Genomic DNA, 111,968 nt, shown 5'->3' with positions numbered 1-111,968 from the left:
GCTGTGCCCACCCCGATGACGATCGCGTCCGCCTCCGCGCGCATCAGGTGCACCTGCGCTCGCGACACCGGACCGGTGATGGGAACCTGGCCTTCGCCCTGCCGACCGATCATGCCGTCGGGCGAAACCGCAAGTTTGAGAATCACTTCCGGACGCTTTTTCACCGAACGGGTAAGGTAGCCCGCCATCACGTCCGCGGCCTTTGCCGCCAGCACGCCTTCCACCACCTCGACGCCGGCCGCGCGCAACATCGCATAACCCCGCCCGGAAACGCGCTCGTCCGGGTCGGAAGCAGCACCCACGACCCGGGAGACCCCGGCGGCGATCAGCGCCGCAGCGCAGGGCGGGGTTCGGCCATGATGAGCGCAAGGTTCGAGTGTGACATAGGCGGTGGCGCCGCGAGCCCTTTCGCCGGCCTCGGCGATCGCCTCGGTCTCGGCATGCGGACGCCCCCCGCGCGCGGTGATGCCGCGGCCGACGATCACCTGCCCGTCACCGTCGTCGGCGACGATCAGCGTGGCGACCGAGGGATTGGTGGCGGTCAGGCCGAGGTGCCGGCGGGAGAAGCGGACGGCGGCCGCCATGAAGCGGCGATCGGTCGTCTCCTGCTGTTCCGGACCGCGCGAGGCCGTCATTGCTCCTGCGCGACCTCCTCGCCGCCGAGTTCGCCGAGCAGTTCCTGGAAATCCTTGGCCTCGCGAAAGTTCCTGTAGACGGAGGCAAAGCGCACATAGGCAACGTCGTCCAGCGCCTTCAGTGCCTCCATCACCAGCCGCCCGATATGATCGGCTGCAACCTCGGTCTCTCCCGAACTTTCGAGCTGGCGCACGATGCCGGAGACGGCCCGCTCGACACGTTCGGGCTCGACATTGCGCTTCCTGAGCGCAATGTCGAAGGACCGCATCAGCTTGTCGCGGTCGAATGGCACCTTGCGCCCGGATTTCTTGACGACGACCAGATCGCGAAGCTGCACCCGCTCGAAAGTGGTGAAGCGCCCGCCGCAGTCCGGACAAACGCGGCGACGCCGGATCACCGCCCCGTCCTCGGCGGGCCGGGAATCCTTTACCTGTGTGTCCTCGGACTGGCAGTAAGGGCAGCGCATCGCGATCCTTGTCGGTTGGGGCCGGAGGGCCTCGTCATCCCATATAAGGATAGAGCGGGAAGCGCTCGGTGAGCGCGATGACCTTATCCTTGACCGCGGCTTCCACGGCGGCATTGCCCTCGTCCGAATTGGCCGCCTTGAGGCCGTCAAGCACCTCGGCGATCAGCTGGCCGATCTCGCGGAACTCGGCTTGGCCAAAACCACGCGTGGTGCCAGCCGGGGTGCCGAGCCGGATGCCGGACGTCACGAACGGCTTTTCGGGATCAAAGGGAATGCCGTTCTTGTTGCAGGTGATGTGGGCACGGCCGAGGGCGGCCTCGGCGCGCTTGCCGGTGGCGTTCTTGGGCCTGAGGTCGACAAGCATCAGGTGGTTTTCGGTGCCGCCCGAGACGATGTCGAGGCCGGTCTCCTTGAGGCTTGCCGCCAGCGCCTTGGCGTTCGCCACGACGTCGCGCGCATACGCGCGGAACTCCGGCTGAAGGGCCTCGCCGAACGCGACCGCCTTTGCCGCGATCACATGCATCAGCGGCCCGCCTTGCAAGCCCGGGAAGACGGCGGAATTGACTTTCTTGGCCACCTGCTCGTCATTGGTCAGGATCATGCCGCCGCGCGGGCCCCGCAGCGATTTGTGCGTGGTGGTGGTCACAACATGCGCGTACGGCAGCGGCGAGGGATGGACGCCGCCGGCGACCAAGCCGGCGATGTGGGCCATGTCGACCATCAGCCAGGCGCCGACCGAATCGGCGATCTCGCGGAAGCGTTTCCAGTCCCAGATGCGTGAATAGGCGGTGCCGCCGGCAAGGATCAGCTTCGGCTTGTGCTCGTGCGCCAGGCGTTCGACCGCGTCCATGTCGAGCAGGTGATCGTCCTCGCGTACGCCGTAGGAGACGACGTTGAACCACTTTCCCGACATATTGACCGGCGAGCCGTGGGTCAGATGGCCGCCGGAATTCAGGTCGAGCCCCATGAAGGTATCACCCGGCTTCAGCAGGGCCAGGAACACGGCCTGGTTCATCTGGGAGCCGGAGTTCGGCTGGACGTTGGCGAACTGGCAGTCGAACAGCTTCTTGGCGCGCTCGATGGCCAGTTCCTCGGCGATGTCGACGAACTGGCAGCCGCCATAATAACGCTTGCCGGGATAACCCTCGGCATATTTGTTGGTCATGATCGAGCCTTGCGCCTCAAGCACGGCGCGGCTGACGATGTTCTCCGAGGCGATCAGTTCGATCTCGTGGCGCTGGCGACCGAGTTCCTTGCCGATCGCGCCGAAGATTTCCGGATCAACCTCCGCAAGCGGGCTGTTGAAGAAGGTGTCGGCATTGCTCGATACGGCAGTGGCAGTAGCCATGATTGTTGGTCCTCGACTAATTGTTGTCTTGGGATAAGCGGGCGCATTAACACACTTCGCCACGCGCTTCCACGCGGCTTGCCGCGAAATCCGCTGGCGATTTTGCGACGGCGACAGAGCTCGCATCGAGGGGCATATCCGCCAAGAGTTAGCTCCATACGTCCTGGTGGATAACGGCTTCGTGACCGAGCGCTGCGGCGAAATCACATGAGCGCGAGGCCGGATAGGCTTATGATCGGCCTGCCGGGCGGCACACGGGAGGAACCGCCATACCGTCCGGCCGGGCGCGGCCGGTTGGCGCCGCCCATGGCCAACGTCTTCCGGGCCTACGCAACCGGACGTCGTCGGCGAATCCAGCAAAATCGGATCTTCACCTCCGGGAGTAGCCAAATGGCGACCATCAATATCAACGGACAAGATCACCAGCTCGATGTCGAGGACGACATGCCCCTTTTGTGGGCGATCCGAGACATCGTCGGGCTGACGGGGACCAAATTCGGTTGCGGGCAAGCCTTGTGCGGTGCCTGCACCGTACATTTGGACGGCACACCGATCCGCTCGTGCCAAACACTGGTCGGCGACGTGGCGGGCGCCGCTATCACGACAATCGAAGGCATCGGCGGCAAGGTTGCCGAGACGGTACAGACGGTGTGGGCGGAGATGGATGTGCCGCAATGCGGTTATTGCCAGTCCGGCCAGATCATGTCGGCCGTCGCGCTGCTGAGCGAAACACCGAAGCCGACGGACGAGGACATCGATTCCGCCATGTACGGCAATCTCTGCCGTTGCGCGACCTACCACCGCATCCGCGGCGCGATCCATGAATCCGCCCGCCGCCTGGAGGCCTGAGCCATGTTGACACATCTCACCATGCCGCGTTTGGCAATGCCCGATATCAAGGCGACGCGCCGCGGCTTCCTGCTTGGATCGGCCGCTGTCGCTGGTGGCCTCGCGATCGGTTTTCGGCCGGCCTTGGCGGCCGGCGATGAAGCAGCCGCAAGCAACCCCTTCGACGCCTATCTGACGATTTCGCCTGATGACCGGGTGACGGTCATCTCCTCGCAATTCGACATGGGCCAGGGCGCCTACCACGGTGTTGCAACGCTGGTCGTCGAGGAACTCGGCGCCCGGTGGGACCAGGTCGACGTCACCGGTGGCTACGGCAACATCAAGCAACTGGGCAACCTCGCCATGGGCGGCGCAGCGCAGATGACAGGCGGCTCCACCTCGATGGTCTCCTCATGGGATCGCTACCGCATGGCCGGCGCCGCGGCGCGGATGATGCTGGTGGCAGCGGCCGCCGCCGAATGGGGCGTACCGGAGGCCGAGATCACCGTCGCCGACGGCATGCTGAGCCACGCCAGCGGAAGCAAGGCGAGTTTCGGCGCGCTGGCGGCAAAGGCGGCCACGATGCCGGCGCCCGCCGACGTCAAGCTCAAGGACGCCGCGGAGTGGACCCAGATCGGCAATGCCGACCTGCGCCGCTATGACAGCGCGGCCAAGACCAACGGCACGCATTCCTTCACCATCGACATCAAGCTGCCTGACATGCTGACGGCGGTGATGATCCACCCGCCGAAGTTCGGCGCGACGGTGAAATCGTTCGATGGAACGGCGGCCAAGGCCCTGCCCGGGGTCGTCGACGTCGTGCAGACCCCTCGCGGCGTGGCCGTCGTTGGTGAACATATGTGGGCCGCGATCAAGGGGCGCGAAGCGGTTACGGTCGAGTGGGACGAGAGCGGCGCCGAAACGCGTGGTTCGGACGCGATTCTCGCCGAATATCGCGAAGCGGCCGGCAAGGCGCCCGAAGCAACCGCACGCAAGGAAGGCGACAGCGCCGCGGCCATGGGCTCCGCCGCGAAGGTGCTCGAGGCGCAGTATGAGTATCCCTATCTCGCACATGCCGCGCTTGAGCCGCTCAACGCGGTCGCCCGCATCAACGCCGACGGCACGGTCGAGGTATGGGGTGGTCACCAGATGCCGGACCTCAACCAGTTCGTCGCCTCCAAGGTCGCCGGCACGACACCCGACAAGGTGACACTGCACGTCATGAAGACGGGCGGCGGCTTCGGGCGGCGCGCGGTGGCTGACGCCGACATCATCGTCGACGCCGTCGGAACGGCGGCGGCACTTGGCGGCAACCGTCCCGTCAAGGTGCAATGGACTCGCGACAACGACATGAAGGGCGGCCGTTACCGTCCCGCCTATGTCCATGCCATGAAGGCCGGCCTTGATGCCGACGGCAAGATCGTCGCCTGGGAACAGCACATCGTCGGCCAGTCGATCTTCAAGGGCACACCGATGGAGGGCATGATCCAGAACGGTGTCGATCCGCTCTCGGTCGAAGGGGCAGCCAATCTGCACTACGCCTTCCCCAATCAGACGATCGGGCTGACGTCTCCCGATGTCGGCGTGCCGGTGTTGTGGTGGCGCTCGGTGGCATCGACCCACACGGCTTTCTCGGTCGAGACCTTCCTCGACGAGTTGGCCGAAGCAGCGGGTGCCGATCCGGTCGAATACCGGCTTGAACTGCTCAGGGAGGCCCCCCGCCATGCAGGGGTCATCAGGCTGGCCGCAGAGAAAGCCGGCTGGAGTACGCCGCCACCGGAAGGGCGCGTGCGGGGCTTCGCCTTCGCGGAAAGCTTCAGCACCTACGTGGCACAGGTGGTTGAACTCACCGCCGACGGCGGCGGGATCAAGGTCCACAAGGTGGTGTGCGCGGTCGATTGCGGTGTCGCCATCAACCCGGACAATGTCCGCGCCCAGATCGAGGGCGGTATCGGCTTCGGCCTCGGCTCGATCCTCGACGAGGAACTGACGTTGAGCGGTGGCGAGGTCGACCAGGCCAACTACGACACCTACACCCCGCTCAGGATCGACGCGATGCCGGAGATCGAGGTACACATCGTGCCATCCACCGAGCGCCCGACCGGCGTTGGCGAACCGGGCGTGCCGCCGATCGGCCCGGCCGTGGCCAACGCGATCTATGCCGCGACGAAAAAGCGCGTGCGGATGCTACCGGTCTCCAAGGCAATGAGTTCGTAGAACCAGTTCGCACGTTCAGCCACGAGGCTCCCCGGCCCAGGCCGGGGAGCCTTTTGCATTGTCCCCGCGGCAGGCAACGGCCGGACATTCTATTCGCCCGTCGCTCATGGTAGGATGAGATCGTTCGCCGGGTGTGGCCATGGAACACAGGCTTGCCGCCGTTCTCGCTGCCGACATGGTCGGCTATTCGCGGCTGATGGAAGCCGATGAGCGCGGTACGATCGAAAGACTGCGGACGCACCGGATCGAACTGATCGACCCGTCGATCGCGAAGAACCAGGGCCGCATTATCAAGACGACCGGCGACGGGATGCTCGTGGAGTTCCAGAGCGTCGCCGACGCGGTGCGCTGTGCGGCGGAAATCCAGCAGCGCATGCGCCGACGCAATGCGGACGTGCCCGAGGAGCGGCGCATCCAGTTCCGGGTTGGCATCAATCTCGGTGACATCATTTTCGACGAGGGCGACATCTACGGCGAAGGGGTCAACGTCGCCGCCCGGCTCGAACAACTGGCGGAGGCCGGCGGCATCTGCGTTACGCAGGCCGTTTACGATCAGGTCGGCGACCGGCTTGGCCTCACTTTCGAAAGCCTCGGCACACGCTCGTTCAAGAACATGTCACGGCAGTTGCCGGTCTGGCGCGTGGTCCTCGACGAAGAGGCTCGGGCGCGAAAGAGCGAAGCAGGCGAACAGCGCCCCGTGGTCAAACCGACCATTGCCGTGATGCCGTTCACCAACATGAGCGGCGAAACCGAACAGGAATTCTTCTCCGACGGGCTGACTGAGGACATCATCACCGAGCTGTCGCGCCGGCACGAGCTTTTCGTCATCTCGCGCAACTCAACCTTCGTCTACAAAGGTCGATCCGCTAATCTGCGCGAGGTCGCCCGCGACCTCGGCGCGCAGTACATCGTCGAGGGCAGCGTTCGCAAGGCGGGCGACAATCTGCGTGTGACCGTCCAGCTTATCGATACGGCCACTGATGCCCATATCTGGGCCGAAAAATACGACCGGAAGCTGGACGACGTGTTCGCGCTCCAGGATGAGGTGACCGCTGCGATCGTCGCAACGCTGCCCGGCCGCGTCGAGGCGGCGCAGAGGGATCTGATCGGGCGCAAGACGCCATCCAGTCTCGCCGCATACGAATGTGTCCTCGCCGCGAAGGTCCTGCATCACAGGAGCACGCGGGCCGACAACGCGGAGGCGCAGAAGCTGATTGCCCGCGCCGTCCAACTCGACCCCGACTACGCGCATGCGCGTGCCTGGCGCGGCTGCATCCTGGGTCAATCCTGGGTCTATGGCTGGTGCGAGGACAAGGACGCCGTCCTCGAGGAAGTGGTTTCAGAGCTGGAACGGGCGCTCGTGCTTGACGACAACGATGCCGACGTTCATCGCATCCTCGCCGCCATCAATGTCGGCACCAACGATCTGGTGCGCGCCCGCTATCACCAGGAGCGCGCCCTTGCCCTCAATCCCAATTACGATCTCGTCGTTGTCCAGCAGGGGGAACTATTCACCTGGTTGGGCGCAGCCGAAGAGGGTGTTCAGTGGATCCGCAAGGCGATGCGCCTCAACCCGCATCATCCCGAGCGTTTCTGGAGCCATCTCGGCAAGGCCTACTTCAATGGCCGTCAGTACGCCGAGGCCATCGAAGCGTTCATGCACCTGACGGCCATGGACGCGATCCAGCACGCCTATGTGGCGGCAGCCTATACCTGGATGGGAGATACCACGGCCGGCGCGGCGCACGGCGCCCGCATCCGCGAGGTCGACCCGGAATTCTCTCTCGACACGCTTCTTGCGAGCCTGCACTACGCCAAGAGCGAAGACCAGGCACACCTCGTCGATGGGCTTGAGCGGGCTGGCATCGTTCAGCGCCCTGAGGCACTCGCCCAAGGCGCGAGCTGACGCCGCACCTTCGGGGTCACAAGCCTGTTCAGAGCGCCGAGGAAATCATCAGTTCGTCGACGCCGTCGCGGCCGTAGATGTCGTCCCGGAAATGCACGACAAGGTCGCCGGTCGACCAGGCCGAGACATAGGTGAAATAGACCGGCACCGGCTCGGAAAGGGCAACCGGAGTCGATTCGCCCGTCTTGATGGTCTGTTCGAAGCGCTGGCGGTTCCAGCCATCGGTGTCGCGCAGGAGCCAGGTGACGAGGTCGCGCACGTTCTGAACGCGCACGCAGCCTGAGGAATCGAACCGCATCAGCTTGTTGAAAAGCCCCTGCTGCGGCGTGTCATGCATGTAGACCGCATGGGGATTGGGGAAGTTGATCTTCACGGAAGCCATGGCGTTGATCTTGCCCGGATCCTGCCGGAAGCGAAGCTTGGCCGCCTCCTCGGTCGACCAGTCGATGGTCGTCGGCTCGATTTCGGTGCCGTCGGGCCCGAGAATGCGAATGTTGTTCTCGGTGAGATATTGCGGGTTCTTGCGCATCAGCGGGATGATGTCCTTGCGGACGATCGATTCCGGCGCGTTCCAGTACGGGTTGACGATGACCTCGTTGATCTTGGAGTTGAGGATCGGCGTCTGGCGGTCGATCTTGCCGACGATGGCGGTGTGGCGCGACACGACGCGGCCGTTCTCGACCGCCTCGATCTGTGCCGCCGGGATGTTCACCATGACATAGCGCTCGCCGAGGAAACCGGACATCGAGCGCAGCCGCACGATATTGGTTTCGAGCTGACCAAGGCGGACGGCGGCCGAAACGTTCATCGCGGCGAACGTATAGGGACCGAGCACGCCGTCTTCGGGCAGTCCGTGACGCGACTGGAAGCGCTTGACGGCGGTGTCGACATAGGTGTCGAAGGCCGGCGACATGCCGGCTGTCTGGGAAAGGTCGCCTGAGATCATCAGACGCCGGCGCAGCGTCTCGACACTGGCATCGACCACGCCCAGGCGCAGCTTCCTGGCGGCGGGAACGGTCGGCCAGCCGCCCCGCGCGACGATGTTGGCATATTGGGCGATGGCGCGCTCGATATAGCTGACCGTCTCGGGGCTGAAGATGGGCAGATTGGACGCGACCTTGTCGCCCTCGCTGGCGCGCGCGTCGAACTGGTCGTTCCAAACGCCACGGCGCGGCGACAGGATGATGTCGCGGATGACGTCCTGCGCGCGGGCGGGAACAGTGGCCATCGACGCGGCGGCCAGCCCAGCGCCGGCAAGGAATGTGCGGCGATCGGTCTTCATGAGCCTGTCAGCCTCTTTCTCACGTTCGTGCGGAATTTGTTTGCGGCGAATGGACACTAGGCGCGCCGCGTTAACAAAGCGCCAACCATATATAACCGTGCCGCGGGCATCCTCAACCGCACGGCCTGTCCGGTTCCTACACCGACGAATATGGCGTGATGAAGGCTTTGCTGCGACACATGTTCGTGAGGGCGTTGCAAACACGAAAAAGCCGACGCGAGCGCCGGCCTTTCGTTGTGCAATTGGCCTTGCGGCTACATGCGGTACGCGATCGTGTCGTTCCAGAACCGGTCAAGGCGCTGCAGGGCGCGGTTCATCTGGCGGAATTCCTCGATGTTGATACCACCGACCTGCTCGATCGAACCGACATGGCGGTTGTAGAGGTTGCCGACAACCTCGGCGATCTCCTGACCCTTCGACGTCAGGCTGACGCGCACCGAGCGACGGTCGACGCGCGAGCGCTGGTGGTTGATGAAGCCGAGTTCAACCAGCTTCTTCAGATTGTAGGAGACGTTCGAGCCCAGGTAGTAACCGCGCGAACGCAGTTCGCCGGCCGTCAGTTCGGAATTGCCGATATTGAACAGCAGCAGCGCCTGAATGGCGTTGATGTCACTGCGTCCGTTGCGGTCGAACTCGTCCTTGATCACGTCGAGCAGCCGGCGGTGCAGACGCTCCACGAGTTGCAGCGATTCCAGATAGAGAGAGCGGATTGCATCCTGCCGGTCGTCCTCGACCGGGACGGCCTCGTGGGCCTGTCGTGACTTGATCATCGTCTTTGCCTCTTGTTTGACGCCCGGTGATTGTTTTTTCTTCACCTTGGCCGCCACCATAGCGACGACGAATAAAATTCGACTTAAACCTCAGCCTTAACAAGCGATTACGGGTGGAAGACAAAAAGATGCGTTAATTTTCCGTCAACGCCGCGCGGGACGCCGCGAAAAATAAATCGCCAACCGGAAGCCGATATAGAGGGCCGCTACCAGCGCGTGGGCGACCACGATCATCGGCCGATGGCCGTAGATTTCGGGGAACCCCCAGAACATGGTCACCTCTCCAACCGCACACAGGAACCAGATCACCGGGCCCCACGAAGCGGTCATCCACAAGCCGATCCCGGCGAAGGGGAAAAGCACAGCCAATGTTGCCGATGCAACCTGCCACTCGACCGGCATCGTGTCGAAGCGCCAGAGCGCTCCGTCATAATAGCCGATGAGTCTGACCCAGTACGTCATGCCGAACATGAGGCTGTAGGCGGCAACCACGCGCAGGAACCAGGGGAAAGCCGCCTCGGCGAGATTGAGCCGCAAGGCCGCGGCGTCGACGCCTTCCTCGCTCACAACGACAGTTCCTCCGCAAGCGGCGCGAAATAGGCGTCGACCATCTCCGGGGCAACGGCACCAAGCTGGTCGGGCCGCCAGGCCGGCGTCGCGCCCTTTTCGATGATGGCGGCGCGAATGCCCTCATAGAAGTCGTGACCGGCCAGCATCCGCGAGACAATGCGGTATTCCATGCGCATGCACTCGGCCATGTCGTATCCGGCGCCGGTGGCAATCTGGCGATGGGCGACGCGCACGCTGGTCGGCGAACGTGCCAGCATCGTCTCCAGCGTCTTCGCCGCGAAGGCGTCGCCCGTGTCGGCTGCGCTACGCAGGCTGTTGAGCGTAGCGTCTAGCGTGTCATGGCCGAAATGACGCGCGACTGCCGCGCGGGTGTCCGCGTCGGTCTCGCAGTCTGCTTGCACGGCAAAGCGGTCGCAGGTCGCATCGGCGTCACCGGTGTCGGCAAGTCCGGCGACGATCACCTCGATATCCGTCTGCCTAATGGCATGGCTCGCCAGCCCGCACCAAAGCGCGTCGCCTTGGCGGATGCGGGTACCGGTCAGCCCCAGATAGAAACCGAAAGCGTCTTTCAGCCGGGGCAGGATATAGCTACCGCCGACATCGGGGAAAAAGCCGATCCCGACCTCCGGCATGGCAAAGACCGCATTTTCCGTCAGGAGGCGATGACTGCCATGAAACGATACCCCGACGCCGCCGCCCATGGCGATGCCGTCGACAAGCGCCACGTAGGGTTTCGGGAACCGGGAGATGGCGAGGTTCAGGCGGTATTCGTCGGCGAAGAATTCGATAGGGGGATTGCCGGCCTTGCCGGCCTCGTAGATGTGCAGGATGTCGCCGCCGGCGGAAAAGGCCCGCCCCTCGCCCTTGATGACAACGAGCGCGACTGAAGCGTCGTCCTTCCACGCCTCCAAAGCGCGCGAGAGAGCCAGCACCATCCGGTGGGTGACCGCGTTGAGCGCCTTGGGCCGCGTCAGGGTTACGACCCCTGCCGCGCCGATGCGCTCGAAACGAACCTCGTCCCCTCCCCCAAAATCCATCGCGTCCTTCCCGTTCCTTGCGTACTGCGTGGCTTAGGCGGCGCCCGTGGCTGCGTCAATTGCAACGTCGGCAATGCGGCTTCGCGGCTTTGTCGGACATTGCGCCCGTGCTATTCGTCACGCGATTTCAGGAGGTGCAGATGAACCGCATGTTCGGCGACCGCAAGCTCGGCGCGCGCAGCGTCGACGAGATTACCGGCTCGCGCCGTTTGCGCCGCATGCGCAAGGCCGACTGGTCGCGGCGGCTGGTGCAGGAAAACCGGCTCTCAGTGGACGATCTGATCTGGCCGATCTTCGTCATCGAGGGTGAAAACCGCCGCGAGGAGATCGCCGCAATGCCCGGTGTCTACCGGCTGACGCTGGACCTTGCGGTCAAGGAAGTCGAGGAGGCGGCAAAGCTCGGCATCCCAGCGATCGCCACCTTCCCCAACATCGCGCTGGAGCGGCGCGACGAAACCGGCTCCCACATCCTCGATGCCGACAACATCCTCAACAAGGCAAGCCGCGCCATCCGCGACGCCGTGCCCGAGATCGGAATCATCACCGACGCGGCACTCGACCCGTTCACCAGCCATGGCCATGACGGCATCCTGCGCGACGGCATCATCGTCAACGACGAGACTGTGGCGCAGATCGCCGAGGCGGCCGTGCTGCAGGCGGCCAACGGTGCCGACGTCGTCGCGCCCTCCGACATGATGGACGGGCGCGTCGGCGCGATCCGCGACGCACTCGACGCCAACGGCTTTCAGGACGTGGCGATCATGTCCTACGCGACCAAATTCGCCTCCGCCTTCTACGGCCCCTACCGGGAGGCGGTCGGTACCGCCGGACTGCTTAAGGGTGACAAGAAGACCTACTATATCGACCACGCCAATTCGGACGAGGCCGTACGCGAGGCCGAGCAGGATCTTGCGGAAGGCGCCGACATGATCATGGTCAAGCCCGGCCTGCCCTATCTCGACATCATCCGCCGGCTGAAGGATGAATTCGCCGTGCCGACCTTCGCCTACCAGGTCTCGGGCGAATACGCGATGATCAAGGCGGCCGGCGCCAATGGGTGGATCGACGCAGAAAAGGCGATGCACGAATCGCTTCTGTGTCTTAAGCGCGCCGGCTGCGACGGCATCCTGACCTATTTTGCCCCGGACGTGGCGCGCTTGCTGAAGGCCGATTGAAGGCAGCGCGCGTGACCATACAACCTCCAGGCCGTTGGAGCCGGGTCTTCGTTACCGCTGCAGGGCTTTGCGGCGCTGCCGGCGTCGCGCTGTCGGCCGCTGCCGCGCACAACGGCGGCGGCAATCTGGCAACGGCGGCGCAGTTCCTGCTCCTTCATGCGCCGGCCCTGCTCGTCCTCGGGCTGGTCGCCGGCGGGCAACTCATGCGCTCAGCCGGTGCCGTGCTGCTCGTCGGTGTCCTGTTGTTTTGCGGCGATCTCGTCATGCGGCACTACGCCGGCGATCGCTTGTTCCCGCTGGCGGCGCCGGCGGGCGGCGCACTGATGATCCTCGGCTGGCTTGCGATTGCCGTGTCGGCCCTCACGCGGTCCAGGGCGGGGCGCTGATCAAGCCGGCGCGGCCGCGACCATGCCTAGAAACTTCGAGCGCAGAAAATCGATTGTCAGACGCGTTCGGCGCGGCAGGAAACGCCGACTCGGATAGACAAGCCAGGCACCGGTGTCGAAGCTGGTCGCCGTCACGCGGTGGCCAGGGTAGAGATCGACAAGCCGACCGGCCCTAAGGTCATCGCGCACCAGCCAGTCGGCCAGAAGCGTCGGCCCCAGCCCTGCGAGCGCAGCGTCCCTCAACGCGAGAACATTGGAAATGACGATGTCGCCGCGAACCGGCACCTCCACCACGTCATCTGCTTTGTCCTTGGCGAAGAGCCAGCCGGTACGGAACTCGGGCAGGTTGAGCAACAAGCAAGACATGTCCCGAATATCCTTTGGCGAGAGGCGCGGGCCAAGCGAAGCGGCATGGTCGGGCGAGGCAACGACATGGTAGCGGGTTGGCATCAGCCGCACCCCGACCAAATCGGCGCGAAAACTCGGCGCTAGACGCAGGGCGAGATCGATCCTCTCGGTCACAAGGTCGAGATTGTCATCGGTCAGCAGCAACTCCAGCCGCAGATCCGGGTAGAGGCGGCGGAACTCGGGCACCAGCGGCATCAGGCACACGGTGCCGAAGGCCACTGAGGCCGTAAGCCGCAAGGTTCCCGACGGGCTGGTGCGAGCCGAAAGCACTTCCTCGCGCGCCCGCTCCAATTCGTCGAGTAGTGGCCGGATACGGGCCAGATACAATTCGCCGGCTTCTGTCAACGCCATCGTCCGCGTGGTGCGGTGGAAGAGCCGCACACCCAGCTCTGCCTCCAGTTGTGCGATGGCGCGCGATACGGATGAGGCGTCGACGGCGCGCTCGCGAGCCACCGCCGCAAAGCTGGGCTGATTGGCTACGTCAGCGAATATCCGCAACAGGTTGGTGTCCATTGATGCGTTCTTCGCATTATTATTCTGCACTATCCACGGTTTTATTGCCTGATCCACTCTAATACCAACGTCAGACGGCGGCGTGCGTTGCCATCCAGAAACCGGAGATAGGAAATCACCATGCCGAAAAAAGTCGCCTTTCTCGGCCTTGGCGCGATGGGCAGGCGTATGGCCACCCGTCTCGTCGGGGCCGGCCACGAGCTGGTTGTTTGGAACCGGACCGATAGCGCTGCGACCGTATTGGCGGCGGCTGGTGCGGCGGTCGCAGCGTCTCCGCGCGACGCGGCGCGCGGCGCCGAGATCGTTTTCTCGATGCTGCGCGACGACGAGGCTTCCGCTGCCGTGTGGGATGACGCCCAAGCGGGCGCCCTCGCCGAGATGGCAGGCGATGCCGTTGCCGTCGAGTGTTCGACGCTCAGCTTGGCGCGGGTCGCCTTCCTTGCCGGTCGTTGCGCCGAACACGACGTTGCTTTCATCCACGCCCCCGTCGCCGGATCCCGACCGCAGGCGGAAGCAGGTAATCTGATCTTTCTTGCCGGCGGAGATATGTCTGAACTTGACCGGCTTCGCCCCCTGCTGGAGCACATGGGACGCGTGCGGCATGCCGGTCCGGCCGGCGGCGGCGCGGCCCTGAAATTGGCCGTCAACACGCTTTTTGCGACACAGGTGGCGGCGATGGCCGAGATCGTGGCCATGCTGGAGGCCACCGGCTGCGACCCGGAGTCCGCGCTTGCCATCCTCGGCGATATGCCGGTTGCCAGCGCTGCGGCGAACGCCGCCGCGGCTGCAATGCAGGCGGGCAACTTCACACCGCAATTCCCGATCGAGCTTGTGGCGAAGGACCTTGCATACATGCATGCCGCGGCACCACACGCGCCACTTGCCAAAGCTTGCCGGGCAGTCTTCGCTGACGCTTCAGCCCGAGGTCTCGGGCACGAGAACCTCACGGCGATCGTGAAGCTCTTCCGCGCGGCACACACCTGAGGATTGCAAACTGCCGTTGGTTGACCGGCGCAACTTCCTTGAAATCAAGAGCTTCATCCCCATTTGCGAAAGGCGTCCTGCCAAGGACGCTTTGCGAGGAAAAAGATGAGCGAACAGATTCTCGATGGTGAAATCCTGGCTTCCAGGCTCGACGACTGGCGGGTCTATGAAGGCGTGCGCTCGCGGCGCGTTTTCGCCTTCCTGGTCGACTACCTGATCATCGGCCTGCTGCTGATCCCGTTCGCGATCCTTGTTTTCCTGTTGGGCATCCTGACGCTCGGCTTGGGCTGGGCTCTTTTCGGCATCCTCGGTCCCGCCGTGGCGCTGATCTATGTCTGGAACACTCTCGGCGGCGCCGGTCAGGCCACACTCGGCATGCAGATGATGGGCATCCGCCTCGAACGGCTCGACGGACAGCGCGTCGACGGCCTGCTCGCGGTTGTCCATACAGTGCTGTTCTGGGCCGGCAACGCCATCCTGACGCCGCTGATCCTGCTTGCCAGCCTCTTCCTCGACCGCAAGCGCACCCTGCATGACCTGTTGCTCGGCACGGTGGTCACGCGCAGCGACCGCTGAACGCGGGGCGCCGCTGAAACGACGCTTCAAAATTTCTCAACGCGCCCTGCCTCGGCTTCGCCCAAGAAACGGTTGACGTTTCTGGCGCACAGTCCAACCTATGTGCGGACCAGATTCCGAGGCCCATGACGCAGCATCCGACCCAATCGCCGCAGTTCTTCCTGACCGCGCCGTCGCCGTGCCCCTATATTGAGGGCCAGTTCGAGCGCAAGGTGTTTACGCATCTGGTCGGTGAGAAAGCGCCGGCACTCAACGACCTGCTCACGCAAGGCGGGTTCCGCCGTTCGCAGAACATCGCCTATCGGCCGGCTTGCGAGACCTGCCGTGCATGCGTCTCGGTGCGCATCCTCGCCGAAGAGTTCCGCCCGTCTAAGAACATGAAACGGATCCAGCAGCGCAACGCCGACCTGATCGGCGCCGTGCATGATGCCGAGCCCACGACCGAGCAATATTCATTGTTCAGGGCCTATCTTGACGCCCGCCACCGCAAGGGCGGCATGTCGGACATGACGGTGCTCGACTATGCGATGATGGTCGAGGACACCCATGTCGAGAGCAAGATCATCGAATACCGACGCCGCGGCCCGGACAGCATCGTCACCGGCGTCGGCCACGGCGAACTGGTCGCGGTAGCCCTGTCGGACAAGATGGCCGATGGGCTTTCCATGGTCTATTCCTTCTACGATCCCGCGCAGCACGACCGCTCGCTCGGCACCTTCATGATCCTGGACCACATTGCCAGGGCGCGCGCCGCCAGCCAGCCGCATGTCTATCTCGGCTATTGGGTCAATGGTTCGCGCAAGATGGCCTACAAGATCCGGTTCCAGCCGCAGGAACATCTCGGGCCCAAGGGCTGGGAACGCTACGACCACGAAGCCGTCCGAAGCTGAGCCGCGACTCCAACGCTTCGCCCCGAAACAGTTTAGTCCGGAACGAGGCTGGCCGCGCCGCCCCGGCCGTGGTCGATGCAAGTTTCCGTGCCTTCGAAAGTCGCTCTCATGACCATTTCCCTCGATCACCGCAAAGGCCTGCTCATCACCGCCATCGGCGGGCTGACGCTGACCGTCGACATTCCGCTGATCCGCCTCGCCGACGGCGACCCGTGGACGATCCTCTTGCTCCGAAGCGGCGCGACACTGATTGCCACGCTGGCGATATGGCTCATCTGGCGGAAGCTGAGGGGCGACGCACCAGCGTTGATACCGGGCCGTGCGGGACTGGTGGTCGCCGCACTCTACGCGGGCACCTCGATCGCTTTCATGATGGCCGTGTTCAACACCTCGACGGCGGATCTTGTGTTCATCCTGGCCTTCAACACCATGTTCGCGGCGCTGCTGTCATGGCTTCTTCTCAAGGAGCGACCAAGGCCGGCGACCCTTGTCGCCATGGCGGTCATGCTCCTCTGTGTTCTGGTCATCGTCTATGACGGCGTCGGCACCGGGAAGCTGCTCGGCAACCTTCTGGCGCTCGGCTCGTCATTCCTGCTGGCCTCGGCCATCACCGTGACGCGGCGTTCAGGCCAGGATATGGGCTTCACTGCGCTGGTGGCGGTGTCAGCCCCCCTCGTCATTGCTGTCTTCATGGTTGCCAAGACCGGCTACAACGTCGAAGCGCCGTGGTGGATCATCTTCAACGGCGCCGTCATCATGCCGGTGTCGTTCTTCTGCCTCGCAACCGGCCCGAAATACCTGTCCGGGCCCGAAGTCGCGATGTTCTATCTGCTGGAAACGGTGCTGGCGCCGATCTGGGTCTGGATGATCTTTTCCGAGGCACCGACTGCCGCCGTCCTTGCGGGCGGCGCGGTGCTCATCGCCACTCTGCTCACCCACTCACTGTGGCAGTTGAACGACAGCCGGAGACGGCGGGCGGCACTCGCGGTTCGCCATCCGGCCTGAACTCAACCGGCGGGCTGTGCGGCTGCCTCAGTATTTCCGTGGCACGTAAAGCTCCGGCGGCAGCACAGCGCGCTCGTAGTTGGGATTAAAGACCCTGTCCGGCAAGGCCACGTCCTCGTGCGGCACCGGCTCGTAGGGGATCTGCTGCAGGAAATGGTCGATGCAGTTGAGCCGCGCGCGCTTCTTGTCGTTGCCCTCAACGATGTACCATGGCGCCTCGGCGATGTTGGTGCGTGCAAACATCTCTTCCTTGGCCTTGGTGTATTGCTCCCAACGCACCCGCGATTGCAGGTCCATCGGTGACAGTTTCCACTGCTTCATAGGATCGTGGATGCGCATCAGAAAGCGCATCTGCTGTTCTTCGTCGGTGATCGAGAACCAATATTTGATGAGGATGATGCCCGAGCGTACCAGCATGCGCTCGAATTCGGGCACGTCGTTGAAAAACTCCTCGACCTGATCGGCCGAGGCAAAACCCATGACACGCTCGACGCCCGAACGGTTGTACCAGGAGCGGTCGAACAGCACGATTTCGCCACCGGCCGGCAGATGCGGGACGTAGCGCTGGAAATACCATTGCGTCTTCTCGCGATCGGTCGGCGCGGGCAAGGCGACAACGCGTGCGATACGCGGATTGAGGCGTTGGGTGATACGCTTGATGACGCCGCCCTTGCCGGCCGAATCGCGGCCTTCGAAAACCACCACGATCTTTTTCTTGTGGTAGGCGACCCAGTCCTGGAGCTTGATCAGTTCCGACTGCAGCCGGATCAGTTCGTGGAAATATGTCCGGCGATCGATCGTCTCCGGATGAGCGTTCTTGTAAATCTTGCGTATTTCAAGTGAGAGCGCCGGCTCGGAAAGCTCCAGTTCGTAATCCTCGTCGAGTGTGTCCTCGAGTTCGGCCTCCAGCCAGTCCTTGCCCTCATTCGTTTTGTCCATCGTCGCCTCTCCGGTCGAGCCGCCACCTGACGGGCACGCTAGCCTGACGAACTAGCCTTGGCCAATGACGGAATTATTGCAGCCGGGCGTTGACGATGCCGACGCGCCTGGCCGATTGGCCGCGATGAAGCCAACAGCTAGGTTGCAATTCTCCTTTCCGGGCAATCCTGCTACCTGTCCGAGTGCACAGATCCAACGCGGAAGCCCCGATGAGCCAGCATGCCTTCCTCAACCAGATAAGGATCAGCTTCGGCGACTGCGATCCCGCCGGCATCGTCTTTTATCCGAACTACTACCGCTGGTTCGACGCCACGTGCCACGCCTGGTTCCGCACGGCCGGCGGCCACGAGGCGCTCTGCCGCACACTAGGCGCGATCGGCATCGGACTGGTCGACTCCGGAGCCGCGTTTCGCTCGCCTGCGAGCGACGGCGATCTCCTCGACCTTGCGCTCGATGTCGAGGAGTGGCGCAACAAGACCGTTCGCCTGCGTTACGTGGGCCGGATTGGCGAGCGGATCGCGGTCGAGGGCTTCGAGATCCGGGCCTTGCTGATGCGCGACGGCAATCGCCTGCGCGCCGGTGAGATGACACCGCTGCGCGCGATCATGGATGGCAGCTACTGAGAAAACGGCCGAATGTCGCCGGCGCTACAGCCGGCGTCTTCGGCGGGTTTTCTCACGCAAAGTCGAGCGCGATGTCCTTGTCACCCTCGCGCAGTCGAGTGGGCAGGCCGATGCGGTTGAGGATGCCAAGAAACGGCCTCGGGTCGAGATTTTCGACATTGACCATCTTTTTCACGTCCCAGCTGCCGTCGGCGATCAGCATCGCGGCGGCAACGGGCGGCACCCCGGCCGTGTAGGATATCGCCTGGCTGCCGACCTCCTCATAAGCCTGCTTGTGATCGCTCACATTGTAGATGAAGAGCTCGCGCTCCTTGCCGTCCTTCTCGCCCTTCACCAGGTCGCCGATGCAGGTGTTGCCCTCGTAGTGCGGTGCCAGCGAAGCCGGATCGGGCAGCACCGCCTTGACGACCTTCAACGGCACGACTTCCAGTCCTTCCGCCGTCGTCACCGGCTGTTCCGACAACAGGCCGAGGTTCTTCAGCACCGTGAAGACCGTGATGTAGCGCTCGCCGAACCCCATCCAGAAGCGGATGTCGGGCACGTCGAGGTTCTGCGACAGCGAATGGATCTCGTCGTGGCCGGTCATGAATGTCTGGCTGTTGCCGACCACCGGCAGATCCCATTCCTTGCGGATTTCGAACATCCTGTTCGAGGTCCACTTGCGATCCTGCCACGACCACACCTGGCCGGTGAATTCGCGGAAATTGATCTCGGGATCGAAATTGGTCGAGAACCAGCGATTGTGGCTGCCGGCATTGACGTCGATGATATCGATGGAATCGATACGGTCGAAATAGTCGTTGTTGGCGAGTGCCGCATAAGCATTGACCACGCCAGGGTCGAAGCCGACGCCGAGCACTGCTGTGACACCGGCCGTTTCGCACTCCTCGCGGCGCTTCCACTCGTAGTTGGCGTACCATGGCGGGGTTTCGCACACCTTGTCCGGCTCCTCGTGGATCGCGGTATCGAGATAGGCCGCCCCGGTCGCGATGCAGGCCGAAAGCACCGGCATGTTGATGAAGGCGGAGCCGACATTGATGACGATCTGGGCGCCCGTGCGTCCAATCAGCGCCTTTGTCGCCTCGATATCGCGTGCATCGAGTTCGTGGGCCTCCAGAACTCCCGGCTGTTTGAGCGCCTTCTTTTCGTGGACGCTGTCGTTAATGGCGCGGCACTTTTCGACGGTGCGCGAGGCGATGTGGATGTCACCGAGCACGTCGTTGTTCTGCGCGCATTTGTGGGCGACGACCTGAGCGACGCCGCCGGCGCCGACGATAAGGATGTTTTTCTTCATTTTTCCGGCGCGGGCCTCCATTGTCTCCGGAAGATGTCTGGCGCGGCCCTTCCGGTTCCACCGCGCCGTCTTTCAAGGCCTCAAGAGAGGCTCGACACGTAGTCGTCGAAGGAGAACGACCTGACGACCTCTATGCTGCCGTCGAGTTGCCGTACGGCGATCGCCGGCATCGCTACGCCGTTGAACCAGTTCTTCTTGACCATGGTGTAGCCGGCCGCGTCCTCGATCGAGAGGCGATCGCCGACCTTGAGCTCTTTCTCGAAGGCGAACTCGCCGAAGATGTCACCGGCCAGGCACGACTTTCCGCAGATCATGTAGCGGTGCGGCCCGGTGTCGGGCCTGAGCGTCGCACGCTCCCGATAGATCAGGAGATCGAGCATATGCGCCTCGATCGAGGAATCGACGATGGCCAGATGCTTGCCGTTGAAAAGTGTGTCGAGCACCGTGACCTCGAGCGTCGTACTCTCGGTGACGGCGGCCTCGCCGGGCTCGAGATAGACCTGGACACCGAAATTGTCAGCGAAGCGGCGCAGCCGTTCGCAGAAATCGTCGATCGGGTAGCCCTCGCCGGTGAAATGGATGCCGCCGCCGAGGCTCACCCATTTGGCTTGCCGCAAAAGCGCGCCAAACCGTTCCTCGATCTCGCCCAGCATGCGGTCGAAAAGCCCGAAATCGGCGTTTTCGCAATTGTTGTGGATCATGAAACCGGAAATGCGATCCATCACCGGTTCGACGCGCGCGGGATCCCACTCACCCAGCCGGCTGAAAGGGCGCGCCGGATCGGCGAGGTCGAAATCAGAACTGCTGACGCCCGGATTGAGGCGCAGGCCGCGAACGACCCCTGCCGCGGCGTTGTCGAAACGATCGAGCTGACCAACCGAATTGAAGATGATCTTGTCGGCGTTGGCCACCACCTCATCGATCTCATGATCGGCATAGGCGACGGAATAGGCATGGGTCTCGCCGCCGAACTTTTCGCGCCCGAGCCGGACCTCGTAGAGCGACGACGAGGTGGTGCCGTCCATGTATTCGCGCATGAGATCGAAGACCGACCAGGTGGCAAAGCACTTCAGCGCCAGCAGCGCCCTGGCGCCGGATTGATCTCGCACCTGCGCAATCTTCTCCAGATTGCGCAACAGCTTCTGCTTGTTGATCATGTAATAGGGCGTCTGGATCATCGGCCGGTGGTCGCTCCGCGAAATGTGCACCTGTTTCGGGGTTGCGCCTGGCCAGCCTGCGCGTCGCGCGCGGCCGGCCCTACGGTCGTGGCCTTACTAGCCCGTTGCCGGCGTCGACCGCAACGCCCGCCGACCAAAAAGAACGCCGCCCGATGGGCGGCGCCTGGGAGGCTCCAGAAAACGGTTGCGCCCGCCGCCAGCTTATTCAGCGGCCAGCGGCAGTTCGCGCGGCGGAATCACCGAATGCGGCCCCGTCGGGGCATAGGGAAGCTCCGGGGCCGGCTCATCCCTCTCGTTCGGGCGCACCAGCCATGCGAAAAGCCGCGCCATTCCCACCGCGGCGTCGTCCATGATCGTGTAGAACGACGGCACGAAAATCAGCGAAAGCACGGTCGAAACGAGCAGGCCGCCGATCACGGCAATCGCCATCGGGGCGCGGAACTCGCCACCGTCGCCTAGCGCCAGTGAGGCGGGCACCATGCCAGCCGACATGGCGATGGTGGTCATGACGATCGGTCGCGCCCGCTTGCGGCCGGCATCGAGCACGGCTTCCGCGCGCGAGACACCCTGCTTGACCTCCTCGATGGCGAAATCGACAAGCATGATCGCGTTCTTGGTCACGATACCCATCAGCATCAGGATGCCGATCACGACCGGCATGGAGACGGCCGAGTTGGTCAGCCACAGCCCCGCCACCACGCCGCCGATCGACAGCGGCAGCGAGCCGAGAATGGTGATCGAGTGGAACACCGAGCCGAAGAGCAGGATCAGCACGACCAGCACCAGCATCAGGCCAGTGACCATCGCGGTCGCGAAGCCGGCGAAAACCTCGCCCATGATCTCCGCGTCACCGGTCTCCTGGATGCGCACGCCATCGGGCAGGTTCTGCACCTGGGGCAGCGCATTGACGATCGCCAGCCCCTCGCCGATCTCGTAGCCGGGCGCCATGTCGGCGCCGATGACGACGCGGCGCTCGCGATTGAAACGTTCGATCGAGGACGGGCCCTGGCCGAAACGGATTGCGGCAATCGAGGATAACGGGACCGAGGCGCCGGTCGCGGTCGGAACCGGCAGCGACCGGATCACGGACAAGTCGTCGCGCGCCTCCTCGTTGAGCTGGACGCGGATCGGGATCTGACGGTCGCCGACCGTGAACTTGGCAAGGTTGGCGTCGATGTCGCCGATCGTCGCGACACGCAACGTCTCGGACAGCGCTGCCGTCGAGATGCCGAGTTCGGCAAGCCGGTCGAGATCCGGCTCGACGATGATCTCCGGCCGGTCGAGGGCGGCATTGGAAGTGATGGCGCGGAACTTGCCAGTCGCGGCCATGGCGCTTTGTACCTCGCGCGCCTTCTCGTCGAGCAGATCGCCGTCGGTGCCCATGACGCCGAAGGCCAGCGCGCGCTCGCCGCGATCGTTGACGAAATAGATGCGGATATCGGGCACCGTCGCCAGTTTCTGCAGCAGCGTTTCCTCGATCTCGGCTTGCCGGACCTCGCGTTCGGACTTGTGGACGAGGTCGGCGACCACCGTGGCGCGGCGCGGTTCCAGCGTCCCGGTCGGGCTCGAGCCGCCGATGACATAGACGTTCTCGACCTCGGGCACCTCGCGCATGATGTCGGTCACCATGTCGGTGGTACGGCGGGTGTCCTCGAGCAGCGTGCCGGGCGGCTGTTCAAGCGAGAAGACGATGCGGCTGGCATCTTCCTTCGGGATGAAGCCCGACGGCAGGAAGCCGATGGCGTAGATCGAAACGGCGAAGAAGCCGATACCGGCGAGAAGCGTCAGCCAGCGGAAGCGCAGGGTCACCCGCAACAGCCACAGGTAGAGCCGCATGAAGATACCGGGCTTCGGCTCGTCATGGCCGTGGCCGCGCATGAAATAGGCGGCCATCATCGGCGTGATCAGCCGCGCGACCAGCAGCGAGAAGAAGACCGCGACGGCAACGGTCAGGCCGAATTGCTTGAAATATTGCCCGGCGACACCACCCATGAAGGAGACCGGTGCAAAGACGGCGATGATGGTCGCCGAGATCGCGATGACCGCGAGCCCGATTTCGTCGGCCGCCTCGAGTGAGGCGCGATAGGGCGACTTGCCGAGCTTGATGTGGCGGACGATGTTCTCGATTTCGACAATGGCGTCGTCGACCAGGATGCCAACCACCAGCGTGATGCCGAGCAGGCTCACCAGATTGAGCGAAAAGCCCATCAGGTCGAGCGCCCAGAAGGTTGGAATTGCCGATAGCGGCAGGGCAGCGGCGGCAACCAGCGTGGCGCGGACGTCGCGCAGGAACAGAAACACCACCAGAACGGCCAGCACCGCGCCCTCTATGAGTGTTTCCATCGCCGAATCGTAATTGCCGACGGTGTAGGTGACGGAGTCGTCGACCTTGACGATCGAGACGTCCGGATGCTGGGCCTCCAGTTCGGCGATCGCCTTGGTAGCGCGCTCGTTGACCTCGACATCGCTTTCGCCCTTGCCGCGGAAGACGCCGAACGACACGACGGTCTGCTTGTTGAGGCGCGCGAAGCTCTTCGGCTTTTCCCATGAATCGCTGACAGCGGCGATGTCGGACAAGGTCACCCGCCGGCCGCCGGCGAGCGGCACTTCCAGCGCCTTGAGGCCCGCGATGGTCTGCGCGCTGCCCAGCGTGCGGATGGTCTGGTCGCGGCCGCCGAACTCGCCGCTGCCACCGGTAAGGTCGACATTGGCGGCGCGCAGCGCCCGGTTGACGTCGGCAGCGGTGACACCAAGCGCGTTGAGCCGATCGGGATCGAGTTCGACCTTGATCTCGCGCGTGACGCCGCCATAGCGGTCGACGCGCGCCACGCCCTTCAGCCCTTGCAGTTTGCGGATGACCACGTCGTCGACGAACCAGGACAGCTCTTCCAGCGTCATCGCGGGGGCTCGCACAGCATAGGTCAGGATCGCCTGGCCCTCAACGTCGATGCGGTTGACTACCGGTTCCTCCGCCGTCGCCGGCAGGTCGGAACGGATCCGCTCGACGGCGTCCTTGACGTCGCTGACGGCGGTCTGGGTGTCCACCTCGAGCCGGAATTCGACCACTGTCTGCGAGCGTCCCTCGGTGATGGTCGACATCACGTTCTTGACGCCGGTGATATTGGTGACAGCGTCCTCGACTTTCTTGGTGACCTGGGTCTCGAGCTCGCTCGGCGCGACGCCCGGATCCTGGACAGCGACGGCCACGAGCGGAATGTCGATGTTGGGGAAGCGCGTCACCGGCAGGTTGGCGAAGCTCATCAGGCCAAGCGCCGTCAGCACAATGAAAAGCAGGATCGACGGAACCGGGTTTCGGATCGACCAGGCGGAGAAGTTCCAGTTCATTGGCCGACCGCTCCCGTCTGCTCGTCACGCATCGGCGTGATCAGGTCGCCATCGGCAACGAAGGTACCGGCGCGGGCGACCACCTCGTCGCCCATGACGACGCCCTCGCGTATCTCGACCCAGGCGCCTTCCCGTGCCCCGATGGTTACCGGGGTCGTCGCAATGCGGTCATCCTCGAGCTTCTGCACGAACGCATCCTCGCCGCGATAGACAAGCGCCGAGGCCGGCACTGCCACGGCCTCGCGGCGCAAGAGTTCGATCGCGCCGCGGGCGAAATTGCCGGCGCGGACATCGTTGTCGTCAGGCAACGAAACCCGGATTGTCCCCATGCGCAGCTTCTGGTCGACCTCCGGCTCGATCATGCGGATCGTGCCCGACAGCGGCTCGGAGATACCGGGAAGGCGCACGGCGACCGGCATGCCGGGCTTGATGCGCGCCAGCGACGTTTCCGGCACGCCCGCGGCCAGTTCCAGTTCGCCGTCGATGGCGATGCGGAACAGCGCGCCGCCGCTGGCGCCGACGATGCCGCCGAGCGTGGCGTTGCGCGACAATACCAGCCCGTCTGCCGGCGCCTTCACCTGTGTCTTTTCGATCTGCAACAAGACGTTGCTCTTTTGAGCGTCGATGACGGCCAGCTGGGCCTCCGATGCGGCAAGTGCCTTCTCGGCCGCGATCTGCTTCGCGCGGGCGCTGTCAAAAGCGTTGACGGCGTTGTCCAGCTGCGCCTGCGCGGCGACGCCTTTTGCCTGTAGCCGGCGCGCACGTTCAAGCGCCTCCTCGGCCTGGCGTACGCCGATCTCGGCATCGGTGATCTGGGCTCGCACCTGGGCGATGCTCGCCTCGGCCTGGGCCCGGTTGGCATCCATCTGGGCGAGTTGGGTGTCGAGCATGGAGCGGTCGAGCACCGCGAGCACGGCACCCTTCTTCACCCGGTCGCCGCGGTCGACGGTCAGTTCGTTGACGATCATGCCATTGAGGTCGGTACCGACAGCGGCTTCCTGTCGCGGCAGCACGGTGCCTGTGACGTCGAGCGTCACCACCATCTCGCGGCGCTGGGCAGCCGCGACGCGGATCGACGGCGCGGCACGCTCGACGGTCTCGGCGAGGGTTTCTGCGGCAAGTGCGGGCAGCGGCCCGAGTGGGGCCGGAAACAGGGCCGCGCCAAAGAGGGCAGCCGAAAGAAGCAGGATGAAGCGGGCGGGTTTCGGCATGGGTTTCCCGTAAGAGATTGGCCGGGCGGGCGAGGTCAGGCTTACTTCGGATGGTTGGGGCGAAACATCGCCTCGACAGTGACGCGCAACAGCGCCTCGATGCGTTCGATCGGTACACCCTGTGCTGGGAGGTCATTGAGCGCCAAGCCTTCGCCGATCGCCATGATCATCGGCAGCATGACGTCAAGTTCGACGACCGGGTCGATATCGCCACGCTCGATCGCGGCCTCCAGATAGCGGCGGAAGGTGGTCTGCACTTCGCCCATGGCGTTGTGGCAATGCAGTTCGACTGCCTCGTTGCGCATCGACTCGGCGCGGATTTCGGCAAACAACGGCGCGTTGCCGCTTTCGTGCATGTAGCGAATATGTGCGATGGCCGCGTTGACGAAGCCGTCAACCACGCAAGGGTTCTTGTCCATCTCGGCAAAGATTTCGGCGTCGTGCCTGCGGTCGGCCTCGGTGATCGCCTCGATGATCGATTCCTTGGAGGGAAAATAGCGATAGAGCGCACCCGGGCTCATCCCGGCCTCAGCGCAGACCTGATGCATGGACGCGCCCTGGAAACCAGAGCGCACGAAGCAGGCCTTGGCCGCTTCCATGATGCGCTGCGTCTGCTGGTCGCGCTTTTCGGCGCGGGACAAGGGCTCGGCGTCAAGTTCAAAATCGGCTTGCGCGTCGCCAGCGATCGAATCGAGGGCGCTCAAGGATCAGCTCCGGGAACGAGAGTGAATGTTCATTCGCAATTTATGCGAACGATCATTCTCAGTCAAGATGCTGCAATGCACCATGAGACCCCTTCATCGTGCTTTCGGCTGGACTGAATTTCTTTTCATATGGGTGCGGTTTTCCGTCAGCCAACCTCTTTCAGCATTTTTTCTATCGCGGTGAGCCGCGTCCGCACGTCGGCGAGTTCGTCGGCCAGCTTCTGGTCGAGGGCGGCCGCCGCTGTCCGTGCCGTCACGGCCTGCTCGGCCAGACCCCGATATGCCTCGTCGCGCGCCATCGCCGCACGCGCCCGCCAGGTGGCCGCGAACTGGATAATCACGGTGACAAGGACGATCGTACCCAGCGTGAGCACGGTAGCGCCCATGATCACGCCAATCTGGGAATCAGTCATTCCTGTTCTCCTTGCTTGCTTTGCCCGCCTCGCCCGAGAGCGTTGTTGCCGCTTGCGCGATCGCTTGCGGTGTGAGCGTGAAGGCGAAGTCGGTTGCCACGAAATAGTTGTGCGCCTTGCCGTCGTCGGAGACCTCCAGCGTGCCCGATACCAGGCCCGCTGCCTCCAGACGCGCCAGGTGCATGTGCAGCAATGGCCGGCTGATGCCGATCTCGCGCGCCAATTGGCTGACATAGTTGCGCCCGCCAGTCGCTAACGCCGCAATCACCTGCAGTCGCACCGGATTGGCGAGCGCCGACAAGGCCTTGAGCAGTTGGTCCCCCGAGACGGCCGACAACGCCTATTCCTTTCTTTCATATGTCATAATTTTTTGACATATGAAAGCCTGATATGTCAACAGCGATCGAGTGCGCCGCTATGGCGCGTGTTCGGCAGCGGACCAGAGTTGCGGATAGTCGGTGACGAAGCCGACCGGCGACACGGTCAGCGTCGCGGCGTAATCGTAGACCGGCGCCGCATAGTCGTAGGTGGCCTCGCCGCTGCGGCGGTAATGCTGTTCCAGCCGGTCGAGCCGCAGGTCTGGAAATGCCAGATAGGCGGCGGGCGCCGGCCTCTCCTTGCCGACATCCAGCGCGAAGCGCCGCAGCACAAGCAGATTTGTCGCCGGCGTGAAGCCGAGGTCGACGTCGACACAGTCACGCGGTGCTGCTTGCGGCACCCCGTTGAGCGTCCAGCCGCCGGTCGGGTCGCGGACGATCGCGACCTCGACCGGGTCCGTCCCGACAAATCCGTTCACCGTCGCCCGGCGCGTCGCCCAACCGGCATCGCAGTCGACGCGATAGGTGAGCGCGCAAGGCCGGCCCGCCTCCTCGAACACCGCGCTGCCGGCAAGCTCAAAGCCGTCAGGCCGCGCCCACAGAGCGCAGGCGTCGTGCCCTTGCCGGTCGAGCCGGCGCCAGAATATGGATGCGATCGCATGGTCCATGGCAGCAATATCCTCTCGCCGCCACGAGTAGGCCCCACACGCGCCTGCCGGCAAGCGCCGTTTCTCGCTGCGAGCCATGGATGCTGACAGAAGGTTGTCAGGAAGCGCCGCGGGCCTCCACGTCGTTGCTCTCGGCCCGCATTCGTGGCCTGCTAGCGCAACGTGTCCTGGAGGTGCATGAACCATGCGCAAGACAATCGTTCCTGCGGCGTTGCAGGCAGTCTACGACAATTGGCATTTCGCCCCGGCGGTGGTGGCGAACGGGATGATCTATTGTTCCGGCATCGTCGGCACCAGCCCGGGCGGAGAAACCCCTGGCGCCGATGGCCTCAAGGGCGCCGAATCGACACTGCAAGGCGCGGAAGACGCCCCGCTGGCGGCCCTGATGACTGTCCGCGACCCGGAGGCCCAGTTCGCAACCGCGTTCGAGGCCCTGAAAGCGATCCTGTCCGAAGTCGGCGCCGGGCTTTCCGACGTCGTCGAGATCACAACCTACCATGTCGACATCGCCCGGCACATGGAGACCTTCATGCGCGTGAAGGACCGCTACCTGACGGCCCCCTACCCTGCCTGGACCGCGATCGGCGTCAGCGAACTGATCGTGCCCGGGGGCCTTATGGAGATCAGGGCGGTAGCGATGCTACCCTACCAAGTCCGATCGAACGTTGATGGCGGCTAACCGCCACTAGCGGTGCTTTTTCCGCTCATCCGAACTTCCCGGTCCGCGGAAAGCCTTTCGGGGCCATGCGGCCGGCGGCGGCGCGGGCGCCGATCCATTCCGCCAGTTCCTCGCGGCTGCGGGTGAACGTCCGCTCGGCCGAATCCTGCCAGGACAGCCCCTCCTCCATGGCAAAGGTCTTGATGTCGGCGATGCCGCCATCCTTGTATTTCTGCAGCCGGACCCCCTTGCCGCGCGTCATCTCCGGCACGTCGGAGAGCGGGAACACCAGAAGCTTGCGGTTCTCGCCAACGATCGCGACGTGATCGCCGGCAACCGGAACGCAGAGCTTGGCCTCGTCCGGCGCCTTGACGTTCATCACCTGCCGGCCCTTGCGGGTGTTGGCGACGACCTCGGCCTCCGGCACCACGAAGCCGTTGCCGGCCCATGAGGCCAGAAGCAGGCGGCGCTGCGGGTCGTGGGCAAAGGCGGTGACGATCGCCTGGTCGTTGTCCATGTCGACGATGATCCTGACCGGCTCGCCATGGCCGCGCCCGCCTGGCAGCCGGTCGGCGCCGATGGTATAGAACTTGCCGCCGGTGGTGAAGATCAGCACCTTGTCGGTGGTCTGGGCGTGGAAGGCGAGCTTGAGCTTGTCGCCCTCCTTGAAGGACAGCGCCGAATAGTCGGAAAGATGCCCCTTCATGGCGCGCAGCCAGCCCTTTTCCGAGACCACCACCGTTACCGGCTCCTTTTCCACCATGGCGTGGTGGATGTCGGAGAGGTCGTGGTCGGGGGCTTCCGAGAAGGTGGTGCGGCGGCTGCCGAGTTCAGGGTTGTCCTCCGGGCCGAACTTCTTGCCTATCTCGCCGACCTGCCAGGCGACCGTCTGCCACTGCTTGGCCTCGGAGGCGAGCAGCCCCTCGATCTGCTTCTTTTCCTCGCTCAGTTCGCCGTGCTCCTTGCGGATCTCGATCTCTTCGAGCTTGCGCAGGGCGCGCAGCCGCATGTTGAGGATCGCCTCGGCCTGCGCGTCGGTCAGGTCCCAGCGGACCATCATCACCTTCTTCGGCTCGTCCTCCTCGCGGATGATGCGGATCACCTCGTCGATGTTGAGATAGGCGATCAGGTAGCCGGCGAGGATTTCCAGCCGCCGCTCGATCTCGGCCAGACGATGGCGCGAACGCCGCACAAGCACTTCCTTGCGGTGTTCGAGCCACTCCTGCAATACGCCCTTGAGCGACAGGACGTTGGGCACGCGGCCGCGCGAAAGCACGTTCATGTTGAGCCCGATGCGGCTTTCGAGCTCGGTCAGCTTGAACAGCGACTCCATCAACAATGCCGGGTCGACCGAACGGCTTTTGGGTACCAGCACGACGCGGATATCTTCGGCGCTTTCGTCGCGGATATCCTCTAGCAACGGCAGTTTGCGCGCCAGAAGCAGTTCCGCAGTCTTCTCGATCAGGCGCGATTTCTGGACGCCGAACGGGATTTCGGTCACCACCGCGATCCACGTGCCTCTACCCTGATCTTCCTGGTGCCAGCGGGCACGCACCCGGAACGAGCCGCGCCCGGTTTCGTAGGCGTCGAGAATGGTGGCGCGGTCGTCGACGATGATGCCGCCGGTCGGAAAGTCCGGTCCTTCTACGAACTGCATCAGGTCGGCGACGCTGGCGTCGGGCGCAGTAATCAGATGAAGCGCGGCGTCGCAAAGCTCGGCGACATTATGCGGCGGGATCGAGGTTGCCATGCCGACGGCGATGCCGGACGAGCCGTTGGCGAGCAGGTTCGGGAAGGCGCCGGGCAGCACCGCCGGCTCCTCATCCTCCTCGTTGTAGGTCGGGCGGAAATCGACCGCGTCCTCGGTGATGCCTTCGAGCAGATGCGTCGAGACGTCCGTCATCCGCGCTTCGGTGTAGCGCATGGCGGCGGCGCTATCGCCGTCGATATTGCCGAAATTGCCCTGGCCGTCGACCAGCGGGTAGCGCATCGAGAACGACTGCGCCAGCCGCACCAGCGCGTCGTAAATCGCCTGGTCGCCATGCGGATGGAACTTGCCCATCACGTCGCCGACGATGCGGGCGCATTTCGCGAAACCCTGGTCGGGGTTCAACCGCAACAGCCGCATGGTGTGCATGATGCGCCGATGCACGGGCTTCAGCCCGTCGCGCACATCCGGCAGCGCGCGGTGCATGATGGTGGACAGGGCATAGGCGAGATAGCGCTCCTCGAGGGCGCGCCTCAGATCGACCGGCTCGATATTGTCGCCGTCGTCGCCCCCCGGCGGAACAAGGCTGTTTCCCATGGTTTCCGGTTAGCCGACGCGCTGATTCGCGGCAAGTGCGTGGCCAGGCTTCCCCCAACCCGATATGATCGATAGCCATCCAACGTTCGGGCGTGGCGCACGATGACGAAATGGCCATTGCTAGCGGGGATCATCATGGTCCTGTTGCTGTCGACCGCCCATGCCGGCCCGAAATCGGCGGGCGATCACCGCTTCGACTGGCTGACGGCCGAACCCTATGTCGGCGCCGGTTTCGGGCCTGTCCATCACACCGGTTACGTGCCCGGCGCGCCGCTCAGCACCAAGCGGTGGGTCGCCGGCCAGAAGGTCTTCGCCGGGGCCAGCGTCACCTCGGTGCTGGCGATCGAGTTCGCCTATTATCGTCTTGGCCGCTCGCCGCTGGCCTTCGGCGTGGCGACCGAGCACGCCCATGCAGCAGCAGCGGCCCTGATCGCCCGCCATCCGCTCAACGAAAATCCCTGGTTCCGCCGCCCGTGGCTCGACAGTCTGAGCGTCTTCGCCAAGGCGGGCGGCGCCTACAAATGGATCAGGCAGACATCGACCGCCGGCGGATCGGTGGCGGAGGACGGCCCGACCTATCTGCTGGGTTTTGGGCTCCAGCACGATTTTCCTGACGGTCTTTTCATGCGCGCCGAGTACGAATATGTCGGCCAGATTGGCACGCGGCGGATCGTCGACGCCCAGCACACGCTGGTGTCGGTCAGCATCGGCTTCGCGTTCTAGCGGCCGCCGAGCCTCCGCAACGTTTAGCATTCGCGCGGGAATATGTGGCGGCAGTGCCGACAATCGGCCAAAGTGGCGCAATTCACTGACCCTGCGTCAATTTTCGCAGCAGGACATCATCCGGTCCTTTTGTTCGCGGACATAGGGGCCACAGGGACGTGTACGCCAACTCAGGGAACCGCATTATGTCGTATCATCGCTCGCGCCTCATGGCCTTTCTCACCACCGGCTTCATCGCCGCCGCTCTGCCGCAGGGCGCATGGGCGGCGAGCGCCGAGGAGGTGGCCCAACGCATGGAGGCGATGTTCGAAAAGCAGGGCATGGAGGCGACCTGGGCCGGCGTCAGCGGCGACGGCACGCAGGTCACCCTGGAAGGCGTCGTCGTGCAGCCGGTCGGCACCGACAACCAGATTCCGCTCGGCAACATCCAGCTTGGCGACATCTCGGACGATGGCGACACGATCGTCGTCGGCACGCTGTCGATGCCGACCTACTCCTTTGCCAATGAAGGCGTGAACGTCGAAATCTACGGAATCTCGGTTTCCGGCCTGCAACTGCCGCCGGAGGGTGGCGACGACGTCGCCTCCAAGATTTCCTTCTACGAAAGCGCCGACCTCGACAGCCTCACGGTGACGCGCGCCGGCAGCACGCTGTTCTCGCTCGAGCAACTGCATTTCGAGATGTCGCCGCCCGGCGACGATGCGCCGCTGGAATTCTCCGGAGCGGCCGAGCGGTTTTCGGCCGACCTCACCGCGATCGAGGACCCGCAGGCCAAGGCCACGGTACAGGCGCTCGGTTACGAGCAGATCCAAGGCTATCTGGAGATGGCCGGCTCGTGGAACCCCGCAGACGGGCGCATGGTCGTCGACCAGTACGACGTCTCGATCGACGAAGCCGGCACGATCGGCCTGACCATCGACATCAGCGGCTATACGCCGGCCTTCATCGACGCTATGCGCGACGTGCAGACGAAGATGGCCGAAGGCGAAGGCCAGGACCAGTCGGCGCAAGGCATGGCCATGCTCGGCCTGATGCAGCAGCTGACGCTGAACGGCGCCGCGCTGCGCTTCGACGACGACACGCTGACCGACAAGGTGCTGGCCTTCCTCGCCGCCCAGCAGGGGGTGAAGCCGGCCGACATCGCCAACCAGGCCAAGGCGATCCTGCCCTTCGCCATGGCGCAGCTCAACAATCCGGAACTGACCGCTGCGGTGAGCGCGGCCGTCAACAAGTTCCTCGATGATCCGCAGAGCCTGGAGATTCGCGTCGCGCCCGCAAGCCCGCTGCCCTTCGCGATGGTCGCCGCCGGCGCCATGACGGCGCCGCAGGCGCTGCCGCAGCAACTCGGCCTGACGATCAACGCGAACGAATAGATGCCGCTTGCCGAAGCGTGAAAACGGCCCGGCCTGCTCCGGGCCGTTTTCTTTTGCGGCGTCGGTCAACGCCTCATGTAGAGCCACAATGTCGTCGGCGCGAGAACGATGGTCAGCACGACCGGTGCCAGCAGCGCCAGGCCGATCTCCATCGCCGTAGCGCTGCCGCCCATCAGGCCGCGCAGCGCCGTTGTCATCAGCGACACCGGGTTGACGTCGACGAAGGCGCGCAGCCAGTCCGGCATCGTCGCCGGGTCGACCATGATGTTGGAGGCGAACACGACCGGGAACAGGAAGGTAAAGCCGACAGTCATCACCGTCGTCGGCGTGCGGATCAGGAGGCCGAGGACCAGGAACACCCAGCCCATGCCGAAGCCGATCGCGACCAGCATCAGAAACGACGCCACGACGCCGGCAAGACCTGCCTCGGGCCGGTAGCCGAGGATCAGTCCAATGCCCAGAATGATCGCCGCGGCGATCAGGTGGCGCAGGATGTCGCCCACCATCAGCCCGGCGAACGGCGCCAGCGGCCACACCGGAAGCGAACGAAACCGGTCGAACAGCCCCTTGCCGAGATCGGTCGACAGCCCCATGCCGGAATAGACGGCGTTGAAGACCACCGTCTGCACCAAGATGCCCGGCAGGAAGAACTGCAGGTAGTCGCTGGTCGAGCCGGCCAGCGCGCCGCCGAACACGAAGGTGAAGAGCAACGTGAACATGATCGGCGTCATGACCAGGTCGAAAAGCTGCTCCGGCACATGCTTGAACTTCAGCACCGCGCGCCAGCCGAACACGAGCGCGTTGGAAACGGCGGACGGCCGGCGCGGCCGCTCGACGCCGTGCAATACCGCGGCGGTCGCTGCCACATCGTTCATTGCCCGTTCTCCTTGTCGGCATCGCCCTCGGCCGGCTGGCCGGTCAGGGCGAAGAAGACCTCGTCGAGGCTCGGCTGGCCCATGGCGAAGTCGGAAAGCTCCATGCCGGCGGCCATCAGAGCCGCAACAGCCTCATTGGCGGCGCCCGCGCTGCCCGCCATCACCGAAAGCTGCGCGCCCTCGACGCTCGTCTGCACCGTGTTGCCGAGTTGCGCCTCCAGCAGCCGCGCTGCTTCGTCGAGCCGCGCGCGATCGGCGAGCGCGACATGCAGGAAGCCCTGCCCGGTCTGCGCCTTCAGCTCGCGGCTGGTGCCCTCGGCGATCTTGCGGCCGTGGTCGATGACGGCGATGCGGGCCGCCAGCTGGTCCGCCTCCTCCAGATATTGCGTGGTCAGGAGGATGGTGACGCCGGCCTCGGCCAGTCCGCGGATCATGCGCCAGACCTGCTTGCGCGCCTTGGGGTCTAGCCCGGTGGTCGGCTCGTCGAGGAAGAGCACGCCCGGCGTCACGATCAGCGACGCGGCGATATCGAGCCTGCGCCGCATGCCGCCGGAATAGTCCTTCACCTGCTTGTGGGCCGCGTCGGAAAGCTCGAAGGCCCGGAGCAGATCATCTGCGCGCGCCTTGGCTTCCCGGCCGCGAAAACCCCACAACCGCGCCAGCATCAAGAGGTTCTCGCGCCCGGTCAGATCCTCGTCGAGCGAGGCGAACTGGCCGGTCATGGCGATCACCGAGCGCACTTCGGCCGGCGCGGCAACGAGGTCGTGGTCGAGGATGGTGGCGGTACCCCGATCGGGTTTCGAAAGGGTGGCGAGCATGCGCATCAGCGTCGTCTTGCCGGCGCCGTTGGGGCCGAGAATGGCGAAAATCATGCCGCGCGGCACGTCGAGGTCGATGCCGTCGACGGCGCGCACCTTGCCGAAATGCCGGACAAGGCCACGGGCCGAGATCGCCAGCGGCACCGCGCCGGCATCAATGGCGGGTTTGCGAAGGGGCGAGGCTTCGTTCATTGCGGTTGGTCCGGTGGCGGGTACGGGGCGGCGGCTAGCGCGGCCCGTTCAAGGCGCCGCCCTATAGCAGAACTGCGCTGCCTCGGCACGCACCGCAAATGCGCCTGCTGACAGCTACGGACGGCGTGAGGTCTACCCCGTCCTCAGGCTCCGGCCACCCCTCGGCCGCTCCGCCAGGCGGCAACGCAGGCTGCAAGGATCGTCAGCGCGCCTTCACGCAGGCCATCGGCACTCATGGCGAAATCCGGCCCCTCACCGACCAGCGGAACATGGACAAAGCCGCTCATTGCCGGTGCCAGGCCGTCACAAGCGCCGGCGCGCGAAAGCGTGAAGACGGCGTTGCAGAGATAGCCGCCGGCGTCGTCCGACCACTCGACCGGCAGGTCCTTGGCTGCCAGCGCGACTGCGATCTCCTGCAAAGGCAGGCTCGAACTGAGTGTGGCCGGCGCTTCGCATATCGTCGCCGCTGCCGGCAGCGCGCCGGCATTGTCGGTGCGCGCGCCTGCGTGGCTGTTGCGCGCGGTCTTCTCTAGCCGGAAGCCGCGGCATTCGTTAGCCAGGCCAAAATGCACCGCAATGTCGGGGTCGAAGCCGGCCGCCGCACCGGAGAGCTGGCCGCCGATTGTCGCATACTCGACATCGAGGATGGCCGTGCGCAAACTGCCCAACCCGTCAAGGTTTGGCGGATCGGTGCGCAGTCCCTCGACCAGCGCCTGGGTGGGGTTTACGGCCGCGCCGGGAAACGGCCCGAAGCCGGTCACCAGAACGCGCGGTGCGGCCTCATGTACCGCGCTCACGGGCTCACCGCCCGCACCATCCGCGTTGCAGAGGAGAAACCGAAAACGGGTCGCATTATGCCGGTCCTTTCGACCGCTTCGGCGACAAACCCCTTCCGGAGGTAGAGCGCCTTTGCGCGCGGATTGGTATCGATGACGTCGAGGCGCACATGCCCAACGCTACGCCGTGCGGCTTCCTTGCAGACCGCGTCGAGAAGAGCAGCGCCAATACCCTTGCCACGCGCCTGCGCCGCGACCGCGATGCCGTCCATCAGCAATTGGCCATCTGTCAGGTCACGCTCCAGCGCCGAAAGCAGGAGCCCGCGCCAGAGCCCGCCAAACCAGCCATAGGCAGCGGTCATGTCGGCCAGGCTGCCGCCGACCAGGGAACCCTCGGCAGTCTTGAAGCCGGCGATCCCGAGCAGCGAGGCGCCGTCGTCGCTCACCGCGCAAATCGCGAAACCGGGGTTCATCACCGACGCAACGAAGCTTTCGCCCCGCCCGTCACGGCCGAGGATGCCGCCGATCTTGCCCGCGAAAGCCTCGAAGTAGAGCGCTGCCGCCTGTTGGCAAAGGTGTTCCGGGAAGCCCCGGATGATGCGCCAGTCCGTGTCCACACGGCTCTCCTTGTCCGTACACCAATGAGGATGGGTGGCGACTTGCCACGAGCGTCCCGGCGAGGAACGCCCCAAGGGAAGATGGTGAGCTATGTGGTCCGGTGCAACTCAGTCCTTCTTCGGCGCGACCACCCTCAGGCTCAGTTCACGCAATTGCTGCGGCGTCGCCTCCGACGGCGCGCTCATCAGAAGATCCTGCGCCTGCTGGTTCATCGGGAACATCGTCACCTCGCGCAGGTTCTTCGCGCCGACCAGAAGCATGACGATGCGGTCGATGCCGGCCGCCATGCCGCCATGCGGCGGCGCGCCGTACTGGAAGGCACGGTAGAGCCCGCCGAAACGGTCCTCGACCGTCGCACGGTCGAAGCCGACATTCTCGAATGCCTTGACCATCACCTCCGGCAGATGGTTGCGGATGCCGCCCGAGGCGATCTCGAAGCCGTTGCAGACGAGGTCGTATTGCCAGGCCTTGATCGACAGCGGGTCGGCGCCGGACAGCGCTTCCAGCCCGCCCTGCGGCATGGTGAACGGGTTGTGGCCGAAATCGAGCCGCTTTTCCTCCTCGTCCCACTCGTAGAACGGGAAATCGACGATCCAGCAAAGTTCGAACCGGTCACGGTCGACTAGGTCCAGCTCCTCGCCGGCGCGGGTTCGCGCCGCACCCGCGAAGGAGGCGAATTTTTTCGGGTCGCCGGCGGCGAAAAAACAGGCGTCGCCATCCTCCAGCCCGAGTTGGTTGCGGATGGCCTCGGTGCGCTCCTCGCCGATGTTCTTGGCAATCGGCCCGGCGCCCCCGAGGCTCTCGCCCTCCTTGCGCCAGAAGATGTAACCCAGCCCCGGCTGGCCTTCGCCCTGCGCCCAGGAATTCATGCGGTCGCAGAAAGCACGTGAACCGCCCGTCTTCGCCGGAATGGCCCAGACCTCGGCCTTGTCGTCATTGGCCAGGATGTTGGCGAAGACCTTGAAGCCCGAGCCGCGGAAATGCTCCGAGACGTCCTGCATCTCGATCGGATTTCTGAGATCGGGCTTGTCGGAACCGTATTTGCGCATCGCCTCGTCATAGGGGATGCGCCGGAATTCCTGCGTCACCGGCTTGCCGCCGGCAAAAGCCTCGAACACGCCGCGCATCACCGGTTCCATGGTCGAAAAGACCTCGTCCTGCTCGACGAAGCTCATTTCGAGATCGAGCTGGTAGAACTCGCCCGGCAGGCGGTCGGCGCGCGGATCCTCGTCGCGGAAGCAGGGCGCGATCTGGAAATAGCGGTCGAAGCCCGAGACCATGATCAACTGCTTGTATATCTGCGGCGCCTGCGGCAGCGCGTAGAACTTGCCCTCGTGCAGCCTCGACGGCACCAGGAAGTCGCGCGCGCCCTCGGGCGACGACGCGGTCAGGATCGGCGTCGAAAACTCGGTAAAGCCCGCCTCGGCCATGCGCGTGCGCATGTCGGCGATGATCTTCGTGCGCTGCACGATGTTCTTGTGCAGCGTCTCCCGGCGCAGATCGAGGAAGCGGTATTTGAGGCGGATATCCTCGGGATAATCCGGCTCCCCGAAGACCGGCAGCGGCAGTTCCTTCGCCGCCGACAGCACCTCCATGTCGCGCGCGAACACCTCGACCTCGCCGGTCGGCAGGTTCGCGTTCACCGTCTCCTCGGTGCGCGCCTTGACCTCGCCGTCGACGCGGATCACCCATTCGCCACGCACGGTCTCGGCGACCGCGAAACAGGGCGAATCGGGATCGGCGACGATCTGGGTGATGCCGTAATGGTCGCGAAGATCGATGAAGAGCAGGCCGCCATGATCGCGGACGCGGTGGACCCAGCCAGAAAGGCGGACGCTGGTGCCGACATCGGCTTTTCTCAATCGGGCGCAGGTGTGGCTGCGGTAGCGGTGCATGAGGGAGATTCCGGTTGATGGAGTGTCGGGGGCCGGCGCTCGGGCGCCCGGTCCGAAAGTGGCGCGAAAAGCGCATGCGTTTGGCGGTTTGTCAAGGTTGCGGGCCCGGCCAGACGCATGGCGACCGAGCACATGTTAACGCCCGTCAGCGGCCCAGTCGGTCCAGCACGGCACCAAGACCCAGTTGGCGCAGTACGGCACACAGATGGGCGCGCAGCTCCGCCTCGCCTTTTTCGCCCGGCTCGAGCAGCATCTTGTGCATCATGGCGCCGCCGAGCATGGCCTGGAACAGCTCCGGATCGGTATTCGCTGGCAGCACACGCTCGCTACGCGCCCGCTCGACGATCGCCGAGAACGCGGCCCGTCGCGGCGCGGCATAGACCTCCCAGAAGGTCTGGACCAGTAGCGGTGCATCGGGCACGGAACCGGCGACACGCGCCAGCAGCCGGCGCGCGTCATTGTCCACCCAGGCCTTGGGCCCGTACTCGACCATCATCTCAACGAGTTCCTCCAGCCGCATCTTTTCCCAGCGGGCGCCAGCCCCTTCCTCCGATTCCTCCTTCAACCTGCCGAGCGCCCGGGCGATCATTTCCTCGCGCGAGGCCCAGCGGCGATAGATGGTCGCCCGCGAAACGCCGGCGCGCCGGGCCACCTGCTCGAAACTGGTGCCCTCGAATCCCGCCTGCAAGAAAATCGACAACGCGGCATCGAGGATGGCGACGTCGGTCTCCTGCCGCCGCGGCCGCCCCGTTCCCCGTTTCACCTTCCTTGTCATCAATTCATCGTTCCTCCTTCTTGCGTCAGATCAATGCTCCGCAAGCGCGACCGTGGCCCTGTCGGTCCGGATATGGAAACTTCTATTACGATACAGTATCGTATTCAAATGATTGCCGCCTGCGGTCGGAGCCGAAAATCGTGAAAGCGCTGCGCTACCTGCTGTTCCTCGCCGCATTCGTGGCTGCTGCGGCGGCGGGCTACTGGTACTGGACGCGACCTACCGAGGTCACGGTTGTTTCGCCGACGCGCGGCGATGCCGCCGAGATCGTCTACGCGGCCGGCATCATCGAGCCTAGAACTTGGGCCAAGGTCACCTCACTGGTGCGCGAGCGCATCGTTTGGGTCTGCAACTGCGAGGGTGAAGTGGTGTCGCGAGCCGACGAACTCGCCCGCCTCGACAACACCGAGGCTGCCGCGGTTCTGGCCGAACTCAGGGAACGCCACAAGCTCGCCTCGGCCGAACGCGACCGTATCGCGCTGCTGGTCGAACGCAACGTCGCCAAGCAGTCCGAGCTCGACCGCGCCCATTCGGCCGTCGCGCAGCTCGACGCGCTGATTGCCGGACAAGAGGCGCGGCTTGCCAACTACGTGCTCGCCGCGCCCAGCGACGGCGTCGTGCTGCGCCAGGATGCGGAGGTCGGGGAGATCGGTGAGCCGGGAGCGGTGCTGTTCTGGGTAGGACGCCCGTCCCCGCTGATCATCGTTGCCGAAGTCAACGAGGAAGACATCCCGCGCGTGGAAGCCGGGCAGCGGGCGCTGCTGCGCTCGGACGCCTTTCCGGCCCGCGAGCTCGCCGCCGAGGTCGAGAGCATCACGCCGAAGGGCGACCCGGTCACCAAGACCTACCGCGTGCGGTTGTCATTGCCCGAGGACACGCCGCTGCGCATCGGCATGTCGGTCGACGTGAACATCGTCATCCGCGTCTCGCGCGACGCGCTTCTCTTGCCCACGCAGGCGATTGCCGGGCAAAGCATCTTCGTGGTCGAAGGCGACATTGCCCGCAAGCGGATGCTCGAGACCGGCATTCGCGGCACATCCAGTGTCGAGGTACTTGCCGGCATTGCCCAAGATGCGCGTGTAATCTCGCCGTTCCCGGAAGAGATCGCGGACGGGGAACGTGTTCGCATCGCGGACGCCGATTGATGCACCTCATCCTCGACATCGCGGTGACGCACATCCTCGGTCGCGGGCGCCAGACCCTTGTCGCCGTCATCGGTGTCTCGGTCGGCGTCGGCTTCTCCATCGCCATGGCCGCCCTGATGCAGGGCGGCCAGGACGATTTCGTCGAGCAGTTGATCGATACCATGCCGCATGTCCAGGTAACCGACGAGCGCCGAGCCCCGAAACGGCAGCCGGCGGAAGAGCTTTTCGCCGCAGCCGAGATATCCGGCCTCCGGCCAGCTGACGACCGGCGCGGCATCATCAACCCGACAGCGGCAACAGCCTGGCTCGACGCCTGGCTGCCGGGGCGGTACTCGGCCAGCCTCAGGACGCAGGGCGTCGTGCGCTACGCCGGCCGTGAAGCCGGCGCTTCGATCGTCGGCGTCGATCCCGGGACCGAACGCGCCGTCTCTCCGATCGTGGAAGACTTCACCGAAGGCAGCTTCGCCGCGCTTGCCTCCGGCGGCAACAACATCGTGATGGGCGACCGCATGGCCGAGAAGCTCGGCGCCGGTATCGGGGACACCGTTGCCGCCGTTTCATCGACTGGCCTGATGCGTCCTTTCCGCATCGTCGGACTGTTCCACACAGGCACAACGGCGCGCGACGAGGGTGAGGCCTACATCCTGCTCAAGAACGCGCAAATCCTGTCCGAACGTGCCAACGCCATCAACGACATCAGAATCAAGCTGGGCGATCCTTACGCCTCGCCAGGCGTCGCGCGCCGCATCGAGGCCGAACTCGGCTACAAGGCCGTCGCCTGGCAGGAAGCCAATGAAGGCATCATGGAAGCCTTCGTCATCCGCAACGTCATCATGTACACCGTCGTTGCCGCTATCATGCTGGTTGCCGGTTTCGGTATCTTCAACATTGTGTCGACCATCACCCATGAAAAGGCGCGCGACATCGCGATCATGAAGTCTCTCGGCTTCTCGCGCAGCGACATGCAGCGCATGTTCGTCATCGAAGGGCTTGCGATCGGCGCCGCTGGCTCGGCAGCCGGCTGGGCGCTCGGCTTCGCGCTTACCATGGCGCTCGCCTCGGTGCGCTTCGAGCTTGACGCCGGTGGGCAGGAGATCACCAACCTGCCCATTGCCTGGAGTACCCTGCACTACGTCATTGCCAGCGGCTTCGCCCTCGGCTCCTCGGCAGTGGCGGGCTACCTGCCGGCGCGGCGCGCGGCCCGGCTCAACCCGGTCGACATCATCAGGGGCGCGTCATGAGCAGCCTGGTTCGGGCCGACAAGCTGACCCGCATCTTGCCCGAAACCGTGCCGGTGACGCTGGTAAGGGACGTCTCGCTTTCCATCGGCGAGGGTGAATTCGTGGCCATCACCGGCCCGTCGGGTTCGGGCAAGTCGTCGTTGCTCTACCTGCTTGGCCTGCTAGACCTGCCGACGTCCGGCAGCCTAACCATCGAAGGACGCGACTGCGCAACGATGGACGACGGCGAGCGGGCGCGGCTGCGACTGGAACGGATGGGCTTCGTCTTCCAGTTCCACTTCCTGCTGCCTGAGTTCTCGGCCCGCGACAACATCGCCATCCCCATGCGCAAGCTCGGCCGCATGTCGCGGCGCGAGATCGACGATCGCGCCGAGGAGTTGCTGGTCTCCCTTGGCCTTGGCGACCATGTCCACAAGAGGCCGTTCCAGCTTTCCGGCGGCCAGCGGCAACGGGTGGCGGTCGCCCGCTCGCTGGCCAACGACCCTGCCCTGCTTTTGGCCGACGAACCGACCGGCAGCCTTGACTCGAAAAGTTCCGAGCAGGTGTTTGCGACCCTCGAAGGCCTCGTGCGCGAACAGGGCCGAACCGTGCTGGTGGTGACGCATGACATGGAGATGGCCGGTCGCATGGACCGCCGCATACATCTCGTCGACGGCATGCAGGCCGAGCCAGAATAGCAGATGGCGACGATCAGATTGACGCCATGTCGTCTGCGACGCATCATCCGGCCACGAGAGGGGAAGCCATGCTTGCCACGCTTTCGGGCAAGGAAGTCGACAGTTTCGTCGCGCTCGGCAGGGCGATGATCGAAGCGCCGGATGCCCATGCCCTGCGCGAGGCGGCCGGGCCGCTGTTGCTCGACCTGTTTGCGGCCGACCAGTTCGCCTCCTTCGTGTTCGATGGAGACGCGGACGATACACCGGTGATCATCAACATGGACCCGGGCAATGTCGAACGCTACCGCGCCTACTACCAGTACCATGATCCGATCACGTCACGCATGCGCCGCTGCGGACGGGCCGTCCACGTCAACGACGTTCTGGATCAGGATGCGCTGGAACGGACCGAGTTCTTCAACGATTTCCTCGCCCGCGACGGGCTCTGCCACGGCATGAATTTCCACGCCTTCGCCTGGCGCAATGGACGGCGCTGCCATCTCGGCGACTTGCGCGTCTGGCGTGCCCGCAAACGCGGCAATTTCGGCCGCCGCGATGTCGAACTGCTGCAGGCCGTCGGCGAGCTGTTCCAGGCCTCGCTTGCGGCCAAGCCGACAAGACCGGCGAGTGCGCCGCCATCGGCACTCGAAATGTTTGCCACGCGACATCGCCTGACCGCCGCCGAAGCGCGCGTGCTGGAATGCCTGTCGCATGGCCGCCGTGACAACGCGATCGCCGCACGTCTCGAAATTTCGCCCGAAACGGTACGCAGTCACCTGAAGGCGATCTTCCAGAAAAGCCGCCTCCCCGGTCGGCTGGCAGTGATTTCGGCCCTTCTCGAGGAAAGATAGCCGCACCTCCCCGAAACCGGGGATGCGCCTTTTCCAGGTTCGACCAGAATCGCCCCCTACCGACAAAAGGGGAACGCAAATGCGAACAAGTTTCGGCCTTGCCGTTGTCACCGGCACTCTGGCGCTTGCGGCCGCCGCGGCTGCAGCGGAAATGACCACGCGCGACATGGCGGCGGCCGTGCGCGACGGAACGACGACGTCCGCCGCACTCGTCGACGCTGCACTCGCGGCGGCGGAAAGAAACGCCGACCTCAATGCCTTCGTCACGCTCGACAATGATGGCGCGCGCACGGCGGCCGCTGCCGCCGACGCCGCTGCCGACAAATCGGGAGCGCTCTTCGGCGTGCCGATCGTGGTCAAGGACAACATCGCCTCGGCCGGCCTGCCGACGTCGGCCGGCACCGCGGCGCTGAAGGACTGGGTGCCCGAAGCCGACGCTCCCGTACTGGCGCGGCTGCGCGCGGCGGGCGCCATCCTGATCGGCAAGACCGGCCTGCACGAGCTCGCCTTCGGCATCACCTCAAACAACGCCACCTTCGGGGCGATCGGCAATCCGTGGGCGCCGGAGCGCTTCGCCGGCGGCTCCTCGGGCGGAAGCGGGGCCGCGGTCGCCGCCGGCATCGTGACGGCGGGGCTCGGCACCGACACTGGCGGGTCGGTGCGCATCCCGGCGGCGCTGAACGGTATCGCGGCGCTGCGCCCCACGGTCGGTCGCTATCCCGGCAAGGGGATCGTGCCGATCTCGAAGACACGCGACACTGCCGGTCCCATGGCCAGGACCGTCGACGACCTCGTGCTTCTCGACGGTGTCATCACCGGCGGCGAGACGAGTGTCGAACCGGTATCGCTCGCCGAGGTTCGGCTCGGCGTCGCCGCGCCGCTCAACGCCGACCTTGACCCCGAGACGAGCCGTGTCATGGACCAAGCACTGGCGGCACTCGAAAAAGCGGGCGCGACGCTTGTGCCGGTCGACATGAACGGCTTGATGGAACTCAATGGCAAGGTCGGCTTCCCGCTTGCGCTGCACGAGGCAAAGACTGGCCTCGTTGCCTTCCTGGCCGAAAACGGCACCGGCGTGACGATCGAGGAGCTCGCCGCCGGCATCGCAAGTCCTGACGTCAAGTTCGTCTTCGACGAGTTGGTGCTCGGACCGCGGGCGATCCCCGACGCGGTCTATGAGGCAGCACTCCATACAGCGCGGCCGCAACTGCAGGCGCTTTATGCCGAGACTTTTGCCGCCCACAAGCTCGACGCACTGGTGTTTCCGACAACGCCGCTGCCCGCGCAGCCGATCGCCGGCTCGGACATGAACGTCCTCCTGAACGGCCGCGAGGTGCCGACCTTCCAGACATTCATCCGCAATACCGATCCCGGTTCCAATGCCGGGCTTCCTGGCATCTCCATTCCGGCCGGCCTGACAAGCGACGGCCTCCCGGTGGGGCTGGAAATCGACGGCCCGTCCTTTTCCGACCGGCGGCTTCTGGCGATCGCACTTTCGATCGAAGCCGCGCTCGGGCCGATCGGCGCGCCGCCGGCGCGATAAAGGACGCAATCACAGCCGATTAGGTCGGCCTGGCTCAACCGGACGGCCACCGGGCGGCGCATCATCGTGCCGCCCGTCCCGATTCCACGCTTGCGGAGCCAATGTCCTCGATCCGGCCGCTGATCCCCCTCCTCATCGCCGCCGGCATCCTGCTCGGGGGCAACGGTCTGCAAGGCACGCTGATCGCGCTGCGCGGCGCCCAGGAGGGCTTTTCCGCTTCCACCATCGGCCTCATGGGTACGGCCTATTTTGGCGGCTTCCTGATCGGCTGCCTGGCGATCTCGCGCATCATGAAGGCGGTCGGCCATGTTCGCGCCTTCGCGGCACTCGCCGCCATCGCCTCGGCCGGAACGCTGCTGCTCGTCCTCCTGATCGACCCGGTCATGTGGTCGGCGGTGCGCTTTGCCAGCGGCTTCTGCTTCGCAGGCCTGTTCACCGTCATCGAGAGCTGGCTCAACTCCGGCGTCAGCAATCGCGACCGGGCGCAGGTGCTGGCGCTCTACCGGATCGTCGACATCGGCGCGGTCACCGGCTGCCAGTTCCTGATCCCGGTCTTCGGCGCAGGCGGATTTTCCATCTTCGCCGTCATGTCGATCATGATCACGCTGTCGCTGGTGCCGGTCTCGCTCGGCGACCGCTCCAACCCCACTCCCCCTGACGACGTCCGTCTGGACCTCGGTCGCGTCTGGCGCATTTCGCCGGTCGGCGTCATCGGCTGCGTGGCGATCGGCATCACCAACAGCGCCTTCCGCACGCTGAGCCCGGTCTATGCCGAGGCGATCGGCATGTCGGTCACCGACGTCGTCACCTTCGTCAGTGTCGGCATCATCGGCGGCGCCGTCATCCAGTACCCGCTCGGCTATGTTTCCGACCGCTGGGACCGGCGCACGGTACTCTTGATCACCACCGGCTGTGCCCTCGGCGCCGCGCTGGCGCTTGCCTTCTTCGCCGGCACCGCGCCAATCGCCAACTTCGTGCTTGTCTTCATCTTCGGTTCCTTTGCCATGCCGCTCTTTTCGCTGTCGGCCGCGCACGCCAACGATCGCGCCGAGAAGGGCGAGTTCGTCCTCGTCAACGCCGCGTTGATGCTGTTTTATTCGCTGGGCGCGATCGGCGGCCCCTTCGCCGCCTCGACCGCGATGGAATGGCTCGGCCCGCGATTTCTTTTCGTTTTTGCGGCCACCGTCTATGCGGTCTTCATCGCTATCATCCTCTACCGCATGGTGGCGCGCGAGGGTGTTCCGGCGCATGAGCGCGGCCGCTTTACCGCCCTTTTGAGAACCTCCACCATCTTTGCCAGGCTTGCCCGCAAGCCGGGCGAGGAAGACAGCAAGCGCGAGCGAACTTGACGCTCTTCGCGCCGGTCCCATTGGCGGCAGCGCCGGCATTGGGGACGGCAACATGGCTGTTTTCAATCGCCGGAGACTTGGCTAAAGACCGCCCATGCATCTGATCACCACCACCGACGAACTGGCGGCCGCCGTTTCCGAACTCGAAAAATCCGACTTCGTCACCGTCGACACCGAATTCATTCGCGAGACCACCTTCTGGCCCGAACTGTGCCTCATCCAGATGGCCGCGCCCGGCGTGACCGCGCTGGTCGACCCGCTCGCCTCCGGCATAGACCTCGCGCCTTTCTTCGCGCTGATGGGCAACGAGAAGGTCACCAAGGTCTTCCATGCCGCGCGCCAGGATATCGAGATCGTCGTGCATCGTGGCGATCTGGTCCCGCATCCGATCTTCGATACCCAGGTCGCTGCCATGGTCTGCGGTTTCGGCGACAGCGTCTCCTATGAGCAACTGGTGCAAAAGGTCACCGGTGCGCGTATCGACAAGTCGTCGCGCTTCACAGACTGGCGCCGCCGGCCGCTGAGCGAGCGCCAGCTTACCTACGCGCTCGCCGACGTCACTCACCTGATCGAGGTCTACCAGTATCTGCGCGACGAACTCGAGAAAGAGGGGCGCGCCCACTGGCTCAACGAGGAGATGGAAATCCTCACCACCCGCGAGACCTACGATCCGCATCCGGAGGACGCCTGGAAGCGCTTGCGGGTCCGTCTGCGCAAGCCGCAGGAGTTTGCCGTCCTGCAGGCGATCGCGGCCTGGCGCGAGCGCGAGGCGCGCGAGAAGAACGTGCCGCGCGGACGCGTGCTCAAGGACGAGGCGCTAAGCGAGATCGCCATGCAGCAGCCGCGCGACCAGGCAGCGCTCGCCGCGCTGCGCACGATCCCCAGGGGGTGGGAGCGTTCCGCGACGGCCGCCACACTGCTTCAGGCGGTCAACGCGGCGATGGAGATCCCGCGCGACGATTTGCCGAAACTGCCACGCCAGCAGCATCCGCCGGAAGGCGCGGCGGCTGCCGCCGAACTCCTCAAGGTGCTGCTCAAGCATGTCGCGGAAAAGCAGGGCGTGGCGCCGAAGATGCTCGCTTCCAGCGACGACATCGACCGTATCGCCGCCAATGGCGGCGAGGCCGACGTGCCGGCGTTGCATGGCTGGCGGCGCGAGGTTTTCGGCGAACAGGCGCTGAAGCTGGTCGGAGGCGACCTTGCATTGCGCTTCGAAAACAAGAAGGTCGTCGTTTTCGAGCCCTAGCCGGAGTATCCAGCCTTCAGTCCCCGGCGCGCAATTCCAGCGCGCAGCCGCTCAGGCGCGCCAGTTGCTGCAGGCGCCCCTCCGGGCGCTCGCCAAGAAGGGCCGCATGCGATTTGGGGACGACAAGCACGAGCTGCTTGTCGCCCTTTTTTGCCCAACGTAGTTGCGGGATGATGCCCGGCATCGAGGCCGAGAACAGATAGACCACGCGCAACAGGCCGCCGAGTAACCGAGCGCGCTCCTGCAGCCGCTGGGTCGCCAGCGTCTTGATCTCGGGCGCGGCCTCGTCGTTGAACAGCCCCTCGTGCCGGTAGAGGTTGGCGAGCGCGATGAAGGCCCGGCCGGGGTGGTCGACTCCGATGAAGGAGCCGTGCGCGATGATGTTGAGCGATTGCGTGCCGCGATAGTCCGGGTGGGCGCGCCAGCCGATGTCTGCGAGCAGACAGGCCGCGCGGCGATAGCGGGCCTCGTCCTCGGTCTCCTCGATCCCGAAGGCGGCCAGCGCCTCCCCGGTCCATTCGGCCAGTTCGCGCGCATGCGACACCGACCGCGCCCTCAGCACAGCGAGTTCCTCCGAGGCCGAGACGAGCGGATCGGCACGCCTTTCGTTCTCGTCCAGCAGCGAATAGAGGTAGCCTTCGCGCACACCGAGCGCGGAAACGATGATCTTGCCCGGTTTCATCTCGCGCACGACTTCCTGCAGCACGGTCGCGCCGTAGGGCAAGAGGCCGCGCCGGTTCTTCGAGACGTGCTCGATACCCTTCATCTTGTCTACGTCGCCGCGCGCCACGCGCTTGAGGAAGTCGGCGGACTTTGCAACATCCAATTCATAGTGGTGCATCACCTGCAGAGGGTAACCCGTCACGTTCATGTGCAGGCGGGCGAGGTTTCGCCAGGTGCCGCCGACGCAGTAGAAGTTTCGGCCCTGTGCCTGCTTGAGCAGATCGGCACGCGCAATCTCTCGTCGTGCGATGCGCGACGCCTCCGAGAGCGATCCTTTCGCCATGTCCTGCAGCCGCAGTCCGCCGAGCGGCAGCGTGATGCCGTCGCCGATGGTCTCACCGCGCACGTCGATCAGTTCGAGGCTGCCGCCGCCGAGGTCACCGGCGATTCCGTCCGCGGGATGGAAGCCGCAAATGATGCCGAGCGCCGAGTAGTGCGCCTCCTCGCGCCCGCTCAGCACGCGGATGCGAGCGCCAAGGATCGCCTCGGCCCGCTGGATGAAGTCGGTGCCGTTTTCGGCCTCGCGCACCGCGGCCGTCGCTATGACGTGCAGCGCTTCGGCGCCGGCCTGCTCGGACAGGGCGCGGAAGCGGCGAAACTCCTCGACCGAGCGGCGAACCGCCTCCGGGTCAAGCCGGCCCGTCGAGACCAGCCCCTTGCCGAGGCCGGCCAGCATCTTTTCGTTGAAGAGCACCGTCGGCGCGCGCGCGATGCCTTCGTAAACAACGAGGCGGATCGAGTTGGAGCCGATATCGATGATCGACAGGGGATGGCGGTCCTGAAGCCGTCCCTGTGAAATCGAGTTCATGCCGGAGAGGCTTGCCTTGAGCCCTTGCGGCGCCCGTGGCGGACAATCCGTTTCGGCGCGTTCGACTTGAGCGCGTCACCGCGCCCCGAAAGGCTCGGATTGGTCATGAAATATTCCTGCGCATTGAACGGTTCCTCTCCCTCTTCAGGCGTCATGCGCCGCGAGGTCCCGTCAGGGAGTATTTCGAAACTCTGCTGGTTGTCCATGATGTTTCCGAGCATGATCTGGTCGAGCACCTGCTCATGCACAGTTCGATTGGTGATCGGCACCAGCGTCTCCACCCGCCGGTCGAGGTTACGCGGCATCAGGTCGGCGGAAGAGAAGTAGACGATCGCCTCGTCGGAAGGCAGGCCGTGCCCGTTGCCGAAGCAGTAGATGCGGCTGTGCTCGAGGAAGCGCCCGACGATCGACTTGACCCGGATATTGTCGGACAGGCCCGGCACTTGCGGCCGCAGGCAGCAGATGCCGCGAATGACCAGGTCGACTTCAACGCCGGCTCGGCTGGCATCGTAGAGCGCGTCGATGATGGCCGGATCGACCAGCGCGTTCATCTTCATCCATATCTGCGCCGGTCGCCCGGCGCGGGCATGCGCGATCTCATCCTTGATGTGATCGAGGATGCGCTCGCGCAGCGTGAACGGCGAGATCGCCAGCCGCATCTCGCGCGCCGGCTCGGCATAGCCGGTGATGAAGTTGAAAATCTGGGCGACGTCACGGGCCATCTGGGCATCGCAGGTGAAATAGGACAGGTCCGTATAGATACGCGCAGTGATCGGGTGATAGTTGCCGGTGCCGAGATGCACGTAGTTCCTCAGCTTCTGGTCCTCGCGCCGCACCACCAGCGACATCTTGGCGTGCGTCTTCAGTTCGATGAAACCGAACACGACCTGGACGCCTGCGCGTTCCAGGTCGCGCGCCCAGCGGATATTGGCTTCCTCGTCGAAGCGCGCCTTGAGCTCGACCAGCGCTGTGACCGACTTGCCGGCTTCGGCCGCGTCGATCAGCGCCCGGACGATCGGGCTGTCGTTCGACGTCCGGTATAGCGTCTGCTTGATCGCCACCACGTCGGGATCCTGCGAGGCCTGGCGCAGGAACTGGACCACCACGTCGAAGGATTCGTACGGGTGGTGGACGATGATGTCCTTTTCGCGCACAGCGGCGAAACAGTCGCCGCCGTGATCGCGGATGCGCTCGGGAAAGCGCGGATTGTAGGGGGCAAACTTCAGGTCGTCGCGCGGGATGGCGACGATCTCCGATATCTGGTTGAGCGCAAGCGGCCCCTTCAGAACGCTGATGCGGCCGGGCGCCACACCGAGTTCGCCGGCAACGAAATCGCGCAGCGCTTCCGGCATCTCGTCGTCGAACTCGATGCGGATCACCGAGCCGCGGCGCCGCCGCTTCAGCGCGGTCTCGAACAGCCGCACCAGGTCCTCAGCCTCTTCCTCGACCTCGATGTCGCTGTCGCGGATGATGCGGAACGTGCCCGATCCCCTGACCTTGTAGCCGGGGAAAAGCCGATCGATGAAAAGCCCGACGACGTCCTCCAGCGCGATGAAGCGCACCTTGCCGTCGCTGTCGGGCAGCCGCACGAAGCGCCGCAGCGCGACCGGCAGGCGCAGAAGCGCCGTCATTTCCTCGCCATCCTGGCGCCGAGCCAGCTGCAGCGCGATCGAGAAGCCGAGATTGGGAATGAACGGGAAGGGATGCGCCGGATCGATGGATAGCGGCGTCAGGACCGGAAAGATCGCGTCCAGAAAATGCTCCGCGAGCCATTCCTTCTCCGCGCTCGAAAGCCGCTCGGCGCGCACGATCTCGATGCCCTCGCCTTCCAGGAGATCGCGCAGCGCGACCAGGCATTGCTGCTGGTCGTTCTGCAAATGCTCGACCTCGCGCAGGACCTGCTCGAGTTGCTGTTCAGGGGTTCGGCCATCCGCGCTGCGCAGCGCGATTCCCTCGCGTACCTGGCCGGCGAGGCCGGCGACGCGCACCATGAAGAATTCGTCCAGATTGGCGGCGGAGATCGACAGGAAGCGGACGCGCTCCAGCAGCGCATGGCGCGCATTTTGCGATTCGTCCAGCACACGGCGATTGAACTGCAGCCAGGAAAACTCGCGGTTGACGAAGCGCTCCGGGCTCTCCTCGCCCAGCACAGCGCCATCCGCGACCTCCTGCTGAAACGCACTGGTAACCGGTCTGATCTCGTTCATGGTGGCCGCACTCGATTCCAACTCGCCGTCCGCCACATGGGGACCACGCCACCCCGGTGTCACCCGTGGAAGCGTCTGTCAATCGCCGCGGCGGCCTTGCAAACCGGTCGATTATGGTACAAACGCGGAGGACATGTCACGCGCTGCCGCGCGATCCCGCAGGAGCCTGAAATGGCCGGCCATTCCATCCCTCACTTCCAGAACGATGCCGGCCACGGCGTCATCGAGATCGGCGTCAGGGAATTCATGTGCGTCGGCGCCTCCGAGCCATATGACCATCCGCATGTGTTCCTCGATATGGGCGACGATTCCGAGATTGTCTGTCCCTATTGCTCGACGCTCTACCGCCACAGCAGCGATTTGAAGGGAACTCAGACGCGCCCCGAAGGCTGCCAGTTCAAGGACAAGGCCGCCTGACGCGCCAGGAGACTTCCTGGTGGCCAGAACGCCCCCCAACCTGCAGATTCTGATTGCCGGCGGCGGCATTGCCGGCCTCACCGCGGCGATTGCCTTTGCCTCGCGCGGTTTCTCGGTACGACTGTTCGAGCAAGCGCCGGCCTTCTCCGAGATCGGCGCCGGACTGCAGCTGTCTCCCAACGCGACACGCATCCTGCGCCGGCTTGGCGTTCTCGACCTGCTGCTGCCGGCGGCAGTCCGGCCACAGGCCGTGATCCTGCGTGACGCGCGCAGCCTGACCGAACTCGCCCGCGTACCGCTCGGCGCCGAAGCCGAGAAACGCTGGGGCGCACCCTATCTGACCGTCCACCGGGCGGATTTGCAGAGCGCGCTTCTCGCCCGTGCCGGTCAGGAACCCGACCTTCGCATCATGACCGGCGCCAAGGTGCGCGACTCCGCCGCCCATGCGCACGGCATCACGATCTCGGTCGACCGCAACGGCAATATCGAGGAGTACGCCGGCCATCTTCTGATCGGCGCCGATGGCGTCTGGTCTAAGCTGCGCCACCGTATCCTCGACGGCATGGACAATTCCTTCACCGGGCTCACGGCATGGCGTGCGACCGTGCGCCAGGGTGGCGGTGGATTCCCTGAGCGGCTGATCGCGCCGGATGTCGTCACCGCCTTCCTCAACCGGAACTTCCATCTGGTCACCTACCCGCTCAGGGCCGGCGCCGCCCTCAACCTCGTCGCGATCACCAGGGGCGGCCCGCTGGCCGAAACCTGGGATGCCGGCTCCGGCGCGCAACCGCTCTTCGACGCGATGGACAAGGCCGCGCGCCCGCTTGCCGAATTCGCGGCCAACGCTTCCGGCTGGGTCTGCTGGCCGCTCCACGTCGTTGATGCCAAGGGGCCTTGGACCAGGACCGAGGGTGTCGCGCTGATCGGCGATGCGGCCCATGCCATGACACCGTTCGCTGCCCAGGGCGCGGCGATGGCGATCGAGGACGCCGAGGTGCTGGCCGGCATCGTCTCGCGCCACGCCGGCGAACTCGGCCGCGCCCTTGAAATCTACGAGACCGAGAGGCGTCCTCGCGTCTTGCGGGTCGCACAGCGTGGCGCGCTCAACCGCCTCGCCTGGCACGCGGCGGGTCCTGTCGCGCTGGTGCGTAACCTGGTGCTGCGGCGGCGCTCGGGTGGCCGGCTTGCCGACGACCTCGACTGGCTCTACGGCCAGGACGCCACGAAATCCTCGGCCTGACGACCGCGAAGTTTCCGCGCTCCCGACCAGAAGGCGTCACCGCACCGGCGGCTTTGCACCACAATGCCGCAATACGCTCCGGCTCGGGCTGGAGACAGGGCATGGGCGTTTTCTTTCGCATCCGTCGCGCGATCCTGCGCGCCGCGGCCGTTGCGGGCATCTCGATCGCGGGCTCCGTCGCGCAGGCCGACCCGCCGCGACCGCCGGCGAAGGCGTCCATCGGCGACATCACCTTCAACTTCGATCCCTCGGTCTGGCAGTTCGCGAGCGATGGCGACGGGCTGGTGGCGACCTGTGTAGGCATCGATTGCCGTGGTGTCGTGATCGACATCAGCCAGCGTCCCAGCGAGGGCGGCTGCACCAAGGACTTCGTGCGCGAGACCGCGCGGCGGATGTTTCCGTGGACAGACCGCCATGCCGTCAACACGCTGGCCGCTGGCCGTTTCGGGCTGGTGCTGTCGCAGAGTCGCCTTGGTCCCAATTTCGACGTGCCAAGCTATGTGTTCGCCTGCCTCGACTGGCAGGGTACCGACTACCGCTTCGCCATACGGCCGGAAACGGTGGGCGAAATTTCCTGGACCGGCGGGGCATTGCATTATCTGGTCAGCCGCGCCTCCGCGCCGCCCGCCCGCATCGAGCGCGTCAGGCTCGGCGCCATGACGCTGGAGATACGGACGAATGTCTGGGACATCGCGACTGTGCGGCCGAACGAGTCGGCCATGCTGATCTGCCGCCCGCCGACCTGCCACGATCGTCCCTTCGTGATCGTGTCCGCGAGTTCCGGTATCGAGCCGCAGGCGGCGATACCCCCCTTCGGTCGCGGATGGCGCGACTCCAGGACCGAGATCTATCGCGGCGATCATTCCGACGCTGTGACCTTTTCGGTGACGACCACCTTTTCGCCCTGCCGCAACTATGTGCCACCGGAGGTCGTCGCGGCGGCGCATCACGGCGGGATGACATACCGGATTTCCACCCCGGCACTAACCGGCTGCCGCTCCGCCCGTGCGGTATCGGGCCGCGTCTTCGAAGCCCTGCTCGACAGCGCTCGTATCGTCGACACAGGCGCGCCCTGAGGCGTCGCAAGCCGGCGGGCTTCATGGCAACTCGTTGAAGGCCTCCAGCGACCAGACGAGGCTTTGCGGCAACGGGTTCCATGCTCCGGTGCGCAGGCCTGCCTCGCGCAGGACGGCGCCGGTCCAGGTATTGCAGCCCGCGAACGCGTTGAACCAGCCCACGGCCTCGTAGAAGCGATCATAGTCTCCGTAGGCAACACCTTCGATCAGGGTCACCCGCCCCGCCCTGTCGCGTGCGAAGCTGATCGAAATCGCATCGACCATCTTCTCGAACGCGGCAGGCGACAGGTCGACCGGCGTGACCCCCTCCGCGTCGGAGTTGATTTCGCCGGCGAGCGTCACATGCATCACGGATCGGTCAACCGTCAGCGCGCGCAGGACCGGGCCGGGTTTCAGTTCCGACCATGTCGGCGTCTGCAGATAGAATTCCCGGCCGCCCCACCCGACGATGATCCATTCGACCGCCGGATCAAAAAGTGGCAGGCCGCCATCGGCGAGAAAGGAGAACGTCCGGCGAATGTCTTCATCGGCCGGCAGTGCGATGTCGGTGTGGATCGGGTTGGCCAGAACCAGAATCCGGCGGGCGGTCGAACTCTTTACTTCTCCTGCCAGCGGGAACAGCGGGCGCGGCACGAAAGCGCCCGCCAGCGGCGCGACGGCAAAGACGGCGAGCGCTGCCAGCAGCCGGCGGCGGCGCAAGCAGGTTCCCCTAATGCAGGATCTGGCTCAGGAACAGCTTGGTGCGCTCGTGCTGCGGGTTGTCGAAGAACGCCTCCGGCGTGTTCTGCTCGACGATCTGGCCCTGGTCCATGAAGATCACCCGGTTGGCGACCTGGCGCGCGAAGCCCATCTCGTGGGTCACGCAGATCATGGTCATGCCCTCCTCGGCCAACCCCACCATGGTCTCCAGCACCTCCTTGATCATCTCCGGATCGAGCGCCGATGTCGGCTCGTCGAACAGCATGATGCGCGGGTTCATGCAAAGCGAACGCGCGATCGCGACGCGCTGCTGCTGGCCGCCGGAGAGCTGGCCCGGATATTTGTTGGCCTGTTCGGGGATCTTGACCCGCTCCAGGAAATGCATCGCCGTCTGCTCCGCCTCCTTCTTCGGCGTCTTGCGGACCCAGATCGGCGCCAGCGTGCAGTTCTCCATGATCGTCAGGTGCGGGAACAGGTTGAAGTGCTGGAACACCATGCCGACTTCGCGCCGCACCTCGTCGATCTTCTTCAGATCGTTGGTGAGTTCGATGCCGTCGACGACAATCTTGCCCTTCTGGTGCTCTTCCAGCCGGTTGATGCAGCGGATCATGGTCGACTTGCCGGAACCCGACGGGCCACAGACGACGATACGCTCGCCGCGCATGACCTTCAGGTTGATGTCCTTGAGCACATGGAAGTCACCATACCATTTGTGCATGCCGACGATCTCGATCGCGACGTCGGTGTCGGAGATTTGCATCTTGGAACGGTCAACGGCGATCTCTTCCGCGCCGACCGCATTTTCGCTAGCCATCGAGTTTCCCCTTTTATTCTCGTTCGTGGCTCGACTTCTTGTTCGCGTCTATCGCTTGTGTCCGGTGTCCAGCAGCCTTTCCATGAAGATCGAATAGCGTGACATTCCGAAGCAGAAAATCCAGAACACGAAACCGGCGAAGACGAGCCCGGTCATCGGCGTCTGCGGCGAGGCCCAGGCGGCATCGGAGAAGTTCTGGCGCACCGCGCCAAGCAGGTCGAACATGCCGATGATGTAGACCAGGCTGGTGTCCTTGAAGAGACCGATGAAGGTGTTCACGATGCCCGGGATCACCAGCTTCAGCGCCTGCGGCAGCACAATCAGCCACATCTTCTGCCAATAGCCGAGGCCGAGCGAATCGGCGCCTTCGTACTGGCCCTTGGGGATCGCCTGCAGACCGCCGCGCACCACCTCGGCCATGTAGGCGGAAGCGAACATCGCCACCCCGATCAGGGCCCGCAAGAACTTGTCGAAAGTGACGCCAGCCGGCAGGAACAGCGGCAGCATGACGCTGGCCATGAACAGCACCGTCACCAGCGGCACACCGCGCACGGTCTCGATGAAGATGACGCAGATCATCTTGACCACCGGCATCTTGGAGCGGCGCCCGAGCGCCAGCACGATACCGAGCGGCAGCGACACCGCGATGCCGACAAAGGACAGGACCAGCGTTACCATCAGTCCGCCCCAGAGCGGCGTCTCGACGAATTCGAGGCCGAACCAGCCGCCGACCAGCAGGAAGTAGGCGACAACCGGGAACACGCCGAAGAACAGGATCGCATTCAACCCCTTGCGCGGCACCTTGGGGATCAGCAGCGGCGCCAGCAGGACCACGAACAGAATGCCGGTGAGCGCAACGCGCCAGCGTTCGTCGACCGGGTAGCGGCCATACATGAACTGTTCGAACTTTGCCCCGACAAATGCCCAGCAGGCGCCCGACCAGCCGTCGGGCTGCGAGCCCCCCTGAGCCGCAGTGGCGCAGAACGAACGGTCGGAGCCGGTCCACTGCGCACTGATGAAGGCCCAGTCGATGAGCGGCGGCAGCGTGTAGGCGATGAACAGCGCGCCGAGGATGGTCAGCACGCCGTCGAGCGGCGTCGCAAACAGGTTGACGCGGATCCAGTGACCGAAGCCGGTCTCGCTCTTCGGTGCCGGCTGGTTGGCCACCATCTCGGCGCGGACGAAGGAGAGGTCGTGTTCCTGCATCCTACCTCTCCACCAGCGCCATGCGGGCGTTGAACCAGTTCATGAACAGCGAGGTCGCGAGGCTGAGCCCGAGATAGACCACCATCCAGATCGCAACGACCTCGATCGCCTGGCCGGTCTGATTGAGAATGGTGCCGCCGACCGCGACAAGATCCGGGTAGCCGATGGCGATCGCCAGCGACGAGTTCTTGGTCAGGTTCAGATACTGGCTGGTCAGCGGCGGGATGATGATGCGCAGCGCCTGCGGGATGATGACCAGCCGCAATGTCGGTCCCGGTCGCAGGCCGAGCGCGTGCGAGGCCTCGGTCTGGCCCTTGTTCACGCCGAGGATGCCTGCGCGCACGATCTCGGCGATGAAGGACGCTGTATAGAAGGACAGCGCCAGATAGAGCGCCAGGAATTCGGGCTTCACCGAGATGCCGCCGACCAGATTGAAGGTCGAAAGCTGCGGGAACTCGAAGCTGAGCGGGAAGCCGGTCAGCGCGTAGGCAAGCAGCGGCAGTCCGACGATCAGCGCGATCGACGTCCACAGCACCGGAAACTGCTGGCCGGTCGCCATCTGGCGCGCGGTCGCCCGCTTCTTGACGAAGAAGGCCATGGCGATCGCCAAAACCAGTGCCACCGCGATCAGCCAGGCGCCTTCGCCCCAGATCGGCTTCGGAAAGAAGAAGCCGCGGCTGTTCAGGTAGGAGCCGAAGGGCAGTCCGATCGAGTCGCGTGGCAGCGGCAGGACCGAAAGGACGCCGAAATACCAGAAAAAGATCACCAGAAGCGGCGGAATGTTGCGGAACACCTCGACATAGACGGTGCAGATCTTGCGGATCAGCCAGTTGCGCGACAGCCGACCGACGCCGACCATGAAGCCGATGATGGATGCGGTGATGATGCCGAGGACGGCGACGAGGATGGTGTTGAGCAGGCCGACAACCAGCGCCCGGCCGTAGGTGGAATCAGAGTCGAACGCGATCAAACTGGTCGCGATGTCGAAACCGCTGCGGCCGGCCAGAAAGCCGAAGCCGGAGGAAATGTTGGAACGTTGGAGGTTCTCGATCGTGTTGCCCACGATCCAGTAGACGAAGGCGAACAGTCCGACGAAAACGACGACCTGGAAGAAGATCCCGCGGATCTTCGGGTCATAAAGGATCGACGCCCTGGCGACGCCGTCGTCGCGGATGGTGTCCTGAGTGGCCATCTCTGATCTCTCCCGACCTCGGAAACCGGGAGACGCCTAGACCAGGCGCCTCCCGAAGGTCCCAGAAAAGATCAGCGGATCGGGGGCGCGTAGAGGATGCCGCCCTTGGTCCAGAGCTGGTTCAGGCCGCGCGCGATCTTGAGCGGGCTGTCCTGACCGATATTGCGCTCGAAGCTCTCGCCGTAATTGCCGACAGCCGTGATGATGTTCACCACCCAGGCGTTGTCGAGACCAAGATCCTTGGCCAGCGTGGAGTCCGGCTCCATGCCAAGCACGCGCTTGATCTCCGGATTGTCGGAGCCCTTCATCTCCTCGACGTTGGCCTGCGTGATGCCAAGCTCTTCGGCCGTGATCATCGCGTTGAGCGTCCACTTGACGATGTCGAACCACTGGTCGTCGCCCTGGCGCACCACGGGGCCGAGCGGCTCCTTGGAGATGATCTCGGGCAGAACGACGTGATCGTCCGGCGCGGCGAGCGTCAGGCGGATCGAATAAAGGCCCGACTGGTCGGTCGTATAGACGTCGCAACGGCCCGAGTCATAGGCCGCGTTGACCTCTTCGAGCTTCTCGAAGACGACCGGGTTGTATTCCATCTTGTTGGCGCGGAAGTAGTCGGCCAGGTTCAGTTCGGTGGTGGTGCCGGTCTGGACACAGACCGATGCGCCGGAGAGCTGCAGCGCGGAGTTCACGCCGGGCAGCTTCTTGGCGTTGATCATGAAGCCCTGGCCGTCATAGTAGTTCACACCGGCGAAGTTGAAGCCGAGCGAGGTGTCGCGGCTGAGCGTCCAGGTCGTGTTGCGCGACAGCATGTCGATCTCGCCCGACTGCAACGCGGTGAAGCGTTCCTTGGCCGTCGTCGGCGTATACTTGACCTTGCTGGCATCGCCGAACACGGCAGCGGCAACCGCCTTGCAGATGTCGACGTCGAAGCCGGACCATTCGCCCTGGTCGTTCGGGGCGGCAAAGCCGGCAAGACCGGTATTGACGCCGCATTGGATGAATCCCTTGGCCTTCACGTCGTCGAGCGTGGCCGCCGAAGCCGCCGATGCGGCGAGCCCGAGTGCCGCCGCGCCAAGTACGCCGGTCAAAACCTTCGTTTTCATAACTGGAACCCTTTTCTGTTTCCGGGGTCTATTCCCCGTTGTCATTTCCCTCTCGGAAGCAGAGCAGTTGACCTGGAACCCACCCGGGCCGACGCGCGCTGTTGACGCGCACCGTTCTGCACCTCCCGCTCACTGCCGCATCGAAGGCCATTATGACCATTTGGTCAAGGGCGAATGGCAGGATTGCCGCGCGGCCGTGACGATTATCCTTGACGCGACGCATCGCCGACCGGCTGCAACCCATCCGCGCGGCCTTCGGCCGGTTGTCATGCGGCGACGATCAGCCGCCATGACGATATCGGACGAACCGCGGCCGCGGCAGCAAGCCATCGCCTGCCGGTCGAAAAACGACGTTGCGTCGGGCCAGCCAGCGGGCCAGCCACAGTGCAAACAGCGCGCCAACCGCGAAACCGGCGAGCGCGTCGGACGGCCAGTGCGCGCCGGCCCCGACGCGGAAGGAGGCGAGCAGCATGCCCAGCGGCAAGATGACAGGAGCGGCGCGCGGCCAAAGCGCCACGGCGGCCACCGTCAGGGCGCCGGCGACGGTGCCGTGGCCCGATGGAAAGCTGCCGAAATCATAAGCGTCATCGAAGGGTGCGAAATGCGCCGGCCCGAGTTCCATCTCCGGCCTGGCGCGGCCGATGAGAAATTTCGCACCGCGCGTAAGAAGCCCCGACCCCGAAACCGCCAGGAAGGCAAAGCCGGCCTGCCCCGCGTAAGACCCGAGCGCGAAGCGATGGCGACGGTTCCTGGAATTCCAATCCACGACAAATAGGACAAGGAAAATCGTCAGCCAGCCGACCACATGAAGGCTCACGGCGGCAATGTCGGTCAGGCTCATGCTGACCGCAACGAAGGCCGGCACGGAGGACAGGGCCGCCGTGACGGGGACGTCGAAAGCGGCGAGCGCCAGCGTGGCGACTGCCGCCAGTACCGCGATCAGGCTCATCCGCATCGTCCAGGCAGGCGGGCTGCCGGTGCGCGGCGGCCGTCGCCACCCTGCGGCCGCCCGGCGCAGATGGGGCCACAACGGGCCGCCGCCTTTCGTCATCATTCCCTCTTGATGTCTTCTCGTCGTTGCAAGACTTGGCCGGCAACATGCCCGCGTTCAAGCCCCCGCGAAGTGGTCGGGCCAAGCCCGGCCAATTCCAGATTTAGCCGCCGAGAGCGGTTGCGCGGTCTTGCGCGGGACACTAAGCCTTGCGCGTCGATTTCCCGAGCGAGGCCCCATGAGCAGCGACCCGTCCCACCGCCAAGGCATCAACACGCGTCTGGCGCATGCCGGCAACGACCCGCGCGAGTTCCACGGCTTCGTCAACCCGCCGGTCGTGCATGCCTCCACGGTGCTCTTCCGCAACGCCGCCACCCTCGCCGCCCGAGACCAGAAATACACCTACGGCACCCGTGGCACGCCGACCAGCGATGCGCTGGCCAAGGCGGTCAACGAACTCGAGGGCTCCGCCGGCACCATCATCGTGCCCTCGGGGCTCGCCGCCGTCACCGTGCCGCTGCTCGCCTTCCTGTCGGCGGGCGACCATGTGCTGATCGTCGATTCCATCTACAACCCGACGCGCCGCTTCGCCGACACCATGCTCGCGCGGCTCGGCGTCGAGGTCGACTATTATCGCCCCGAGGTCGGCGCCGACATTCCCTCGTTGATGAAGCCGAACACCAAAGTCGTCTTCACCGAAGCGCCCGGCTCCAACACCTTCGAGATGCAGGATATTCCGGCGATCGCCGCGGCGGCGAAGAAAGCCGGCGCGGTCGTCATGATGGACAATACCTGGGCCACCCCGCTCTATTTCCGCCCGCTCGACCACGGCGTCGACATCTCCATCCACGCTTCGACCAAATATCCGGCCGGCCATTCCGACGTTCTGCTCGGCACCGTGTCTGCGAATACCGACCATTGGGAGCAGCTTTGGGAGACCTATCTGACGCTCGGCGCTTGCGCGGCGCCCGACGACGTCTATCAGGTGCTGCGCGGCCTGCGCACCATGGGCGTACGTCTCGAACGGCACCAGAAAAGCGCCATCGAGATCGCGCGCTGGCTGGAAGGCCTGCCCGGCATTTCCCAGGTGCTGCACCCGGCGCTCGAAAGCCATCCGGGCCACGCGATCTGGAAACGTGACTTCTCCGGCGCCAGCGGCATCTTCTCCGCGGTCCTCGACGGCGGCGGCAAGGCCCAGGCGCACGCTTTCCTCGACGCGCTCGAGATCTTCGGCCTCGGCTATTCCTGGGGCGGCTACGAAAGCCTCGCCGTTCCCGTCTTCCTCGGCGACCGCACCGTGGCCAGGGGCGACTATGCCGGCCCGGTGATCCGCCTTCAGATCGGCCTCGAGGACGTCGATGACCTCAAGGCCGACATCGAGCGCGGACTGGCCGCGGCGGCGCGCGCCGGCTGAAGCGGGCTTTCGGCCGTTAACCAGCGCATGTTTCCGCATTTGCCGGGTGGGGTCGGCTCCCCTACCTTGTCATGGGTACGACATTTCTCCGGGTGGCGCGGCCCGCGCAACCGGGAGGCGTTCGGGGAGTATGACCATGCGCCACAGCCTGTCGATCATCGGCCGCGTCCTCATGCTGACGGCCGCCCTCGCGATGACCTCGATCGCCCCGACGACGGCGGGAGAGCGTCGTGCCGACGGCACCTCGGCCGGCATCCGTGCCGAAGGCGGACACAGCTTTCGCCGCCATCGCGGTGACAAGGGCCGCGTGATCAAGAAGCGCGGCCGGCATGATGCCAAGCGATCGCACCGGGCCGAGCGCGGCGACCGCCATCACCGGCGTGACCGGCGGCTGTCGCGCCGGCATGATCGCGATCACGATTGGGGCGGTCGCGACTGGCGCGGCAAGAAGCTCTACCGTCACGGCAAGACCGACCCGCGCCGCTGGCGCCGTGTCTATCGCGGCGAGGTGCCGGCGATCCGCCTGCCCGGCGACGGGCTTGACGGCCGGCGTGAGCACCGCCGCCCCGATCGCCACGCGACCGGCAACCGCTATTTGCCGAGCCCGCAGGTAATCATCGAGGTCAATGCCTGGCTGGAGTAGTCGTTTCGCGGCCTGTCGCTGATGGGCGGCTTGTTGTTGTCGCTCATAAGATGAACCCGGGGTTGAGCCGACAGATGAACCCGGGGTTCAGCCGGCGCGAAATATTGGCAACGTCTGTCACGGTCTGATGGGCAAGGGCACTGCCTTGGCCAGATGGTCACAGCGTTGTTTCGTCATCCCGCTGTTTGAGGATATGTTGACAATAAGCCGGCGGCAACGGCGGCCTCCGGCGTGGATCAAACGCAGGAGAAGATCATGGTCACGACACCCAACTTCACCGACGGCACCTGGCGGATCGCCTCGACGCTGCACATCAACGGCGCGCCCTTCGGCGACATTCTGTGGCAGAACATTGCCGATCAGTCGCTGGTGCTGTGGCAGCAGAACGGTGCCACCACCGTTTCGATGGAGATCCTGCCCTCGGTCAGCAAGCACGAAGTCGCCGTGGTCGGTGATTTCGACGGTGACGGCCGCGCCGACCCCTATCTGCGCGATCAGGCTGTCGGCACCAACAAGGTGCTTCTGAGCAGCACCGGAGCGATTGCCAACTCCGCCTCCGCCTCCTCGGTCGCCGATGCCCGTGCGGCAACCGACCTCAACGGCGACGGCATGGACGACGTCATCTACTTCATCAACACCAATGCCAACCTGCTCACCTTCCAGATGAACGGCGCCTCGGTCGCGGGCACCAGCAGCTTCGCGTCGGGCTATGATACGGCCGACACGCTGCTCGCCGCCTTCGACGGCACCGGCTCCAGGAGCTTCTCCAGCTTCTGGTTCGATGCCTCCGCGGGCCAGTTCGACATCGCCACCTACACCGACGGTGTGCGCAACATCTCTGACAGCTTCAGCACCGCGCCAGGCAACGAATTCGTGCTTGCCGCCGATTTCGACGGCAATGGCAGCACGGATTTTTTGACACGCGACAACACCGGCTCCGATACCGGCAGCATCGAGATCATCACCACAGATGGCAACGGTGACTTCGATATCGGACGGCTGACCTTTGAGCGCTTTACATTCCAGGATCTGATCTTCGACACCGGCGGCGATTTTGATGGCGATGGCACCTTCGAACTGCTGGGCCGCTTCACGGGCTCAGGCGACACTTTCGTCGTGGAAGCGATCCCCGGCACGACGGCGACCGAGTCGCTCTTCGGCGGTTCCGGAAACGACATCATCGATGGTTATGACGGCTTCGACCGTATCTTCGGCGGCGCCGGCGACGACATCTTGATCGACAGTGGCACATCCGCATCCAGCTCCGACACCATCTTCGGCGGCGACGGCAATGACCGCATCGATACCGGTTCGGACGACGACACCGCTTATGGCGGCGCCGGCGACGACACCCTGCAGGGCCAGGGCGGCGAGGACGTGCTGATGGGTGGCGACGGCAACGATTCCATCAGTGGCGGCTCCGGCACCGACTTCATTTCCGGCGACGCCGGCAACGACATCCTCACCGGCTCGACCTTCGGCTACTCCCATATCAAGGGCGGCGACGGTGACGACATCATCAACCATTCCGGCGACCGCATGACCGCCGAGGGCAATGACGGCGACGACAAGGTCTACGGCGGCAACGAGGAAGACTTCCTCTTCGGCGGCAATGACGACGACATGCTGATCGGCAATTTCGGCGAGGACACGCTGTTCGGCGGTGCCGGCGACGACATCCTGATCGGCACCGACCTCGCCGGCACCGATACCTTCGACGACCACCTTTTCGGCGGGACCGGCCAGGATTTCTTCTATCTCGGCCAGGACGGCACCAACTTCTACATCGGCGCCAATCAGGCCATCATCAAGGACTTCGACATCTTCGGCAGCGATGCCGACTTCGTCGTCCTCAACGGCCTGGCAAGCTTTTACGACTTCGTTGATACCGGCAGTGACATCGAAATCCGGCAGTCCTCGGACTCCAACGTCATCGCCGTCGTCGAAGGGGTGGCCAACGTCGCCGACCTGGAGGCGAGGGCGTTGTTCATCAGCTAGCGCGCAGGAAAGGACAAGCGTTGACGGGCAACCTTGCGGCCGTCGCCGAAACGATGGCCGCGGGCTCGGACGAGCTCGACTGAGGCAATGGCGGCAACAACCCGGGCGACCGACGCACCCGGGCGCAGCTAATGTGCGTTTTCTCGGCGGCTGTCGAGCCCACGTTGACAATCGAGCGCACGAAGCAGGCTAGCTAGATGCGCCCATTGACCTTCGTCTCAAGTTTGTCGCCGTTCCTCATCAATAAGCGGACGACCCTTGATAACGGGCGGTCTCATCCGCAAGAAGCGCCCCTGGACCTCGTAGTCGTTATATATCCGCGTCACGATCTCGACCACCGTCTCGATCTCCGTTTGCCGCTCGGACTTGCAGGTCATCTCGCCATTCGCCTGCTCGGTCCGCAGAAGAGAATAGTCCTGACACAGTCTCGATACGTCCTCGTCAGGAACCCGCTCCGGCGACTCGAAAAAGCGAAACTGCAGGCTCTTTGCCGTGCTGTCTTGGATGTCGATGGCGAATACGTTGTTGAAGTTCTTTCCCGTAAATAGGATGTCTTCGCCTGCCAATCGGCGGGATAGGACTTGTTGTATTACCAAGGGCACTGCCTGCCTCGGGTATCTGAACCCGTATTTCCTGACGCCACCCGCAAACAGTGCGATATACGCTACAAAAGCCGACAGCACTAAAGCGAATATCGAAAAGATGGCAGTAGTCAGGATGGACGCTCCCTTCGCACGGATCAAACAGTTCGGGTCAGTTGCAACACCTCAAGCGCCAAACAGGCGACGGCAAATATCGCGAACGAGATCATCAGAACTCCATGGAATTCCAAGTCTGCGGCGACGGAAACGACCGTATTCGACACAAGAAAGAAGACAAGGGTGAGGATCAGCGTTCTGCCGCGAAGAGCGGCAACAAAAGGAAGCCTTTGAACGGCCCTCAACAGCGCTACGATAGCCGAAGCGACAAAAGCCAACGCCACCGCAAAGAATTCGACCGAAGATTCAAACATCGTCAGCCACCAGATTATCCCTCTCTACATGGGATATCCTTGCTGTCCGCACAAGGGAAGCGACTACATGGATCGAGTATAAGGGCAGCTGAGAAAGCCGTTCGCACCCACTTTACGCCCTTCTCGAGAACCCAATCGAGGCCCCCACTGGCCGAAGGGTCCCCCTAAACGAAAGAGGAAACTCGCATAACCTATTGAAGAACTGGCGATCCCGGCAGGATTCGAACCTGCGACCATCGGCTTAGAAGGCCGGTGCTCTATCCAGCTGAGCTACGGGACCGTCACGCGGGCCGGCACGGCCCGGAACAGACTTCAAGGCCTCAGTGCGTCCACGGCATCTTGCGGTCATAGCGGAAATTCTCCGCATAGGACATCTGCCGCCGGCGCGGCTCCTTCGGCTCCTCGACGCGGTAGGCCAGCCCTTCCTTCCTGGCGTAGGCGATGGCCTCCTCGCGGGTCTCGAAGGAGAGCTTGATCTGGCTTCTCATGTCGCCCGAGGACGTGTAGCCCATAAGGGGGTCGATCTTGCGCGGCTTCTCCGGCTCGAACTCGAGCAGCCAGCGGCCGGTCTTGGCCTTGCCGGACTGCATGGCGGTCTTGGCCGGGCTGTAGATGCGGGCAGACATGGCTGGCGTTCCTCGTCGTTGTGGGACCGTTGGCACTGCACTATCCAGAATCGCGGCGGTTGCCAAGTGCGGGCGCGAAAGCGGTTGCGGCCCGAGCCGAACCTGTGTATCGACGCCTCGCCCGCCGGAGTGTAGCGCAGCCTGGTAGCGCACCTGATTTGGGATCAGGGGGTCGCAGGTTCGAATCCTGCCACTCCGACCATTTTTTTCGCATGGGATTCGAGCGTATCCGCCGCGAAGTTCCGGTCGATTTGCCACGGATTTTTCGCGGGCTTTCGGCGAAAATCCCGGAAAATACCTAGAAATCCAGCGATCCCTGGCCCTCGTCGAGCGCATTGACGATCCTGGCCGCCAGGGCGCGGGTGATGCGCGACTTCTCCTCCATCGCCGCCCGGTCGAGCCGCTCGACGACACCGTTGGCCGTCGACAGCGAACGCTCGATGCGCGCGATCAGATATTGCACGACATGGCGCTCGATCTCGACCTGACGGTCGGCGAAGAGCTTGGTGATGACCCCGGCGAGGAGCATGTCGTCGGGCTCGCGGATCTCGACCAGGGTGGCGGCGCGCAGCCGCGATTGCAGGTCGGCCAGGCTCACGCCCCAGGCGGCAGGAAAATGGCGCGAGGTCAGGAGCAGGCTGGAGCCGGCGGCGCGGACCTGGTTGATCAGGTGGAAGAGCGCGGTCTCGTCGAAACCGCCGGGCGCGACGCCGTCCACCACGACCGGGCGTTCGCCGGCGTCCGGGCCGGTCGAGGCGATGTCGCCCGGCGCGACGAAGACGGCTTCTGCCCGGTAGGCCCAGATACGGGCAAGATGCGATTTTCCCGAGCCGGTCGGCCCCGCGAGGATGGCGACCGGGGCGGCCCATTCGGGCCAGCGGTCGACAAGGGCGGCCGCCTCGGCATTGGCCGCCGAAACCACCAGATGGTCGCGCGAGAATTCGGGCTCGTGACCGAGTTCGAGCGGCAGTTGCCGCGGCCGCTCCTGGTGCGAGGGGTTCACGGGCCGCCGCCTCAATCGCCGCCGGAGTGATGGCCCTTGTAGACCGGCGAGGCGAGATAGCGGGCGATGGCGAAGCGCACCAGAACCGCGACCGCGGCAGCGGCCGGCACCGCGATCAGGAGGCCGACGAAGCCGAACAGCGAGCCGAAGGCGAACAGAGCGAACATCAGCCAGACCGGGTGCAGGCCGACACTCTTGCCGACCAGCTTGGGCTGCAGGATGTTGCCCTCGATGAACTGGCCACCGAAGAAGATCACCGCGACGGCGACGATCATCACCCAGTCGGGCCAGAACTGGACGAAGGCGACGCCGAGCGACAGGGCCAGCCCGACCAGCGAGCCGATATAGGGAATGAAGCTGATCAGCCCGGCGATCAACCCGATCAGCAAGCCGAAATTGAGCCCGACCAGGGTCAGGCCGACCGCATAGATGACGCCGAGGATCAGGCACAGCGTGCCCTGCCCGCGCAGGAAGCCGGCGGTGGCGGTGTTGATGTCGGTCGCGATCTGGCGAACCGTGTCGACATGCTCGCGCGGCACCCAGCTGTCGACCTTTTCGACCATGCGGTCCCAGTCAAGCAGCATGTAGAAGGCGACGACCGGCGTCACGACCAGCAGCCCGGCGATGTTGATCAGGGCCAGCCCCGACGACCACAGCGACTGGAACAGGCCGGTGAGGAAGCTCGCGCCCTGCGAGATCAGCGCCGACAGCGCCTCGCGCAATTCCTGCGAATCGACGCCCAGCGTGCGTTCGAGCCAGGCCGGATCGAAATTGGTCACCAGGGACTGCAGCTGCGACAGGTATTCCGGCAGCTTGGCCGCGAAGCCGGCGAGCTGGGTGGCAAGGATCGGCACGATGACCATCAGCGCCAGCACGAAGGCGAGCACGAAGCCGATCAGGATCACGATTGTCGCCGCAAGCCGCGACAGGCCGTAGCTCTCCAGCCGGTCGGCGACCGGATCGAGGAAATAGGCGAGCACCATGCCGGCCACGAAGGGCAGCAGGATCGAGGAGAAGACCAGGAGGAAGACGACGAGCAAAGCCGCGGCGAGCAGCCAGAAGATCACCTGGCGGCGGAAAGAAGCCGCGGCAAGGCGGTAGGCCTCGTCGCCGGCGTCGCTGTCAGTCTTTGTTGGACGTGCTCTCGCCATAACCGTTCATGTGCCTGAGCCAGGCCACGAGATAGGCCGCGGCGGAAGCCGCGGTCAAGAGCCCGGAGACGATCACCAGAACCCAGCGGGCAGGTCCGAAGTGCAGGGCGAAGGCGAGTTCGGCCAGCACCAGCGCGGCCAGTACGATCTGGACCGCGGTATTGGCCTTGGAGACGAAGAGCGGCTTCACCTCGACGGGATTGCCCATGATGGTGGACAGGAGCACCGCCGCCACGATCAGCGCGTCGCGCGACACCGCCGCGATCACCAGCCACAGCGGCAGTTCGCCCATGAAGCCGAGCACGACGAAGACGGAGACCAGCAACAGCTTGTCGGCCATCGGGTCGAGATAGGCGCCGAGTTCGGAACGCTGGTCGAAATGCCGCGCGATGAAACCGTCGACGCCGTCGGAAATGCCGGCGACCAGAAAGCCGGCCAGCGCCCAGCCCATTTCGCCGGTGAGCAGCGCGAAGACGACCGCCGGCACCAGGAAGAAGCGCAGGATGGTGATGATATTGGGGATCGTCAAAGGCGTTTCTCCAGGCCGCGCCGCGGCTCTTTTTTTCGCATAGATGGCGGCTTTCTCGTTCACCTGCAAGACGCCTGCAGCGGCTCCGCTTGGGCCAGTGGCTCCGCCCGGGCACCATCCACAGGCCGTCGCATGCGCCTTGCAGCGCGATCCCCTTCATGCGAAGAGCCGCCAGCAGGCCGCAGCAACGGAAACCGCCATGAGCCAGGGCAAGAACGGTCTCACCTATGCCGAGGCCGGTGTCGACATAGACGCCGGCAATGCCATGGTCGAAAAGATCAAGCCGCTGGTGCGGGCGACGCGCCGGCCCGGCGCCGACAGCGAGATCGGCGGCTTCGGCGGGCTGTTCGACCTCAAGGCGGCCGGCTTTTCCGACCCGATCCTGGTGGCGGCCAATGACGGCGTCGGCACCAAGCTCAAGGTGGCGATCGAGGCCGGCATTCACGACACGGTCGGCATCGACCTCGTCGCCATGTGCGTCAACGACCTGGTCGTGCAGGGCGCGGAGCCGCTGTTCTTCCTGGACTATATGGCGACCGGCCGGCTCGATCCGGATCAGGGCGCGGCGATCGTGGCGGGGATCGCTACCGGCTGCCGCGAGGCCGGCTGCGCGCTGATCGGCGGCGAGACGGCGGAAATGCCCGGCATGTATGGCGAGAACGACTACGACCTTGCCGGCTTCGCCGTCGGGGCGGCCGAGCGCGGCCAGTTGCTGCCGACCGACGACATCGCCGAGGGCGACGTCATCCTCGGGCTGGCATCGTCCGGCGTGCACTCGAACGGGTTTTCGTTGGTCCGCCGCATCGTGGCAAAGACCGGCCTCGACTGGACCGACAAGGCTCCGTTCGCCGAGGACCGGACCCTTGCGCAGGCGCTGCTGGAACCGACACGGATCTATGTCAAATCGCTGCTCGGCGCGGTGCGCGGCACGCACGGCATCAAGGCGCTGGCGCATATCACCGGCGGCGGCTTTCCCGACAACATTCCGCGCGTGCTGACCCACGACTGGTCAGCCGAGCTCGATCTCGACGCCATCGACGCACCGCCGGTCTTCGGCTGGCTGCAGAAGGCCGGCGGCGTCGCCGACCAGGAGATGCTGCGCACCTTCAATTGCGGGATCGGCATGATCGCCGTCGTGGCCGCCGGCCAGGCGGCGCAGGTCGCCGCCGTGCTCAACCAGGCCGGCGAGCACGTCACCTCGATCGGCCGCATCGTGCCGCGCCGCGACGCCGGCGTCATCTATCGCGGGTCGATCGAGCTATGAGCACGAGGAAGCGCGTCGCCGTACTGATTTCCGGGCGCGGCTCCAACATGGAAGCTCTGCTCGGCGCGGCCTCCGAACCCTCCTTTCCGGCCGAGATCGTCGCCGTGATCTCCAACCGCGAAGATGCCGCCGGGCTCGGGCTGGCGTCGCGCCGCGGCGTCGAGGCCATCGCCGTTCCGCATCGCGGCCATGCCGACCGGCAGGCGCACGAGGCCGCACTGTCGGAAGCCCTCGCCGCGCACGCGCCAGACATCATCTGCCTCGCAGGCTACATGCGCCTGCTGACACCGGATTTCGTCGCCCAATGGCAGGGCCGGATGATCAATATTCACCCGTCGCTGCTGCCCGCCTTCCCCGGCCTCGACACGCATCAGCGCGCGCTCGACGCCGGCGTCCGCATCCATGGCTGCACGGTGCATTTCGTCACCGAGAAGACGGACGAAGGGCCGATCATCGCGCAGGCGGCGGTGCCTGTGCTTGCAGGCGACGACGCCAATTCGCTCGCCACCCGCGTGCTGCTCGCCGAACACAAGCTCTACCCGCTCGGACTGGAACTGGTGGCGACCGGCAAGGCGCGGATGAGCGAAGGCCGAACCGCTTTCAGCGATCCGGCCGACGCCAGCGCCGAACAGCGGCTGTTTTCGCCCGAGCGGCAGGAACCCGTGACGGCGGTTCCGACCGACCTGGAACACCTCGCGCGGTTCACCCCCTGACGGATACCGTCAGGAACGGCCGGCAACCGCGTTGACTCCGCCAGTCGTGGGGTTCCAACATCGCGGGCAAGCTTACGGGAAGGCTTACCCATGACTGGCCCGCAATTCGCCGACCGCAATGTCGAGCAGGCTTTTGCCGCGCTGCCCGAGGCGGCGCGCGAGGGCCTGCTGGCCTTGCGATCAATGATTTTCGAGGTCGCGGCTCGCCACGAAGCCGTCGGGCGCATCGAGGAAACGCTCAAATGGGGCCAGCCTGCCTATCTCACGCCGGAAACCGGGGCCGGCAGCACGATCCGGCTCGGGGTGCCGAAATCGGCGGGGCACGACTACGCGCTGTTCGTCCACTGCCAGACCGACCTGACACGGCAGTTCGAGACCAACTATCCGGGCGCGTTCGATTTCGAAGGCACGCGGGCGTTGCTGTTCAAGGCCGGTGAGCCCGTCGACGCCGAGGCGATGACGCACTGCATCGGACTGGCGCTGACCTATCATCGTCGCAAGTGGCAGTAAGGGAAGCGTCCACTCAGGCTGCGCGGCGCCGCGACTTCCCTTCCAATTCGCCTGGTGGTAAATTTTGCTACCATTCACCCTGGAGCAAACATGTCCAGCGTCGAAAAAGTAAGCATTGCCCTGTCGCCGGAGTTGCTGGCGATGGTGAAGGAAGCGGTTGCGAGCGGTGATTACGCCTCGACAAGCGAGGTGGTCCGCGAGGCCCTTCGCGATTGGCGCGTGCGCCAGGAATTGCGCGAGGCGCAACTGCGGCGCCTGAGGGAAGCCTGGCAAGAAGGCATCGAGAGTGGAGCGTCGGCCGCGCTCGATATCGACGAGGTGAAGCGAAGCGCGCGCGAGCGCCTCGCAGGCGCATCAAACAACAGCAGCGATGGGTGACGTCAGAATCGTCCGCACCCCGAAGGCGGAGGAGGATCTGATCGACATCTGGTGCTCGATAGCGCTGGACAGTCCCCGCGCGGCGGATCGCATGCTCGATCGCCTTGCGCTGAGGATAGGGCGGCTGGCCGAATTCCCCGATCTCGGTGCCAGCCGTCCCGACATCGCGACCGGCGCGCGCCTCCTCGTCGAAGGCAACTATCTCATTCTTTACCGCCATGTCGACGAGGGGATCGAAATCGTCCGCGTCGTGCACGGAGCCCGCGATCTGACAACGCTGTTCTGACGAGGTGGCGCCTACGCCCTCCGAACCCAGACGCGGTTGTCGTGAAAGGCGGCGCCGCCACAGGGCGCGGCAGCGTCTGCGCCCGTAAGCACGTTGATTCCCTCGCCGCGCGCATGAGCCGAGTTGGGCCAGATGCCCTCGGCGATCACCACACCGCGCTTCATCCCGGCAGAGAGCTTGGCGTGCAGCACGATGTCGCCACGCCTGTTGCCGAGCTCGACGCGGTCGCCGTCGACAATCCCCAACGCCCCGGCATCGTCGGGATGGATCATCACCTCAGGCCGTCCCTCGCGCTTCTGCGAACCCGGCGTCTCGGTGAAGCTGGAATTGAGGAAATTGCGCGCCGGCGAGGTTGCCAGCCGGAACGGATGTTCGGCGTCCGCCTCCTCTATCAGGGCGACATGGTCGGGAAATTCCGGCAGGCGCGCATGCTCGCCCTGAAAGCCCATCGAGGGCGGCGGCAGGTTCGGTGTCACCGTGCCGGTCCAGTCCGGCCGGAAGCGGAACCTGCCGTCGCGATGGCCAAATCCGCCGATGAAATGCGCGGTGTCGAAATCGGGCTGCATGTCGGCCCATCGCTCCTCGCGGAACGTGTCGAAGGTGCCGAGGCCACGCTTGGCGAGCATGATGTCGATATGCTCGCGCGCCGACAGGCCGAAACCCGGCCGGTCGGCCACGCCGAGGCGCCTGGCCAGTTCCTCGATCACGTAGAGGTTGGGGCGCGGGCCATCGGGCGGGTCGATCAGCTTCGGACCGAGGATGATGTGCTGGTGGCCGCCGCCGCGATAGATGTCGTCATGCTCGAGGAACATCGTGGCCGGCAGCACGACGTCGGCGAGCTTCGCGGTGTCGGTCATGAACTGCTCGTGCACGCAGGCGAAGAGGTCATCGCGCAGGAAGCCCCGTTTCACCAGCCGCTGCTCGGGGCAGACATTGGCCGGGTTGGTGTTCTGGATCAGCATCGCGGTGACCGGCGGGCCGCCGTAGAGCGCCGCCGGGTCGCCGGTCAGGATCGGGCCGATGCGCGACTGGTCGAGATGGCGTATCCTCGGATCGCGCAGCTTGACGCCCTCGAGCAAGGTCTTGTCGAGCTTGAAGATGCCGGAATTGGAGTGGAAGGCGCCGCCGCCTTCGTACTGCCAGCAACCGGTGACGGCGGCGATCGACAGCGCCGCATGCATGTTGGCGGCGCCGTTGCGCTGGCGGGCGAAGCCGTAGCCGAGCCGGAAAAAGGTGCGCTTCGTGGTGCCGACCAGGCGGGCGAAGGCTTCTATTTCGGCGGCCTCGAGACCGGTGATGGCGGCCGCCCATTCCGGGGTACGGGTGGCCAGATGGGCCTCAAGCCCGGCCGGATCGTCGGTGTATTTTTCCAGATAGGCGCGGTCGGCGAGGTTGTCGCGGAAAAGGATATGCATGACCGCGCAGGCGAGCGCGCCGTCGGTGCCCGGCTTCACGACCAGGCCCAGATCGGCCTGCTTGACGGTGGCATTCTCATAGACGTCGATCGCCACGATCTTCGCGCCGCGTTCCTTGCGGGCGCGCACGGCATGGGTCATCACATTGACCTGGGTGACGACGGCATTGGTGCCCCAGATGACGACGCAGTCCGATTTCGCCATCTCGCGCGGGTCGGGGCCGGCAAGCAGCCCGGTGCCCATCACGAAACCGGTCCAGGCGAGATTGGTGCAGATGGTGTCGAAGAAGCCGGAATATTTCTTGGCGTGGCGCAGGCGGTGGATGGAATCGCGCTGCACCAGCCCCATGGTGCCGGCATACTGATAGGGCCAGACCGTTTCGCTGCCGTAGCGCGCCTCGGCGGCGAGGAACCTTTCCGCCACCAGATCGAGTGCCGCCTCCCAGCTTGCCTCCTTCCACGCGCCCTCGCCCTTGGCGCCGGCGCGCACCAGCGGCTTCGTCAGCCGGTCGGGGTGGTGGATGCGCTCGGCGTAGCGCGCAACCTTGGCGCAGATGACGCCGGCGGTGTAGCTGTTGTCCCTGGCGCCGTGCACCCGCCCGATCCTGTCGGGGCCGAGCAGTTCGACGTCGAGCGCGCAGGTCGACGGGCAGTCATGCGGGCAGGCGGAATGGCCGATGGCGATCTTGGCGTGCTGGTTCATGGGCGCGAAACTACCGGGTTTCGGCCGGCGGCAACAGGCGCGGGAGGCGAAAAGAATTGATCCAATCGATTGGCCGTGCTGATGAAAGGGCAAGTACGGAAGCCCGATGAACTATCGCCACGCCTATCATGCCGGCAACTTCGCCGACGTCGTCAAGCACGCGGTGCTGGTCAGGATCGTCGACTATCTGAAACGCAAGGACAAGCCGTTCCGGGTCATCGACACCCACGCCGGCGCCGGCGTCTACGATCTGGCCGCGGACGAGGCGGACAGGACGGGCGAATGGCGCGGCGGAATCCGCCGGCTTTTCGAAGCCGAGATCGATCCCGAGGCCGCCACCCTGCTTGCCCCCTATCTGGCCGCGGTGACGGCGCTCAATGCCGCCGAGCCGCTGCGCTTTTATCCGGGATCGCCGGTCATCGTGCGCCAGATGCTGCGCGGCCGCGACCGACTGACCGCGATCGAGCTGCATCCCGAAGACGCCTTCGCGCTCCGGTCGCGCTTTGCCGCCGACTTTCAGGCCCGCGTGATCACGCTCGACGGCTGGCTGGCGCTGGGCGCGCATGTTCCCCCGAAGGAAAAACGCGGACTGGTGCTGGTCGACCCGCCATTCGAGCGCGAGGGCGAGTTCGACCGCATCGTCGACGGGCTGGCGAAGGCGCACAAGCGCTGGCCGGGCGGCATCTACGCGCTCTGGTACCCGATCAAGGACCATGAGGCCGTCGCCCGCTTCCGCGCCCGGCTCGGCGCCACCGGCATTGGCCGCATCAGCGATTTCTGGGTGCTGATCCGGCCGCCCTCGCCCGAGCCGCGCCTCGACGGCTGCGGCATGATCGTGGTCAACCCGCCGCATGTGCTGGCAGAGGAAATGCGCACCGTGCTGGCAGCGCTCGCGCCGCTGCTGGCGGACCGCGGCGGCGCGTTGTGGCGCATCGAGACGATTGCGGGCGAAGCCGGGAGCGGCGCGGCCGGCTGATCAGCCGAACAGCCGCCGCTTGAGCCGCTCGACGCCGAGGAACAGCCCGCCGATGCCGTTTGGCCCATAGGGCTCGTAGGCCTGCAGCCGCGTCACCAGACCGCCCCGCGTCTCGACGACGAAGACCTGCGGAAAGGAGAGTTCCCGCCCGCCCTTGAGCACGTGGCTGGTGTCGACCTCGATCGCTGCGCTGTCGCCATCCCTGCCGGCAAAGACGTTGACGATGGTGAAGTGGAAACGCTGCATCACCGACAGTCCCCACTCGATGCCGGCGCGAATCTCCTCATGCCCGCGCATGTCGGGCTTGGGATAGTGCGGATCGAACAGGAAGGCGTCCCTGGCGAAGCAGTCGAGGGTCTTTTGCGTGTCGCGCGCCTCGAGCGCCTTGAAAAGACGCTCCATGGCGGCCTGCGCCGGTATGTGCATTCGACTCCCCCACGGCATTCGACGCCGCGCCCCGCCTCCGGTCTAGCACAAGCGCGGGTGCGGGCAAACGGCGCCGGCAACTTGACCGCCAGGGACCAATTCATCAAAGTGCCGCCACCTTCCCGCCGACTCGGAGCCACGAGAATGCGCCGCACCGTCCGCCTCGGTTTCGCAACGATGCTCCTTTCCGGGCTGATGGCCGGCGCGGCCGCCGCGCATGACCTGACGCCGCGCGACTGCACAGATCACCGCATCCTGTCGCGCATCACCTCGAAGTTCCGCCATCAGGTGCGCCACGTACCGCATCTGCCCGACGTCGAGATCGTCGATTTCCGCCGCGTCCACGAACGGCGCTACCTGCCGTTCCGCGAAAACAGGCCGGTCGCGCGCCGCTATTGCGGGGCGACCGCCGTGCTTTCCGACGGGCGCAAGCGCACCGTCTGGTACCTGATCGAGGACCGCATGGGTTTTGCCGGGATCGGCGACGGAGTCGAATTCTGCGTGTCGGGCTTCGACCGCTGGATGGTCTACAACGGCCGCTGCCGCGTCCTGCGCTGAGCCTTCACGCCCCTCGCATCCATCAATCCGCCGGAACGCAAAACCGATGCGCATTCTCTACGCTCCGCCCTCGCCCTACAGCGCCAAGGTTCGCATGGCCGCGACCTATGCCGGGATTGCCTTCGAGTCGGTCTCGGTAGACACCAACGCCGAGCCGGACCTGCTGCTCGGCGCCAACCCGCTCGGCAAGATCCCGGTGCTCTTCACCGATGACGGCGAGCAGGTATTCGACAGCCGCGCGATCACCCAATATCTCAACCGTTTGTCGAAGAACGCGCTGTTTCCGCGCAATGCGGCCAAGCGCACCGAGGCTGAGCGGCTGGAGGCGCTGGCGGACGGGATCACCGACTGCCTGCTCGCCCATGTCTACGAGCGCCGCTTCCATCCGGAGGAAAAAATCCACCAGCCCTGGCTCGACAAGCAGTGGGACAAGGTCACGCGGGCGCTCGATCATCTCAACGCCAACCCACCGAGGCTCGGCCGCAAGGCGCATGGCGGCCATCTCGCCCTGCGCGCGATGTTCGGCTACCTCGAACTGAGGTTCGGGACCGACTGGATGAAGGGGCGGGCGAAGCTGAAGCGCTGGATCAGGCGCTTCGACGAAAAGTTTCCGGAGCTTGGCGCGTTCCTGCCGCGTTCACCGGCCTGACAACGCCCGTATCACGCCTTGAGGCGAACCACCTCGCCTTCGCTGGCACCGGACGCAGCGCCGTTGCGTTCGGCCACGAACGCCAGCAGTTCCGGCTCGCGGCAGGCCGGGCGGTAGAGATAACCCTGAAACAGGTCGCAGCCGAACGCATGCAGGAAGGCTTCCTGGTTGCGCGTCTCGACATGCTCGGCAACCGCATCGAGCCCGAGCGTATTGGCCATGGCGAGGATGGTGCGCACCAGCGCGCGGTCGTTTTCGGACTCCTCGATGTCCTGGACGAAGCTGCCGTCGATCTTGACCTCGTCGAACGGCAGCGCCTTCAGCCGCGCCAAGGACGAATAGCCGGTGCCGAAATCGTCGAGCGAGAAACGCACGCCGAGCTTCTTCAGCGCCTCCATATGGGCGGTCACGGTCTGCTTGTCCTTGGCCATGACGTGTTCGGTAAACTCGATCGTCAGCCGTGATGCATCGATCCCGTGGTCGGCGATCAGGCCAGCGAGCAGCGGCACGAAGCCGCTGCCGGCAAAGGATTGCACGCTGACGTTCAGCGCGAGCCTCAGTGTCCGCGTCTCCGGCCGCCGCCGCCAACGCGCCAGGGTGGCAACGCCGGTCGCCATGACAAAGCTGCAGAGCTGGTTCATCAGGCCCGACTGCTCGGCGAGCGGGATGAAACGGTCCGGCGGCACCATGCCGAGGCGCGGATGGCTCCAGCGCAGAAGCCCCTCGGCGCCGGCCACCTGGCCGGTGCGGTCGATCTGCGGCTGGTAGTGCAATTCCAGCGCCTTGTCGGAAATCGCGCGGCGCAACTCGCCCAGCAAGGTGAAACGCTCGGTCTCGCCGTCCATCCAGCGTGGATCGAACAACGCCAGCCCGTCGCGGCCGGCGCCCTTGGCCTGATACATGGCAATATCGGCGCGCTTCAGCAGTTCATCGGCGCGACGCTCGCGACCGTCGAAGACGACGACGCCGATGCTCGCTGACGAATTGTGCCGGATTTCATCCCGTTCGAAGGGAATGCGCAGCGCGGCGAGCAACTGGTTGGCCATGACGATGGCGCGCGACGCGGCGGCGGCGTCGCTGTCGCCGAGATCTTCGAGAATCACCACGAACTCGTCGCCGCCCATGCGCGCAACGGTGTCGGTTTCACGTACGCATTGGCGCAGGCGCCCGGCGATGTCGACCAGATATTCGTCACCGATGTCATGGCCCTGGGTGTCGTTGAGCGTCTTGAAGTTGTCGAGATCGATGAAGAACAGCGCCGCGCTGCGGCCGCCGCGGCGGCAATTCCTGACCGCCTGCGCGATACGGTCGTTGAGCAGGCGCCGGTTGGGCATGCGGGTCAGCGGATCGTAATAGGCCAGTTCCTCGATCTCGAGCGCCTGGCGCTTGCGCAGCGAGATGTCGGACACGTAGCCGTGCCAGATGATCGTCTCCTCCGACCGCTCGGGCTTCGCCGTCATGCGCAGCCACTTCTCGGTGCCGGTCGCGGCGACGATGCGGAATTCATGGTCGAAGTGCCCGGTTTTCTTCGCTTGCCGGAAGGCGTCGTAATAGGCCTCGCGATCCTCTTCCAGCACCAGCATCTGGAACATCTTGCCGCGCCGGTAATGCTCGCTGACGGCGATCCCGGTCAGGTTCTCGAAACCCTCGCTCAGATAGGTGATCTTCATGTCGTCGGCGCAGGTGCCGCTGAACTGGAACAGGCCGCCCGGCAAGTGGTTTGTCAGCTTGCGGAACTGCTCTTCCAGGCGCAGGCGCTCCACGGTCTCGGTGATCTCGCGGACCGAGCCTTCGTAATAGAGCGGGCGCCCAGACCGCTTGTCATGCACGATGCGTGCGGATTCGGTGATCCAGATACGTTCGCGCGTCTTGTGGCGATAGATCTCGGAGACAAAATCCTCGACATAGCCGTCACGCTCGAGGATTTCGCGAAACTCCTCGCGCCGTTTCGGGTCGACATACCACTCCTTGCCGATGTCCTTGACGCCCTCGAGCTGCTCGGCCTCGCTGGCGTAGCCGTTCAGCTTCACAAGGGCGCGGTTGGCGCTGAGCTGTCGCCCGTCGAGCGACGACCGGTAGATGCCCTCGGTGAGGTTTTCCACCAGTTCGGCAAGATTTTCGCGCTCGCTGAGCGATTGACGGTAGAGCCCGTAGAAACGCAGCATCGCCGCGAAGGCTGCCGCGACCAGCACGCAGGCCAGCGGCAGTACAACACGATCAGCTGTGACAATGTCCCCCAGCAACTGCGCCGTCCAACCCCGTTTCTTGCGCCTCTTGGCGATCGAAACTAACGGCAGCGTGTTGCGAAAGCTCTAATAGCGGCAAATCGCGATATTCATGCTTAAGAAGCCATTATCGTGGCTGCGGCTTCCGCCAGCGTGTGGCGGCCTCGTCATCGGCCTCCCGTGCCTCGACCCAGTCTCCCGCCGTGCCGTCGGCGCGATGCTCCTTCTTCCAGAAGGGCGCCCGCGTCTTCAGGAAGTCCATGAGAAAGGACGCCGCCTCGAAGGCGGCCTCGCGATGGCTGGAAGCGGCCAGCACGAGCACGATGTTCTCGCCCGGCGCCATCTTGCCAAAGCGGTGGATGACGGTCAGCGCCGCGAGCGGCCAGCGACCTGCCGCCTCCTCGGCTATCCGCCCGATCTCGGCCTCAGCCATGCCGGGGTAATGTTCGAGTTCGAGCGCCGACAAGGCGCCGGCCTCATCGCGGCAGAGGCCCGAGAACGTGACCACGGCGCCGATGTCGGTTCGGCCTCCGGCGATCGTCGCAAGTTCGGCGCCAATGTCGAAATCGTCACGCTGGATACGGATGACCGGCGTCATCGGCAGAGCCTACCCGCCGGTCATGGGCGGAAACAGCGCGATCTCGCGCGCGCCCGCAATCTTTTCGGAATGGCCGACATGCTCGTGATTGATGGCGACCCGGATCGCCGAGGCATGCTGGAGCGCGGCCTCATAGCCCTCGCCCCGCCCCTTCAGCCAGGCCAGCAGGTCGCGGACCGTTTCGATGCCGTCGGGGAGTTCGACCTCCTCCTCGGCGTGACCGATGCGCTCGCGGACCCAGGCGAAATAGATGAGCTTCATGGCAAATCCGTCAGTCGATGATGTGCTTCAGCCCGGCGCGGAAATAATCGTAGCCGGTATAAAGGGTCACCAGCGCCGATACCCATAACAGCGTCAAGCCAGCCTCCGTGGTATAGGGCAATATCTTGTCGCCGGCCGGACCGGCGAGCAAGAAGCCTATCGCTATCAACTGGATGGTCGTCTTCCATTTCGCAAGCCGGGTGACCGGCACGCTGACCTTCAGTTCGGCGAGATATTCGCGCAGGCCCGACACGAGGATCTCGCGGCACAGGATGATGATCGCCGCCCATAACGACCACTTGTCGATGGTGCGGTCGTAGGCCAGCAGCAAGAGCGCCGCCGAGACAAGCAGCTTGTCGGCAATCGGATCGAGCATCTTGCCGATGTTTGACGTCTGTTCCCAGACGCGGGCGATGTAGCCATCCAGATAATCGGTGATGCTGGCCAACACAAAGATGGCAAGCGCCGACCATCGCCAGAAATCGGTCGGGCGGGTCCGCCCCTCGAGGTAGAAGCAGATAAGGATCAGCGGCACGGCCAATATCCGCCCGTAGGTCAGGATATTGGGAAGATTGAATGCGCGCTTGGACATGAAGGTCGGAACACCGGTTCGGGACGGCTACTCAAACCAGAAGGCCCTGCCACGGGTCAACATCGAAGGCGTCTTTGCCGGCAAACCGGCGTCGGTCTCAACCGTTTTCGTGGAAATGGGCATAAATCTGCTTCGCCATCGCCTCCGAGATGCCATCGACGCCGAGCAAATCCTCGACACCGGCGCGGCTGACCGCCTTTGCGGTGCCGAAATGGTGCAACAGCGCGCGCTTGCGCGCCGGTCCGATGCCCTCGATCTCGTCGAGAGGGTTCCTCACCATCTCCTTCTTGCGGCGCGCCCGGTGCGACCCGATGGCGAAGCGGTGCGCCTCGTCGCGCAGCCGCTGGACGAAATAGAGCACAGGGTCCCGCGGCGGCAGCATGAAGGGTTCGCGGCCGGCGACGAAAAAGCGCTCGCGGCCGGCGTCGCGGTCGACACCCTTGGCAACACCGATCGCGGTGACCCGGTCGGCGATGCCGAGATCGTCGAGCACCGAGCCCACGGCCGACATCTGGCCCTGGCCGCCGTCGATCAGGATCAGGTCGGGCCAGGCCGGCATCGCGCCGGTATCGTCGTCCTCTTCGGCGGCGCTGCCCGCTTCCGCGGTCTCTTCCTTCAACAGCCGCGCGAAGCGGCGCTCGATCACCTCGCGCATCATGCCGAAATCGTCGCCCGGGGTGATGTCGGTCGAGCGGATGTTGAACTTGCGGTAATGCGCCTTGGCGAAGCCCTCCGGGCCGGCGACGATCATGCCGCCGACCGCGTTGGTGCCCATGATGTGCGAGTTGTCGTAGACCTCGATGCGGCGCGGCGGCGCCTCAAGGCCGAACGTGTCGGCGAGCCCGGCAAGCAGGCGCGCCTGCGACGAGGTCTCGGCCAGCCGCCGGCCCAGCGCCTCGCGTGCGTTGTGCAGCGCATGGTCGACCAGGTCCTTCTTTTCGCCGCGCCGCGGCACCGAGATCGCGACGCGGCGGCCGGCCTTGGTCGAAAGCGCCTCGCCGAGCAGTTCCTGCTCCTCGACCTGATGCGAAAGCAGGATCGTGCGCGGACAGGGTTTGTCGTCGTAGAACTGGGTCAGGAAGGCCCCAAGCACCTCCGTGGCCTCCAGCGAGCCGTCGGCCTTCGGGAAATAGGCGCGGTTGCCCCAGTTCTGGCCGGTGCGGAAGAAGAAGACCTCGATGCAGTTCTGACCGCCCTCCTGGTGGATGGCGAAGACGTCGGCCTCCTCGACCGATTGCGGGTTGATGCCCTGGTGGCTCTGGACATGGCTCAAGGCGGCGAGCCTGTCGCGCAGGACGGCGGCGCGCTCGAAATCGAGCTTCTCCGACGCCTCCTGCATGGCCCCGGAAATCTCCGCCTTCACCTTCTGGCTGCGGCCGGAGAGGAACTCCTTCGCCTCGGCGACCAGTTCGCCATAGGCCTCGTCGCTGATCTCGCGGGTGCAGGGACCCGAGCAGCGCTTGATCTGGTAAAGCAGGCAGGGCCGGGTGCGGCTTTCGAACACCGAATCCGTGCATGAGCGCAGCAGGAAGGCGCGCTCCAGCGCGTTGATGGTGCGCCCGACGGCGCCGGCGGAGGCGAACGGGCCGAAATAGTCGCCCTTGCGCGAGCGCGCGCCGCGATGCTTGAAAATGCCTGGCGCGCGGTGGTCGCCGGTGACCAGGATGTAGGGAAACGACTTGTCGTCGCGCAAAAGCACGTTGAAGCGCGGCCTCAGGCGCTTGATCAGGTTGGCTTCGAGCAGCAGCGCCTCGACCTCGGTGCGGGTCACGACGAATTCCATCGCCGCGGTCTCGCGCACCATGCGCCCGATGCGGTTGGTGTGGCCGCGCCCCTGGGCATAGTTGGTGACACGCTTCCTGAGGCTGCGGGCCTTGCCGACATAAAGCACGTCGCCGGCCGCGTTCATCATGCGGTAGACGCCGGGCGCATTGGGCAGACGCTTGACGAAGGCGGCGATCACCTCGGCGCCGCTCTTGCCGTCGAGACCGGTGGGACCGGAATCCCATTCGATGCCGGCATCGGGCGGGGCGGCGGGCGCACCGATGTCCGCTGCCGGGGCATCGACGCCGTCCGTCAGGACCTGGCCCTCCTGTTCGTTCCCGTGCCTGGCGTTCATCATTCGCGCATGCCTGTCACATCGGCGGTCTGCCAGGCAAGGTGCTGGCCGCCGTCGAGGGCGATCATCTGGCCGGTGATCGACGGCGTTTGCCACAGATAACGGATGGTGGCGCCGAATTCCGTCAGGAGAGGCCCCTGTCCGAGCGGCAGCGCAGCGGCCTGGGCGGCGAAGTCGGCGTCGTTCTGGCGTTCGTTCTTCAGGGTCGGGCCGGGGCCGATGGCGTTGACCCTGATATGCGGGGCCAGTGCCTGGGCCATGGTGCGGGTCGCCGTCCACAAGGCCGATTTCGACAGCGTGTAGGAAAAGAACTGTGGCGTCAGTTTCCAGACGCGCTGGTCGATCATGTTGACGACAAGGCCGGTCTCCCCGGCGGGAAGCCCGGCCGCCATGCGCGAGGCGAGCGCCACCGGCGCCTTCAGATGCAGGGCGAAGTGGCGCTCCCATTTTTCCCAGTCGGGTGTGGCGGCGCTGTCGTCCTCGAAGGCGGAAGCATTGTTGACGAGGAGCCGCACCGGGCCCAGCTCGCCAGCGACGACGTCGGCGAGTGCGGCCGTCCCGGCCATGTCGGACAGGTCGGCGGCAAAGACGGCCGCGCGGCCGCCTTCAACGGCGATGGTCTGGGCAAGGTCGTCGGCAGCACGTCGCGAGCGATTGCAATGGATCGCGACGGCGAAGCCGTGCGCGGCCAGGTCGCGGGCGATGGCCGCGCCGAGCCTTTTTCCGCCTCCGGTCACCAGTGCGACGGGGCCTGCCGCGGTCATGGAATCCTCGCTCGTTAACATGGCAGACATATATGCGGCAAAATGACGATGGGAAGAAGCGGGTGCGTCCGCGTCCTGCCGAAACGGCTGTGGATGCAGGGCCCGGAACTTGCCGTTGCGCGCAACCAAAAGCTTTTTTGATTCAGATAGTTAGGGTGACAGCACGGTGCGACGCGGGCTGCAACCGACGCAGCCCTGTTGCGCAAACGTCACGTCATCTTTCCGCCGCATCGCCGCCAGCCAAAGATCAGATTTCCGGTGCGATTCAGCCGCATTCGAAACCGACATTCCGGCCTGTCGGGCTCGTTTCACCCCTCACCCTCCCAAGGCGGGTCCGGTCAAGTTCACGCGTTGAAGGTTTCGGCCTTCATCCTCTGGCTAAGGAGCTAACAACAATGACAGCCAAATCCACTTTCGCACGCTCGGGGCTCGCCGCGGTCGGCCTGACAGCCTTCATGGGAATCGCGCCCGCTTTCGCGGCCGATGTCGTCGAGCCGATTCCGGCCGAGCCGCTGCCCATCGAGGAAGTGCCGGTCTACACCTGGTCCGGCGGTTATGTCGGCGTCTATGCCGGCTACGGCTTCAGCGGCCGTACCGAGACGCCGGGCAACACGATCAACACGGACGGCTTCCAGGGCGGCGCCTTCGGCGGCTGGAACGGCCAGGACGGCATGCTGGTCTACGGCCTCGAAGCCGATATCGGCTACAACGGCAATGAAGGCGTCAATGCCGGCCAGGCCTCGCAGTCGGGCATCGACGGCACGCTGCGCGCCCGCGTCGGCGTTGCCGTCAACGACAGCGTGCTGGTCTACGGCACGGCCGGCGGCGCGGCCAGCCGGCTGGAAATGTCGGATGCGGCCACTGCCGACACCAACACGATGCTTGGCTGGACGGCCGGCATCGGCACCGACGTCAAGCTGACCGAACGCGTCTTCGCGCGCGGCGAATACCGCTATGTCGACTACGGCTCGGAAAACTTCGCCCTTTCGGGCGGCGCGACCCCGGTCGACGTGCGCGAGAACAAGGTGCTGTTCGGTCTCGGCATGAAGTTCTGAGTGGCATAGCCGAGCCGAACGAAAAAGCCCCGGTCGCGAACGACCGGGGCTTTTTTTGTTGCCGTCAGTGCGGCTGGATCAGCCGACGATCTCGATATCGGAAAACCAGTACTTGATTTCCTGCGCCGCGGTTTCCGGGGCGTCGGAACCGTGGACGGAGTTTTCGCCGATCGACTGGGCGAAGGCCTTGCGGATCGTGCCCTCGGCGGCGTCGGCCGGGTTGGTGGCGCCCATGACTTCGCGGTTCCTGGCGATGGCGTTCTCGCCTTCCAGCACCTGCACGATGGTCGGGCCCGACGACATGAACTCGCACAGTTCGCCGAAGAACGGGCGCTCCTTGTGCACGGCGTAAAAACCCTCGGCCTCGCGCCGGCTCATCCACACGCGCTTGGAGGCGACGACACGCAGGCCCGCCTCTTCCAGCTTGGCGGTGATGGCGCCGGTCAGGTTGCGCCGGGTCGCGTCCGGCTTGATCATCGAGAAGGTGCGTTCGATCGCCATCGAGAAATCCTTTGTTCGTGCGGGGAAAGTGGCGGCTCTATACAGGCCGCCCCCCGCCTTGCCAAGGGTTTCAGGCCGCCGCCGGCACCTGCCGCGCCATGCCTTCGTGCAGGGAAAGGCAACGCTCGAACCAGTCGGTCACGGGATCGCCGTCGGCGAGTATCCTGAAAGGCGAGATCACACGCGCCCACTGGAACGCGCCGAAGACGATGTAGTCGCAAAAGAGCGGGCGCTCGCCGCCGATGAAGGGCTGGACGGAGAGCATGTTGCGCAGCGGTTCGAGCCGCGCGTGGAAGCCGGCGAGCTTTTCCTCGCGGCCTTCGGGCATCTCCTCCAGCGGCTTGCCGAAACGGCCCTCGCGCGACTGGCGGAAATAGGCCTGGTCGGCCTCGCCGAGACGGTCATGGATGTCCATCAGCAGCGCGCCGCCGATATAGCCGTGCAAAGTCACCTGGCTCCAGCGCTCGACAAAGCGCGCCATCGCCTTGCCGCCATCGCCGCCGAAAAGCGTCGGCCGGTCGGGATAGGCTTCGTCCAGATAGAGCGCGATCTCGAAGGAATCGGCGACCAGGCGCTCGCCGTCGCGGATCAGCGGCACGATTTTGGTGGCGCCGTCCTCGATCTTCGGCACCTCGGTGAAAGGCGTCGCCACGCGCTCGAACGCCAGTCCCTTGTGGGCGAGCGCCATCGCCGCCTTCCAGCAATGCGGGCTGAACGGGCGCGCCGCGTCGGCACCGACGAGGTCATAAAGAAGGATTGTCATGGATCGGCTCCGGCTGGGATGGTAGGGAGGCGCAATTCAGCGCGTTCGGGGCCAAAAGAAAAGGGCATGAAGCACCATTTCCGCATGATGGCGGCCTATAACCGCTGGGCCAATGCCGCGATCTACGATGCGGCCGGCGAACTGACCGACGCCGAGTTCGCGCGCGACGTCGGCGCCTTCTTCGGCTCCATGAAAGGCACCCTCAACCACCTCCTGGTCGCGGACCGCATCTGGATGAAACGCTTTACCGGCGAGGGCGACGCGCCGAAGACGCTCGACGCCATCATCCACCCCAACCTCGCCCCGCTGCGGGTGGCGCGCGAGGCCGAGGACAAGCGCATCGTCGACTGGGTCGACGGACTCGACGAGACGGCACTTGCCGGCCGCTTCACCTATATCACCGTGACCGACATGCGCACGGTGAGCCAGAAGCTGGCGCCGGCCCTGTCGCACCTGTTCAACCACCAGACCCATCACCGCGGCCAGGCGCACACGGTGCTTTCGCTGCTCGGCCATGCGCCGCCCTCGCTCGACCTGATCTACTTCCACAGGACGGACGAGGGGCGGGAATACGCGTAGGCATGGCTTAGGCTCGCCGCATGGGAATACTGACCTTCAGCATCAAAGTCACCCTGGACGGCTGCATCGACCACCGGGAGGGCATAGCCGACGACGAGACCCACGCCTTCTTTACCCGCCTCATGGACGAGGCCGGGGCGATGCTGTGGGGTCGCGTCACCTATGAGATGATGGAGAGCTACTGGCCAGCGGTCGCCCGCGGCGACGTGGAGGCGCCGCCGGCGCTACGCGAATGGGCGGTCAAGCTGGAGGCCAAGCCGAAATATGTGGTTTCCTCGACGCGAACGGCCTTCCCATGGACCGGCAGCCATCACGTTGCAGGCGACCTGCGCACCGAGGTCCAGAGGCTCAAGGACACGACCGCGGATGGCGTGCTGCTGGGCAGCGGCAAGCTGGCGACCGAACTCGACCGGCTGGACCTGATCGACGAGTACAAGTTCCTTGTCCACCCGAGGATCGCCGGCCACGGACCGACCCTTTACGGGAGCGGCTTGCCTGGCACACGAAGGCTCGATTTGATCTCGGCGAAGCCGCTCCGCAACGGCGCGGTCGCCATGCATTACCGGCGCGCGCGCTGAATTGTCACCGTGTCAACGCGCCTTCACGACACCGTCGGGCGGGATACGCTCAGGCGCCGTGCCTTCGTCGGCGGCTATCGCCAGACCACCAGCCCCAGATGTTCCTCGATCGTATCGAAATCACGGTCGTTGTGAAGGTGCGCCACCCTGTAACGACCCGCAGCGAGCCCAACGCGGCTTCGACAAGGCGCAACCTTGGTCCTTCGCGCAAGCCCTGAAGCAACTCGACCAGGATCAGGTCTCCGACGATGGGCTGGTGGTCAGCCAGGACGGCATCGAGCCTTGTCGCGATGGCGTCTCCCGCTCCGCAAACGCCTCGATCCATATTGATGTATCGACGAGCATCAGTCCCGACGCATCGCGTCGAGGTCTCCACATCCAGGCTTGCGGCAGCAATGAACACTCTGCGCCCCTTGCATCAAAGGCGGCTCTCGGCCACAACGCCGCGGCCATGATCACCATCAACGACCTTTCCCTGCGCGTCGCCGGGCGCCTTCTGATCGACCACGCCTCGCTGGCGCTGCCCGCCGGCGTCAAGGCGGGGCTCGTCGGCCGCAATGGCACCGGCAAGACCTCGCTGTTCCGCGCCATCATGGGCGAACTTCCGACAGAAAGCGGCTCGGTGTCGCTGCCGAAAAACATGCGCATCGGCCAGGTGGCGCAGGAAGCGCCGGGCACCGACGATCCGCTGATCGAAATCGTGCTCGCCGCCGACACCGAGCGCGCCGCGCTGATGGCAGAGGAAAAGACCGCGAGCGACCCGCACCGCATCGCCGAGATCCACACAAGGCTTGCCGACATCGACGCCCATTCCGCCGAGGCGCGCGCGGCGACCATCCTTGCAGGCCTCGGCTTCGACGAGGATGCGCAGAAGCGCCCTGCCCGTTCGTTCTCGGGCGGCTGGCGGATGCGCGTGGCACTGGCGGCGGTGCTGTTCGCCGAGCCCGACCTGCTGCTTCTCGACGAGCCGACCAACTATCTCGACCTGGAAGGCACGCTGTGGCTGGAAAGCTACCTGGCGCGCTACCCGCACACCGTGCTCTTGATCAGCCACGACCGCGACCTTTTGAACCGGGCGGTCGGCTCGATCGTGCATCTCGACAAGCAGAAACTCACCTTCTGGCGCGGCGGCTACGACCAGTTCGAGCGGCAGTTCGCCGAAAAGCAGGCACTGCAGGAAAAGTCGCGGATCAAGCTCGAAGCCAAACGCAAGCACATGGAGGCCTTCGTCGAGCGCTTCCGCTACAAGGCGTCGAAGGCGCGGCAGGCGCAGTCGCGCCTCAAGGCGATCGAACGCATGGGCACCATCGCCGCAGTGGTCAACGAGACGGTGCGCCCCTTCTCCTTCCCGGCGCCGGTGCGGCAGGTCGCCTCGCCGATCGTGGCGATCGAGAACGGCGCCGTCGGCTACGCGCCCGGCAAGCCGGTCTTGAAGAACCTGTCGCTGCGCATCGACGAGGACGACCGCATCGCGCTGTTGGGTGCCAACGGGAACGGGAAGTCGACCTTCGCCAAGCTGGTCTCGGGGCGGCTGAAGCTCGAGACCGGGCGCATGACGCTGGCGCCGCAGATGCAGGTCTCCATGTTCGCCCAGCACCAGCTCGAGGAACTGCGGCCGGCCGAAAACGCCATCGAGCATGTTCGCCGCATGCTGCCAGACCAGCCCGAGGCCAAGGTGCGCTCGCGCGTGGCACAGATGGGCCTTGCCACCGAAAAGATGACAACGCCGGCGCGCGACCTTTCCGGCGGCGAGAAGGCGCGGCTTCTGATGGGGCTTTCGGCGCTCGAAGGGCCGAACCTCTTCATCCTCGACGAGCCGACCAACCATCTCGACATCGATTCGCGGCAATCGCTGATCGAGGCGCTCAACGACTATCCGGGCGCCGTCATCATCATCTCGCACGACCGACACCTGATCGAGGCGACGGCCGACCGTCTGTGGCTGGTGCGCGACGGCACGGTGGCGCCGTTCGACGGCGACATCGCCGACTATCGCGGCCTGGTCACCGGCGGGGCAAGCGACAGGCGCGAACGGCGCGAAGCCGACAAGGCCTCGAAGGCGGAGAAGCGGCGCGAGGCGGCCGAACGGCGCAAGGCGATGGAGCCGGTGGCCAAGCAGATCAAGGCGACCGAGGGGCTGATCGAACGCACCCGCAAGCGCATCGAATTGATCGAGACCGAGCTTGCCAATCCCGAGCTCTACGACAAAGACTCCGCCAGGGCAGCCCGTCTCGGCAAGGAACGCTCCGACCTCGCCGACCAGCTCGCCCGCCACGAGGACATGTGGCTGAACCTTTCGGCGGAGTACGAGGAAGGCATGGCGTCATGACGGTGACGGTCGAAAACAGGAACGAAATCACGATCGTGACGATCGACCGCGCCGAGGCGCGCAATGCCGTCAACCCGGCAATGGCGGAGGCGCTGTTCCGCGCCTTTGTCGATTTCGACCGCGACCCGGAACGCAAGGTAGCGGTGCTGACCGGGGCCGGCGGCGTCTTCTGCGCCGGCTTCGACCTCAAGCACGCGGCCGGCGGCATGGACGAGCAATGGTTTGCCGCCCACGACCTCGACCCGGCCTTCGACGGCCATGAAGACCAGCCGCGCAAGGGACCGATGGGGCCGACACGGCTGACCTTGACCAAGCCCGTCATCGCCGCGGTAGCCGGCCCGGCGGTTGCCGGCGGCATGGAACTGGCGCTCTGGTGCGACCTGCGCGTCATGGAGGAGAGCGCCTATATGGGCGTCTACTGCCGGCGCTGGGGCGTGCCGCTGATCGACGGCGGCACGGTGCGCCTGCCGCGCATCGTCGGGCACGGCCGCGCCATGGACCTGATCCTGACCGGGCGCAAGGCGGAAGCGCAGGAATGCCTTGAAATGGGACTCGCCAACCGGCTGTGCGCAGATGGCAAGGCGCTGGAGACGGCGCTGGAACTGGCCACCGAGATCGCCCGCTTCCCGCAGGCCTGCATGCGTGCCGACCGCAAATCGGCGATGCAACAGTGGTCGCTCGGCATGGCGCCGGCGCTCGGCAATGAATGGAAAAGTGCGGCTGCTTTCCGCGCCGAAGGCAGCGAAGGCGCGGCGCGCTTCGCCTCGGGCAAGGGCCGCTCGGGCGACTTCGGCGAGATTTGAACGGCGTGGCCGCCCTGTTCAATCCGACTTGCCGCCCCTGCCCCAGCGCGGCTTCTTCGGTTCGGAGCGTTGCGCCTTGCGGCGGCGGCGAAACCGGAATGCGACGACAAGGCCGATGAAGCCGACCGCCATCAAGGCATAGCCGGCGGGCACGGCGCGCGGGTCGAGGTCGAAGGCGCCGGCGCGCAGGATCAGGTCGACCCTTTCCATCTCGACATCTTCGGCATCGCCCGGCCCGACGGTGAACATGTAGCGGTGCTCGCCGTCGACCGGGTCGATGACGCCGACCTCGTCGCGATAGACATGGCCGGCGACCTGGGGGCTGTCCTGATGGGTGGCGGCGTGCACGAAGGTAACGGTTTCGGCCAGCACGGTACGGCCGTCGGTCGACGCCGTCACGGTCAAGACGGTGCGGTTGTTGGTCGGACGGAAATTGCCGGTGGCGGCCATGTCGACCAGCACACGCACCGGCGCCTCCGACGGCGCCAGCGCCACTTCGGCCGGGCTGAACCCGCTGCCGCGCTCGAAGACGCGGTAGTTGCCGATCTCATAGCCGGAGACATTCTGCACGGCCCAGGGATAGCCGATGCCGAGCGCCAGCCCCGCCGCCAAGATGATCAGGAAGAAAAACCGCAACGTGACGTTCCCCTGCTTTCGGGCCCTCGCCTTTGGCCCTCGCTTCTTGCCGCGTCAGCGATGTGGCACGGCCTCCGGGCGATGTCCAGAAACCGCGCCGGCCGCTCTCAGGCCCGGCGCCATTCGGCGAAGACGTGCGGACTGGTCCGGTCGGGCCGCTGGAAGGCGAAGCGGGTCTCGTTCACCAGCTCAAAGCCGAGATGCGCGAAATGGCCGGCCTCGTCCTCGGTCAGCGGCCATGGCGGGCCGTCCACCGCCTCGCCCACCGGCCGCAGCCGCGTGTAGACCAGCAGCGTGCCGCCGGGCGCGACCAGCGAGGCGATCGCCTCGGTGAACGCACGGTGCATCGACGGCGCCACGGACTGGATGGTGTAGCATTCATGGACGAGATCGAAGACGCCGATCCAGCCGCGCGGCAATTCCAGGAGATCCGCGACCCGATAGTCGACCGGCGAGTCTGGGAAGCGTTGCCTCGCCCAGTCGATCGCCTTTCGCGACAGGTCGAAGGCCGTGGTCCGGTAGCCGGCCGCGGCCAATGCCTCGGCATTGTCGCCGAGACCGCAGGCGACGTCGATCGCAGTACGGCCGGCGCCAGCGTGATCGGCCAGCCAGTCGGCCAGTTGCTTCTTGGCCTGCAGGTCGGCCCATGGCACCGCCGCGGCGTCGCCCCCGGCCTGTTCGTAGACCTGGTCGAAGAAATCCTTGCGGTCGGGCTGGCGTTCGAGCTCGCGCGAATCGAGGCGGTCGATGCGCTTTTTCGCCTCCTCGCGGCGGCGCTCGAAATCGTCCGTCACGCCTTGCGCTCCCAGCGCCGGTCCTCTGTCTGCTGCCAGTAGGTCGCCTGATGGCCGGCAGCCTTCAGCGCCTTCCAGTGGCGGCGCGCGGCTTCCAGATGTGCCTCGTCATGGCCGTCGAACATGATCACGGCACGTTCGTAGCCGCCGAGGTCGGGCGGCTCGGCGCCATCGACGACGAAGCGCACGGTGGCGCCGTTGGCGTTGTCCGGCCCGGTGGTCAGGAGCACCGGCTGCTCGTCCGCATGCGGCTCGCGGTCGGTGGCGTGGCCGATGAAGGAATCGTCGCGCCAGGTCCACAGATGCTGGTCGAGCGCGTCGCGGCGCTCCTCGCTGCCGGTCTGGACCACCACCTTCCAGCCGCGCTGCAGCGACCGTTCGACCAGGGTCGGAAGCGCGTCTTCCAGCGTCGAGTCGGTCAGGTGGTAGAACAGAACCTCGGTCACTTCTCGTAGCTGTCCCTCACCATGCGATCGAGCAGCCTGACGCCGTAGCCCGAGCCCCAGGACTGGTTGAGATCGTTCGATGGCGAGCCCATGGCGGTGCCGGCGATGTCGAGATGCGCCCAGGGCGTATCCTTCACGAAGCGCTGCAGGAACTGCGCTGCTGTGATGGCGCCGCCATAGCGGCCGCCGATGTTCTTCATGTCGGCGTTCCTGGAATCTATCAGCTTGTCGTATTCCGGCCCCATCGGCATGCGCCACACCTTCTCGCCGCTCGCCGTGCCCGCCGCGGCGAGGTTTCCGGCAAGTCCGTCGTCGTTGGAGAACAGGCCGGCATGCTCCTGGCCGAGCGCAATCATGATGGCGCCCGTGAGCGTGGCGAGGTTGATCATGAATTTCGGCTTGAATCGGTCATTGCAGTACCAGAGCGCATCGGCGAGCACGAGCCGGCCTTCGGCGTCGGTGTTCAGGACCTCGATGGTCTGGCCCGACATCGAGGTGACGATGTCGCCGGGGCGCTGGGCATTGCCGTCGAGCATGTTCTCGACCAGGCCGATGATGCCGACGGCGTTGACCTTGGCCTTGCGGGCGGCGAGCGCGTGCATCAGCCCGGTGACGGCGGCCGCACCGCCCATGTCGCCCTTCATGTCCTCCATGCCGGCGGCGGGCTTGATGGAGATGCCGCCGGAATCGAACACGACGCCCTTGCCGACGAAGGCCAGCGGCGCGTCCTTGGCCTTGCCGCCCTTCCACTGCATGATCGCCAGCCGCGGCGGCCGCGCCGAGCCCTGGGCAACGCCGAGGAGCGCACCCATGCCGAGCTTCTTCATCTCCTTCTCGGTGAGCAGTTCGACCTCGACGCCGAGTTCCTCGAGCGCCTTGGCGCGCGCCGCGAATTCGACCGGGCCGAGCAGGTTGGCCGGCTCATTGACGAGGTCGCGGGCAAGGTTGACGCCGCCGGCGATCGCCTCGCCATCGGCGAAGGCCTTCTTGGCACGGCCGGGATTGGCGCACTGGATGGTGACGCGCACCGGCTTGTCCTTGTCTTTCGCCTTGTCGCCGTCGTCGTCCTTGTCCTTGCGGGTCTTGTATTTGTCGAAGGCATAGGCCCTGAGCAGAATGCCGAGCGCACAGGCGGCGGCCGCGGCCTCGTCCGGCGTCTCGTCGGCCGCGTCGAAGACGATAACGGCCTCGCCCGCCTTCTTCAGCAGCGGCCAGCAGGCGCCGCCAAGCCGCATCCAGACGTTTTCGTCGCGCTTGGCGGCCTCGCCGGCTCCGATGACCGCGAAACGGTCATAGGGAGCGCCGTCCGGCGCCAGTATCTCGAGCGTGGCGCCGGCCTTGCCCTTGTAGTCGGCAACCTTGATGGCGCGGGCGATGACGCCGGCCGGATCGAGGGCGCTGGCGGTGTCGGCGATCTTGTTGTCCTGCGTGGCGATGACAAGCACGCTGCCCTTCCGGGGGGCGGAAAACTTGGCAAAACTGATCTTGGGCGATTGCGGCATGAGATTCCCGAAAAAGACTGAGGAGATGGGGATTGCGGTTGAATCGGCGCAGACCCTAGAAAGTCCGGCAGAGCGAGGCAAGCGAATCGACTCGGGAACCGGTGGCTTAACCTTTCGCTAACCGCGTCCCTTGGTCCTTTTTTAGCCTTGCTTGGGCACGATCGTCGCGGGACACGGGATCGCCGCCTGAACCTTGTAGGAACAGCCCGCTTTGCCTAGTTTGGCGGCGGGGTTGAGCGCCGGGCGCGCCACGAACAGGGACGTCAACACTTTCGCGATGAAGCTCGTCGAAAGATATATCTTCTCACGCGCGTTCAAACTGTCCGCGGGGGCGCTCCTGGTGGCGCTGGCGATCGCGTGGACGACGCAGATCCTGGCGCGCATCAACATCGTCACCGACAGCGGCCAGACCGCCGGGACCTTCCTCGAACTGGCGACTCTGCTGTTGCCGAAGGTCGTGCCGGTGGTGATGCCGTTCGCGATCATCATCGGCATTTCGCAGACGCTCACGACGATGAACCAGGATTCCGAGCTGGCCGTGATCGCGGCGTCCGGCTCCTCGCGCTCGACCATCCTCAAGCCGATGCTCGTCCTGGCGCTGATGGCCTGCGTGCTGGCCTTCCTGGTCAACAATCTGGTCGAACCGCTGTCGCGCCAGCGCGTGCGCGAGATCGTCGCAACCGCGCATGCCGACCTGCTGTCGACCGTCATCCAGGAAGGCACGTTCCGCAAGATCGACGAGGGCCTGTTCGTGCAGATCGCCGAGCGCCTGCCCGACGGCCGGCTGGGTGGCATCTTCGTCGCTGATTCGCGGCAGGAGGGCATCGATCTCAACTACTACGCCAAATATGGCGAGGTGCAGCAGCGCGATGACCAGCAATTCCTGTTCATGATCGACGGCGAGGTGCACCGCAAGAGCCCGGGCGGCGACGTCTCCGTGGTGCGCTACGCCTCCTACGCCTTCGACCTCTCCGAGTTCGCGCCGAAGGCGGCGGCTGCGCAATATGCGCCAAAGGACCAGACGCTCACCTATCTGCTTTGGCCGGATCCCAACGACGGCTATGTGAAGAACGCGCCGGCCTTCTTCTACGCCGAACTGCACCGGCGCTTCACCGAATGGGCCTATCCGCTGGTCTTCGCGCTGATCGCGCTGGCGGCGGCCGGTGACGTGCGATCGCACCGACAGGCCAGGGTGCATCCCATGGTGACCGCGATCTGCTTCGCGCTGCTTGTGCGCTGGGAGGGCTATTTCGTCGCCGACAAGGCAGAAAACTCGAGTGCCTTCGTGCCACTCGTCTACGCGGTACCGATCCTCAACGGCGCGTTCGCGGCCTATTTCATCGCACGCAACAAGGTGTTCGAGTTCCCGGCGTCGTGGACCGACCGCGTCGCCGGGCTCTTCAACGCAGCGCGCGCTCGTCTGCTGAGGTTGCGCTTCGGCGTGTCCGGGCGCCGCCTCGAAGGGGGCAGCCCGTGATCGGCTGGACCCTCGGGCAGTATTTCTTCCGCCGCTATCTGGTGATCACGGGCTGGTTCCTGGCCGGGATCTTCGCGCTCGTCTACATCATCGACTTCACCGAGCAATCGGGCCGCTTCTCCGGACTGCCCGGCTATTCTCTCGATCTCGGCCTGCTGATGAGCACGTTGCGGGTGCCGATGGTGCTCCTGCAGACCATTCCCTTCGTGGCGCTGTTTTCGGCGATGGCGACGCTGGTTTCGCTCAACCGCAAATACGAACTCGTCGTGACAAGAGCGGCAGGCGTCTCGGCCTGGCAGTTCCTGCTGCCGATCTGCATTGGGGCGCTCTTGTTCGGGCTGGCGTCGGTGCTCCTCCTGAACCCGATCGCGGCAAAGGGCCTGGGCCGCGTCGAGGAACTGGAAGCGGAGCTTCGCTCGGGGCAGTCCAACGTGGTTTCCGCCTTCGCGGCACCCTGGCTGCGGCAGCGGACCGACGACGGCGACACCATCATCGGCGCCCGCGCCGTGCTCGACAACGGACTGACGCTCTCCGACGCGGTCTTCATCCACCTCGACGACGACGGCGACATCGTCGCCCGCCAGGACGCCAAGCGCGCTCAACTCCGCGACGGCTACTGGGCGCTCGAGCAGGTGCGGCGCTTCGAGACCGGCGACAGGCCGGTTACGCTCGAATCGGCGCGGGTGGCGACGGGACTCAGGCCCGAATTCGTCGAGCAGCGACTGGCGCGACCCGAGGCGACGCCGTTCTTCGAACTCGGCGAGAAGATCGAGACCGCCAAGGCCTACGGATTTTCCGCCAGCGCATTTTCGATGCATTATCATTCACTTGTGGCACTTCCGCCACTACTGGTCGCCATGACGCTGATAGCGGCAACGGTTTCGATGCGCTTCGTCCGTCTCGGCCAGTCCGGGCACCTGATTCTGGGTGGCATCGTGGCCGGCTTTCTGCTTTATGTCGTGTCGACCTTGGTCAAGGCGTTCGGCAGCGCGGGGATCGTGCCGCCCGTGGTCGCGGCATGGCTGCCAGTTGTCATTGCAGCATTGTTCGGAGTTACATTCTTGCTGCACAAGGAGGACGGTTAGTGGGGTTGAGGAGGGCTAGCGGCGAAAGGCGCCTGCAAAGGCGCCTTCTGGGGAGTGCGACCGCGCTCGCCGGCCTGCTCATTGCCGGCGCCGTCGACATCCCGTCGGCCCGTGCCCAGATCATCGACGATCTTGGCGCCAGCGTCAGCTCCTCCGACCAGTTGCTGCTGGAAGCCGATACCCTTACCTACGACAACGTCAACCAGACGGTGACCGCCGAAGGTTCGGTGCGCATCGACTATGGCGGCAACAAGATGGTTGCCCATCGCGTCGTCTACAACCAGGCGACGGGCCGCCTGGTGGCGACCGGCAATGTCGAGATCGTCGACCCGCAGGGCACGCGCATCTTTTCCGACGAGATCGACGTCACCGACGACTTCAAGGACGGCTTCGTCGCGGCGCTGCGCGTGGAGACCGCCGACAAGACCTATTTCGGGGCCGAGAGTGCCGAGCGGCGCGGCGGCACCGTGACGACCTTCGTCAACGGCGTCTACACCGCTTGCGAGCCTTGCGAGGAAAAGCCGGACAAGGCGCCGGTCTGGCGCATCAAATCGCGCCGGATCATCTGGAACGCCGACGCCAAGACGGTGCGTTTCGAAAAGCCGCGCTTCGAGCTGTTCGGCCTGCCGATCGCCTACCTGCCGGCCTTCGAGATGGCCGACCCGACCGTCAAGCGCAAAAGCGGCTTCCTGTTTCCCGGCATCGGCTTTTCCGACGACCTCGGCAACAGTGTCACGATACCCTACTTCTTCGCGCTGTCGCCGACCTATGACCTGACTATCGCCCCGACCTATTACGGCCGCCAGGGCTTCATGGGCGAGGTCGAGTGGCGGCAGCGGTTCAATTCGGGCGAGTATTCGATCAAGATCGCCGGCATCGACCAGCAGGAACCGACCGCCTTTACCCCCGGCTATGTCGACCGGACCGTCACGACACGCTTCATGGCCGGTTCCAAGGGACGGTTCCAGATCAACCCGCGCTGGACCTTCGGCTGGGATGTGCTGGTGCAGACCGATCCGAATTTTTCGCACACTTACGGGATAGGCGGCTACGCGGAATATGTACGCCGCAACCAGATCTACCTGACCGGCATCAACGACCGAAACTATTTCGACCTGCGCTTCTACAAGTTCCAGGTCCAGGAAGTGACACCGCGGACCAGCGCGGCAGCGCGCGACCCGGTGCAGCCCTGGGTGCTGCCCTCCTTCGACTATTCCTACACGGTCGACGAGCCCGTTGCCGGCGGCGAGCTCAGCTTCGACATCAACACGCAGGTCATCCACCGCGATCGGCTCGATTTCCTGCCGGGGCGGCCGGCGGTGCCCGGCTATGACGGCACGAACGGGCGTGTCACCGCGGAGGCGGAGTGGAAGAAGACCCACGTCACCTCCGGCGGGCTCCTGGTGACGCCGTCCCTGCATGCGCGGATCGACGGCATCGGGGTCGACACCAGCGCCGCCGCAATGGGAGCGGTGGGCACGATGGCGGGGGGCATCTCTGGCGCGGCCTATTCGAACGACGGAACCGCCTACGGCGCTGTCGCGGCCGATATTCGGTCGTCGTATTTCCGGGCGATGGCGACGGCCGGGCTCGAGGCGCGCTGGCCGGTGCTGTTTTCCACCGCGAGTGCAACCCATGTGCTCGAGCCGATCGCGCAGCTGTTCATCCGCCCAGACGTCGCCCACGCGGGAACGCTGGGCATTCCCAACGAGGACGCCCAGAGCCTTGTCTTCGACGCCTCGACGCTGTTCGAACGCGACAAGTTTTCCGGCTACGACCGCATAGAAAGCGGTGTGAGGGCCAATCTCGGCTTCCGTTACTCCGGAAGCTTCGCCAATGGCTGGGCGGCGAACGCTATCTTCGGCCAATCCTATCACCTGGCCGGCGACAACCCGTTCGCCTCGCCCGATCTGGTCAATGTCGGCGCCTTTTCCGGCCTGGAAACCGATGTGTCCGATTTCGTCGGCATGGCCAGCGTGACCTCTCCGGGCGGCGTCATCTTCAGCGCCGGTGGCCGTTTCGACGAAAAGACGCTGGCCATGCGCCGCGCCGAAACGAGCATCTCGATCCCGTTCGACGGTCACAGGATCAACGCCGGCTATACGTTCATCGACGCGCAACCGCTCTACGGCTTCGCCGCCGATCGCCAGGAGGTCACCCTCGGCGGGCGGGCGCAACTGCACGAATACTGGAGTGTGTTCGCTTCCGGCACCTACGACCTCGTGTCCGACACGCTGGCCAGCAGCTCGTTCGGTTTCGCCTATGATGACGAGTGCTTCAACTATTCGATGACATTCTCGCGCTCGCAGAACACGATCTCGCAGGCGGTCAGCTACAGCGTCGGATTCACCCTTTCCTTCCGCACGCTCGGCGATATCGGAACGTCATCGGGCGCTCTCGGAAACAATTGACGTGGGAGGCCGTCATCCTTTCGCCGTATAGGCGGAGCACGGGCTTGGTCCCATGAATGGACACCCAACCAGTAGAGAACGGAGCTCAGCCATGAAACCAGCTCTGCACCGCCTTGCATCGGCGAGCCTTGTCGTGGCCCTCGCCCTGTCCCTTCATATGGCAGCGCCGGTCGCCCCGGCAGCGGCGAGCGAGATCCGCTACATCATCAACAACGTCCCGGTGACCTCCTACGACATTGCGCGGCGCAAGGCCTTCCTGCGCCTGCAGCGGCGTTCGGACAACGCAAACGAACAGATGATCGAGCAGACGCTGAAGGCGATCGAGATCAGGCGTCTGAACATCAAGGTGCCCGACCAGCAGGTGGACGAGGCCTATGGCCGCTTTGCCTCCGGCAACAAGCTGTCGCTCGCCCAACTGGACCAGATCATGGCGCAATCGGGCGTCACCAAGGATCATTTCAAGGACTTCATCCGGGTACAGATCGGCTGGAACAGGGCGCTGGGCGCGCGCTTCCGGGCCCAGGAGCGCATGACCGAGCAGGACGCCGTCCACCGCATGCTGCAGGAGGGTGGCAACAAGCCGTCCGCGACCGAGTACATGCTGCAGCAGGTCATCTTTGTCATTCCGGCCGGAGAACGAGGTTCATTGCTCGGCAAGCGGCGCAAGGAAGCCACCGCCATGCGTGAGCGCTTCAATGGCTGCGACGGCACGCGCCAGTTCGCCAAGGGCCTGATCGATGTCACAGTCCGCGATCTCGGTCGTGTGGTGGCGCCGGAACTGCCACCGGACTGGAAGGACCAGATCGTCAACACCAAGCCTGGCCAGGCGACACCGTTGCGCGAGACCGAACGCGGCGTCGAGTTCATCGGCATCTGCAGTACGCGCGAGGTTTCCGACGACCGCGTCGCGCAGATGGTGTTCGAGAACGAAACCGCGACCGACGAGAAGGCCGACGAACTCAGCAAGAAATATCTTGCCGAACTGCGCGAGAAAGCCCGCATCGTTGAACGCTGACGGCGGACCGCCGCTTGCCCTGTCCTCGGGCGATCCTTCCGGCATAGGCCCCGAAATCGCGCTCATGGCGTGGGCGGACCGCAAGCGGCTTGCCCTGCCCTCTTTCTATGTGCTCGGCGACGTCGCGCTCCTGAAGGGACGGGCCGCCGCCCTCGGCATCGACATCCGGGTTCAGGAGACCGCGCCTGGCGAGGCCAGCGACGCCTTTGACGGCGCGCTGCCGGTGGTTCCGCTCGAGAACCGGTTCCTGGATCAGCCGGGGCTGCCCAACGCCGCCAACGCGGCCGGGATCGTCGAGGCGATCGACCGCGCCGTGGCGGACACGATGGGGGGCGCAGCCAGCGCCGTCGTCACCTGCCCGATCGCCAAGAAGCCGCTCTACGACGCCGGCTTCGCCTTTCCCGGCCATACCGAATATCTCGCCCATCTTTCCGAGAAGGCGACCGGCCGGGCCGTGACACCGGTGATGATGCTGGCCGGGCCGGAATTGCGGGCGGTGCCCGTCACCATCCATATCCCGCTGTCCGAGGTGCCGCGGCGCCTGACGACCGCGGCGATCGTGGAAACGGCCACCATCACCGAGCGTGACCTCGCAGGGCGCTTCGGCATCGCCGCGCCGCGGCTCGCCATTGCCGGGCTCAACCCGCATGCGGGCGAAATGGGCGCCATGGGCGAAGAGGACGAGACGATCGTGCGGCCGGCTGTCGAGGCACTTCGCGCTGCGGGCATCGACGCCAGCGGTCCGCTGCCGGCCGACACCATGTTCCACGCCGCGGCGCGAGCCGGCTACGACGCCGCGATCTGCATGTATCACGACCAGGCGCTGATCCCGGCCAAGGCGCTTGCCTTCGACGAGACCGTCAATGTAACGCTCGGCCTGCCCTTCGTGCGAACATCGCCCGACCACGGCACGGCGTTCGGCATTGCCGGCAAGGGCGTCGCCCGGCCCGACAGCCTTGTGGCCGCGCTGCGTCTCGCCAAGCGCCTGGCGGACGGACGCGCACGCGCCGCCACGCCATGAGCCCCGACGGCCTGCCGCCGCTGCGCGAGGTGATCGCGCGATACGAGCTGGCGCCGAGGAAGTCGCTCGGGCAGAACTTCCTGCTCGACCTCAACCTGACCGGCAAGGTCGCCCGCGCCGCCGGCGACTTGACCGGCGCCACGGTGATCGAGGTCGGACCGGGCCCCGGCGGGCTGACCAGGGCGCTGCTGATGGGAGGCGCGGCAAAGGTCATCGCGGTCGAGCGCGACGAGCGCTGCCTGGCCGCGCTGGCGGAGATTTCGGCGCATTATCCGGGGCGGCTGGAGACTGTCTCCGGCGACGCGCTGACGACCGACTTCGCAGCCCTTGCCGCCGGCCACGAACGCGTGCTGATCGTCGCCAACCTGCCCTACAATATCGGCACCGAACTGCTCGTCGGCTGGCTGACGGCGGAGCCGTGGCCGCCCTTCTACGAATCGATGACGCTGATGTTCCAGCGCGAGGTGGCCGAGCGCATCGTGGCGGCACCCGGCAGCGGCGCATACGGCCGGCTCGGCGTGCTGGCCGGCTGGCGCACGCAGGCGCGGATCGCCTTCGACGTGCCGCCGCAGGCCTTCACCCCGCCACCCAAGGTGACGTCGTCGGTGGTCCACCTGGCGCCCCGGCCGGAGCCACTGCCGACGGACGCCCGACGACTGGCGCGGGTGACGCAGTCCGCGTTCGGGCAGCGGCGCAAGATGCTGCGCCAGAGCCTGAAGCCGCTCGGCGGCGAAGCGCTGCTGGAAAAGGCGGGGATCGACCCGACACGCCGCGCCGAGACGCTGTCGGTGGCGGAATTCGTCGCGCTGACCGCAGCCCTCGACGGCTGAGGCTTCAGCCGGTGCGCTCGTCGAGCAGGCCGGAAACGAAGTCGAACAGTCCCGGACGGCGGTCGCGCTTGAGACGTTCGGCGGTAACAATCGCCTGGACCGCCTTGAAGGCCGCCTGCAGATCGTCATTGATCACGACATAATCGTATTTGCGCCAGTGCTCGATCTCTGCGCGCGCGTTGGCCAGCCGCGCCTCGATGACCTTGTCCTGGTCCTCGGCGCGGCGCATCAGCCGCTCCCTCAACGCGGCCATGGACGGTGGCAGGATGAAGATCGACACGATGTCGGCGGGCATACGCTCGCGCAACTGATCGGCCCCCTGCCAGTCGATGTCGAACAGCATGTCGCGCCCTTCGGCCATCGCCGCTTCGGCCGGCGCGCGCGGCGTGGCGTAGAAATTGCCGTGCACCTCGGCCCACTCCAGAAGCGCGTCGTCGTCGCGCTGGTGGTCGAAGTCGCGCTTGGTCACGAAATGATAATGCACGCCGTCGATCTCGCTGCCGCGCCGTGGTCGCGTCGTCAGACTCACGGAGAGTTCGAAGCCCTTGTCCTCCTCCAGGAGGTTGCGCGCGATCGTTGACTTGCCGGCGCCCGAGGGCGACGACAGAACGAGCATCAGGCCGCGGCGGCGGATGGAAGCGGACGGGGGCCTTTCGCCCATTGGCTACTCCAGATTCTGCACCTGTTCGCGGAGCTGGTCGACGACCGCCTTGAGCTCCAGCCCGATCGAGGTCACCGAGGTGGCGTTCGACTTCGAGCACAGCGTATTCGATTCGCGGTTGAACTCCTGCGCCAGAAAATCGAGCTTGCGGCCGACCACGCCGCCATCGGCCAGAAGCTGCCGCGCGGCGGCGACATGCGCCTTGAGCCGGTCGATCTCCTCGCGGATATCGGCGCGGGTGGCCAGCAGGGCCGCTTCCTGGTTGAGGCGCTGCTCGTCGAGGCCGTTGGCCGATTCGGTGATGAGCTTGACCTGCATGGCGATGCGCTCGCGGATCGCGGCCGGTTCGCGCGAGGGATCCGCCTCGGCATCCCTGGTCAGTTTCTCGATCGTCGACACCTGGTCGGCAATCACGTCGGCAAGCACGGCGCCTTCCGCGAGCCGGGCTGCCTCGAGGTCGGCGAGCGCTGCATCGAGCGCGCCCAGAACCGCGGTGTCGAGCGCCTTGCGGACGTCCTCGTCCTCGACGGTCTCGGGAACCTCCAGAACCCCGCGCAGGGCCAGCAGACCGTCGGCCGAGGCCGGACGACAGCCGAACTGCTCCTCCAGCCGCCTGGCGAGGCCGGCGACGTCGCGCAGGAAGGCCTCGTTCACCACCGGCTGCGCCAGCGATCCCGACCGGCTCACCGAAAGCGTCGCCTGGAGGTTGCCGCGCGCAAACTTGCGCTGCATCGCCTGCTTGGCCGGCATTTCCAGCCGCTCGAAGCCGGGCGCCAGCCGCAGGCGCGTCTCGAGGCTGCGGCCGTTGACCGAACGCACCTCCCAGGCAAACGCGGTGCCTTCATGCTCGGCCGCCGCGCGAGCGAAGCCCGTCATGCTCTGCACTGCCATGGCCGCCCCCCCTTCGCAGCAGAATTAGTCGGCCGCCGACGTACCCTCGCCGCCGCCATTGGCGGCTTCCTGTTCGCGCTGCTTTTCGATCTCGCGCCAGCGCGCGACGTTCTGGTTGTGCTCTTCCAGCGTCCTGGCGAAGACGTGGCCGCCGGTGCCGTCGGCGACGAAATAGAGCTCGTCGGTGGTCGACGGGTTGGCGACCGCCTCCAGCGCGGCACGGCCGGGCGTGGCGATCGGCGTCGGCGGCAGGCCGTCTATATGATAGGTGTTGTAGGGGGTCGGCTTGTCGATGTCGGAGCGGTAGATCGGGCGGTCCGCCGGCTTGCCCTTGCCGCCGAAGAGGCCGTAGACGATCGTCGGGTCGGATTGCAGCCGCATGCCGCGCCGCAGCCGGTTGATGAACACGGCGGCGACGCGCGAGCGCTCGTCTGCCTTGCCGGTTTCCTTTTCCACGATCGAGGCGAGCGTCACGAATTCGTTGATGTCGGCAAGCGGCAGGTCGTCGACCCGGCGTTCCCAGATTTCCTCGACCAGCGCCTTCTGGTCGGCCACCATCTTCTCGACCAGTTCGGCGCGCGTCGTGCCGCGGGTGAAACGCTGCGTGTCGGCGACCAGCATGCCCTCCGGCGGCTGCTCGGCAGGCATCTCGCCGGTCAGCGCCTCATGTTCGGCGATGCGCCCGAGCGCCTGCTCGACCGTCAGCCCTTCGGGAACGGTGAGCGAATAAAGCACCGAGCGGCCGCTCACCAGCAGATCCATGATGTCGCGCATCGAGGCGCCGGCCTTGACCTCGTACTCGCCGGCCTTGAGTCGGTTGTCGGCGCCGGCGGCGCGAACGCCGAGGCGGAAGATGCGGCCGTCGCTGATGAGGCCGCGCCGCTCCAACAGGTTGGCGATCTCGGCAACGCCGGTCGCCGGCTTGATCATGACGGTGGTGCTGGTCGCGGCCGGGCCGTCGGCCTCGAACTCGCGCTTGCCGAGATAGACGGCGAGGCCTCCGGCAAGCACGACGAAGATCACCGCCGACAGCAGGAAGTTCATGAAAACGACAAACTGGTTGCGCGAACCCTTGGAGCGTTTGGGCGGCGGGGTGCCCTGCTCGGGCCGCAGCGCCTCGCTGGCCGATTTCGGCACGATCGGCTTTGGCGGCTGGGAGCGGTTTCCGAAGGTCGTTTCTGTGGGGGTATCTGTGGTCATGGACGTTCCCGGAACTTCATAGCCCCCGCTTCCCTGCCGTGTTGCCCGCCGGGAGGGACAAGCCGTCCCCCGATGCGCATCCCGCCGCGCCGCCCGGATGGCTCGACGCCGCGCGATGCGCGAGACGATAGGTAGCGACGAATATGGCAAAATTTTCGGCCCGAGGGCCGATCAGCCGTCATGGCGCCGGAAGACGAGCGAGGCGTTGGTGCCGCCAAAGCCGAAGGAATTGGAAAGCGCGATGTCGATACGCCGCTCTTTCGGCGTGTTCGGCACCAGGTCGAGCGCCGTCTCGACGGAGGGATTGTCGAGGTTGATGGTCGCGGGCGCCACGTTGTCGCGGATCGCCAGGATCGAGAAGATGGCTTCCGCGGCGCCGGCCGCGCCGAGCAGGTGGCCGACCGACGATTTGGTGGACGACATGGCGATCTTCGAGGCGGCATTGCCGACCAGGCGCTCGACCGCGCCAAGCTCTATCGTATCGGCCATGGTGGACGTGCCGTGAGCATTGATGTAGTCGATGTCGGCGGGCGTCAGCCCGGCGCGCTTGAGCGCGGCTGACATGCAGCGATAGGCCCCGTCGCCATCCTCGGAGGGGGCAGTGATGTGGAAGGCGTCGCCGCTCATGCCATAGCCGATGACCTCGGCATAGATGGTGGCGCCCCGCGCCTGGGCATGCTCCAGCGCCTCGAGCACCACGACACCGGCGCCCTCGCCCATCACGAAACCGTCGCGATCGCGGTCATAGGGCCGCGAGGCCTTTTCGGGCGTATCGTTGTAGGCGGTCGACAGCGCCCTGCAAGCGGCGAAGCCGGCGAGCGACAGCCGGTTGATCGGCGCCTCGGCGCCGCCTGCCAGCATGACGTCGGCATCACCGAGCGCGACGAGGCGGGCCGCGTCGCCGATGGCGTGCGCCCCGGTCGAGCAGGCGGTCACGACGGCATGGTTCGGCCCCTTCAGACCGTGCCGGATCGACACCTGGCCGGACACCAGGTTGATGATGTTGCCGGGGATGAAGAACGGGCTGATTCGCCTCGGACCACGGTCGCGCAGGATCAGCGCGTTCTCGGCGATGCCGTCGACGCCGCCAATGCCGGAACCGATCATCACGCCGGTGGCGTTCTGCTCGTCGGCGGTCTTTGGCTCCCAGCCGGAATGCTTCAGCGCCTCGTCGGCAGCAGCGATGCCGTAGGTGATGAAATCGCCGACCTTGCGCTGTTCCTTGGGCTCCAGCACATGGTCGGGATTGAAGGTGCCGTCCGAACCGTCGCCGCGCGGGATCACGTTGGCGATCTTGCACGGCAGGTCGTCGGTCTCGAAATGCTCGATCCGCCGGGCCGCGCTCTGGCCCGACAAAAGCCGGCTCCAGCTGTGTTCGACGCCGACGCCGAACGGCGACACCAGCCCCATGCCCGTGACGACGACGCGTCTCATCGATCCATCACCAACCATGATGCCCTAACCGGCTCAAGGCGTCAGGCAGCGGCCTTTTCGATGAACTTGACCGCGTCGCCGACCGTCAGGATGGTCTCGGCGGCATCGTCCGGGATCTCGACACCGAACTCTTCCTCGAAGGCCATGACGAGTTCGACGGTGTCCAGACTGTCCGCGCCCAGATCGTCGATGAAGCTCGCGCCCTCGGTGACCTTGTCGGCGTCAACGCCGAGATGCTCTACAACGATTTTTTTGACGCGCTCTGCGGTGTCGCTCATCTGGAAACCCTCGACTTCGGTTCAAGTTGGTCTTCGTTAGCGGCACGTCGACCGCTAATCAAGTTGAAAGATAGCGCCCCGGCAGGATGGCCGAAACAGACCTTGCCGGACCCCCAACCCGGTCGATGCGCCAAGGGTGCAATCGCCAGATCACCGGTTTGCCGGGCCGCATAACACGAAAAATATGGCCGGCAAAGGCGAAAAGGCGACGCAAATCGCCGCGCTGCCTGCACCTGTGGAGAAGAACCTGTACAGGCCGCGGTCCGCCTTCAGATCATCGCCATGCCGCCATTGACGTGGATCGTCTGGCCGGTGATGTAGGCCGCCTCGCTGGTCGCCAGGAAGGCTACCGCAGCGGCAACTTCCTCGCCGGTGCCCATGCGCTTCATGGGGATGGCGCCCATGATGGCGTCGCGCTGCTTTTCATTCAGCTTGTCGGTCATCGCCGACTCGATGAAGCCGGGCGCGATGCAGTTCACGGTGATCGCGCGGCTGGCGATTTCCTGGGCCAGCGATTTCGAAAAGCCGATCATCCCGGCCTTGGAGGCGCAATAGTTGGCCTGGCCGGGATTGCCGGTGACGCCGACGACCGAGGTGATGTTGACGATGCGGCCGAAACGGCGGCGCATCATCGGATGGGTGAGTTCACGGGTGAGCCGGAAGACGGCGCCGAGATTGACCTCCATCACCGCGTCCCAGTCCTCGTCCGACATGCGCACGAACAGGCCGTCGCGGGTAATGCCGGCATTGTTGACCAGAATGTCGACGCCTTCGAGCTCGGCTTCCGCCTTCTGCCCCAGTGCCTTCACGTCCGCCCTGTCGGAGAGATTGGCCGGGAAGACCTTGACCCGCTCTCCGAGCTCGCCGGCCAGCGTCTCGAGCTTTTCCACGCGGGTGCCATGCAGGCCGACGGTCGCGCCCTGGGCATGCAGAACGCGCGCGACCGATTCGCCGATGCCGCCGGATGCGCCGGTGACGAGTGCCTTGCGGCCGGTCAGGTCGAACATCTTTTTCTCCCGTAGAGGATCGAAACGTTGTCGTTGGTAGGCCGGCGCCCGCAGCCGATCAAGCCAGCGCGACCAGCGCCGCCTCGACGTCAGCCGGCGTGTTGATCGCCGACGTCGCCATGTCGCGGTCGATGCGGCGCGCCAGGCCCGAAAGGACCTTGCCGGCGCCGATCTCGTAAAGCGTCGAGACGCCGTTCTGGCCGAACCATTCCACGGTCTCACGCCAGCGCACGCGTCCGGTCACCTGTTCGACCAGCAGTGTCGCGATCCTCTCGGGATCGCTGACCGGGCTGACACTGACATTGGCAACCACCGGAACGGCGGGCGCCTTCTTGGCGACCTCCGCCAAGGCCGCGCGCATGGCGTCGGCAGCCGGCGTCATCAGAGCCGAATGGAAGGGCGCGGAGACCGGCAGCATGATGGCGCGCTTGGCGCCCTTTTCCGTGCAGAGCGCTGCGGCCTTCTCGACCGCGGCCCGGGCGCCGGAAATCACGATCTGGCCGCCGCCATTGTCGTTGGCGATCTGGCAGACACCGGTCGCCCCCGCCTCGCGGCAGGCCGCATCGACGGCGGCGTCATCCAGGCCGAGGATCGCCGCCATGGCGCCCTCGCCCGCCGGCACCGCGGCCTGCATGGCATTGCCGCGGATACGCAGGAGCCGCGCGGTGTCGGCAAGCGAAAACACGCCTGCCGCGCAAAGCGCGGAATATTCGCCCAGCGAATGGCCGGCGACATAGGCGACCCTGTCCTTGAGCGAAAGGCCGCCCGCCTCCAGCGCGCGCAGCGCGGCGATCGACACCGCCATCAGCGCCGGCTGGGCATTGGCGGTGAGCGTCAGCCGGTCGTCGGGGCCTTCCCAGATCAGGTTCGACAGCTTTTCGCCGAGCGCCTCGTCGATCTCGTCGAAGACGGCGCGCGCCTCCGGATAGGCTTCGGCAAGCTCGCGCCCCATGCCGACGGTCTGGCTGCCCTGGCCCGGAAAGGTGAATGCGATCGCCATCCGGCGTCTCCCCGTCGTTTTCCTTGCCGAGCCTGTGCGGCAGGAGGGGCGGCAAAGTCAAGGCCACGACCCCGGACCGCGCCATGGGAACTCCAGTCGAAGGTCGGCGGAGGCAGAATGCCCCTGGCCAGCCCGAGCCCTGCTCGTCGCACATTCCCCCGAGGAAAAGGAGGTCCAGCGGCAGCGCCCGACCCCCTTCCTATCCTGCGCAACAGTGACCCGTTGCTGTCCTTCACCCGGCCGGAAGCGCCGTCTCCACCAGCCTGGCCCAATAGGAGCAGCCGATCGGGATGATCTCGTCGTTGAAGTCATACTCCGGGTGGTGGAGATATTGGGTGTCGCCTTGGCCGAGATAGATGAAGGCACCGGGGCGGGCCTCCAGCATGAAGGCGAAATCCTCGCCACCCATGACCTGCGGGGTCTCCATGTCGACGCGGTCGCCGACCACCTGACGTGCCACTTCTCCGGCAAAACCCGCCTCGCGGACATGGTTGGAGAGCACCGGGTAGTGACGCTGGTAATCGAGCGTCGCCTTGGCGCCGAAGGCCGCGGCGGTGTGCTCGACCACCTCCTTCATGCGCTCTTCCAGCAGGTCGCGGATTTCGGGCGACAGCGTGCGCGCCGTGCCCGTCAGCCGCGCGGTCTGCGGGATGACGTTGAAGGCGTCGCCGGCCTTGAAGGTGGTGACCGAGATCACCGCCGCCTCGACCGGATCGACATTGCGCGCCACCACCGACTGCAAGGCAGTCATGATGTGGGCGCCGACAAGCGTGGTATCGATGCAGCGCTGCGGGCGCGCGGCATGGCCGCCCATGCCCTCGATGTCGATGATGAACATGTCGGCAGCGGCCATCATGGAGCCGGTGCGCAGCGCGAAATGGCCAAGCGGAATGCCCGGCGCATTGTGCATGCCGTAGACCTCGTCGATCGAGAAGCGGTCCATCATCCCCTCGTCGACCATCTCGCGGCCGCCGCCGCCGCCCTCCTCGGCCGGCTGGAAGATGACGACCGCGGTGCCGTCGAAGTTGCGCGTCTCGGCCAGGTAGCGCGCGGCCCCGAGGAGCATCGCGGTGTGCCCGTCATGCCCGCAGGCATGCATGACGCCGTCCGTCTTCGACTTGTGGGGCCGATCGACCGCCTCGTGGATCGGCAAAGCGTCCATGTCGGCGCGCAGGCCGATGGTCTTGCCGCTGCCGTTCTTGCGCCCCTTGATGACACCGACGACGCCGGTGCGCCCGATGCCGGTCACCACCTCGTCGACACCGAATTCCTTCAGCTTTTCGGCGACCATGGCGGCGGTGCGATGGACATCGAACTGCAGTTCGGGATGGGCGTGGATATCGCGCCGCCAGGCGGTGACATCGTCGTGGAATTCGGCGATGCGGTTGATGATCGGCATAAAGATGTTCTCCTCGAATGTTCGTTCGTGGGCACGTTGTGCCCGATTGCGCGGGGCCGGTAAAAAGGAAAATGCTGATCCAGCGCGCTGACCGCGCCCTTGTCTGCGCCATGGCGGCGGCCCATCTTAGCGCTACCGCGAGAGGGCGGTTTGCTGGAACCTGGGGGAACACCGCCTGTGCGCGATGTGCTTTTCGTCATAGCCGGATTCGTGCTGTTGTTCGGCGGCGGCGAACTTCTGGTGCGCGGCGCCGTTTCGGCGGCGCGGCGGCTCGGGATCAGCGAACTCGTCATCGGCCTCACCGTGGTCGGCTTCGGCACTTCGATGCCCGAAATGCTGGTCTCGGTCGAAGCGGCCTTCAAGGGCCGTCCCGAGATCGCCATCGGCAATGTGGTCGGCTCCAACATCGCCAACATCCTGCTGATCGCCGGCTTCACGGGGCTGATGGCGCCGTCGGGCGGCTGGGGAGCGGACGTCAAGCGCGACGTGCGCGTCATGCTCGGCGCGACCGCGCTGCTGCTCGTCGCCGCGGCATGGGGCGCGCTGCCGACATGGGGCGGCGTGCTGCTGCTCGCGCTGCTGTCGGCCTATCTTTATGCGCACTACCGCGCCAGCGGTGCGGTGCCCGAAGACCTCGAAGTCCGGTCGGCGACAAAGCCGGCCTGGCTCGCGGGGCTGCTGCTTCTGGCCGGCCTGGCGCTGCTCTTCGTCGGCGCCGACATGCTGATCGAGGGCGCCAGCGCCATCGCGCTGGCGCTCGGCGTCTCGGAAGCGGTGGTGGGGCTGTCGATCGTCGCCGTCGGCACCAGCCTGCCGGAACTCGCCACGTCGGTGGTCGCGGCCTGGCGCGGCCGCACCGCGGTGGCGATCGGCAATGTGGTCGGCTCCAACATCTTCAACATCCTCGCCATTCTCGGCGTCACCGCGCTCGTCGCGCCGCTGCCGATCGCGGAACGCTTCTTGCGTATCGACGTGCCGCTGGTGCTGGCGATCAGCATCGTCTTCGCGCTGATCCTGAGCTGGAGCGACCGGCTCGGCCGCAAGACCGGGGGCGCGATGCTGGCCGCCTACGCCTTCTATACCGCCTGCCTCTACCTCTCGTCCGGCTGAACGGCGGCGATTGAGGTTGCGCAGGCGGCCAAAACCTGTATAAGCGCGCTCACTCTGCCGGTCCCAGCTGGGGGCTGAACGGAGGGCCGTGCGCCGACTTCCTGGGAATCCGCCGCATCGTGTGAAGGCAAAAAGCCTTCCGCCTCCCGTGTCTCCGCTCTCGACCGTCTCGAATTTGCGCCTTTCTTCCCCGCGATCGACGGGAAAAGACAAGTCGCAGAGGCTTAGCCGTTGGCCGCCGGGAGAGCGAACGAAGAAAGGCAAAGAACAATGGCACTTTACGAGCATGTGTTCCTTGCCCGGCAGGATCTGTCCTCGCAGCAGGTCGATGCGCTTGTCGAGCAGTACAAGGGCGTCGTGGAAGCGAATGGCGGTTCCATCGGCCGGGTGGAGAATTGGGGGCTGAAGTCCCTCACCTACCGCATCAGGAAGAACCGCAAGGCCTATTTCACGCTCATGGACATGACCGCGCCCGCGGCCGCCGTCCAGGAACTGGAGCGCCAGATGGGCCTGTCGGAAGACGTGCTGCGCTTCATGACCATCCGCGTCGACGCGCACGAGGAAGGCCCCTCGGCCATGATGCAGAAGCGCGACCGCGACGACCGCCCCGGCGATCGTGGCCCGCGTGGCGACCGCGGCGACCGTGGCCCGCGCGGCGATCGTGACGACCGTCCGCGCCGTCCGCGCGAACATTCCGACGGAGGAGCGCAATAATGGTCGACATCAACCAGATCCCGACCCGCCGTCCCTTCCATCGCCGCCGCAAGACGTGCCCGTTCTCGGGCTCCAATGCGCCGAAGATCGACTACAAGGACGTGCGCCTGCTGCAGCGCTACATTTCCGAGCGCGGCAAGATCGTGCCGTCGCGCATCACCGCGGTGAGCCAGAAGAAGCAGCGCGAACTCGCCAAGGCGATCAAGCGCGCCCGCTTCCTGGGCCTTTTGCCCTACGTGGTACGCTAACCGAGCGATGACGCGGGCGGCCCGCCGCCCGCGCGTCCCCCGCGACGGGCGCGGTACGGACGAGCAAAGAAATCCCGGGCTGGGGCCCTGGCCCCTAACTGCCGGCCGGCAGGACAGCGACAAGCGGGCTCAACGCCCTGTCAGGCTTCCTCCGTCCGGCGCGCCGCCAAGGCGCATATGAAAGGTACGGAACCATGGAAGTCATTCTTCTCGAACGCATTGCCCGCCTCGGGCAGATGGGCGACACCGTCAAGGTGCGCGACGGCTTCGCACGCAATTTCCTGCTGCCGAAGGGCAAGGCGCTGCGCGCCAACGAGGCCAACAAGAAGAAGTTCGAAGGCCAGCGCGCGCAGCTCGAGGCGCGCAACCTGGAACGCAAGAGCGAGGCCGAGCAGGTCGCCGAAAAGCTCGACGGCAAGTCCTTCGTGGTGGTGCGCGCCGCCGCCGAGACCGGCCAGCTCTACGGTTCGGTGTCGACCCGCGACATCTCCGACCTGCTGACCGAGGAAGGCTTTTCGGTCGGCCGCAACCAGGTCGAGCTCAATCAGCCGATCAAGGCGATCGGCCTCACCAATGTGGTCATCGCGCTGCATCCGGAAGTCGAGGTCACGGTGACGCTGAACATCGCCCGTTCGGCCGACGAGGCCGAGCGTCAGGCGGCAGGCGAGACGCTCGATTCGGCGGAAGCGATCTATGGCGAGGACATCAACGAGAATGCCCGCCCGGAAGCCTTCTTCGAGCCGGATGCCGATGGCGACGAGACGGACGAAAACGCCTGATCCAGAGAAAAAACCGGTCAGGTTCAATACCCGGGAGGCAACTCCCGGGTATTTTTTTGCTTGATAGAACGGCCCCCTGACCCACATTCTGGCTCAGGTGCGGCGTGGCATTGTCTGTTTGTGGAGGTGTTGATCCCATGAACATGCTGTTGCGAAGTGTGATCGAGCGCCTGATCCGGACGGGCAATCTGACCGTCATCGACCCCGGCGGCGCGGCCCATGCCTTCGGCGACCAGAACGGCAGGAAGGTGACGGTGGCGATCCGGACACGCCATGCCGAACGCGCCATCACCGTCGACCCGACGCTTGCGCTTCCCGAAGCCTACATGAACGGCGAGATCGACATGGTGGAGGGCGACCTCCTCGACCTGCTCGAGATCGTCTACACCAATACAGGCATGGTCAATGCCGGCGCCTTCTGGGCCCGCATGGCCGACGGCATGCGCTATCTGTTCCGGCGTTTCCAGCAGCTCAACACCACGGCGCGCGCGCGGCAGAACGTGCGCCGCCACTACGACCTGTCGCGCGAGCTCTACCGGCTCTTCCTCGACGAGGACCTGCAATATTCCTGCGCCTATTTCACCCGGCCCGACATGACGCTGGAGGAGGCGCAACTCGCCAAGAAGCGCCACCTCGCCGCCAAGCTGGCGATCAAGCCGGGCCAGACGGTGCTCGACATCGGCTGCGGCTTCGGCGGGCTCAGCCTTTACCTGACGCGCAATTTCGATGCCGACGTGCTCGGCATCACGCTGTCCGAGGAACAGCTGGCGATCGCCAATGAGCGCGCCCAGGAGGAAGGGCTCGAAGGCCACGTACATTTCGAGCTCAAGGACTACCGCAAGCTTTCGGAGCGCTTCGACCGCATCGTCTCGGTCGGCATGTTCGAACATGTCGGCGTCAACCACTACCGGACCTTCTTCGACAAATGCGCCACGATCCTGAAGCCGGACGGAGTGATGGTGCTGCATTCGATCGGCCGCTCCGGCCCGCCGGCGGCGACGACGCCGTTCATCCGCAAGCACATCTTCCCCGGCGGCTACATTCCGGCGCTGTCGGAGGTGCTGCCGGCGATCGAACGCTCGGGGCTGATGGTCAGCGACATCGAGATCCTGCGGCTCCACTACGCCGACACGCTGAAACACTGGCGGCAGCGCTTCCTCGCCAATCGCGACCGCATCCGCGACATCTACGACGAGCGTTTCTGCCGCATGTGGGAGTTCTATCTCGCCGGCTCGGAGGCCGGCTTCCGCTGGCAGGACCTGATGGTGTTCCAGATCCAGCTCACACGCAAGAACACAACCCTGCCGGTCACCCGCGACTATATGGGCGCGGTGGAGGAGCGTCTTGCCAGGCAGGACGCACCCGACCGGGGGACCAAGCCACAGGCGCCCGCGAAGCCCGGACGA

Annotated in this window: 110 protein-coding genes and 2 tRNA genes (2 of these 112 only partly in view); 51 read left to right on the top strand and 61 right to left on the bottom strand. The window is 65.3% G+C overall.

Annotated elements, in window-relative coordinates:
- The 3 genes in view from ribD to glyA are tightly spaced (at most 34 nt apart) and all read right to left on the bottom strand, a layout consistent with a single transcriptional unit that may run on beyond the window.
- Positions 1 to 635, bottom strand: partial view of a bifunctional diaminohydroxyphosphoribosylaminopyrimidine deaminase/5-amino-6-(5-phosphoribosylamino)uracil reductase RibD gene (ribD, locus tag FQ775_RS03785; protein WP_146299567.1) — the 5' portion only. The gene continues 493 nt to the left of window position 1, outside the view; 635 of the gene's 1,128 nt are visible here — the first part of the coding sequence; its start codon is at positions 633 to 635; the stop codon falls past the left edge of the window.
- A complete protein-coding gene (nrdR, locus tag FQ775_RS03780; protein ID WP_146299568.1) occupies positions 632 to 1,102 on the bottom strand; it encodes a transcriptional regulator NrdR in 471 nt (156 codons plus the stop codon). Before nrdR ends, ribD begins: the two co-directional genes overlap by 4 nt.
- A gap of 34 nt (positions 1,103 to 1,136) precedes the next feature.
- Positions 1,137 to 2,450 carry a serine hydroxymethyltransferase gene (gene glyA / locus FQ775_RS03775; RefSeq protein WP_146299569.1) on the bottom strand — a complete coding sequence of 438 codons (1,314 nt, stop codon included), beginning with the start codon at positions 2,448 to 2,450 and terminating at the stop codon, positions 1,137 to 1,139.
- A 390-nt stretch (positions 2,451 to 2,840) separates the two neighbouring features.
- Between glyA and FQ775_RS03770 the strand changes: the two genes are divergently transcribed.
- From FQ775_RS03770 to FQ775_RS03760, 3 genes are all read left to right on the top strand, one after another.
- Positions 2,841 to 3,299, top strand: coding sequence for a (2Fe-2S)-binding protein (locus FQ775_RS03770; RefSeq protein ID WP_146301930.1), 459 nt, complete (start codon positions 2,841 to 2,843; stop codon positions 3,297 to 3,299).
- 3 nt (positions 3,300 to 3,302) lie between these two features.
- The gene (locus tag FQ775_RS03765) at positions 3,303 to 5,495 is read left to right on the top strand and encodes a xanthine dehydrogenase family protein molybdopterin-binding subunit (RefSeq protein WP_146299570.1); all 2,193 of its coding nucleotides are present in this window, start codon (positions 3,303 to 3,305) and stop codon (positions 5,493 to 5,495) included.
- Positions 5,496 to 5,634: 139 nt separating this feature from the next.
- Entirely contained in the window at positions 5,635 to 7,401 is a 1,767-nt protein-coding gene (locus FQ775_RS03760; protein WP_146299571.1) for an adenylate/guanylate cyclase domain-containing protein, read from the top strand.
- A 28-nt stretch (positions 7,402 to 7,429) separates the two neighbouring features.
- On the opposite strand, the gene FQ775_RS03755 is transcribed toward FQ775_RS03760, so the two are convergent.
- The 4 genes from FQ775_RS03755 to FQ775_RS03740 form a co-directional block, all read right to left on the bottom strand.
- Complete coding sequence (locus FQ775_RS03755) at positions 7,430 to 8,683, bottom strand: L,D-transpeptidase family protein (protein WP_146299572.1); 1,254 nt, start codon at positions 8,681 to 8,683, stop codon at positions 7,430 to 7,432.
- A 254-nt stretch (positions 8,684 to 8,937) separates the two neighbouring features.
- Positions 8,938 to 9,453, bottom strand: a complete 516-nt coding sequence (gene ldtR / locus FQ775_RS03750) for a transcriptional regulator LdtR (protein ID WP_146299573.1) — start codon at positions 9,451 to 9,453, stop codon at positions 8,938 to 8,940.
- Between the two features lie 144 nt (positions 9,454 to 9,597).
- Complete coding sequence (locus tag FQ775_RS03745; protein WP_146299574.1) at positions 9,598 to 10,020, bottom strand: DUF6163 family protein; 423 nt, start codon at positions 10,018 to 10,020, stop codon at positions 9,598 to 9,600.
- On the bottom strand, positions 10,017 to 11,060 hold the full coding sequence (locus tag FQ775_RS03740) for an enoyl-CoA hydratase/isomerase family protein (protein ID WP_146299575.1): 1,044 nt from the start codon (positions 11,058 to 11,060) through the stop codon (positions 10,017 to 10,019). The genes FQ775_RS03745 and FQ775_RS03740 overlap by 4 nt, the downstream gene beginning before the upstream one ends.
- Positions 11,061 to 11,200: 140 nt before the next feature.
- Between FQ775_RS03740 and hemB the strand changes: the two genes are divergently transcribed.
- Together hemB and FQ775_RS03730 are read left to right on the top strand one after the other, a co-directional pair.
- On the top strand, positions 11,201 to 12,235 hold the full coding sequence (hemB, locus tag FQ775_RS03735; protein WP_146299576.1) for a porphobilinogen synthase: 1,035 nt from the start codon (positions 11,201 to 11,203) through the stop codon (positions 12,233 to 12,235).
- An 11-nt stretch (positions 12,236 to 12,246) separates the two neighbouring features.
- Entirely contained in the window at positions 12,247 to 12,621 is a 375-nt protein-coding gene (locus FQ775_RS03730; protein ID WP_246730262.1) for a DUF423 domain-containing protein, read from the top strand.
- On the opposite strand, the gene FQ775_RS03725 is transcribed toward FQ775_RS03730, so the two are convergent.
- Positions 12,622 to 13,542: a LysR family transcriptional regulator gene (locus FQ775_RS03725; protein WP_146299577.1), complete on the bottom strand. Its 921-nt coding sequence runs from the start codon at positions 13,540 to 13,542 to the stop codon at positions 12,622 to 12,624.
- Between the two features lie 120 nt (positions 13,543 to 13,662).
- Between FQ775_RS03725 and FQ775_RS03720 the strand changes: the two genes are divergently transcribed.
- The 4 genes from FQ775_RS03720 (at position 13,663) to FQ775_RS03705 (ending at position 16,997) form a co-directional block, all read left to right on the top strand.
- Positions 13,663 to 14,526, top strand: a complete 864-nt coding sequence (locus FQ775_RS03720) for an NAD(P)-dependent oxidoreductase (protein WP_146299578.1) — start codon at positions 13,663 to 13,665, stop codon at positions 14,524 to 14,526.
- A 105-nt stretch (positions 14,527 to 14,631) separates the two neighbouring features.
- The gene (locus tag FQ775_RS03715) at positions 14,632 to 15,102 is read left to right on the top strand and encodes an RDD family protein (protein ID WP_146299579.1); all 471 of its coding nucleotides are present in this window, start codon (positions 14,632 to 14,634) and stop codon (positions 15,100 to 15,102) included.
- A gap of 125 nt (positions 15,103 to 15,227) precedes the next feature.
- The gene (locus FQ775_RS03710) at positions 15,228 to 15,992 is read left to right on the top strand and encodes an arginyltransferase (RefSeq protein ID WP_146299580.1); all 765 of its coding nucleotides are present in this window, start codon (positions 15,228 to 15,230) and stop codon (positions 15,990 to 15,992) included.
- Positions 15,993 to 16,100: 108 nt separating this feature from the next.
- Positions 16,101 to 16,997 carry a DMT family transporter gene (locus FQ775_RS03705; protein WP_146299581.1) on the top strand — a complete coding sequence of 299 codons (897 nt, stop codon included), beginning with the start codon at positions 16,101 to 16,103 and terminating at the stop codon, positions 16,995 to 16,997.
- Between the two features lie 27 nt (positions 16,998 to 17,024).
- Here FQ775_RS03705 and ppk2 read toward each other — a convergent pair whose 3' ends face one another.
- Entirely contained in the window at positions 17,025 to 17,936 is a 912-nt protein-coding gene (ppk2, locus tag FQ775_RS03700; protein WP_146299582.1) for a polyphosphate kinase 2, read from the bottom strand.
- 209 nt (positions 17,937 to 18,145) lie between these two features.
- Between ppk2 and FQ775_RS03695 the strand changes: the two genes are divergently transcribed.
- Complete coding sequence (locus FQ775_RS03695; RefSeq protein ID WP_146299583.1) at positions 18,146 to 18,559, top strand: acyl-CoA thioesterase; 414 nt, start codon at positions 18,146 to 18,148, stop codon at positions 18,557 to 18,559.
- A gap of 52 nt (positions 18,560 to 18,611) precedes the next feature.
- On the opposite strand, the gene FQ775_RS03690 is transcribed toward FQ775_RS03695, so the two are convergent.
- The 8 genes from FQ775_RS03690 to FQ775_RS03655 form a co-directional block, all read right to left on the bottom strand.
- A complete protein-coding gene (locus FQ775_RS03690) occupies positions 18,612 to 19,853 on the bottom strand; it encodes a saccharopine dehydrogenase family protein (RefSeq protein WP_146299584.1) in 1,242 nt (413 codons plus the stop codon).
- An 80-nt stretch (positions 19,854 to 19,933) separates the two neighbouring features.
- Entirely contained in the window at positions 19,934 to 21,031 is a 1,098-nt protein-coding gene (locus tag FQ775_RS03685; RefSeq protein ID WP_146299585.1) for a carboxynorspermidine decarboxylase, read from the bottom strand.
- A 201-nt stretch (positions 21,032 to 21,232) separates the two neighbouring features.
- Positions 21,233 to 24,376 (bottom strand): efflux RND transporter permease subunit, encoded by a 3,144-nt coding sequence (locus tag FQ775_RS03680; protein WP_146299586.1) that lies wholly within the window; start codon positions 24,374 to 24,376, stop codon positions 21,233 to 21,235.
- A complete protein-coding gene (locus FQ775_RS03675; RefSeq protein ID WP_146299587.1) occupies positions 24,373 to 25,587 on the bottom strand; it encodes an efflux RND transporter periplasmic adaptor subunit in 1,215 nt (404 codons plus the stop codon). Before FQ775_RS03675 ends, FQ775_RS03680 begins: the two co-directional genes overlap by 4 nt.
- Positions 25,588 to 25,628: 41 nt before the next feature.
- The gene (locus tag FQ775_RS03670; protein ID WP_146299588.1) at positions 25,629 to 26,291 is read right to left on the bottom strand and encodes a TetR/AcrR family transcriptional regulator; all 663 of its coding nucleotides are present in this window, start codon (positions 26,289 to 26,291) and stop codon (positions 25,629 to 25,631) included.
- A gap of 146 nt (positions 26,292 to 26,437) precedes the next feature.
- Positions 26,438 to 26,704 carry a hypothetical protein gene (locus FQ775_RS03665; RefSeq protein WP_146299589.1) on the bottom strand — a complete coding sequence of 89 codons (267 nt, stop codon included), beginning with the start codon at positions 26,702 to 26,704 and terminating at the stop codon, positions 26,438 to 26,440.
- Positions 26,697 to 27,041, bottom strand: a complete 345-nt coding sequence (locus FQ775_RS03660; RefSeq protein ID WP_146299590.1) for an ArsR/SmtB family transcription factor — start codon at positions 27,039 to 27,041, stop codon at positions 26,697 to 26,699. The genes FQ775_RS03665 and FQ775_RS03660 overlap by 8 nt, the downstream gene beginning before the upstream one ends.
- A 78-nt stretch (positions 27,042 to 27,119) precedes the next feature.
- Positions 27,120 to 27,689 (bottom strand): putative glycolipid-binding domain-containing protein, encoded by a 570-nt coding sequence (locus FQ775_RS03655; RefSeq protein ID WP_146299591.1) that lies wholly within the window; start codon positions 27,687 to 27,689, stop codon positions 27,120 to 27,122.
- Positions 27,690 to 27,873: 184 nt separating this feature from the next.
- On the opposite strand from FQ775_RS03655, the gene FQ775_RS03650 reads away from it, so the two are divergent.
- Complete coding sequence (locus tag FQ775_RS03650) at positions 27,874 to 28,368, top strand: RidA family protein (protein WP_146299592.1); 495 nt, start codon at positions 27,874 to 27,876, stop codon at positions 28,366 to 28,368.
- A gap of 25 nt (positions 28,369 to 28,393) precedes the next feature.
- Here FQ775_RS03650 and parC read toward each other — a convergent pair whose 3' ends face one another.
- Entirely contained in the window at positions 28,394 to 30,652 is a 2,259-nt protein-coding gene (gene parC / locus FQ775_RS03645; protein WP_146299593.1) for a DNA topoisomerase IV subunit A, read from the bottom strand.
- Between the two features lie 102 nt (positions 30,653 to 30,754).
- On the opposite strand from parC, the gene FQ775_RS03640 reads away from it, so the two are divergent.
- Positions 30,755 to 31,375, top strand: a complete 621-nt coding sequence (locus tag FQ775_RS03640) for an outer membrane beta-barrel protein (RefSeq protein ID WP_146299594.1) — start codon at positions 30,755 to 30,757, stop codon at positions 31,373 to 31,375.
- Between the two features lie 185 nt (positions 31,376 to 31,560).
- Positions 31,561 to 32,748: an aq_1923 C-terminal domain gene (locus FQ775_RS03635; RefSeq protein ID WP_146299595.1), complete on the top strand. Its 1,188-nt coding sequence runs from the start codon at positions 31,561 to 31,563 to the stop codon at positions 32,746 to 32,748.
- A gap of 65 nt (positions 32,749 to 32,813) precedes the next feature.
- Here FQ775_RS03635 and FQ775_RS03630 read toward each other — a convergent pair whose 3' ends face one another.
- From FQ775_RS03630 to FQ775_RS03605, 6 genes are all read right to left on the bottom strand, one after another.
- Positions 32,814 to 33,623 (bottom strand): ABC transporter permease, encoded by an 810-nt coding sequence (locus tag FQ775_RS03630; protein WP_146299596.1) that lies wholly within the window; start codon positions 33,621 to 33,623, stop codon positions 32,814 to 32,816.
- Positions 33,620 to 34,633 (bottom strand): ATP-binding cassette domain-containing protein, encoded by a 1,014-nt coding sequence (locus FQ775_RS03625; protein WP_146299597.1) that lies wholly within the window; start codon positions 34,631 to 34,633, stop codon positions 33,620 to 33,622. The genes FQ775_RS03630 and FQ775_RS03625 overlap by 4 nt, the downstream gene beginning before the upstream one ends.
- 143 nt (positions 34,634 to 34,776) lie before the next feature.
- Entirely contained in the window at positions 34,777 to 35,430 is a 654-nt protein-coding gene (locus FQ775_RS03620) for a pyroglutamyl-peptidase I (RefSeq protein ID WP_146299598.1), read from the bottom strand.
- Positions 35,427 to 36,026: a GNAT family N-acetyltransferase gene (locus tag FQ775_RS03615; RefSeq protein WP_146299599.1), complete on the bottom strand. Its 600-nt coding sequence runs from the start codon at positions 36,024 to 36,026 to the stop codon at positions 35,427 to 35,429. Before FQ775_RS03615 ends, FQ775_RS03620 begins: the two co-directional genes overlap by 4 nt.
- A 108-nt stretch (positions 36,027 to 36,134) precedes the next feature.
- Complete coding sequence (gene aspS / locus FQ775_RS03610; RefSeq protein ID WP_146299600.1) at positions 36,135 to 37,922, bottom strand: aspartate--tRNA ligase; 1,788 nt, start codon at positions 37,920 to 37,922, stop codon at positions 36,135 to 36,137.
- A 145-nt stretch (positions 37,923 to 38,067) separates the two neighbouring features.
- Entirely contained in the window at positions 38,068 to 38,697 is a 630-nt protein-coding gene (locus tag FQ775_RS03605) for a TetR/AcrR family transcriptional regulator (RefSeq protein ID WP_146301932.1), read from the bottom strand.
- Positions 38,698 to 38,837: 140 nt separating this feature from the next.
- Between FQ775_RS03605 and FQ775_RS03600 the strand changes: the two genes are divergently transcribed.
- From FQ775_RS03600 to rnd, 7 genes are all read left to right on the top strand, one after another.
- On the top strand, positions 38,838 to 39,842 hold the full coding sequence (locus FQ775_RS03600) for an efflux RND transporter periplasmic adaptor subunit (RefSeq protein ID WP_246730261.1): 1,005 nt from the start codon (positions 38,838 to 38,840) through the stop codon (positions 39,840 to 39,842).
- Positions 39,842 to 41,083, top strand: a complete 1,242-nt coding sequence (locus tag FQ775_RS03595; protein ID WP_146299601.1) for an ABC transporter permease — start codon at positions 39,842 to 39,844, stop codon at positions 41,081 to 41,083. Before FQ775_RS03600 ends, FQ775_RS03595 begins: the two co-directional genes overlap by 1 nt.
- Complete coding sequence (locus FQ775_RS03590; protein ID WP_146299602.1) at positions 41,080 to 41,760, top strand: ABC transporter ATP-binding protein; 681 nt, start codon at positions 41,080 to 41,082, stop codon at positions 41,758 to 41,760. Before FQ775_RS03595 ends, FQ775_RS03590 begins: the two co-directional genes overlap by 4 nt.
- Positions 41,761 to 41,828: 68 nt before the next feature.
- Positions 41,829 to 42,590 (top strand): helix-turn-helix transcriptional regulator, encoded by a 762-nt coding sequence (locus FQ775_RS03585; RefSeq protein WP_167812757.1) that lies wholly within the window; start codon positions 41,829 to 41,831, stop codon positions 42,588 to 42,590.
- A gap of 79 nt (positions 42,591 to 42,669) precedes the next feature.
- Positions 42,670 to 44,133 (top strand): indoleacetamide hydrolase, encoded by a 1,464-nt coding sequence (iaaH, locus tag FQ775_RS03580; protein ID WP_432420042.1) that lies wholly within the window; start codon positions 42,670 to 42,672, stop codon positions 44,131 to 44,133.
- Between the two features lie 101 nt (positions 44,134 to 44,234).
- Positions 44,235 to 45,482 (top strand): MFS transporter, encoded by a 1,248-nt coding sequence (locus FQ775_RS03575; RefSeq protein WP_146299604.1) that lies wholly within the window; start codon positions 44,235 to 44,237, stop codon positions 45,480 to 45,482.
- Positions 45,483 to 45,576: 94 nt separating this feature from the next.
- Entirely contained in the window at positions 45,577 to 46,728 is a 1,152-nt protein-coding gene (gene rnd / locus FQ775_RS03570) for a ribonuclease D (protein ID WP_146299605.1), read from the top strand.
- Between the two features lie 16 nt (positions 46,729 to 46,744).
- On the opposite strand, the gene ppx is transcribed toward rnd, so the two are convergent.
- Both ppx and FQ775_RS03560 read right to left on the bottom strand, forming a co-directional pair.
- On the bottom strand, positions 46,745 to 48,259 hold the full coding sequence (gene ppx, locus FQ775_RS03565) for an exopolyphosphatase (protein ID WP_146299606.1): 1,515 nt from the start codon (positions 48,257 to 48,259) through the stop codon (positions 46,745 to 46,747).
- Positions 48,256 to 50,466 (bottom strand): RNA degradosome polyphosphate kinase, encoded by a 2,211-nt coding sequence (locus FQ775_RS03560; RefSeq protein ID WP_146299607.1) that lies wholly within the window; start codon positions 50,464 to 50,466, stop codon positions 48,256 to 48,258. The genes ppx and FQ775_RS03560 overlap by 4 nt, the downstream gene beginning before the upstream one ends.
- Positions 50,467 to 50,637: 171 nt before the next feature.
- On the opposite strand from FQ775_RS03560, the gene FQ775_RS03555 reads away from it, so the two are divergent.
- From FQ775_RS03555 to FQ775_RS03545, 3 genes are all read left to right on the top strand, one after another.
- On the top strand, positions 50,638 to 50,883 hold the full coding sequence (locus tag FQ775_RS03555; protein ID WP_146299608.1) for a zinc-finger domain-containing protein: 246 nt from the start codon (positions 50,638 to 50,640) through the stop codon (positions 50,881 to 50,883).
- A 19-nt stretch (positions 50,884 to 50,902) separates the two neighbouring features.
- The gene (locus FQ775_RS03550) at positions 50,903 to 52,123 is read left to right on the top strand and encodes an FAD-dependent monooxygenase (protein WP_146299609.1); all 1,221 of its coding nucleotides are present in this window, start codon (positions 50,903 to 50,905) and stop codon (positions 52,121 to 52,123) included.
- A 101-nt stretch (positions 52,124 to 52,224) separates the two neighbouring features.
- Entirely contained in the window at positions 52,225 to 53,199 is a 975-nt protein-coding gene (locus FQ775_RS03545) for a hypothetical protein (RefSeq protein WP_146299610.1), read from the top strand.
- A 21-nt stretch (positions 53,200 to 53,220) separates the two neighbouring features.
- On the opposite strand, the gene FQ775_RS03540 is transcribed toward FQ775_RS03545, so the two are convergent.
- The 6 genes from FQ775_RS03540 to FQ775_RS03515 form a co-directional block, all read right to left on the bottom strand.
- Complete coding sequence (locus FQ775_RS03540) at positions 53,221 to 53,898, bottom strand: TIGR02117 family protein (protein WP_146299611.1); 678 nt, start codon at positions 53,896 to 53,898, stop codon at positions 53,221 to 53,223.
- Between the two features lie 10 nt (positions 53,899 to 53,908).
- The gene (locus FQ775_RS03535; protein ID WP_146299612.1) at positions 53,909 to 54,712 is read right to left on the bottom strand and encodes an amino acid ABC transporter ATP-binding protein; all 804 of its coding nucleotides are present in this window, start codon (positions 54,710 to 54,712) and stop codon (positions 53,909 to 53,911) included.
- 48 nt (positions 54,713 to 54,760) lie between these two features.
- The gene (locus FQ775_RS03530; protein ID WP_146299613.1) at positions 54,761 to 55,918 is read right to left on the bottom strand and encodes an amino acid ABC transporter permease; all 1,158 of its coding nucleotides are present in this window, start codon (positions 55,916 to 55,918) and stop codon (positions 54,761 to 54,763) included.
- 1 nt (position 55,919) lies between these two features.
- The gene (locus tag FQ775_RS03525; protein ID WP_146299614.1) at positions 55,920 to 57,110 is read right to left on the bottom strand and encodes an amino acid ABC transporter permease; all 1,191 of its coding nucleotides are present in this window, start codon (positions 57,108 to 57,110) and stop codon (positions 55,920 to 55,922) included.
- Between the two features lie 71 nt (positions 57,111 to 57,181).
- The gene (locus tag FQ775_RS03520) at positions 57,182 to 58,213 is read right to left on the bottom strand and encodes an amino acid ABC transporter substrate-binding protein (RefSeq protein WP_146299615.1); all 1,032 of its coding nucleotides are present in this window, start codon (positions 58,211 to 58,213) and stop codon (positions 57,182 to 57,184) included.
- Between the two features lie 280 nt (positions 58,214 to 58,493).
- Positions 58,494 to 59,162, bottom strand: coding sequence for a phosphatase PAP2 family protein (locus FQ775_RS03515; RefSeq protein WP_167812756.1), 669 nt, complete (start codon positions 59,160 to 59,162; stop codon positions 58,494 to 58,496).
- Between the two features lie 280 nt (positions 59,163 to 59,442).
- Here FQ775_RS03515 and FQ775_RS03510 point away from each other — a divergent pair, with 280 nt between their 5' ends.
- From FQ775_RS03510 to FQ775_RS24145, 3 genes are all read left to right on the top strand, one after another.
- The gene (locus FQ775_RS03510; protein ID WP_146299617.1) at positions 59,443 to 60,618 is read left to right on the top strand and encodes a cystathionine beta-lyase; all 1,176 of its coding nucleotides are present in this window, start codon (positions 59,443 to 59,445) and stop codon (positions 60,616 to 60,618) included.
- Positions 60,619 to 60,754: 136 nt separating this feature from the next.
- Positions 60,755 to 61,261 carry a hypothetical protein gene (locus FQ775_RS03505; protein ID WP_146299618.1) on the top strand — a complete coding sequence of 169 codons (507 nt, stop codon included), beginning with the start codon at positions 60,755 to 60,757 and terminating at the stop codon, positions 61,259 to 61,261.
- Between the two features lie 255 nt (positions 61,262 to 61,516).
- A complete protein-coding gene (locus FQ775_RS24145) occupies positions 61,517 to 63,259 on the top strand; it encodes a calcium-binding protein (protein ID WP_146299619.1) in 1,743 nt (580 codons plus the stop codon).
- Positions 63,260 to 63,477: 218 nt separating this feature from the next.
- On the opposite strand, the gene FQ775_RS03495 is transcribed toward FQ775_RS24145, so the two are convergent.
- The 4 genes from FQ775_RS03495 to FQ775_RS03480 form a co-directional block, all read right to left on the bottom strand.
- Positions 63,478 to 63,825: a hypothetical protein gene (locus tag FQ775_RS03495; protein WP_146299620.1), complete on the bottom strand. Its 348-nt coding sequence runs from the start codon at positions 63,823 to 63,825 to the stop codon at positions 63,478 to 63,480.
- 173 nt (positions 63,826 to 63,998) lie between these two features.
- Positions 63,999 to 64,271: a hypothetical protein gene (locus FQ775_RS03490; protein WP_146299621.1), complete on the bottom strand. Its 273-nt coding sequence runs from the start codon at positions 64,269 to 64,271 to the stop codon at positions 63,999 to 64,001.
- Positions 64,272 to 64,474: 203 nt separating this feature from the next.
- Positions 64,475 to 64,551: transfer RNA gene (locus FQ775_RS03485), tRNA-Arg, on the bottom strand.
- A gap of 40 nt (positions 64,552 to 64,591) precedes the next feature.
- Positions 64,592 to 64,897, bottom strand: a complete 306-nt coding sequence (locus FQ775_RS03480; protein WP_146299622.1) for an ETC complex I subunit — start codon at positions 64,895 to 64,897, stop codon at positions 64,592 to 64,594.
- A gap of 125 nt (positions 64,898 to 65,022) precedes the next feature.
- Between FQ775_RS03480 and FQ775_RS03475 the strand changes: the two genes are divergently transcribed.
- Positions 65,023 to 65,099 (top strand) — tRNA-Pro (locus FQ775_RS03475).
- A gap of 96 nt (positions 65,100 to 65,195) precedes the next feature.
- Here FQ775_RS03475 and hdaA read toward each other — a convergent pair.
- From hdaA to FQ775_RS03460, 3 genes are read right to left on the bottom strand one after another with little or no spacing between them, the layout of a single operon-like run.
- Positions 65,196 to 65,900 (bottom strand): DnaA regulatory inactivator HdaA, encoded by a 705-nt coding sequence (gene hdaA / locus FQ775_RS03470; RefSeq protein ID WP_146299623.1) that lies wholly within the window; start codon positions 65,898 to 65,900, stop codon positions 65,196 to 65,198.
- Positions 65,901 to 65,911: 11 nt separating this feature from the next.
- On the bottom strand, positions 65,912 to 67,051 hold the full coding sequence (locus FQ775_RS03465) for an AI-2E family transporter (protein ID WP_146299624.1): 1,140 nt from the start codon (positions 67,049 to 67,051) through the stop codon (positions 65,912 to 65,914).
- Positions 67,023 to 67,580, bottom strand: a complete 558-nt coding sequence (locus FQ775_RS03460) for a CDP-alcohol phosphatidyltransferase family protein (protein WP_146299625.1) — start codon at positions 67,578 to 67,580, stop codon at positions 67,023 to 67,025. Before FQ775_RS03460 ends, FQ775_RS03465 begins: the two co-directional genes overlap by 29 nt.
- A gap of 199 nt (positions 67,581 to 67,779) precedes the next feature.
- Here FQ775_RS03460 and purM point away from each other — a divergent pair, with 199 nt between their 5' ends.
- From purM to FQ775_RS03435, 5 genes are all read left to right on the top strand, one after another.
- On the top strand, positions 67,780 to 68,844 hold the full coding sequence (gene purM, locus FQ775_RS03455) for a phosphoribosylformylglycinamidine cyclo-ligase (protein WP_146299626.1): 1,065 nt from the start codon (positions 67,780 to 67,782) through the stop codon (positions 68,842 to 68,844).
- On the top strand, positions 68,841 to 69,557 hold the full coding sequence (purN, locus tag FQ775_RS03450) for a phosphoribosylglycinamide formyltransferase (protein WP_146299627.1): 717 nt from the start codon (positions 68,841 to 68,843) through the stop codon (positions 69,555 to 69,557). Before purM ends, purN begins: the two co-directional genes overlap by 4 nt.
- Positions 69,558 to 69,647: 90 nt before the next feature.
- The gene (locus FQ775_RS03445) at positions 69,648 to 70,067 is read left to right on the top strand and encodes a DUF1801 domain-containing protein (RefSeq protein WP_146299628.1); all 420 of its coding nucleotides are present in this window, start codon (positions 69,648 to 69,650) and stop codon (positions 70,065 to 70,067) included.
- 90 nt (positions 70,068 to 70,157) lie between these two features.
- Complete coding sequence (locus FQ775_RS03440) at positions 70,158 to 70,445, top strand: type II toxin-antitoxin system ParD family antitoxin (RefSeq protein ID WP_146299629.1); 288 nt, start codon at positions 70,158 to 70,160, stop codon at positions 70,443 to 70,445.
- Positions 70,438 to 70,731 carry a type II toxin-antitoxin system RelE/ParE family toxin gene (locus tag FQ775_RS03435; protein WP_146299630.1) on the top strand — a complete coding sequence of 98 codons (294 nt, stop codon included), beginning with the start codon at positions 70,438 to 70,440 and terminating at the stop codon, positions 70,729 to 70,731. The genes FQ775_RS03440 and FQ775_RS03435 overlap by 8 nt, the downstream gene beginning before the upstream one ends.
- Before the next feature lie 11 nt (positions 70,732 to 70,742).
- Here FQ775_RS03435 and FQ775_RS03430 read toward each other — a convergent pair whose 3' ends face one another.
- Positions 70,743 to 72,848, bottom strand: coding sequence for a molybdopterin-containing oxidoreductase family protein (locus tag FQ775_RS03430; RefSeq protein ID WP_146299631.1), 2,106 nt, complete (start codon positions 72,846 to 72,848; stop codon positions 70,743 to 70,745).
- A gap of 106 nt (positions 72,849 to 72,954) precedes the next feature.
- Here FQ775_RS03430 and FQ775_RS03425 point away from each other — a divergent pair, with 106 nt between their 5' ends.
- A complete protein-coding gene (locus FQ775_RS03425) occupies positions 72,955 to 73,824 on the top strand; it encodes a 23S rRNA (adenine(2030)-N(6))-methyltransferase RlmJ (RefSeq protein ID WP_146299632.1) in 870 nt (289 codons plus the stop codon).
- Here the strand turns inward: FQ775_RS03425 and FQ775_RS03420 are convergent, their stop codons facing one another.
- Entirely contained in the window at positions 73,825 to 74,250 is a 426-nt protein-coding gene (locus FQ775_RS03420) for a nuclear transport factor 2 family protein (RefSeq protein ID WP_167812755.1), read from the bottom strand.
- 195 nt (positions 74,251 to 74,445) lie between these two features.
- Here FQ775_RS03420 and FQ775_RS03415 point away from each other — a divergent pair, with 195 nt between their 5' ends.
- Positions 74,446 to 74,808, top strand: coding sequence for a hypothetical protein (locus FQ775_RS03415; protein ID WP_246730341.1), 363 nt, complete (start codon positions 74,446 to 74,448; stop codon positions 74,806 to 74,808).
- A 46-nt stretch (positions 74,809 to 74,854) separates the two neighbouring features.
- Positions 74,855 to 75,457, top strand: a complete 603-nt coding sequence (locus FQ775_RS03410) for a glutathione S-transferase (protein ID WP_146299635.1) — start codon at positions 74,855 to 74,857, stop codon at positions 75,455 to 75,457.
- An 11-nt stretch (positions 75,458 to 75,468) separates the two neighbouring features.
- Here the strand turns inward: FQ775_RS03410 and FQ775_RS03405 are convergent, their stop codons facing one another.
- The 6 genes from FQ775_RS03405 to FQ775_RS03380 form a co-directional block, all read right to left on the bottom strand.
- Positions 75,469 to 77,700, bottom strand: a complete 2,232-nt coding sequence (locus FQ775_RS03405; RefSeq protein WP_146299636.1) for a sensor domain-containing protein — start codon at positions 77,698 to 77,700, stop codon at positions 75,469 to 75,471.
- A gap of 109 nt (positions 77,701 to 77,809) precedes the next feature.
- Positions 77,810 to 78,280, bottom strand: a complete 471-nt coding sequence (locus FQ775_RS03400; protein ID WP_146299637.1) for a molybdenum cofactor biosynthesis protein MoaE — start codon at positions 78,278 to 78,280, stop codon at positions 77,810 to 77,812.
- Between the two features lie 9 nt (positions 78,281 to 78,289).
- On the bottom strand, positions 78,290 to 78,541 hold the full coding sequence (moaD, locus tag FQ775_RS03395; RefSeq protein WP_146299638.1) for a molybdopterin converting factor subunit 1: 252 nt from the start codon (positions 78,539 to 78,541) through the stop codon (positions 78,290 to 78,292).
- 10 nt (positions 78,542 to 78,551) lie between these two features.
- Positions 78,552 to 79,133 carry a CDP-diacylglycerol--glycerol-3-phosphate 3-phosphatidyltransferase gene (gene pgsA, locus FQ775_RS03390; RefSeq protein WP_146299639.1) on the bottom strand — a complete coding sequence of 194 codons (582 nt, stop codon included), beginning with the start codon at positions 79,131 to 79,133 and terminating at the stop codon, positions 78,552 to 78,554.
- 97 nt (positions 79,134 to 79,230) lie between these two features.
- Positions 79,231 to 81,255, bottom strand: a complete 2,025-nt coding sequence (uvrC, locus tag FQ775_RS03385; protein WP_146299640.1) for an excinuclease ABC subunit UvrC — start codon at positions 81,253 to 81,255, stop codon at positions 79,231 to 79,233.
- A complete protein-coding gene (locus FQ775_RS03380) occupies positions 81,252 to 82,016 on the bottom strand; it encodes an SDR family oxidoreductase (RefSeq protein ID WP_146299641.1) in 765 nt (254 codons plus the stop codon). Before FQ775_RS03380 ends, uvrC begins: the two co-directional genes overlap by 4 nt.
- 395 nt (positions 82,017 to 82,411) lie before the next feature.
- On the opposite strand from FQ775_RS03380, the gene FQ775_RS03375 reads away from it, so the two are divergent.
- Entirely contained in the window at positions 82,412 to 83,071 is a 660-nt protein-coding gene (locus tag FQ775_RS03375; protein ID WP_146299642.1) for an outer membrane protein, read from the top strand.
- A 78-nt stretch (positions 83,072 to 83,149) separates the two neighbouring features.
- On the opposite strand, the gene ndk is transcribed toward FQ775_RS03375, so the two are convergent.
- Together ndk and FQ775_RS03365 are read right to left on the bottom strand one after the other, a co-directional pair.
- On the bottom strand, positions 83,150 to 83,572 hold the full coding sequence (ndk, locus tag FQ775_RS03370) for a nucleoside-diphosphate kinase (RefSeq protein ID WP_146299643.1): 423 nt from the start codon (positions 83,570 to 83,572) through the stop codon (positions 83,150 to 83,152).
- A 70-nt stretch (positions 83,573 to 83,642) separates the two neighbouring features.
- Positions 83,643 to 84,335 (bottom strand): glutathione S-transferase family protein, encoded by a 693-nt coding sequence (locus FQ775_RS03365; RefSeq protein ID WP_146299644.1) that lies wholly within the window; start codon positions 84,333 to 84,335, stop codon positions 83,643 to 83,645.
- Between the two features lie 66 nt (positions 84,336 to 84,401).
- On the opposite strand from FQ775_RS03365, the gene FQ775_RS03360 reads away from it, so the two are divergent.
- The 4 genes from FQ775_RS03360 to FQ775_RS03345 all read left to right on the top strand — a co-directional run bounded on the left by FQ775_RS03360 (position 84,402) and on the right by FQ775_RS03345 (position 88,624).
- Positions 84,402 to 84,914, top strand: a complete 513-nt coding sequence (locus FQ775_RS03360) for a DinB family protein (RefSeq protein WP_146299645.1) — start codon at positions 84,402 to 84,404, stop codon at positions 84,912 to 84,914.
- Between the two features lie 20 nt (positions 84,915 to 84,934).
- Positions 84,935 to 85,492 carry a dihydrofolate reductase family protein gene (locus FQ775_RS03355; protein ID WP_146299646.1) on the top strand — a complete coding sequence of 186 codons (558 nt, stop codon included), beginning with the start codon at positions 84,935 to 84,937 and terminating at the stop codon, positions 85,490 to 85,492.
- Between the two features lie 451 nt (positions 85,493 to 85,943).
- Positions 85,944 to 87,821 (top strand): ABC-F family ATP-binding cassette domain-containing protein, encoded by a 1,878-nt coding sequence (locus tag FQ775_RS03350; protein WP_146299647.1) that lies wholly within the window; start codon positions 85,944 to 85,946, stop codon positions 87,819 to 87,821.
- Entirely contained in the window at positions 87,818 to 88,624 is an 807-nt protein-coding gene (locus FQ775_RS03345) for a crotonase/enoyl-CoA hydratase family protein (RefSeq protein WP_146299648.1), read from the top strand. The genes FQ775_RS03350 and FQ775_RS03345 overlap by 4 nt, the downstream gene beginning before the upstream one ends.
- 18 nt (positions 88,625 to 88,642) lie before the next feature.
- Here the strand turns inward: FQ775_RS03345 and FQ775_RS03340 are convergent, their stop codons facing one another.
- From FQ775_RS03340 to FQ775_RS03325, 4 genes are all read right to left on the bottom strand, one after another.
- Complete coding sequence (locus tag FQ775_RS03340; RefSeq protein WP_146299649.1) at positions 88,643 to 89,260, bottom strand: hypothetical protein; 618 nt, start codon at positions 89,258 to 89,260, stop codon at positions 88,643 to 88,645.
- A 107-nt stretch (positions 89,261 to 89,367) separates the two neighbouring features.
- Positions 89,368 to 90,054 carry a class I SAM-dependent methyltransferase gene (locus tag FQ775_RS03335; protein ID WP_206064824.1) on the bottom strand — a complete coding sequence of 229 codons (687 nt, stop codon included), beginning with the start codon at positions 90,052 to 90,054 and terminating at the stop codon, positions 89,368 to 89,370.
- Complete coding sequence (locus tag FQ775_RS03330; RefSeq protein ID WP_146299651.1) at positions 90,051 to 90,500, bottom strand: DNA polymerase III subunit chi; 450 nt, start codon at positions 90,498 to 90,500, stop codon at positions 90,051 to 90,053. The genes FQ775_RS03335 and FQ775_RS03330 overlap by 4 nt, the downstream gene beginning before the upstream one ends.
- The gene (locus FQ775_RS03325; RefSeq protein WP_146299652.1) at positions 90,497 to 92,002 is read right to left on the bottom strand and encodes a leucyl aminopeptidase; all 1,506 of its coding nucleotides are present in this window, start codon (positions 92,000 to 92,002) and stop codon (positions 90,497 to 90,499) included. The genes FQ775_RS03330 and FQ775_RS03325 overlap by 4 nt, the downstream gene beginning before the upstream one ends.
- Positions 92,003 to 92,234: 232 nt before the next feature.
- Here FQ775_RS03325 and lptF point away from each other — a divergent pair, with 232 nt between their 5' ends.
- The 6 genes from lptF (at position 92,235) to rsmA (ending at position 99,841) form a co-directional block, all read left to right on the top strand.
- A complete protein-coding gene (gene lptF, locus FQ775_RS03320; protein ID WP_246730260.1) occupies positions 92,235 to 93,479 on the top strand; it encodes an LPS export ABC transporter permease LptF in 1,245 nt (414 codons plus the stop codon).
- Positions 93,476 to 94,564 carry an LPS export ABC transporter permease LptG gene (gene lptG, locus FQ775_RS03315; protein ID WP_167812754.1) on the top strand — a complete coding sequence of 363 codons (1,089 nt, stop codon included), beginning with the start codon at positions 93,476 to 93,478 and terminating at the stop codon, positions 94,562 to 94,564. Before lptF ends, lptG begins: the two co-directional genes overlap by 4 nt.
- Positions 94,564 to 96,975, top strand: a complete 2,412-nt coding sequence (locus tag FQ775_RS03310; protein ID WP_246730259.1) for an LPS-assembly protein LptD — start codon at positions 94,564 to 94,566, stop codon at positions 96,973 to 96,975. The genes lptG and FQ775_RS03310 overlap by 1 nt, the downstream gene beginning before the upstream one ends.
- 91 nt (positions 96,976 to 97,066) lie before the next feature.
- Positions 97,067 to 97,990 carry a peptidylprolyl isomerase gene (locus FQ775_RS23865; RefSeq protein ID WP_246730258.1) on the top strand — a complete coding sequence of 308 codons (924 nt, stop codon included), beginning with the start codon at positions 97,067 to 97,069 and terminating at the stop codon, positions 97,988 to 97,990.
- A 64-nt stretch (positions 97,991 to 98,054) separates the two neighbouring features.
- A complete protein-coding gene (gene pdxA, locus FQ775_RS03305) occupies positions 98,055 to 99,011 on the top strand; it encodes a 4-hydroxythreonine-4-phosphate dehydrogenase PdxA (RefSeq protein ID WP_246730340.1) in 957 nt (318 codons plus the stop codon).
- Positions 99,008 to 99,841 (top strand): 16S rRNA (adenine(1518)-N(6)/adenine(1519)-N(6))-dimethyltransferase RsmA, encoded by an 834-nt coding sequence (rsmA, locus tag FQ775_RS03300; protein ID WP_146299656.1) that lies wholly within the window; start codon positions 99,008 to 99,010, stop codon positions 99,839 to 99,841. The genes pdxA and rsmA overlap by 4 nt, the downstream gene beginning before the upstream one ends.
- A 4-nt stretch (positions 99,842 to 99,845) precedes the next feature.
- Here the strand turns inward: rsmA and gmk are convergent, their stop codons facing one another.
- The 8 genes from gmk to FQ775_RS03260 form a co-directional block, all read right to left on the bottom strand.
- Positions 99,846 to 100,502: a guanylate kinase gene (gene gmk, locus FQ775_RS03295; RefSeq protein ID WP_146299657.1), complete on the bottom strand. Its 657-nt coding sequence runs from the start codon at positions 100,500 to 100,502 to the stop codon at positions 99,846 to 99,848.
- A gap of 3 nt (positions 100,503 to 100,505) precedes the next feature.
- Positions 100,506 to 101,393, bottom strand: coding sequence for a YicC/YloC family endoribonuclease (locus tag FQ775_RS03290; RefSeq protein ID WP_146299658.1), 888 nt, complete (start codon positions 101,391 to 101,393; stop codon positions 100,506 to 100,508).
- A gap of 24 nt (positions 101,394 to 101,417) precedes the next feature.
- Positions 101,418 to 102,593 carry an endolytic transglycosylase MltG gene (mltG, locus tag FQ775_RS03285; protein ID WP_146299659.1) on the bottom strand — a complete coding sequence of 392 codons (1,176 nt, stop codon included), beginning with the start codon at positions 102,591 to 102,593 and terminating at the stop codon, positions 101,418 to 101,420.
- A gap of 171 nt (positions 102,594 to 102,764) precedes the next feature.
- A complete protein-coding gene (gene fabF, locus FQ775_RS03280) occupies positions 102,765 to 104,027 on the bottom strand; it encodes a beta-ketoacyl-ACP synthase II (RefSeq protein WP_146299660.1) in 1,263 nt (420 codons plus the stop codon).
- A 41-nt stretch (positions 104,028 to 104,068) separates the two neighbouring features.
- A complete protein-coding gene (locus tag FQ775_RS03275; RefSeq protein WP_146299661.1) occupies positions 104,069 to 104,305 on the bottom strand; it encodes an acyl carrier protein in 237 nt (78 codons plus the stop codon).
- Between the two features lie 269 nt (positions 104,306 to 104,574).
- Complete coding sequence (gene fabG / locus FQ775_RS03270) at positions 104,575 to 105,312, bottom strand: 3-oxoacyl-[acyl-carrier-protein] reductase (RefSeq protein WP_146299662.1); 738 nt, start codon at positions 105,310 to 105,312, stop codon at positions 104,575 to 104,577.
- Positions 105,313 to 105,370: 58 nt separating this feature from the next.
- On the bottom strand, positions 105,371 to 106,312 hold the full coding sequence (gene fabD, locus FQ775_RS03265) for an ACP S-malonyltransferase (RefSeq protein WP_146299663.1): 942 nt from the start codon (positions 106,310 to 106,312) through the stop codon (positions 105,371 to 105,373).
- 232 nt (positions 106,313 to 106,544) lie between these two features.
- Positions 106,545 to 107,711: a M20 aminoacylase family protein gene (locus FQ775_RS03260; RefSeq protein WP_146299664.1), complete on the bottom strand. Its 1,167-nt coding sequence runs from the start codon at positions 107,709 to 107,711 to the stop codon at positions 106,545 to 106,547.
- A gap of 177 nt (positions 107,712 to 107,888) precedes the next feature.
- Here FQ775_RS03260 and FQ775_RS03255 point away from each other — a divergent pair, with 177 nt between their 5' ends.
- The 5 genes from FQ775_RS03255 to FQ775_RS03235 all read left to right on the top strand — a co-directional run.
- Positions 107,889 to 108,821 carry a calcium/sodium antiporter gene (locus FQ775_RS03255; protein ID WP_146299665.1) on the top strand — a complete coding sequence of 311 codons (933 nt, stop codon included), beginning with the start codon at positions 107,889 to 107,891 and terminating at the stop codon, positions 108,819 to 108,821.
- A 270-nt stretch (positions 108,822 to 109,091) separates the two neighbouring features.
- Positions 109,092 to 109,535, top strand: coding sequence for a 30S ribosomal protein S6 (gene rpsF / locus FQ775_RS03250; RefSeq protein ID WP_146299666.1), 444 nt, complete (start codon positions 109,092 to 109,094; stop codon positions 109,533 to 109,535).
- Positions 109,535 to 109,783, top strand: a complete 249-nt coding sequence (rpsR, locus tag FQ775_RS03245; RefSeq protein WP_146299667.1) for a 30S ribosomal protein S18 — start codon at positions 109,535 to 109,537, stop codon at positions 109,781 to 109,783. The genes rpsF and rpsR overlap by 1 nt, the downstream gene beginning before the upstream one ends.
- Positions 109,784 to 109,977: 194 nt before the next feature.
- Entirely contained in the window at positions 109,978 to 110,562 is a 585-nt protein-coding gene (rplI, locus tag FQ775_RS03240) for a 50S ribosomal protein L9 (protein ID WP_146299668.1), read from the top strand.
- A 137-nt stretch (positions 110,563 to 110,699) separates the two neighbouring features.
- Positions 110,700 to 111,968 carry the 5' portion of a cyclopropane fatty acid synthase gene (locus tag FQ775_RS03235; protein ID WP_146299669.1) on the top strand. 21 nt of this gene lie beyond the right edge of the window, so 1,269 of the gene's 1,290 nt are visible here — the first part of the coding sequence; the start codon lies at positions 110,700 to 110,702; its stop codon lies beyond the right edge, outside the window.

This window comes from Nitratireductor mangrovi (assembly GCF_007922615.2).
Taxonomy (GTDB): domain Bacteria; phylum Pseudomonadota; class Alphaproteobacteria; order Rhizobiales; family Rhizobiaceae; genus Mangrovimarina; species Mangrovimarina mangrovi.
The sequence above is the reverse complement of the archived record's forward strand: the minus strand, read 5'-3'. Positions and strand labels throughout refer to the sequence as shown.

Bases quoted from the DNA above. Each gene is read 5' to 3' on its own strand.
- nrdR (WP_146299568.1), bottom strand. From the start codon at position 1,102: ATGCGCTGCCCTTACTGCCAGTCCGAGGACACACAGGTAAAGGATTCC.
- glyA (WP_146299569.1), bottom strand. From the start codon at position 2,450: ATGGCTACTGCCACTGCCGTATCGAGCAATGCCGACACCTTCTTCAAC.
- FQ775_RS03770 (WP_146301930.1), top strand. From the start codon at position 2,841: ATGGCGACCATCAATATCAACGGACAAGATCACCAGCTCGATGTCGAG.
- FQ775_RS03765 (WP_146299570.1), top strand. From the start codon at position 3,303: ATGTTGACACATCTCACCATGCCGCGTTTGGCAATGCCCGATATCAAG.
- FQ775_RS03760 (WP_146299571.1), top strand. From the start codon at position 5,635: ATGGAACACAGGCTTGCCGCCGTTCTCGCTGCCGACATGGTCGGCTAT.
- FQ775_RS03755 (WP_146299572.1), bottom strand. From the start codon at position 8,683: ATGAAGACCGATCGCCGCACATTCCTTGCCGGCGCTGGGCTGGCCGCC.
- ldtR (WP_146299573.1), bottom strand. From the start codon at position 9,453: ATGATCAAGTCACGACAGGCCCACGAGGCCGTCCCGGTCGAGGACGAC.
- FQ775_RS03740 (WP_146299575.1), bottom strand. From the start codon at position 11,060: ATGGATTTTGGGGGAGGGGACGAGGTTCGTTTCGAGCGCATCGGCGCG.
- hemB (WP_146299576.1), top strand. From the start codon at position 11,201: ATGAACCGCATGTTCGGCGACCGCAAGCTCGGCGCGCGCAGCGTCGAC.
- FQ775_RS03725 (WP_146299577.1), bottom strand. From the start codon at position 13,542: ATGGACACCAACCTGTTGCGGATATTCGCTGACGTAGCCAATCAGCCC.
- FQ775_RS03720 (WP_146299578.1), top strand. From the start codon at position 13,663: ATGCCGAAAAAAGTCGCCTTTCTCGGCCTTGGCGCGATGGGCAGGCGT.
- FQ775_RS03715 (WP_146299579.1), top strand. From the start codon at position 14,632: ATGAGCGAACAGATTCTCGATGGTGAAATCCTGGCTTCCAGGCTCGAC.
- FQ775_RS03710 (WP_146299580.1), top strand. From the start codon at position 15,228: ATGACGCAGCATCCGACCCAATCGCCGCAGTTCTTCCTGACCGCGCCG.
- FQ775_RS03705 (WP_146299581.1), top strand. From the start codon at position 16,101: ATGACCATTTCCCTCGATCACCGCAAAGGCCTGCTCATCACCGCCATC.
- ppk2 (WP_146299582.1), bottom strand. From the start codon at position 17,936: ATGGACAAAACGAATGAGGGCAAGGACTGGCTGGAGGCCGAACTCGAG.
- FQ775_RS03695 (WP_146299583.1), top strand. From the start codon at position 18,146: ATGAGCCAGCATGCCTTCCTCAACCAGATAAGGATCAGCTTCGGCGAC.
- FQ775_RS03690 (WP_146299584.1), bottom strand. From the start codon at position 19,853: ATGAAGAAAAACATCCTTATCGTCGGCGCCGGCGGCGTCGCTCAGGTC.
- FQ775_RS03685 (WP_146299585.1), bottom strand. From the start codon at position 21,031: ATGATCCAGACGCCCTATTACATGATCAACAAGCAGAAGCTGTTGCGC.
- FQ775_RS03680 (WP_146299586.1), bottom strand. From the start codon at position 24,376: ATGAACTGGAACTTCTCCGCCTGGTCGATCCGAAACCCGGTTCCGTCG.
- FQ775_RS03675 (WP_146299587.1), bottom strand. From the start codon at position 25,587: ATGCCGAAACCCGCCCGCTTCATCCTGCTTCTTTCGGCTGCCCTCTTT.
- FQ775_RS03665 (WP_146299589.1), bottom strand. From the start codon at position 26,704: ATGACTGATTCCCAGATTGGCGTGATCATGGGCGCTACCGTGCTCACG.
- FQ775_RS03655 (WP_146299591.1), bottom strand. From the start codon at position 27,689: ATGGACCATGCGATCGCATCCATATTCTGGCGCCGGCTCGACCGGCAA.
- FQ775_RS03650 (WP_146299592.1), top strand. From the start codon at position 27,874: ATGCGCAAGACAATCGTTCCTGCGGCGTTGCAGGCAGTCTACGACAAT.
- parC (WP_146299593.1), bottom strand. From the start codon at position 30,652: ATGGGAAACAGCCTTGTTCCGCCGGGGGGCGACGACGGCGACAATATC.
- FQ775_RS03640 (WP_146299594.1), top strand. From the start codon at position 30,755: ATGACGAAATGGCCATTGCTAGCGGGGATCATCATGGTCCTGTTGCTG.
- FQ775_RS03635 (WP_146299595.1), top strand. From the start codon at position 31,561: ATGTCGTATCATCGCTCGCGCCTCATGGCCTTTCTCACCACCGGCTTC.
- FQ775_RS03630 (WP_146299596.1), bottom strand. From the start codon at position 33,623: ATGAACGATGTGGCAGCGACCGCCGCGGTATTGCACGGCGTCGAGCGG.
- FQ775_RS03625 (WP_146299597.1), bottom strand. From the start codon at position 34,633: ATGAACGAAGCCTCGCCCCTTCGCAAACCCGCCATTGATGCCGGCGCG.
- aspS (WP_146299600.1), bottom strand. From the start codon at position 37,922: ATGCACCGCTACCGCAGCCACACCTGCGCCCGATTGAGAAAAGCCGAT.
- FQ775_RS03605 (WP_146301932.1), bottom strand. From the start codon at position 38,697: ATGACAAGGAAGGTGAAACGGGGAACGGGGCGGCCGCGGCGGCAGGAG.
- FQ775_RS03595 (WP_146299601.1), top strand. From the start codon at position 39,842: ATGCACCTCATCCTCGACATCGCGGTGACGCACATCCTCGGTCGCGGG.
- FQ775_RS03590 (WP_146299602.1), top strand. From the start codon at position 41,080: ATGAGCAGCCTGGTTCGGGCCGACAAGCTGACCCGCATCTTGCCCGAA.
- FQ775_RS03585 (WP_167812757.1), top strand. From the start codon at position 41,829: ATGCTTGCCACGCTTTCGGGCAAGGAAGTCGACAGTTTCGTCGCGCTC.
- iaaH (WP_432420042.1), top strand. From the start codon at position 42,670: ATGCGAACAAGTTTCGGCCTTGCCGTTGTCACCGGCACTCTGGCGCTT.
- FQ775_RS03575 (WP_146299604.1), top strand. From the start codon at position 44,235: ATGTCCTCGATCCGGCCGCTGATCCCCCTCCTCATCGCCGCCGGCATC.
- rnd (WP_146299605.1), top strand. From the start codon at position 45,577: ATGCATCTGATCACCACCACCGACGAACTGGCGGCCGCCGTTTCCGAA.
- ppx (WP_146299606.1), bottom strand. From the start codon at position 48,259: ATGAACTCGATTTCACAGGGACGGCTTCAGGACCGCCATCCCCTGTCG.
- FQ775_RS03560 (WP_146299607.1), bottom strand. From the start codon at position 50,466: ATGAACGAGATCAGACCGGTTACCAGTGCGTTTCAGCAGGAGGTCGCG.
- FQ775_RS03555 (WP_146299608.1), top strand. From the start codon at position 50,638: ATGGCCGGCCATTCCATCCCTCACTTCCAGAACGATGCCGGCCACGGC.
- FQ775_RS03545 (WP_146299610.1), top strand. From the start codon at position 52,225: ATGGGCGTTTTCTTTCGCATCCGTCGCGCGATCCTGCGCGCCGCGGCC.
- FQ775_RS03535 (WP_146299612.1), bottom strand. From the start codon at position 54,712: ATGGCTAGCGAAAATGCGGTCGGCGCGGAAGAGATCGCCGTTGACCGT.
- FQ775_RS03530 (WP_146299613.1), bottom strand. From the start codon at position 55,918: ATGCAGGAACACGACCTCTCCTTCGTCCGCGCCGAGATGGTGGCCAAC.
- FQ775_RS03525 (WP_146299614.1), bottom strand. From the start codon at position 57,110: ATGGCCACTCAGGACACCATCCGCGACGACGGCGTCGCCAGGGCGTCG.
- FQ775_RS03520 (WP_146299615.1), bottom strand. From the start codon at position 58,213: ATGAAAACGAAGGTTTTGACCGGCGTACTTGGCGCGGCGGCACTCGGG.
- FQ775_RS03515 (WP_167812756.1), bottom strand. From the start codon at position 59,162: ATGAGCCTGATCGCGGTACTGGCGGCAGTCGCCACGCTGGCGCTCGCC.
- FQ775_RS03510 (WP_146299617.1), top strand. From the start codon at position 59,443: ATGAGCAGCGACCCGTCCCACCGCCAAGGCATCAACACGCGTCTGGCG.
- FQ775_RS03505 (WP_146299618.1), top strand. From the start codon at position 60,755: ATGCGCCACAGCCTGTCGATCATCGGCCGCGTCCTCATGCTGACGGCC.
- FQ775_RS24145 (WP_146299619.1), top strand. From the start codon at position 61,517: ATGGTCACGACACCCAACTTCACCGACGGCACCTGGCGGATCGCCTCG.
- FQ775_RS03490 (WP_146299621.1), bottom strand. From the start codon at position 64,271: ATGTTTGAATCTTCGGTCGAATTCTTTGCGGTGGCGTTGGCTTTTGTC.
- FQ775_RS03480 (WP_146299622.1), bottom strand. From the start codon at position 64,897: ATGTCTGCCCGCATCTACAGCCCGGCCAAGACCGCCATGCAGTCCGGC.
- FQ775_RS03465 (WP_146299624.1), bottom strand. From the start codon at position 67,051: ATGGCGAGAGCACGTCCAACAAAGACTGACAGCGACGCCGGCGACGAG.
- purM (WP_146299626.1), top strand. From the start codon at position 67,780: ATGAGCCAGGGCAAGAACGGTCTCACCTATGCCGAGGCCGGTGTCGAC.
- purN (WP_146299627.1), top strand. From the start codon at position 68,841: ATGAGCACGAGGAAGCGCGTCGCCGTACTGATTTCCGGGCGCGGCTCC.
- FQ775_RS03445 (WP_146299628.1), top strand. From the start codon at position 69,648: ATGACTGGCCCGCAATTCGCCGACCGCAATGTCGAGCAGGCTTTTGCC.
- FQ775_RS03440 (WP_146299629.1), top strand. From the start codon at position 70,158: ATGTCCAGCGTCGAAAAAGTAAGCATTGCCCTGTCGCCGGAGTTGCTG.
- FQ775_RS03435 (WP_146299630.1), top strand. From the start codon at position 70,438: ATGGGTGACGTCAGAATCGTCCGCACCCCGAAGGCGGAGGAGGATCTG.
- FQ775_RS03430 (WP_146299631.1), bottom strand. From the start codon at position 72,848: ATGAACCAGCACGCCAAGATCGCCATCGGCCATTCCGCCTGCCCGCAT.
- FQ775_RS03425 (WP_146299632.1), top strand. From the start codon at position 72,955: ATGAACTATCGCCACGCCTATCATGCCGGCAACTTCGCCGACGTCGTC.
- FQ775_RS03420 (WP_167812755.1), bottom strand. From the start codon at position 74,250: ATGCACATACCGGCGCAGGCCGCCATGGAGCGTCTTTTCAAGGCGCTC.
- FQ775_RS03415 (WP_246730341.1), top strand. From the start codon at position 74,446: ATGGCCGGCGCGGCCGCCGCGCATGACCTGACGCCGCGCGACTGCACA.
- FQ775_RS03410 (WP_146299635.1), top strand. From the start codon at position 74,855: ATGCGCATTCTCTACGCTCCGCCCTCGCCCTACAGCGCCAAGGTTCGC.
- FQ775_RS03400 (WP_146299637.1), bottom strand. From the start codon at position 78,280: ATGACGCCGGTCATCCGTATCCAGCGTGACGATTTCGACATTGGCGCC.
- moaD (WP_146299638.1), bottom strand. From the start codon at position 78,541: ATGAAGCTCATCTATTTCGCCTGGGTCCGCGAGCGCATCGGTCACGCC.
- pgsA (WP_146299639.1), bottom strand. From the start codon at position 79,133: ATGTCCAAGCGCGCATTCAATCTTCCCAATATCCTGACCTACGGGCGG.
- uvrC (WP_146299640.1), bottom strand. From the start codon at position 81,255: ATGATGAACGCCAGGCACGGGAACGAACAGGAGGGCCAGGTCCTGACG.
- FQ775_RS03380 (WP_146299641.1), bottom strand. From the start codon at position 82,016: ATGACCGCGGCAGGCCCCGTCGCACTGGTGACCGGAGGCGGAAAAAGG.
- FQ775_RS03375 (WP_146299642.1), top strand. From the start codon at position 82,412: ATGACAGCCAAATCCACTTTCGCACGCTCGGGGCTCGCCGCGGTCGGC.
- ndk (WP_146299643.1), bottom strand. From the start codon at position 83,572: ATGGCGATCGAACGCACCTTCTCGATGATCAAGCCGGACGCGACCCGG.
- FQ775_RS03365 (WP_146299644.1), bottom strand. From the start codon at position 84,335: ATGACAATCCTTCTTTATGACCTCGTCGGTGCCGACGCGGCGCGCCCG.
- FQ775_RS03360 (WP_146299645.1), top strand. From the start codon at position 84,402: ATGAAGCACCATTTCCGCATGATGGCGGCCTATAACCGCTGGGCCAAT.
- FQ775_RS03355 (WP_146299646.1), top strand. From the start codon at position 84,935: ATGGGAATACTGACCTTCAGCATCAAAGTCACCCTGGACGGCTGCATC.
- FQ775_RS03350 (WP_146299647.1), top strand. From the start codon at position 85,944: ATGATCACCATCAACGACCTTTCCCTGCGCGTCGCCGGGCGCCTTCTG.
- FQ775_RS03345 (WP_146299648.1), top strand. From the start codon at position 87,818: ATGACGGTGACGGTCGAAAACAGGAACGAAATCACGATCGTGACGATC.
- FQ775_RS03325 (WP_146299652.1), bottom strand. From the start codon at position 92,002: ATGCCGCAATCGCCCAAGATCAGTTTTGCCAAGTTTTCCGCCCCCCGG.
- FQ775_RS23865 (WP_246730258.1), top strand. From the start codon at position 97,067: ATGAAACCAGCTCTGCACCGCCTTGCATCGGCGAGCCTTGTCGTGGCC.
- pdxA (WP_246730340.1), top strand. From the start codon at position 98,055: ATGGCGTGGGCGGACCGCAAGCGGCTTGCCCTGCCCTCTTTCTATGTG.
- rsmA (WP_146299656.1), top strand. From the start codon at position 99,008: ATGAGCCCCGACGGCCTGCCGCCGCTGCGCGAGGTGATCGCGCGATAC.
- gmk (WP_146299657.1), bottom strand. From the start codon at position 100,502: ATGGGCGAAAGGCCCCCGTCCGCTTCCATCCGCCGCCGCGGCCTGATG.
- FQ775_RS03290 (WP_146299658.1), bottom strand. From the start codon at position 101,393: ATGGCAGTGCAGAGCATGACGGGCTTCGCTCGCGCGGCGGCCGAGCAT.
- mltG (WP_146299659.1), bottom strand. From the start codon at position 102,593: ATGACCACAGATACCCCCACAGAAACGACCTTCGGAAACCGCTCCCAG.
- fabF (WP_146299660.1), bottom strand. From the start codon at position 104,027: ATGAGACGCGTCGTCGTCACGGGCATGGGGCTGGTGTCGCCGTTCGGC.
- FQ775_RS03275 (WP_146299661.1), bottom strand. From the start codon at position 104,305: ATGAGCGACACCGCAGAGCGCGTCAAAAAAATCGTTGTAGAGCATCTC.
- fabG (WP_146299662.1), bottom strand. From the start codon at position 105,312: ATGTTCGACCTGACCGGCCGCAAGGCACTCGTCACCGGCGCATCCGGC.
- fabD (WP_146299663.1), bottom strand. From the start codon at position 106,312: ATGGCGATCGCATTCACCTTTCCGGGCCAGGGCAGCCAGACCGTCGGC.
- FQ775_RS03260 (WP_146299664.1), bottom strand. From the start codon at position 107,711: ATGCCGATCATCAACCGCATCGCCGAATTCCACGACGATGTCACCGCC.
- rpsF (WP_146299666.1), top strand. From the start codon at position 109,092: ATGGCACTTTACGAGCATGTGTTCCTTGCCCGGCAGGATCTGTCCTCG.
- rpsR (WP_146299667.1), top strand. From the start codon at position 109,535: ATGGTCGACATCAACCAGATCCCGACCCGCCGTCCCTTCCATCGCCGC.
- rplI (WP_146299668.1), top strand. From the start codon at position 109,978: ATGGAAGTCATTCTTCTCGAACGCATTGCCCGCCTCGGGCAGATGGGC.